Origin of the sequence: Caproicibacter fermentans, from assembly GCF_009746625.1 — a bacterium.
Taxonomy (GTDB): domain Bacteria; phylum Bacillota; class Clostridia; order Oscillospirales; family Acutalibacteraceae; genus Caproicibacter; species Caproicibacter fermentans.
The window spans coordinates 1-114071 of the sequence record NZ_VWXL01000014.1 but is presented as its reverse complement, the minus strand read 5'-3'; the positions used below and the strand labels follow the sequence as shown (position 1 = coordinate 114071).

Sequence of the window (114071 nt, the reverse complement as noted above, 5' to 3'; positions counted from 1 at the left end):
TCTTGGAAATTATAAATCGATTCTGACGGATAAGACATACCTGGAACAGCTGTGGTTCACCATAAAATATGCGCTCCTGACCGTTGTAATTTCCAATGTGGGAGCGTTCTCTTTAGGCCTTATCCTAAGCAAAGGACTCAAGGGTCAAACATTTTTCAGGACGGGATTCTTCACGCCGAACCTGATCGGTGGGCTGATTCTGGGCTACCTTTGGCAATTCCTGTTTACCCAGGTGCTCCCTTTCATGGGGCAGAAATACGGCTGGGCCATATTCCAGACATCGTGGCTGTCCGACACCACAAAGGCATTCTGGGCACTCGTCATCGTAAACGCATGGCAGCTGATGGGCTACCTGATGATCGTTTATATTGCGGGGTTTGTAAGCGTTCCGTCAGATATTCTTGAAGCGGCGGCCATTGACGGCGCCGGTAGATTCCGCAAGATTATTTCGGTGATTCTTCCTCTTTCCGTATCGAGTATTGTGGTTTGCCTGTTCCTTTCCATTTCGCGTTCCTTCCTGACCTATGACCTGAACCTTGCCCTCACAAACGGAGGCCCTTACGGATCGACCGAACTTGCATCGTTCCACATCGTGCAGAAAGCGTTCCTTTCCAATGAATACGGCATGGGCCAGGCTGAAGCGGTAATCCTGTTCATTGTCGTCGCAGTCATTGCCCTGACTCAGTCTGCGTTTATGAAGAGACTGGAGGTAGAAGCGTAAATGAGGTCTTCAAAAGTTACTCACGCAATAGGAATGTTTGCACTTTCGCTTCTCCTGCTTGTCTTTCTGTCACCGTTTCTCATCACCATCCTGAACACGTTCAAGTCGACTCAGGAATTTGTGGAAAACCCGTTTTCCCTTCCAACCCAGTTTAACTTTGACAATTACTTTAAAGCCATCGATGAAATGAGTTTTGCCACAGGCTTTGTGAATTCCCTGATTATCACGCTTGTCGGCGTCGTAATCGTCGTGATTTTTTCCGCTATGACGGCATATCTGTTTGCCCGCTTTACGTGGAAAATCAACAAGGTGCTGTTTTTCGTCATGACTGCTTCCATGGCGATTCCGTTTCAGGTGGTTATGATCCCGCTGGTCACCATATATGGTACCGTCGGCTTCATCGATTCGAGAGAATCGCTGCTTTTCATGTACTTCGGCTTCGGCTGTTCCCTTGCCGTCTTCACGTTCCACGGGTTCATCAAGGGAATTCCGTTTGCACTCGAAGAAGCGGCCTCCATCGACGGAAGCGGCCGCGTGAGAACGTTCTTCCAGATTATCCTTCCGCTGCTGAAACCGGTTGTTTCCACCATCACCGTTCTCGACGTGCTGTGGATGTGGAACGATTACCTGCTGCCGAGTTTGATTCTCCAGTCGCCTGAGCTGCGCACTCTCCCGCTTTCCACCTACAACTTCTTTTCTTCCTACAGCGTTGATTTCACTCCGCTGATGGCAGGATTGATCCTGACGATGCTTCCGGTTCTGGTTTTGTATCTCTTCCTGCAGAAGTATATCATCAAGGGATTAGCGGCGGGAGCGGTAAAATAAGCTTTCCCGCCGGACGGAAACAGAACAGGGGGAAAAAGTTATGGCACTGGTAGAAGTAAATTTTCACTCAAAGGCTCTGGACCGGCTGGCTGTGTTTAACGCGCTGATTCCGACGGATGCGCCGGAGGAAGTCAGAGATCAGAAGTCGTTTGAGCGCCCGATGAAGTCTTTTTATCTGCTTCACGGATATACGGGCAATTACTCGGATTGGCTTTGCGGGAGCAGAATTCAGGAGCTTTCGGAGAAATACAACTTTGCGGTTTTCATGCCTTCGGGCAATAACAGCTTTTATCTGGATGACACCGACAAAGGCGAGCTGTTCGGCGAATATGTTGGAAATGAGCTTGTGGACTACACCCGCGCAATGTTTCCTATTTCCCGCGAAAAAGAGGATACGGTCATCGGCGGGTTTTCAATGGGCGGCTACGGCGCGCTCCGCACAGGGCTGAAATACGGCCGTTTCGGCCGTATCATTGCGCTTTCCTCCGCCCTGATCCTCCATCAGATTGCAGGCGCGGCCCACAGCTACAAGGACTTTATGGCCGACTACCGGTATTACACGCGGGTGTTCGGTGACCTCGGCCGGCTGCTGGGGAGCGACAAAGACCCAGAGGCACTCATCCGCATGAAAAAAGAGACGAATGCGGAAATTCCTGGCATCTATATGGCCTGCGGCACAGAGGATTTTCTGATTGAGGAAAACCGACGCTACCACGAATTCCTCTTAGCGGAGAATGTAGCACATGTGTATGATGAGACTCCGGGACTCCATAACTGGGATTTCTGGAACGAACAGATACGCAGGGCGGCACTTTGGGCAATTGGCATCTGACGTACTGCCACCGTTTTTGAAAGAATACTGATAAGGAAGCATCCTCAATGAAAGATACTGTATTGAAAGAACTGCAGCCGATTCTGAACGCCGCTCCCGTCATAGACATGGCGCTGGAGGGAGTCGAGGCGGCCCGTTCCGCTCCGCCCGCTCCGGTGGAGCACTCCGCGGAAGTCCGTATTTTTACACGCACGATCCGCGGCCCCGAGTGCCCGCTGACCATGAGAATCTATGAGCCGGTCAGCCGAACGGAGGAAACTCTCCCGGCTTTGCTGTGGAGCCACGGCGGCGGCTATGCTCTGGGGAAACCGGAGTATGAAGACGGCATCTGCGAACGTTTTGTACTGGAAGCGCGCTGTGTCGTTTTACAGGCAGATTACCGCCTTGCTCCGGAGCATGTCTATCCGGCAGCAATCGAGGACTCCTATGCGGGTCTGAAATGGATAGCGGACAACGCCGTCGAACTGAAAATCGACCGTTCAAGAATCGCCATTGCCGGCCCGAGCGCCGGGGGAGGCCTGACGGCAGCGCTTGCCCTGATGGCGCGCGACCGCGGCGAAGTGCCGGTTTTGTTCCAGATGCCGCTTTACCCCATGGTAGACGACCGGAACGACACGCCTTCCTGCTATGAAATCAACATGAAATCCATGCCGAAAGCATGGAACCGGGAAAACAACATTACCGCGTGGAAGATGTACCTCGGCAGCGATTTTTCAGGCGAGGTTCCGCCCTATGCAGCCCCCGCGCGCGCAGAAGACCTGACCGGTCTGCCCCCTGCCTATCTCTGCGTCGGGCAGCAGGACCCGTTCCGTGACGAAACCATTGACTACGCCGCGAGACTTGCCCGCGCCGGCGTTTCGGTGGAGCTTCACCTGTACCCCGGGTGCTTCCACGGGTTCGACTTTATTGCGAACCGCACGGAGGTTTGCGAGCGGTGCCGGGTGGAATATATTGCAGCCCTGAATCGGGCGTTTGAACGAGCAGCCGGCCGGGGTTGACCGGCTGCTGCGGAAATCAACACAGGAAACGAGAGGGACGAGAAGGGTAATGGCTATCAGAAATCAAATCATGCTTATTACGTATCCGGACAGCATGGGAAAAAACCTGAAGGAATTGTCCGAGGTTCTGGATGAGCATTTCGGAGGTATCATCGGCGGACTGCATATCCTCCCGTTTTTTCCGTCTTCGGCGGACCGCGGCTTTGCTCCGACGACCTATGAGGCCGTCGACCCCGCTTTCGGCGACTGGAACGACATTCGAGCACTTGCAAACCGGTATTACCTGATGTTTGACTTTATGATTAATCACATTTCCAGAAGCTCCGCCTATTTTCAGGATTTTCTCGAAAAAAAGGATCAGTCGGCCTACAAGGACATGTTTATCCGTTACCGGGATTTCTGGCCCGGCGGCGAGCCGACCCGGAAGGATGTCGACCTGATCTATAAGCGCAAACCGCGTGCACCGTATATCGACGTTACGTTCCGCGACGGGACGTCGGAAAAAATATGGTGCACCTTTGATGAAGAACAGGTCGACCTTGCGGTAAACACAAAGACGACCCAAGATTTCATGCGGGAGACTATGCGAAACATGGTGGAAAAAGGCGCGTCGATCATCCGGCTGGACGCTTTCGCGTATGCGGTGAAAAAGCAGGGAACGAACTGCTTCTTTGTGGAGCCGGAGACATTTGACCTGCTTGGCTTCTGCCGGGACGCCGTGAAGGAGCGGGATGTTGAGATTCTGCCGGAAATCCACGAACACTTCTCCATTCAGATGAAGCTGGCCGAGAAAGACTACTGGGTTTATGACTTTGCACTGCCGATGCTGCTGCTTCATGCCATCTATACCTGCAAAAATAAAAATTTGCTGAGCTGGCTCAGGAACTGCCCGAGAAAGCAGTTTACGACACTTGACACGCACGACGGCATCGGCGTTGTGGATGTCAAAGGCCTTATGACCCAGGAAGAAATTGACCAGACCATCAACTTTTTATTCTCAAAAGGCGCGAACGTCAAAAAAATTTATAATACGGTGGCGTATAATAACCTTGATGTCTACCAGCTGAACTGCACTTATTACTCTGCCCTCGGCGACAACGACGACGCCTATCTGCTTGCGCGGGCGGTTCAGTTTTTCGCGCCGGGCATCCCTCAGGTCTACTATGTAGGGCTCCTTGCCGGCAAAAACGATATTGAATTTCTTGAAAAAACAAAGGTTGGCCGGAACATCAACCGACATTATTATACGAAGGAAGAGATTGGGCGGGAGGTCAAGCGGCCCATACTCAAAAAGATGTACGCCATCATGCGCTTTCGGAACAGTTACCCGGCGTTTGGCGGCGAAGTTTCCGTAGAAGATTCGGGCTTGGAAAGCAGGCTGACAATCCGCTGGACAAAAGAGAAATACTCCGTGCAGCTTCACGCGGACCTGAAAACCCGTCAGTTTGAGATTACCTATACCGGTGAAAACGGAACACAGGAAAAACTTTCTCTGGCGTGATCGCTGCAGCCCCGCGCTCTGCGGGAAGACCTTTTTGTGAAAAGCCGTAAATCGTGCTGAAATCAAATTTTTTCGAGGTGGATACAAAGTGTTTGATGTGGTTGCACTTGGCGAACTTCTGATCGATTTTACTCCCGCAGGAACTTCGGAAAGCGGGAACATCCTCTTTGAGAGGAACCCGGGCGGCGCTCCGGCCAATGTGCTTGCCGCTGTGACAAAGCTCGGCGGGACAGGCGCGCTGATCGGCAAAGTCGGCTGCGATCCATTCGGTTTTTTTCTCCGGGATGTACTCGACAAGCACGGCATCGACGGGTGCGGACTCCGCTTTTCCCATGACGTCCCTACGACGCTTGCGTTTGTACAGCTGAACGAGCACGGTGACCGAAGCTTCAGCTTTTATCGCAAGCCCGGCGCCGACACGACTCTGGCCCCGGAAGACCTCGACTTCGGCCTGATCGACAGCGCAAAGGTCTTTCACTTTGGTTCCCTTTCGATGACGGACGAACCGGCAAGGAGCGCCACAAGAACGGCACTGGAATACGCCCGCGAAAAAGGGAAGATCATCACCTACGATCCGAACTGGCGCCCAGCACTCTGGATGAATGATGAACAGGCGAAAGAAAACATGCTGTTTGGACTGCAGTACGCGGATGTGCTCAAAGTATCGGAAGAGGAATTGGCGTTCCTCACAGGCAAAGATGATGTTGACGCAGGGAGCAGACAATTTCTCGAATGCGGAGTTAAGATCGTAGTGGTCACGCTTGGTCCGAAAGGATGCTATTATCGCTGTGCGAAGGGTTCCGGCTCCCTCAGCACATACGACACAAAAGTCACCGACACCACGGGGGCCGGTGACTGCTTCTTCGGCGCGATGATCTGCCAGCTCAGCCGGTACGAAGGCGCTCTCGCGGCAATTCTCCCTGAGGAATTGGCAAAAATGGCCGACTTTGCAAACGCAGCCGGCGCGCTGTGTGCCACAAAGAAAGGTGCGCTTTCCGCCATTCCGACCGAAGAAGAAGTACGGCGCTGCATGAGCGGCACGCCGCTGCTGAAGCCGGCATAATCCGTCCGGCCCAGTTCATCTTTTCGGCGTATGAATTTGCGCTGATCGTAGAAATGCCGCGTTGTAAGCGGTAAATCCCCCTTGTAAATTTAAGTTTACAGGGGGATTTTTTTGATATGTACCAAATTCGCCGAATACAGCGGTAAGGCCCCCGACTGATCCAATAATCGGCTCAGTTTGGTGGCCTTTTGATTTGAAGAGTGGAATCAATTCGCTTTTTATGTTTCCTTACAGCAATTCCAGTTGAATTGTAGAATTACATTAGAGAAACAGATACGCCATCAGGGCATCGACTCCGGCCTGTATGATGCGCTCTTCCGAGATATCGTTTTCCCGAAACGCTATTTCCTCCGATGGTTTCCCGGCCTCTCCTTTTTGGTTGGATAAAATCACCTGACATTTTTATTTTTAGCAATTTTAAAATAATGTTAATAATTATATATCTTGAAATGTTATAATCGAATAAAGAATGAAACGAGGGAAAATATATGCTGCTCTGCATAATGGCAATACAAAACGACAATGACCGACGTACCGTGGAAGAACTGTATCTTCAAAATTACAGAATTATGATGTACATAGCAATGAAAATATTAAAGGACAAAAGTAAAGCAGAAGATGCTGTTTCTCAAGCTTTTATAAAAATTATCGATAAACTCCAAAAATTTAACTTTGAGGATTGTAACAAAACGAGGGGATTAATCGGTATATTAGTGAAGGACATTTGCTATGACATGCTAAAAGCGGAAAAGCGCCAGAATTCTATTTCTATAGATGAATGTGATATACCTGCTCCCTCGGAAGATCTTCCTTATGACAATCTTGCATCTGAAGAAAATTACCAAACAATTTTGAACGCTTTGACTGGTCTAAGCGATAAGTCAAGAAATATTCTAAAGCTAAGATATGTCTATGGCTATTCTGATCTGGAGATGTCCGAACTTCTTAACATTTCACAGGGAAATATAAGGGTACGTCTTCACCGGGCCAAAGTCGCTTTATCGCAGGCATTGAAGGAAAAGCGAAATGAACAATCAGATTTTTAAACTGATGCTCAAGACGGCAGTAGAAGAAAATTTTAAGAACTGCCGATTGAAAAGGACTTAGAGAATGATTATGAATTATCTCAGACTACAAAAACGAAGATTGAGAAGATGTTTATAAGGGCCTATTACCAATAATCCTGTTGCGTATCAGAAAAATTTCTAAGAGAATTGTTATTATTCTGGCCGTTATTATACCAATTTCTGTAGGGAGTCTACTTAGTGTGGAAGCATCTCGGAATGCTATTTTTAATACGCTTTTAAATTGGAAATCAGGCCATGTAGACATCCATTATCAGGATAAGAATGCTTCTTTAAATATAGCTTCATCCACATCCAGCAACTCCGCCATAAAACCCACATATCTTCCGAAAGGGTTTTTCGAGATACAAACGATTACAGCTGGCTCAAAAACGAGACGGAATACCAGAATAATTATGGAATAAAGTTTTTTGAATCAGATTCCCTTAGCGAAGGAAGGAACCATTGCGGTAGATACGGAACACACTATTCGCAAAGAGGTTGAAATTCAGAGAGAAAAAGCATCCCTTTTTGTTGCAAATACTTCGGGAGACAAATCTTATTTGATTTCAGAAAACCTTTCCAGCAGCTTTTTGCTAAGCTCCGAAATTTCTTCCGACCAGTTCGTAAAGATAGCGGAAAGCATGAAGAAAAAATGAAAATTTCGAAAAAAAATTGTAACAAAACGGGGGTCTCAATCGGTATATAAGTAGAAGGAAAAATTTAGAAAACAAAGGGGTTAAGTTAAAACGGCACTTCTAAAATCACCGCGACTGCCCTTTTAAAGCAGGTCAACAGTAGAATATATCAGCGTCTCTGATAGGGACTATTGCGGTTAGGGGATTTACATAGACTATACAACTACCAGGTGGGAAAACGGTGGCGTAGTTTTAGCATCAAGCAAACGAGTTTGGGGGACAGGAGAAATTCATGCTTATGCTACAGTCAGCCTGGAAACCTGGAATGATAATCCCTTAATTTATCCTGCAGTTTATTGGGGAACCTAATTTTTAAATAATGGAACAAGGAATGGAGAATTTTTCTCCATTCCTTGTTCCATAAAATCAAGTCCATTATCAGAGGGATAAAATGAGAGTAAAAACCGTTCATTTTGCAGTCACCTTTTTTATCTTTGTATTGTCATGCTTCCTTTTCATTTATTTATCCTATACTTCCGAGGTGAATATTCTTAGCGCTGATTTCAAAACAGCAAATGCAGTCAAATTCCAAGTGGAAGGTATGACAGAAAAAAGTTTTATTGAAGCAGTAGAAAAAAGCGGCGAACTTGACCATGTGACGCTTTACGACGTTTCTTTAGAAAATAATTCCATCAGAACATTACTCAGTTATTCCGATTCTTTGGTTCCTCATATCATAGAGGGACGTTTTTTTACAGAGCAGGATTTTATCTCTTCCGTTCCGAAAGCCGTCGTCGGAAAAAACTGTTTGTCCCAAGTCTACATGAAAAACGGAGAGAAAAAGATCAAGCTCTTCGGTACGGAATACGCCGTAGTCGGTGTTATGGGTTATAAAGATAATTACTCATTAAACGGATACATCTTTAAAAACAAGGAAAACATCCGTAATCATAAAGGAAATACGCTGTTCTTATTGGATTCGGTTTCCGGACAAGCCGTAACTTCGGCAATAAAAGAATTAAAGGCACATTATAAAATCAATATTATTTCAGAAAAGATCAACAATATTAACAGGGCTTATCAATATAACGATTTTAATTCTGTCTTAACAATGGTAATCGCGTTATTCATTGCGGCGATGGCTGCTTATACCGCATATTTGCAATATGTTTATTTTTGTTCCACGATTCAGACTTTTTATATTTTAGGCTTTCACAAAAAAGATATCAAAAGTTTCAACCGGAGACAATTTCTCATTCACGGAGGATTTTGCTTTTTGATTTCCTTAGCAGGAGCAGGACTATTATTTCTTACATCGGAAAGAATTTTTCAGTTATTGAAATTTGTACCATTGATTATTTTTTTGATTATTTTGTTGATCGGTTATCTGGCACTTTGCGAGCTTGCGCTTGGAATCGTTTTTGTTCGTTGGAGGAAAAAGAATGAGAGAATGCGTCAGAAATGACGTTCAAAGGAATCAAAGGAATTTTTTAATTCTCATCGTAATCAATACGCTTTTGTTTGCCAGCATTTATTTCATGTCTGTTTATGAATTTAATTTTTATGGATTCTATCACGCAAGTCTGCCAAATAAGCAAAAGCAAATGATGTTAATCGATTATTCAGGGAAGTTTACATCCGACCAGGCTGTTCCGCTGATCAATACCGATCAGCAAATGAAAAAATCAAAATTATTTTCCATGTATGAAATGTACGATCAGTTTATCGAATGGGTTCATTACAGCGGACCGGATAAATTTGGTGACGGTTATGAAGAGGGTCATTTTCAGGGAGAAAAAAGTGTTTATCAATACAATGGGAAAACCTATGCAAGCACCTCAATCAAAAGCACACAGCTAAGCCTGAATTGTTTTAGCAAGTTCTCTTTGCAGACAGATAGAGGAAGAGGATTTCAGGAAAGCGACTACAATCTTCATTTCGGAGATACGGTGCCGGTACTCCTTGGGCATGAGTTTACCGAAACCTACAAAGTAGGGGATCAATTTAAAGCACTCTATCTATTCAGCCTGTTCAACTTTGAAGTGGTGGGCTTTTTAAAGGAGGATTCCTATATAAAACAAAATGGATATGGACCTGCTTCCTATTTGGATCGGGATGTGATTCTCCCCATGTTCAATATCACGGATTCTCCGAAAAATCAAGACGATGCTTTTTTCCGGACGCTGCACTATTCAAACAAAACAAGCTGCTTACTGGAATATGACTCCTCCGTTACGGCTAAAGAGATTGCGGAGGAACTGAACCGCATCAGCAGTTCCAACGGTTTACCCGAATACCAAAAATATAAGGTGACCGAAGATGGACTGGCCCAAATATCAACAAATCAAATGTACCGCGCGCTGAGCGTTGGAAAATGGCTGGTATTCTTTGTCTGCATGGGAACATTCATTTTGCTGATTAACCGGCAGATAAAAGCTCATTTAGTGGATTACACCATTTATTCTCTGTTTATGTCCTATCAAAAAATCAGCCTTTCGCTGATGCTGGAAATGACTGCCTGTATTTTGGCTTCGACCTTTTTTACCATTCTGATCATTCTGGCTCTTTCAAAAAGTCTGATGTATGCCGGCGAGCTTCTGCTGTCTTCAGGCTTGTTAATCGTCTTGTTGACCGTCTATATTTATTTTAAAATGCAACATGTCGACTTGAAAAAATACCTGGTGGAGGGCGAGCAGAATGATTGAAATGAAAAACCTGGTGAAAAAGTACGGGGGAAAAGTTGTTTTTTCAAATTTTTCCTTATCCATACAACAGAGCAGCATTGTCGGCTTGTACGGCCGCAGCGGAAGCGGAAAAACAACCTTGTTGAATTTAATTGGTGGATTAGATCTTCCGGACAGCGGTGATATCCTTGTGAATCATAAGAAATTGACGAAATCCTTGTCGGAACTGGCGGATTACCGCCGCACATATTTGGGAATTATTCCCCAATCTTTCGCATTGCTGAATTTTAAAAGTGCCTTTTATAATATCGCTTTGCCGCTGATCGGGAAAGCTGGAAAAGAAGAAATTGAAAAGGAAATCGAAATCTTGTCTGAAAAGCTGGAAATAAATACCCTACTGAAAGACCGTCCGACGGAGTTATCTGCGGGAGAACGCCAGAGAGTTGCCATTGCAAGAGCGGTTATTACCAAACCGGCTGTCATCTTGGCGGATGAGCCAACAAGCGCGCTGGATGAGACAACACAAAGCATAATAAAAGACTTATTTTTGCAGGAACAAAATAGGGGCTGTACTATTATTTTTTCCTCCCATAATAAAACCTTTGGAGAGTTTGCAGATAAAATTATACAATTGCCTTAAATCACGTCTTGCCCATGTGGAGGTATTGCTGAAATTCCATCTGACCTTAAAGCGTCTTGAATAGCGCGGCTAGAAATACATTCCCTACCGGCGCGATTGAGAGAGAGATACCCTTCGGTGGTTTGGCCTCTATGCTTTCCAATATTCCCGCAAAACTGTAAAGCAGCTTTGAGAGAGTACGGCAAACCGATCTTTTTACCTTTGCTCTGACGAATGGACAGCCGCATTTGATCACTATCCACATCGGAGACCCTGCGGTGACGGACTTCCCTGAGCCGTAAACCTGACCCTCTCCATTTACACTGCGCTCAGCAAATAAGGCGGTACTTCCCGGATGTTCCCGGTCAGTACCGCCCTGTTCTATTTCGTGCTAAGCTCTTCTTGGTAAAAAGCAGGTCAAAACCGCTCGTTTTGTTAAACCCTAACCGGCGAAAGCCTCTTCGGCCCTCTCTTTGTAGTGGTGGGCCTGCTCCAGCATCATGTCCTTGACCTTCATCAGGCGAATCTGCGTGGAACGCTCGTTTTCGTCGAGTTTCATTGTGATATACTTGATGTTCTCCTGCAAATCGGGAATCATGATGTGTTCCAGCGCGTTGACGCGGCGGCGGGTCTTTTCGATCTCGGCGGCCATCAGGCGGCAGGACTTCTCCACTTCCGCAAGTCTGAGCATATCCGGCATCAGGTCGGCGAGGGATTTCACCGCGTCGTCCAGATCGCCGGAGGTGAAAGCAAAGCCGTAGGAGTAGATGTCGTTCGGGTCGGAGGTTCTGGTCTGATACTCAAAGACCGGGACCTCCACGCTCATGACATTTCGGTCGGAAACCTGCAGCGTAACCTCCTGCTTCGGGGCCATCAGGGCAACGTTGACCTCCTCGTCCGGCATGCCCGCGCGGGCCAGGACAAAATTCCGGTTGGCAAAGCGGATTCCCTCCTCGACCTTTTCACGCAGGGAACGGTTCAGGCGAACCAGGTCCAGATACTGCCGCATCAGTTCGTCGCGCTTATCCTTGAGGAGCTTATGCCCGCGCATCGCCGTGACCAGCTTTTTCTTTAAACGGGTCAGCTCCATACGGGTCGGATTCACATGTGTGGCGGCCATACCGTCGCCCCCTTCCTAAAACTTGCCGTAATATTCGTCCAGATACTGATCCTTAATTCGTTTGAGTTCGCCGCGCGGCAGGATGGAAAGCAGCTTCCAGCCAAGGTCCAGCGTTTCTTCAATGCCGCGGTTGCTGTCATAGCCCTGCGAAACGTACTGCTTTTCAAACTCGTCGGAAAACTTTGCGTAAAGCTTGTCGATCTCCGTCAGGGCCGCTTCGCCGAGAACGACCATCAGCTCTTTCGCGTCCTTGCCGCGGGCATAGGCGGCAAACAGCTGGTTCATCGTGTCCGCGTGGTCGGCGCGGGTTTTGCCCTTGCCGATGCCCTTATCCTTCAGGCGGGACAGCGACGGCAGAACGTCGATCGGCGGCGCGATTCCCTTGCGGTAAAGCTCGCGGCTCAGAATGATCTGGCCTTCCGTAATATATCCGGTCAGGTCGGGGATCGGGTGGGTCTTGTCGTCTTCGGGCATGGAGAGAATCGGAATCAGCGTAATGCTGCCGCTCTTCCCCTTCTGCCTGCCGGCGCGTTCGTACAGGGACGCGAGGTCCGTGTACATATAGCCCGGATATCCGCGGCGGCCCGGAACTTCCTTTCGCGCGGCGGAGATTTCACGCAGCGCGTCGGCGTAGTTCGTGATGTCCGTCAGGATGACAAGCACGTGCATGTTCTTGTCGAACGCGAGATATTCCGCGGCGGTCAAGGCCATGCGCGGCGTAGCGATACGCTCGACAGCCGGGTCGTTCGCCAGGTTGACGAACACGACGGTGCGGTCGATGGCGCCGGTCTCGCGGAAGCTCTGGATAAAGTAGTTCGATTCCTCATAGGTGATGCCGATAGCGGCGAATACCACGGCGAACGGCTCTTCCGTCCCGATAACCTTCGCCTGCTTGGCGATCTGCGCCGCCAGATTCGCGTGCGGCAGGCCGCTGGCGGAAAAGATCGGCAGCTTCTGCCCGCGCACCAGCGTGTTCAGCCCGTCGATTGCGGAAACGCCGGTCTGAATGAATTCCTGCGGGTAGTTGCGCGCCGCCGGATTCATCGGCAGGCCGTTGATATCGAGGCGTTTTTCCGGCAAAATCTCCGGCCCGCCGTCAATCGGATGCCCAAGGCCGTCGAAAATGCGGCTGAGCATATCCTCCGAAACACCGAGCTCCATGCTGCGGCCCAGAAAGCGCACCTTGCTGTTGTCCAGGTTGATTCCGGTGGAGCTTTCAAACAGCTGTACCAGCGCGTTGCCGCCGTCGATTTCCAGCACCTTGCAGCGGCGTTTCTCGCCGTTCGCAAGCTCGATTTCGCCAAGCTCGTTGTAGGCGACGTCTTCCACGCCGCGCACCAGCATCAGAGGACCCGCGACCTCCTGAATGGTTTTATATTCCTTCGGCATCAGAAGTCCTCCTTTCGGCTGAGCAGCTCTTCAATTTCTTTTGCGAGCTCCGTTGTGATCGCATCAAATTCCTTGGCGACCTGATCCGCCGGAATATACTTAAATCGTCCGATCCGTTCACGGACCGCCAGCTTCACAAGTTCGTCCGCGGGCGCCCCCTGTTTCAGGGCTTCGACCGTATCGTCGTAAAAACGCAGGACCAGCTTCATCGTCAGGTACTGCTTTTCCAGCGGCGTGAACATATCCACTTCATTGAAAGCGTTCTGCTGCAAAAAGTCCTCGCGGACGCTCCGCGCGGCTTCCAGCTTCAGGCGGTCCGGCGCAGAAAGGGCATCCATGCCGACCAGCTTGACAATTTCATCCAGTTCGGATTCATCGTGAAGCAGAAGCATAACCCTCGCCCGCAGATCCATCCAGTCCTCATGAACATTTTCATTAAACCATTTTCCCAGCGAATCGGTGTAGAGCGAATAGCTTGTCAGCCAGTTAATGGCCGGGAAATGCCGTGCGTAAGCCAGCGCGGAGTCAAGGCTCCAGAACACTTTCACGATGCGCAGCGTCGCCTGCGAAACAGGCTCCGAAATGTCGCCGCCCGGGGGAGAAACCGCTCCGATGACGGAAAGCGACCCCTCGCGGTCTTCTTTGCCGAGAGTCACGACGCGCCCCGCGCGTTCGTAGAACTGCGCCAGACGGCTGCCGAGGTACGCCGGGTAGCCCTCTTCACCTGGCATTTCCTCCAGACGTCCGGACATCTCGCGGAGGGCTTCCGCCCAGCGGGAGGTGGAGTCCGCCATCAGAGCGACGGAATAGCCCATGTCGCGAAAATACTCCGCGATGGTGATCCCCGTGTAAATCGAAGCTTCACGCGCGGCAACCGGCATATCGGAGGTGTTGGCGATCAGCACGGTGCGCTTCATCAGCGAGTAGCCTGTTTTCGGGTCTTTCAGCTCCGGAAATTCGTTCAGAACGTCCGTCATTTCGTTGCCGCGCTCGCCGCAGCCGATATAGACGACGATATCCGCGTCGGCCCACTTTGCCAGCTGGTGCTGCACGACGGTCTTGCCGCTTCCGAACGGTCCGGGAACCGCCGCGGTGCCGCCGCGCGCGATCGGGAACATGGTGTCGATGATGCGCTGGCCGGTAATGAGCGGCATATCGGGCGACAGCTTGGTTTTATAGGGACGGCCGACGCGCACGGGCCATTTCTGCATCAGCGTGACATCCTGCTGCGCGCCGTCCGCCGTTTTGATTTTCGCCACGGGCTGTTCCACGGTGAAATCGCCCTCCGTGACCGACACGACGGTGCCGGTCATCCCGTTCGGAACCAGAACGCGGTGTTCCACGATTTCCGTTTCCTGCACGGTGCCGAGTACGTCCCCGCCGGTTACTTCCGCGCCGGCGGAAACCTTCGGGACAAAATGCCATTTCACGTCGCGTTTCAGCGCCGGAATTTCCACGCCTCGGTGGAGGCTGTTTCCGGTCATTTTCATGATTTCCTCCAGCGGGCGCTGGATTCCGTCGTAGATACTGCTGATCAGGCCCGGGCCGAGCTCCACGCTCAGCGGAGCGCCGGTGGATTCCACCGGTTCGCCCGGTTTCAGGCCGGAGGTTTCTTCATAGACCTGAACGGACGCCTGTTCCCCGTGCATTTCTATAATCTCACCGATCAGACGCTGTTCGCTGACGCGCACCACGTCGAACATGTTCGCGTCGCGCATCCCGTCCGCGATGACCAGAGGCCCGGCAACCTTTTTGATCGTGCCTTTGCTCATTTTCCTTCTCACCTGCTTCTTTCGTTTTCGCTGTTGAAGATAATATCGGAGCCGACCGCCTGCTCCACCGTCTTTTTCACATTGCGCATTCCGATTCCGGTATTTCCGGAAACGCCCGGAATCGGGATTACGGCCGGTAACTGCTGTGACTCATACCGTTCGATTTCCGAGGGAATCCCCTCAAACACGGCTTCCGTCACATAAATGACGGCGTAATCCTGTTCCGCCAGGCGCCTGAGCTCCGCAGCGGCTTCGGAAAGGTCGCGGACCGGCCGGACCTCCAATCCCAGCGAGGCGAATCCGTAGATACTGTCGCGGTCGCCGAGTACGGCGATTTTATACATACGTCTCCCTCAGCCTTTCCCGGACGGACTCATCCGAAAGCCGGTTCAGCTTGCCGGACAAAATGATCCTGACCGTTTTGATCTCATTTTCACGCGCCAGAAGATAAGCGGCGACCGGCGCGATGGTAAACGGATTGTGTTTTTGCGGGCGAATCTGCTCCATCAGCAGATTGTCGCACCAGCGTTCAAACGCCGAAACCGATTCCCTTACGGCGGAAACGGCGCCGGCGTAGGGGGTCAGCGCCAAATATTCCAGGGCGGCGTCCAGACCGGACGCCGCCGCGCGCGCCAGCTTTTTCACATCCAGAGTGGAGCACGGCGCAAGGGCGCGTTCCAAAAACTCGTGTGTTTTACCTGTGCGAACCGAGCGGACCGCGATCCGGATATCGGCGGACGCAACGGTCAGCTCGGCGTATTGCCGCAGCACCTCGTTGTCGGAAACGCGCCCCGCTTCCAACACTGCCTCCAACGCGGCGCGGTCGATGATCACGTCGCATAGCTGGCCGTCGTGATTCTGAAGAAGCGCTTTACAGGCTTCCTCGGCGGCGCCGCGCATCCGCTCGGGCAGCAGCGTAAAGTCCTGATCCTTGATCGCTTTCAAAATCAGCTCGGGGTTCAGGGTGCCGTTCTCAAAATAAATTTTCGGCGTCTTCGCATCCATGCAGACTTCCTTAACCGCGGCTTTCAGGTTGTGGTAGTCGTTTGCGTAAAGGAAAACGTCAAAGACGGAAAGGTCGCCGACCAGCTCGCGCATCAGACTCCACGTCTTTTCCCGCTCCGCCGCAAGAATTTCCTCGGCGCTGCCGGAAGAAACGTCCCAGCCCTTGTCGGAAAGGACGCGCAGGCAGTCTTCATAGGTTTTGCAGGCCATCAGCTGTTCCAGCGTCTGCTGGCTGAAAAGGGAAAGCTCTCTGGAACGGATGCGGGCAACTGCATATACATAATCCTGTTTTTCGGCCATTTTCAACCTCCCGCAAACACGAGCCGGTTCACTTTGTCCTGCAGCTCGTCGCGGCGGGCGTCAAACAGGGCGGAAAACGAGCAGTTTTCCTCGATTCCGCCGTAGGACAGCACAAATCCGCCGTCGATGTTTCTCGTCTGCCCGGAGACCCTGAGCGACGCGCCTTTTCCGCCGACCGCCTCGTTCAGGGCCTTTTCAAAGTCCGCGGGAAGTCTTTTCCGGTCCGCGGGGGAAAAGAGGATTTCCCCCGTGCGTGGGGGCGCGTATTTCACCGCCATTTTCAAGATGAGCTTAAAATATTCGTCTTCGGGCAGGGCATACAGAGACTGCTTCGCCTTGTCGATGATTTCCGCAATCAGCTGCTGCTTTGCGCCCAGAACCGCCTTGCGAGTCCGCAGGGCGGCCGCGGACTCGGCCCGCTCCCGGATCATGGCTGCTTCCTGTTCGGCGCGCCTGCCGACGGCGGCGCACTGTTCGACCGCTTCCCGTTCGGCTTTTGAGCGGAGTTCCTCCGCCTGCGCGCGCGCCTTTTCCAGCTGCGCGTTCACCGCCGAATCGGATTCGGACACGATATCCTGTATGATTTTATCTAACCCTGTCATTGACAAGTTCTCCTAACGTTAAACATTCAGTCCGCCGACGCCGGAAATGGCCAGAATGGAGACCAGAAGCGCCAGAATCGCATAGGTTTCCACCATCGCCGGGAAAATCATGGCCTTGCCGAACTGGTCCGGGCGTTTTGCCTCCAGCCCGATGCTTGCGACGGCCGCGTTGCCCTGATTGATGGCGGAGTAGTAACCCACAAGCGCCATCGGCAGGCAGGCCGCAAGGTACAAGAGTCCCTTCGCGCCGGAGATGGCCGCGGCGCCGCCGCCGAGAATGCCCATCTGGGAAAGAGCGATGAACGCGATCAGCAAGCCGTAAATTCCCTGCGTGCCGGGCAGAAGCTGAAGGACCAGAACCTTACCGAACTGGGACGGGTCCTCCGCCACCACGCCCGCCGCCGCCTGACCTGTTTTGCCAACGCCGATTGCCGAGCCGATACCGGGGAGAAGCGCCGCGAGCGCGGCGCCCAGAAGCGCGAGGGGAAGCCCAAGACTGTTAAAGAAGTTCATGATTCATTTTCCTCCTTGAATTGATAATATTGAGTATGAGCGCTTGCGGAAAATGGATTGAACTTCCGCCCGCCGCCCGAATAAAACTTGCCGAAGAATTCCACATACTGAAGACGGTTGGTGTGCACATAGGCGCCCAGCATGTTGATGGCGATATTGAGCGTATGCCCGACGATGAAAATCAGGATAAAGACAATCGCGCCGACCGCGCCGCCGCCCGCCATGGCCGCCATCTTGTTGACCACGCTGGCGATGACTCCCGTCGCAAGGCCTAGGGCAAGCAGGCGGGAATAAGAGAGCATATCGCTCAAATACCCCGTGACGTTATACAGGGCGTAAAGCCCCTTCATAATCCTTTTGACGGGATTTTTCGACTCCCGTCCGCCCGTCAGGATGATTCCGGCCGCGGCAAGCGCGGCAACAATCCCGGCACCTGTCGCCACGGGCGACGGGATGACAAACGAAAGGCCGAACATACTGCGGATCATGCTGCTGGAAAGCAGCATGATAATCAGTCCGCCGACCAGAAGGTACCAGAAGACGACGTCGTACAGGGCGTCCCGGTAGCGCCCCGCATGAACGGCCTCGTACAATCCGGCGCCAAGCCCCGTGAACAGGTGGATCACGCCGACCAGAAGGCAGAAAACCAGAAGGCGCATCGGCTGGTTCAGCGGCGCAAACCACAGCGCCGGTAACGAAACGCTTGTATGAAAGAACGTGCTGCCGACGACGTCGACCACGTCCCCGAAATAGCTGCCGAACATCACGCCCCAGAAGGTCGTGGAAATTCCGCAGTAAAAGAACATATTCAGCATCTTATGCATGGTGGGACTCATGCGCGGGAATTTCTTCATCAGGAGAAAGGTGACCAGCGTCATGATGATTCCATATGCCGCGTCGCCCAGCATCATGCCGTAAAGAAAATAGTAAAACGGCGCCATGATTGCGGTCGGGTCGATTTCTCCCTTTCCCGGAAGGCTGAACGACTCCACAACGTCCTCAACCGGAGTTGTAAACGCGTTGTTCTTCAGAAGAACAGGTACGTCCTCTTTTTCATCCGGATCGGAAAAATCGATCGCGAGGTCATATTTGCCGGTCAGAGCCGCTTCCAAACCCGCGGCCTTTTTCGCCGGGACAAAGCCGGTCAGCAGAAACGTGCGTTTTGACTGGGCGAGACGCCCGATCACCTCGTACTTGTCGGAGCGAATGGTATCATAATCCGCCAGCAGCTCCAGATCGCTTCTTCGGTCGGCCAGACTTTTAATTTCCGCTTCGCCGCGTTCAATGGCTTTCCTGTGCTCCTCCGCCGCGGCCTGTAACGCCCCGGCCTGCTGTTTGGGCGGCCTGTCCGACTGGACCGCGGGGCGCGCAAACCCCAGCGCGTTCAGCGCGGCGGCGTACGCTTCCCTGTCCTTCTTTTCGCAGAGAAGAAAAAAGCAGGTCTGATCCTGCGCAGCGCCCACAACCTCCGCGGTAAAAGGCCCGGCCTGCGGGGCGGCCTGCGCCACCCGGACGGAAAGCTCCTCCCGCGTCATGGCGCCCGGCAAAGACCCGATGAAAGCGGCGGTCGTCTTTGTCCCCGCGAAATCCAGCGGAACGTCCGTCTCCATCCAGGGGGACAGCGCCTCGCGCTCCAGTTCCGTGCGGACTATTTCCGACCGGCTTTCCGCGATCGACCTGTCCAGCGCCTCAAGGCGTTCCGCGGCGCGGACCGTCTCGTCGTGCCGCTGCGCGAATTCCTCGTACTGCCGCGCGGAAAGCTGCTTTTTCCCTTCCAGCGCCGACAGCATGGACCGGTTCTGCGGAACGACGCGGTTCAAAATTTCAAGCGCGCGCCGCGCCGCAGAGACGTTCTTTGCGAACACGGCTCGGGAATCCGAGAGGTCGGATTTCTGAAATACTCCGTCTTTGATGTCGGTGTCGCTGATTTCAACAACGCCGCGGCGCTGAAGGTCTTCCAGAACCTGCTTGCGGTTCTTTCTGAGCGCGCAGAGCGTCACGCGTTTCATTTGTATCACTGCCAATTGGATATTCCCTCCTTGCGGCCGGTATCGGCAGGCGTCAGACCAGTTCGGACAGGATCAGCCGAACCGCGTCGTCCTGCCGGGTCAGCGCCGTCCGGCGCATTGATTCTATCTGGGAAGCAATTCCGGACTGCGCTCCGTTTTCAGTCTCTTCGCCCGCGCGCTTCGCATCGTCAAGAAGCGCCTGCGCCTCCTGTTTTGCTTTCGCCAGCTGCGCTTCGGCGTTCCGCGCGGCTTGTTCGCCCGCGGCCTTCAAAATCCTGTCGCATTCGGCAGCAGCCTGCTCTTCCGCGCTCTGCGCGTCGGATTCCGCCTTTTTAATCGCATGAATGATTTCCGTTGCCATTTTTTCACCTCGAACCGGCCGGCAATTTTTGCCGTTCATATTTTCTTTATTTTACCTCTAAGTGAAAAAATAATCAATCTTTTTCCGCTGTTTTTTATGCAGAGCGACAGAAATTGTGAACGAAATGAAATTTCACGCAGAGAAACAGATATAATATATATATATCGATGGCGTCTGAACGGTTTCACTTTTCCGCCCTACATTACAATCATAGTCCGAATTAGGTCTAAAAGAAAGGACGTGTATCTCATGGCTGTTGCGGGAGCTTTCATCCTGCCTCATCCCCCGGTCATCATTCCTTCCGTCGGAAAAGGGGAAGAGCGCAGAATCCGGAAGACCGCCGAATCCTGCGCCCGCGCCGCGGAAGAAATCGCGCGTCTCAGGCCCGAAACGCTGGTGGTTCTTTCGCCGCATGCCGTCGCCTACGCCGACTACCTGCACATCGCTCCGGGAACAAAGGCGAAGGGCGACTTTTCCGAATTCGGCTCCGCGGACGCGCCGCTGGAATTTTCCTGCGACACCGAATTTGTGTCCGTTTTGTCCGACGAGGCTGCCCGAAGCAGCCTGCCCGCGGGAACCTTTGGAGAAAAACGGCGTTCGGTCGACCACGGGGCGCTGGTTCCTCTCTCCTTCATCACGCGCGCTTACCGCGATTTTGAACTGGTCCGGTGCTCCGTTTCCGGCCTGGGCGCGCTCGCCCATTACCGGTTCGGCCAATGCATCGCGCGCGCGGCGGAAACGCTGGGGCGCAGGGTCGTACTGGTCGCGAGCGGCGACCTTTCCCACCGCCTCAGGGAAGACGGGCCCTACGGCTTCGCTCCGGAGGGTCCCCGGTTTGACCGCGAACTGACTCAGGCGATGAAAGAAGGGGACTTCATGCGCTTTCTGGCGTTTGACCCGGAATTCTGCGAAGCTGCCGCGCAGTGCGGTCTGCCCTCGTTTCAGGTTCTGGCCGGAGCGTTCGACGGGCTGGCCGTGGCGCCGGAGTTTCTCTCTTATGAAGGGCCGTTCGGCGTCGGCTACGCGGTCTGCGGTTACACTCCCCTCGGACCGGACGACCTACGCCGGTTCGGGGATCAGTTCGAACAGCGGGAGAAAGAAACCCTTTCCCAAAGAAAAGAACGAGAGGACGAATACGTCCGGCTCGCGCGGCTTTCGCTGGAAACCCGCGTGATCGAGGGCCGCCGCGTCCCGCTGCCGGAGGGGCTCCCCCCTGAGCTGAAGCAGAGGCGGGCTGGCGTGTTTGTTTCCCTGAAAAAGGGCGGACGGCTGCGCGGCTGCATCGGCACGATTCAGGGCACGGAAAGCTGCGTTGCGGAGGAAATCATTCAAAACGCGATCAGCGCCGGCCTGCGGGACCCGAGGTTTGACCCGGTCGACAAGGAGGAACTGCCGGCGCTGGTTTACAGCGTCGATGTTCTGGGCGAACCGGAGCCCGCCGGCTCCTTCGGCGATCTCGACGCCGAGCGGTACGGGGTCATCGTCCGAAGCGGCGAACGGTGCGGCCTGCTGCTGCCGAACCTGCCCGGCGTAACAACGCCGCGGGAACAGGTGAAAATCGCGCTCGGCAAGGCCGGGATCCGGGAAGACGAGCCCTATTCCATGGAGCGGTTCGAGGTGGTGCGGCACACATGAGCCGAATTGTCTGCGACGTGTGTCCCCATCTCTGCGCTCTGGAAGAGGAGCAGACCGGATTCTGCGGCGCGCGTTCCAATCAGGGCGGCAAAATATCCGCCGACAGCTACGGCCGCGTCACGGCCGTCGCTCTGGATCCGGTGGAAAAAAAGCCGCTTCGCCGTTTTTTTCCGGGCAGCCGTATTCTTTCCGTCGGCAGCTACGGGTGCAACCTGCGGTGTCCCGGGTGCCAGAACCACGCCATTTCCATGGTCAGGCCGGGGGAGGACTCCGGGACGGAGTACCTTTCCCCGAAGGTCCTTTCCGACCAGGCACTGGAACTGAAAGCAGCCGGAAATATCGGCATTGCCTTCACCTATAACGAACCGCTCATCTGCCCGGAATACGTTCTGGACTGCTCGCGGCTCAACCGGGAAAACGGCCTGAAAAACGTAGCGGTCACCAACGGGTACGTCAACCCCCGGACCCTCCGTCGCCTGCTGCCCATGCTGGACGCGATGAACATCGATTTAAAGAGTTTCTCCCCGGAATTTTACCGAAGGATTTCCGGGGGTCTGGACGAAGTCAAGCAAGCCATCTCCATCGCGTCGGAGGTCTGCCACGTGGAGGTAACCACGCTGATTATTCCCGGCGAAAACGATACCGCGGAAGAAATGGACCGCCTGTCGGGATGGCTTTCGGAAGTGAACCCGGAAATCCCGCTGCACGTCACGCGGTTTTTCCCGCGGTACAAGCAGGCCGACAAATCCCCGACGCCGGTCGGCACCGTCGGCTCCCTCGCGGAAGCCGCCCGCCGAAATCTGAAATATGTCTACGAAGGAAACGTGTAAAGCACGCGCCCGGAACGGCAATGCCGTTCCGGGCGCGCCGGCCTTTCGGCCGGTTACTGAATTCCTTCAATTTTCTTGACAAACATTCGCTGGGAGTCATTCCCCTTGTAAACGCCGGTATAGGTCACTTTCACATTCTGGCCGACCTTGAAGCCATCGTCCAGATTGACCAGATCCACGCCGAGCCTGCGGATCGTCAGGTCGCTGCCGTCCGTCGTGTGAATCTGCACGCTCATCATGGCGCCGTCCTTTACAACGCCCGTAACGGTATGCTCCGTCTTGTCGAACGCCGGGTCCTCCGCGGCAAGAACCGGCGCCGTGTCTTTATAGGTATAAGTGTACAGCTTTCCGTCCTTCGGGCTGTATAGAATCAAAGGGCCTTCCGTGTAATCCTCGTCCCAGGCGGCATAGGTGCGGTAGGTTACGCCGCCGGCCGAAACCGGGTTGTCCGTCTGCTCCTTGAGCGTGTATTTCTTCCAGTCCAGCGGAATCTCCGATTTGATTTTTTCCGTAATCTTGTCGTCCGTCAGGCTCGAAACGCTCTCCGGTCCCGACGCGGAGGAAGGAGCTTTTGAAGAAACGGAGGACGACGGAGCGGATGCCGAACCGGCGCCCGATGACACCGACGGGCTCTGCGCCGGATGATACCCGTTAAACAGAAGGACGCCTCCGCAAATGGCTACGACTAAAACGATTAATAGAATCCAGCCTGTCTTTTTCATTGATGTTGCCTCCTGTTAAATATTTCCGAAATGTTTTGCCTTTTCACTATAACTTATTTTCCGACTGAATTCAACAGATAAGACAAAACTGTAAAGAATCGCTTCGAAAGGCAAAACAGAATCGTTGCAAAGTTTTTAATCCGTGTTATAATAAAAATGAAAGTGGAATACAATAGATTCGGAAACTTAAAAGTCGCCGAAAAAGAGGGAGCTTTCATGCACTGGAAAAAAATGATCGCGCCGATTGTGATTACCGTGGCTGCGGTAGCCGTTTTTCTTTTATGGCTTCTTGGGTTTGCGATGGCGCCCGGCCTTCCGGTGCCGTATAAAATCATCGCGGGACTGATTCCGGCCGCGCTGATCGGCGTTGCCGTATTTGTGCTGGCGGAGAGAATTAAGGAAATAAGGAGCGGTGAAGAAGATGATCTTGGTAAATACTGACTACATTACGGGCAAAGAGTTTGAAATGCTCGGCCTCGTCAGGGGGAGCACCATTCAGTCCAAAAATATTGGGCGGGACCTTACGCAGAGCTTCAAGTCCATCGTCGGCGGGGAGCTGAAATCCTACACCGATATGATGAACAACGCCCGCGCTCTGGCCACCAAACGCATGGCCGAGGAAGCGGAATCCATGGGTGCGGACGCCGTTGTCAACATCCGCTACGCGTCTTCTTCCGTCATGCAGGGCGCGGCGGAGGTCATGGCTTACGGAACCGCTGTGAAATTCAAATAAAATATTTAGCAATTTAAAAAAGACGGGCGCGGCGGGGTGCTGCGCCCGTCTTTCCAATGCGGGGGTTATTTCTTCATGAATCAGGAACGAAGCTATCCGAAACTGACTGTTACACAGAAAGCGGAGCGCGGCATCCTTTCGGGGCATCCGTGGGTCTATGACACCGAAATCACCGGCGGGGATCCCTGCGGGGACGGCGAACTTGCAGACGTGGTCGGCAGGCGCGGCACCTACCTGGGCACCGGCTTTTTTAATTCCCATTCCAAAATCCGCGTGCGGCTGATTTCCCGCAACGCGAACGACCGGTTCGACGAGGCGTTTTACGAACGCAGGCTGCGCTATGCGTGGGAATACCGCAAAGCCGTGTTGAGAAAAGAGGACCTGGACTGCTGCCGTATTATTTTCGGAGAAGCGGATTTCTTTCCGGGACTGACCGTGGACCGGTTTGAAAATATTCTGGTGACCCAGACCCTGTCGCGCGGCATCGAGCAGATCAAACCGATGCTGTTCCGGCTGCTGCACAGGATCCTGACGGAGGACGGCCAGAAAATCGACGGAATCTACGAGCGCAACGACTCCGGCCTGCGCAATCTGGAGGGAATGGAGCAGGGGCGCGGATTTTTTCCGCTGAACGGACTGCCCGCGCCGGATTCCGGGACAACCGTCATCCGCGAAAACGGGATTGAATATGCTGTCGATTTCGCGAACGGACAGAAAACAGGTTTTTTTCTCGACCAGAAATACAACCGCAGGGCGGCCGCCAAAATCAGCCGGGGAAAACGGGTGCTGGACTGCTTTACCGACACCGGCTCGTTTGCTCTGAATGCCGCCCGCGCCGGGGCGGAGCAGGTACACGCGGTGGATATTTCGGAGAGCGCGATCGCCATGGCAAGGGACAACGCGCGGCGCAACGGCCTTTCGGACCGGATGTCCTTTGAAGCCGTCAATGTGTTCGATCTGCTGCCCTCTCTGGCCGAGAACGGAAAAGGAAGCTATGATTTCGTCATACTCGACCCGCCCGCCTTTACCAAATCCCGAAAAACGGTTGCAAACGCCTCCCGCGGATACCGGGAAATCAATTACCGCGCGATGAAACTCCTGCCGCGCGGGGGATACCTTGCGACCTGCTCCTGTTCCCACTTCATGACGGACGAGCTGTTCCGCGACGTGATCCGCCGCGCCGCGGCGGACGCGCAGGTTTCGCTGCGCCAGATCGAAGCCCGCCAGCAGGCGCCGGACCACCCGATTCTCTGGAATGTTCCGGAAACATCTTATTTAAAATTTTATCTCTTCCAGGTTGTATAACCGGCTCAGGCGGGGTTCCTTGCATTTCGCTACCGTTGTAAAATTCGACACGGTGCTTTATAATAATGAAATCAACTTGTTCGCAAACCGCCGATCCGGCCCGCGACAGTCCGGGCTCCTCTGGGAGAAACCATTCTATGAAAAAAATCTTCGCATTTCTTTTTGTCCTCGTTTTCAGTCTGACGACCGCCTGTTCCTCCGGTACCGGCGCGGTGTCCTCTTCCCCGTCGTCCGCAGGCGCCGAGGAGTCTCCTTCCGATTCCTCCCCGGCCTCCGGCAGCGCGGATTCGTCGGCCTCCTCCGCGGCGGCATCATCGCGAGCCGTGTCTTCCCCCGCTTTTTCGAATACGTCTTCTCCGGCTTCCGGGTCAAAAGCGCCCTCTTCGGAGGAAAAGCCGAAGATCGTCAAGGTCACGATTCCGGAAGGATTTACCCTTCCCCAGGTCGCGGCACGGCTGGAAGCAAACGGGGTCTGCGGCAGCAAGGACTTTATCAGCACGGCACAGGCCTATGACTTCAGCTATTATTCCCTCGTTGAAAAGATCGGGAGCAGTCCGAACCGCTGCTATCGGCTGGAGGGCTATCTGTACCCGGACACCTACGAGTTTTACGTCGGAATGAAGCCGCAGGACGCCGTCGGAAAATTCCTGCGCAACGCGGAGCAGCAGATCGGCGACAAATACTCCTATTCCGGCATGACGACCGACCAGCTCGTCACGCTTGCCTCCATCATCGAACGGGAAGCCGACGACCCGGACAATATGAGAAAGGTGTCGTCCGTGTTCCATAACCGGCTGAAAACCGGCATGATCCTCCAGGCGGATTCCACACGGGATTACTGCAACCTGTATCTGGTTCCGCAGTTTGGAGACAAATATAACAAATACTATAATACATACCCCAACCGCAGCCCGGGCCTTCCGGCCGGGCCGATCTCCAATCCGGGCGCGGACGCCCTTTACGCCGCGGCTCACCCTGCCGACACGGATTACCTGTATTTCGCGACCGGGACCGACCATAACTATTATTACGGCGCAACCCAGCAGGACCGTGACACGCTCATGGCAAATGCGGGAGTGACTCCCCTTTATGCGGACTGACCCGAACACAGGCCGTCCTCTCCACTTTGAATTCAAATCATCTTTTCACAGGACGGAGTGAAGTTATCTCATGCCTTTCACAACAGACGCACACAAACAATTCGAGAAAATGACACAAACACCGGTTCCCCGTCTGATTTGCTCCCTCGCGGGTCCGACGATGGTCAGCATGCTGATTTCGGCCGCTTACAACCTTGCGGACACGTACTTTGTCAGTCAGCTCGGCACCAGCGCGACCGGAGCCGTCGGCGTCGTCTTTTCGCTGATGGCGATTATTCAGGCGGTCGGGTTTATGCTGGGCATGGGCTCCGGCGGGGTAATCTCCCGCTATCTGGGAGAAAAGCGGAACCCCGAGGCGACCCAGGCCGCTTCCACCGCTTTTTTTACCTCCATCATGGTCGGCTTTGTCATCACGGTCTCCGGGCTGATTTTCAGCGACCAGCTGATGCGCTTTCTCGGCGCTACGGATACCATCCTCCCCTACGCTCAAAGCTACGCCCAGTATATTCTTTACGGCGCCCCGATTATGGGCGCGACCTTCGTCATGAACAACGACCTGCGCGCGGAGGGCAAGGCGTTTTTCTCCATGGTCGGGATTTCCATCGGATGCATTCTGAACGTGATTCTGGACCCGCTGATGATATTTACGTTCCATCTCGGGATAGCGGGCGCCGCGATTGCAACCGTGATCGGTCAATGCGTCAGCTTTGTCATCCTGATTTTCAACTACATCCGCCGCAAAACAATTGTCGGAATCAGCTTCAAGCATTTTTCATACAAATGGAGTATGCATTCCGAAATTCTGAAAACCGGCATGCCCTCCTTTTTCCGTCAGGGGCTCGCCAGCATCGCGACCATCGCGCTGAATGTTTCCGCCAGGGTATACGGCGACGCCGCCGTCGCGGCCATGTCGATTGTCGGGCGCGCCTTCTTCTTTCTGCTTGCCGCTCTGCTCGGCTTCGGTCAGGGCTTTCAGCCTGTGGCGGGGTATAACTACGGCGCCAAATGCTACTCCCGCCTGAAACAGGCGTTCTGGTTCTGTGTGAAGGTCGGATTCTTCGGCCTTCTGATTCTGTGCTCGCTCTCCTTTGTCTTCGCCCCGCAGATCATGATGCTCTTCCGCCGGGACGACCCGCAGGTCATTGCGATCGGCACGCTCGCGTTCCGGGCACAGTGCGCCATTATGCCGCTGCAGACCTTTGTGGTGATTTCAAATATGCTGTTTCAGTCCATTGGGAAACCGAAACAGGCGACCTGGCTGGCCGTTCTGCGGCAGGGGCTCTGTTTTCTGCCGGCAATTCTGATTTTGCCCCGGTTCCTCGGGCTTCTGGGCGTTCAGATCAGCCAGCCCGTCGCGGACTGCTTCACCTTCCTCATCGCGCTGTTCATCACGCTTCCGTTCCTGCGCAGGCTGAACGGATTCATCCGAAGCGGTGAAAGCCGCGAAGCGGACGCGGGTTTCGTCGCGGAACCCTTGGAATCGACAAATACAGACCGGGAAGAACCATAAGGCTCCGTCAGCCGGGTATGACGGAAAATGAAGGAGGGATCGCCGTGTCTCTGAATCAATCCGATTTGCTGTTTCTCCGCCGCTCGCTTCCGTTCTGGGGCCGTCTGTCGGAACGGGAAAGAAAGCTGGTCGAGTCCTCCGCGGCGTTGCGCGTCCACCCGGCCGGCAGCAGCCTGCACAACGGCGCGGCCGACTGTACCGGCCTGTTCGTCGTAAAAAGCGGTCAGGTGCGGACTTTCATTCTCTCGGACACGGGACGGGAAATTACTTTATTCCGCCTGTTCGAGCGCGACATCTGCATTTTTTCCGCATCCTGCATGCTCAAAAACATCCGGTTCGACGTCTTCATCGAAGCCGTCGAGAACAGCGAAACCATCCTGGTCCCCACCGCCGTTTACAACGACCTGAACCAGAGCTCCCTTGCCGTGTCGGATTATACAAACCAGCTGCTTTCCTCGCGTTTTTCAGACGTGGTCTGGCTGCTGGAGCAGATTCTGTTCATGAGCTTCGACCGGCGGCTGGCCCTGTTTCTTCTGGAGGAATCCGCGATCAGCGGCGGGGACCGCCTGCCGACGACGCATGAGGAGATCGCCAAAAACATGGGAACCGCGCGCGAAGTCGTCACACGGATGCTCCGCTATTTCCATTCCGAGGGGCTGGTGGCGCTCTCCCGGGGAGAAATCCGGATTCTGGACAGAAAAAAGCTGGAAGCGCTTTCCGCGCAGGCTCACGGTTCGCCGTAAAACGGCCCGGATATTTTTGTAAGAAAATAAAAATCCCCCGCCGCGCGGCTCAAAAATCCACGCGGCGGGGGACTCATCTTTCCATATAAGAACAAACGCTCAAATATAAAACATGTAGCTGGAATCCTGCTTCTGCCTTTCCGCTTCGGTCTGAAGATCGAGCAGCGTTATTTTGCCGATGGCCTTTTCAACGGCGCTGTCCAGCACGGAAAAGACGGACGCCTGCATTGCCTTTTCGATGTTTTCCGCTTTCTGTGTCACGGACTCCGCCGTTTTTTCAAACAGAGACTGTTCCAGCGCCAGGAGTATTTCATAAACGGGAATTTCCTGCGGCGGCCTCGAAAGCTTGTACCCGCCCTGCGCGCCTTTGATTGCGAGCACCAGGCCCCCGCGTTTCAGAAGTGAAAAAACCTGTTCCAGGTATATTTTGGAAATCCCCAGCCGTTCCGACAGGCTGATAATTGTAATACAGGCGTCGCTCCCGTAGCCCTCCGCCATGCAGACCATTGCGGCCAGGCCGTACCTTCCCTTTGACGAGATTCTCATTCGAGCGCGCTCCTTTTGCAAACTTTCATTATAATTCAAATCAATCATATCGAAACTTTTCTTTTAAGTCAAGTATTCCCCGTCGAAAACATAGTATTTTTCTATTTTTTAATTGCATCCGGCATTGACAGGGAACGGAAAAGAAATCTATAATAAGTGAAATAAAAGCCTGAAAATATGAGAATAACAGGGGTGGTACATTTGATCGCGAAAAGCGTTACAGACCTGATCGGGAATACCCCGATGATGGAACTTTCAAATTATGAGTGCCGGCACGGGCTGAAAGCGGCCGTCCTCGCAAAGCTGGACTACCTGAATCCGGCGGGCAGCGTAAAGGACCGCATTGCGAAATACATGATCGAGGACGCGGAGCGGGCCGGCCTGTTAAAGCCCGGTTCGATCATCATCGAACCGACCAGCGGCAACGCCGGAATCGGGCTTGCGTCGGTCGCGGCCTCCAAAGGATACCGCATCATTCTGACCATGCCGGAAACCATGAGCATCGAGCGCAGGAAGCTGCTGGGAGCCTACGGCGCCGAAGTGGTCCTGACGGATGGAAGCCTAGGGATGCAGGGCGCCATCGACAAAGCTGCCGAACTCCGGGAAAAAACGCCGGATTCGTACCTTCCCGGCCAGTTCTCCAATCCCTCCAACCCGCGCGCGCACCGTGAAACAACAGGGCCGGAAATCTGGAAGGACACGGAGGGCGGCGTAGACATCTTCATTGCCGGAGTCGGAACGGGCGGAACGATTACCGGAGTCGCGCAGTACCTGAAGGAAAAAAAGCCGGAGGTACGGATTGTGGCGGTGGAGCCCGCCGAGTCCGCGGTTCTCTCCGGCAAAAAACCGGGGCCGCACAAGCTGCAGGGCCTTGGCGCCGGGTTCGTTCCGGAAACGCTCGACAAAAACCTTCTGGATGAAATCATCCCGGTGGAGGACGAGGACGCCTACCGCACCGGACGGGAACTCGCCCGTTGGGAAGGGATTCTGACCGGCATTTCGTCCGGAGCCGCTGTCTGGGCGGCAAACCTGCTCGCCCGGCGCCCTGAAAACCAGGGAAAGCAAATTGTCGCTCTTCTGCCGGACACCGGGGAACGCTATCTCTCCACGCCGTTTTATCTTGACTGAACCGGAGGAACCCATGCTGGATCAATTCTCACGCTCTCAGCTTCTTCTGGGGAGCGAAGCCATGAAAAAAATTAAAGGCTCGGCGGTTGCCGTATTCGGCATCGGCGGGGTCGGGTCCTATGCCGTCGAGGCCCTTGCCCGGGCCGGAATCGGAAGCCTCGCGCTGTTCGACGACGACCGCGTCTGCCTGACAAACCTGAACCGGCAGATTCACGCCACCCGCAAAACCATCGGGACCTCAAAAGTGGAAGCCATGCGCGACCGCATTCTGGAAATTAACCCTGCCTGCGGGGTGGAGCTTCACCAGTGCTTTTACACCCCGGAAAACGCCGGGGAATTCGACCTTTCCGCATACGACTATATCATCGACGCGGTGGACACCGTCACCGCGAAGCTGGAACTGATTCAGCGCGCGAAACAGGCCGGCGTTCCGGTCATCAGCTGCATGGGCGCCGGCAACAAGCTGGACCCGACCCGCTTCGAGGTCGCTGACATTTATGAAACCAGCGTCTGCCCGCTCGCGCGGGTGATGCGCCGGGAGCTGAAAGCGCGCGGGGTAAAATCCCTGAAAGTCGTCTACTCGAAGGAGCCGCCGCTTCAGCCGATCGACGACAGCGAAATCAGCTGCCGGGATCACTGTGTCTGCCCGCCGGGCACGCAGAGAAAATGCACCGCGCGCCGGGCGATTCCGGGCAGCGTTCCGTTTGTCCCCCCGGTCGCCGGGATGATCCTCGCCGGGGAAGTCCTCAAGGACATCGCAGGGATTGGAAAACCCGAATAGCCGTCGTCGTTTATGAGCCGTCCGCCGTCGGCTTGACCGCAAGAAAAATCTCACCGGCCGCGCCTTCTTTTGCTAATACTGCACACCTCTCGTCGGCCGCATCCTTTTTGGGGTCGACTAGCTCTACCACCTCGCCGTCCGCACACGTTTTTTTAATGGCTACCCACATCTCGATCCCGCCGACCGTGCCCTCCCGGGTGGAATCCGACGTGATCTTGCCGATATACTCCGACGTCTCCTGAGTCTTGCCGACTGTGCCCGCCCGTGCGGAATCCGACCCGCCTCCTCTGTTTTGATCGACAGAGAACGCCATCCCCGCACATAAGGTTCCGACGAGGGCCATGCAGAGAATCCCGATTCCGGCTTTCTTCTTTTCCGCATCCATAATGGAGCGTATTCTTTTTTTCATGCTTCTTTTCCCTCCATAAAATTGAGTTGAAAATGCCGTTTGCAGCTTTACAGGGCACCGGATTGCTTGCAGAATAGCTGTGCTGTAACACCGCCTGACTTCAGGACCGCTTCCTTTCACCACCTCCGCGTCGCACGACAGCTCGCACTGCGCCGCAACGGCCCCCGCCATCAAATAGATCACAGGATTATACCAGTGAATCGCTGTTGCAAGAATCACCAGACTCTTGTACCATAGATCTTTCCGGCTAAAGTGAACAAGCTCGTGCCTGAAAATGTACGGCAGTTCCTGGGATGAGAAGTCGGGCCGCGGCAGTAAAATGACAGGATTTATGAAACCGATGATCATCGGACTGGAAACGCAGGAACAGATTCGCAATCCCACCGGCCGTTTGATCCCCATCTCCCTCGCAATGCGGTTCAGCGTTTCATTCTCCTGCTGTCGATCCGCCCGTTCGGACCATCGTTTTACCAGCCTGATAAAGCGGGCGTGCCTCAGCCCGTGATAAAGCAGAAACACAAGGATGCCCGTAATCCACAGGGCCCCGATCAGCTGAGCCAGCGGGATCGCCGAACCCACCTGACTTGCCGACGCGGTTTTTGGGCCGATTCCGCTGTTCTCTGGAAAAATCTGTTGAACGGCCGAAGGAATCGGAGTCAGCCGAACCAGCGCGGTGCGAAAACGGAACCGGAATGGTATAATCAGGCCCGCAACAGGCACCAGCCATGTGTAATAAATCCACTTGGCAGCATACCTTTTCGACAGCAGAGGGGCCAGAGCGAGTAAGGCCAGAACAAGCGCCGACATGGTGACGGAACATTCAAACCATATGATAAACAGATTCCACATCTCATGTTCTCCGTTCCTTCACCCACTTCATCAGCTGATCAATGTCGCCGTCACTAAGCTGTTTTCCATCGTACAGGGTATTGACAAAACTGAGGAAAGAGTTTCCGTGATACTGCTTCATGAAATTCCCCGTTTCAAATTCCAGGTATTTTTCTTTGGCGATCAGAGGAAAATAGGTACGCTCCTTGCCGTTCTTTTCAGTCCTCAAAAAGCCCTTTGCCACCAGACGGCTCATCAGGGAAATCACGGTGGGAGCTTTCCATTTTCGCCTGTTGCCCAGTTCTTCCATGACCGTCACGGTCATGATGGGCGGCTTGTTTGCCCAAACCACTTTCATGATTTCAAATTCCGCGTCGGGCAGCTTTTTCAGCTGATCCATTGAAAGCATCTCCTTTTAGGCATTTGTCTATAACCAATATTATACAATTGTAAAAAATAAAAGTCAATCACAATTTTTCGATATGTGAAATGAAATTGCCGGGCCTTTCATTTTTACAAAATTCCGTGCTATAATGATTCTAAACATCAACAGGGAGGATTGAATTTATGAATGCAAGATTTTTGCACACCAATTTCACCGTACTGAATCTGGAGAAAAGCCTTGATTTTTACAGCCGTGCGCTCGGCCTGAAAGAAGTGAGCCGGAAAAACGCCTCGGACGGTTCGTTTATCATCGTCTTTCTGGGCGACGGTCAGACCGACTACAATCTGGAGCTGACCTGGTACCGCGACCGCAGGGAGCCCTACAACCTCGGCGACAATGAAATCCACCTTGCCGTCAGGGTTCCGGACAAAAAAGCCTCTTACGCCCTTCATCAGGAAATGGGCTGCATCTGCTACGAAAATCACGACATGGACCTTTATTTTATCGCCGACCCGGACGGATACTGGATCGAGATTCTGGACTGATCCGATGAAACTGCTTCATCTTTCCGACCTTCACATCGGCAAACGCGTCTGCGAGTTCAGCATGCTGGACGACCAGCGTTTTATTCTGGAACAGATTGTGGGAATTGCGGGGGACGTAAAGCCGGACGCCGTCCTCATTGCGGGCGACCTCTACGACCGGAGCATTCCGGTCGGGGAGGCCGTCACGCTGCTGGACGACTTCCTGACCGAGCTGGCCGGGCGCGGAATCCCGGTCTTCGCCATCAGCGGAAACCACGATTCGCCGGAGCGGCTCGATTTCGGCAGCCGCATTATGCGAGAACACCGCGTCACCATCGCGGGAACGTTTCAGGGGACCGTCCCCCGCGCCGATCTTTCCGATTCCTTCGGCGCCGTACATATTTATCTTCTGCCGTTTTTGCGCCCGGCCGCCGCGCAGCCTTTCTTCGGCGCGGAAAAAACGGGCAGCTACGACGGCGCGGTTCGCGCGGCGATTGAAACGGCGGCTCTTTGTCCCGACAAACGGAACATTCTCGTCGCCCATCAGTTTGTCATCAGCGGTTCCAGCGAGCCGCTCCGCTGCGACAGCGAGACAGTTTCCGTCGGAGGCCTCGACAGCGTGGACGTTTCCGCCTTTGACGGATTCGATTACGTCGCGCTCGGCCACCTGCACGGTCCCCAGAAGATCGGACGGGATTCCGTGCGCTACGCGGGTTCGCCGCTGAAATATTCGTTTTCGGAGGCACGGCAGAAAAAGAGCGTGACCGTGATCGAGCTGGGGGAAAAAGGAAAGCTGGAGCTGACCCAAATCCCCTTAAAGCCGCTGCGCGACATGCGGGAAATCCGGGGCCCGATCGCCGAGCTGACCGCCCCGGAGACCGTCGCGGGCGCAAACCCGGAGGATTATATCCGCGCGGTTCTGACCGATGAAGACGAAATCGCGGACCCGGCCGGAAAACTTCGCGCCGTCTACCCCAACCTGATGCGAATTGATTTTGAAAACAGGAGGATGAACGCCGAAAACTCCGGAACAGCTGCGGCGGGGGACCCTTCCCGCAGAACGCCGATGCAGCTGTTCGAGGAATTTTACCGGGACCGCAGCGGATCGCCGATGTCCGAACGGGAGCGTGAAATTATCGGCAAAATCATAGAAGAAGCCGGGGAGGAAACCGTATGAAGCCGCTGGACCTTGTCGTCAGCGCGTTCGGCCCCTATGCCGGGCGTGTGGAAGTTCCGCTGCGGGAGTTTGGCTCCGGCGGATTATTTCTGATCTGCGGGGATACCGGCGCGGGCAAGACCACGATTTTCGACGCGATTTCGTTCGCCCTGTTCGGCGACGTCAGCGGTTCCACCCGCACCGTGGACACGCTTCGCAGCAATTTTGCCTCGCCGGAAACCAAGACCTTTGTGGAGCTGACCTTTTCCCATGCGGGGAAGGAATACAAAATTCTCAGAAATCCCCGTTACCTCCGCCCCAAAAAGAACGGCGCGGGGGAAACGGCGGAAAACGCGGACGCCGTTCTTACCCTGCCGGACGGCTCCGTCCGGACGGGCAGTTCCCATGTCACGCGGGAAGTGATCCGCCTGCTCGGCATCGACCACCGGCAGTTCAAGCAGTTGGCCATGATCGCGCAGGGGGAATTTCTGGACCTGCTCCTCGCCGAAAGCAGCGAGCGGGCGGAAATCTTCCGCCGCGTGTTTTCCACCGATCTGTTCCGCCGCATGGAAGAACTGTTGAAACAGCGGGAGCTGGAGCTGAGACACGGCTGGGAGGACGGAGCGCGCGGCATTCTGCAGGACGCCGCGCTAATCCGCCCCGAAGAAGACGGCCCGCTTCGCGAGGCCCTCTCCTCCTGCCTTGGCGACAAAGACGTCAACCTGATTCCCCGGGTTCTGGAGCTTCTCCGCGCAGAAAACCGGGAGAACAGCCTGAAGCGAAAAGCCGCCGAAAGCGACCTCGCGGCGGCAAGGGAGAAAACCTCCGGCCTGATTGCCGCCCTCGCCGCCGCGCGGCAGACCGCGCAGACGTTCACCGCGCTGGAATCGGCGCAAAAGCACCGGGCGGAATTACTGGAGCAGCGTGAGGAAACGGAGCGGCAGGCAAAGCTTCTCCGCGCCGCGGAGCTGGCCGAATCCCGCGTCACCCCCGCGCGGCTGTCTTTTCTTCGGGAAAAGAACGCCGTGCACACTCTGGAAGAGGAAATTGCGTCGCTTGCAAAAAAGGTCGCCGAGGCGGACGGCGCTCTTACCGGACTGAGCGCGGCTGCGGAAGCAACACGGGCAAAAGAGCCCGAACGCGAACGGCTCGCGGGCAGAATCGCAACCCTCACCGCCGCGCTGCCGGGCTACCAAAAAGCGAAAACTCTGGAACGGCAGGCCGCGGATCTGGAACGTTCCCGTGAAGAGCAGGACAAACTGCTGGAGCATCTGGAGCAAAAGAAGAAAGCCCTCGCGTCGCAGCGCGACCGGCTGCGGGCGGAGCTCGAAACGCTCGCGGACGCCGAAACAGAACGCCTCGCCGCCAAAACGGAGGAAGAAGCATCCCGCAAAACCTGCGAAGTTCTTTCCGGCATTCTGGACTCCGTCGGAAAAATCCGGACGCTGATCGACGGGTACCGGTCGATGCGTTCCGGGTATCTGAAAGAGGAATCCGGCTATCGGGAGGCAAACGCCGCCTACGATCTGGCGGAACAGGCTTTCCTGCGGCAGCAGGCCGGAATTCTTGCGTCCGCCTTGAAAGACGGCATCCCCTGCCCTGTCTGTGGCTCGCTCAGCCACCCGCGCCCCGCGGCGGCTGACGCGTCGGCCGTGTCGGAAGACGAGCTGCGAAGACTGAAAGCGGAGCGCGACCGTCTGCACGGCGCGCTGGAAAGCTCCGGTCTCAGGCTGAAAGCCGCGGAAACACGGATTCTGTCCGACCGGGAAAACCTTCGGAAGGCCGTCGACGATCTTCTTGGCGGCGTCACGGGGGACGAAAACGTGCAGGCTCTGGAACGCCGGGCGCGTGAGGCCGGTTCACAGGCCGAACAGACTCGGAGGCGCGCGCTGGAAAACCTGAAAGCCCAGGAACAGCGATGCGGAAGAAAAGCGGAATGCTCCGCGCAGCTGCGCCGGGCTGAGGAAAGTCTGGAAGCTGCCGGCCTCGAACTGGAAACACGGCGCGAAGCAAAAAACACCCTGACGGCGTCGCTGGAAGCAAAACGGGCCGAAGCCTTTTCCGCACAAGCCTCTCTCCCTTTCCCGACAAAGGAGGAGGCACGGCGAAGCCTGAAGGAACTGAGCGGCAGGCTCGACGAAATGAAGCAGGCGCTTCAAAAATCGGAAAGCGCCTACCGTTCCTGCCTCAGTGACCGGGACGGAGCGGCAGCGGTCCTTTCCGACAACCGCAGAAAGCTGGAAACCGCCCGCAGGCAGGCGGAGGAGCTGGAACAGGAATACCGGCTCCGTCTGACCGAATCCGGATTCCACACGGAAGAAGAATACCTTGGCTGCGTTCTTCCCGCCGAGCGGATGGAGGCGCTGCGCCAGCATCAGTCGGACTATCGGGACGACTGGATCCGGACGGAGGACGCCGTCCGCCGTCTCACGGAAGAAACCGCCGGAAAAACGCCCGCCGACTTGACCGCGCTGGAGCGGGAACTCGCCGAGGAGCAGGAAAATCAGCTGTCAAGGGAAAATACTTTCCACACGTTTTCCGCCCGGCTGCAGCAGAACCGCGGGGTTGAAGCGCGAATTGCGGAAGCGCTGAAAAGCCGAATGGAGCTGGAAGAGCAGTACGCCTGCGTGCGTGGCCTTTCCAGAACTGCCAACGGAGAACAGAGCGGAAAACAGAAGCTCGACTTTGAGCAGTATGTTCAGGCGGCGTATTTCACCCGTGTTCTGGAGCAGGCAAACCAGCGGCTTTCCGGAATGACGAACGGCAGGTATGTTCTGCTCCGCCGCCAAAATTCCTCCGATCTGCGCTCCCGCTCCGGGCTGGAGATCGATGTGCTGGACAACTACAACGGCAAAACGAGGGACGTCCGCTCTTTGTCCGGCGGGGAATCCTTCAAGGCGTCGCTTTCGCTCGCGCTCGGACTGTCCGACGTCGTCCAAAGCTTCGCGGGAGGCGTCCGAATTGAAACCATGTTTATTGACGAAGGGTTCGGTTCTCTGGACGAGGAATCCCGCCAACAGGCAATCGCAACCCTGGCCGGCCTCGCGGAAGGAAACCGGCTGGTCGGCATTATCTCTCATGTCGCTGAACTCCGGGAACAAATCGACCGTCAAATTGTTATACAAAAAGGAGTAAACGGAAGTAAAATACGGATCGTTAAATAATCCTGCCGATTGCAAAAGAATTCCGGGGAAGGGCAGCACATTCCTTGCAATTCTGACGTTTCGTCCTGATTCCCAACATAACCGGTCGAATTCTAATACAAAATGTAGTTTTTTATGTAATATATACAGCAAGTTAGCTGTTGCAAAGCTCACGCAAAACACCGCGAAAAAGAAAAAAGGCCCTGGTCCCGAGCAGATCGGAACCGGACCTCTTTTTTCAGGAAAGAATCAGTAAAAGCAATCCACAAGGATCGGAAAAAGCGGCATCGTCAGCGCGGAAAAGAGCGTTGTCAGCGCCACCGCTTTGGAGCCCAGCCTCGTGTCGCCGCCGAACTGCGCCGCGAACATCACCGAATTGGCGGCGGACGGCGCGGAGGAAAGAATCAGCAGCGTGGTAAAAATCGTCCGGTCAACATGCAGAGGCAGCAGAATGAGAAAGCAGAGAACGGGAACCACCAGCAGCCGGATCAGCGAAAGATGGTACAGATCGGTATCGGCGAAAAGCTCTTTCAGAGGAATCTCCGAAATATAGACCCCGACCACCAGCATGGCAAGCGGCGTATTCAGGTCTGAAAAATATTCCATCGGGGACAGAATCACTTCCGGCAGGCGGGCAGACAACACAAAAAGGGCAAGGCCGATTGCAAGTCCGATGATTCCCGGATTCAGAATCGCCTTTTTATAATCGATGCCCGGCTCTTTCTTCATGCACGATACGCCGTGCGTCCAGACGAACAGATTGAACGCGGCGATAAACATGGAGGCGTACGCGACCCCCTGTCCGCCGAGAACCGCGTTTACCAGCGGGAGCCCCATAAAGCCGCAGTTGGAATAGGAGGCCGCGAAACGAAGAATTCTTCGGCGTTCCGACGGATGCTTTCGGTACAGCAGAAAACTGACTCCGATACTGACCGCAATACAGATGACGGACAGCGCGCCGGAAAGAAAGATGCTGCCCACGCTGACTTTTCCGATCATGCTCTGCAGGGAAGCAACCACCAGGCACGGGGTGACAATCCAAAAAAGGACGGCGGTCATCTCCTTTGCTCCGCCGTCAGAAATCAGATTCAGTTTTCCACAGAAATAACCTGCGGCCACCATGAAAAAAAGAACGGCCACTTTCAGCAAAACACTGAGAAATAACGATAACATTTTCAATCTCCCTGCTGTTTTCAGGCTGTGTTCCAGCAAGGGTCGAAAGTAGCCGGATTACCTGTTTTGATAAGGTTCTAAGTAAGTATAAAGCGCCTTTTCGTGCATGTCAAGAGACCGGCTGCTGCAAATTTCTTATCAATATTTCATAGTAGAATTAATTCGAGATACGGATCTGTTATGATATGGTAAATCGTAAAAATTATCCACCCATGATAAAGGGGAGTAGCTGAATTTCGGAAGGTCAACAACCGTTGCGAATGCTTCTGGCCTCCGATCCAAATTATTTTGGAAAGCAAGACCTTTACCGGAAAGTTCGATTTCCGGCAGAGGTCTTTTTCTATGCCGGATCTTGAAAATTTGAAAGGAGACAGCGGAAATTGTTACAGAAACGGGACACGATAAGAACAGAATCCGCGCGAAAGGGGGAATCGCCCATAAACGATTATCTGAAAGATTCCGGCGCCGTGATGAACGAGCTTGGCAGCCGCCGCGACGGCCTTACGCCGGAAGAGGCGGAACGCCGTCTGGAAGAGCGAGGGCCAAACCGTCTGAAAGACGCTGAAAAAAAATCCATGCTGGTCCGTCTGAAGGAGCAGCTTCTGAACCCGATGATTCTGATTCTGCTTGCCGCCGCGCTCATCTCAGGCCTGCTGGGGGAAGCCGCGGACGCCTCCGTCATTTTATTCGTGGTTGTGCTCAACTCGATTCTCGGGATTGTGCAGGAAAGCAAATCGGAAAAGGCGATTGAGGCACTTCAAAGCATGACCGCTTCCCGCGCCAGGGTCAGGCGCGGCGGAGAGGTTCTATCGGTCCCCTCCGCCGAACTGGTAACGGGAGATATCGTACTGCTGGAAGCGGGCGACGCCGTGCCGGCGGACCTGCGTATCCTGGAATCGGCCTCCCTGAAAATCGAGGAAGCCGCGCTGACCGGGGAATCCGTCCCCGTGGACAAAAGCCCGGACGCGCTTGACGCGCCGGAGGGCGGCGTCCCGCTCGGCGACCGCAAAAACATGGCTTATCTGGGCGGCAGCGCCGTGTACGGACGCGGGACCGGCGTCGTCACCGCGACCGGCATGGAAACGGAAATGGGAAAGATCGCGGATACCCTCGCGAAAGCAAAGGATGAGGAAACCCCGCTTCAGCAGAGGCTGAATCAGCTGAGCCGCCTGCTGAGCCTGGGCGTGCTGGGCATCTGCGCGTTCATCTTCGCTTTCAGCCTGTTCACCAGCCACAATTACAGCACACAATCCGTTCTGAACTCTTTCCTGCTTGCGGTAAGCCTTGCCGTCGCCGCCGTTCCGGAGGGCCTGGCCGCCGTGGTGACCATCGTGCTCTCCATCGGCGTTTCCAAAATGTCGGCCCGCAGCGCTATTATCCGAAAATTAACCGCTGTGGAAACCCTTGGCTGCACACAGGTGATCTGCACGGACAAAACCGGCACGCTGACGCAGAACCGGATGACGGTTGTGGACTCGTTCGGCGACCTTCCGCTTCTTGTCAGGGCTTTTGCCCTTTGCAGCGATTCCCGGCTGAATTCGCAGACCGGAGAAATCGTAGGCGAGCCGACGGAAAACGCGCTGGTTGCATTTGCGCGGAAGGAAGGGCTCGACAAGAACACTCTGGACTCCGAATTTCCACGCCTCGGCGAGGCCCCGTTCGACTCAATGCGGAAGATGATGACCACCCTGCACGGCCTGCCTGACGGCAGCGTGGTTCAATATACCAAGGGCGCTCCGGATGAAATTCTGAAACGCTGCGACAGCGTATTGTCGGACGGCGCCGTCGTTCCGATGTCGGAAGAGTTGCGGCGGAAGATCATCGGCTCCAATCGGGAAATGGCAAACCGGGCGCTTCGCGTCCTCGCCGCCGCCCAAAAAAAGCTCCCCGCCCTGCCGGATGATCTTTCCCCCGAAAAGCTGGAATCCGGCCTGACGTTCCTGGGTCTTGCCGGCATGATCGACCCCGTGCGGGAGGAGGCGGCCGAAGCCGTGCGCGAGTGCCGGCGGGCCGGAATCCGCCCGGTCATGATCACGGGGGACCATCGCGACACCGCCGCGGCGATCGCTGCCCAGATCGGCATTGCGGAACCCGGCGATCCCGTGATGACCGGAAGCGAGCTGGACCGTTTGACAGACGAGGAATTAAAGGAAGCCGTCCTCCGCTGCGGAGCCTACGCAAGAGTTCAGCCGGAGCATAAAGTACGAATTGTACGCGCCCTGAAAGACCTTGGGCTGGTCACCGCCATGACCGGGGACGGCGTAAACGATGCGCCCGCCCTGAAAACCGCGGACATCGGCGTCGGAATGGGAATTACGGGAACGGATGTGACCAAGAACGCGGCGGATATGGTGCTGGCGGACGACAACTTCGCCACGATCGTTTACGCCGTGCGGGAAGGCCGCAGAATCTACGACAACATATTGAAAACCGTCCAGTTTCTGCTGTCTTCGAACCTCAGCGAGGTTATCTCCATCTTTGCCGCAACGCTGCTCGGCTTCTCGCTGTTCCGGCCCATTCACATTCTGTGGATCAACCTGATCACAGACAGCCTGCCCGCCGTCGCCCTGGGGACGGAACGCGCGGAGCACGGGATTATGAACCGTCCGCCGCGCGGAAAAAGTGAAAGCCTGTTCGCGAACGGACTTGGAGCCGACGTGCTCTATCAGGGCGCCACGGTCGCCGTTTTGACCCTTGCATCTTACTGGGCCGGCAGCGGAAGCGGGCCGGACACAGGAACCACCATGGCTTTTGTGACGCTGTCGATGTGCGAAATTTTCCATTCCTTTAATCTGCGTTCCCGCAGGGGCTCCGTTTTCCTCCTGCACGGACAGAATCTGATTCTGCTTGGAACCATGCTCCTGTCGCTGCTGCTGACCTTTGCGATGGTGGAGCTGCCGTTCCTTTCCCTGGCCTTTTCGCTCATATCCCTGACTCCGCGCCAATACCTGATTTCCATCGGAATCGCCCTGCTGATTCTGCCGGTTGTGGAAGCGGTCAAAGCAGTCCAGCGCCGCATGAGCCGCTGAAAGCTATTCTCTGCTTTCGGGTTGTGGTATAATAGGGGAAAAACGGAGGAACGATCGATGAGCATAGAAATCCGATATTTGTACCACAGCGGCTTCTCCCTGGAAACCGCCCGCCATTTTTTGATCTTTGACTATTATCTCGATACTCCCAAAGGCTGCGGGCTGTCAAAAGGTGTGATTGACCCGGAGGAAATCCGTGAGAAAAACGTCGTCGTGTTTTCCTCCCACAGTCACCCGGACCATTACAGCCCCAGGGTTTTCAGCTGGCGCAAAACCGTCAAACAAATTCGCTACGTCGTCGCTGATGAGATCCGCCCGCCCGAGGACGCCGTGAAAATCGCCCCCGGCCAAACCGTAGACCTTGGCGACCTGACCGTACATGCGCTGGAATCGACGGATCTGGGCGTCGCGTTTCTGGTTCGGGTTGACGGGCTGAATCTCTACCACGCGGGCGACCTGAACTGGTGGCACTGGGATGGGGAGCCCGAGGAAGACAACGAAGAAATGGGACGTCGCTTTCGGGAACAGATCGACACGCTGCGCGGTGAGAAAATCGACGTTGCGTTTCTTCCCGTCGACCCGCGGCAAAAAGAAAACGCCCTGCTCGGTCTGAGCTATTTTATGAAAACCGTCGGCGCCCGGGCCGTTGTTCCCATGCACTCGTTCGGCGACACGGAATTTTACGACTCCCTGAAAACCGATCCGGCGCTGAAGCCCTGGCTGAACAACATCCTGTTCTACCGCAGCCGCGGCGAAATTCTGACGATCGATTAATATAGAAGCTTTCCCTCGGAAAAATGGGACACGCCGCTGAAAAATCGCGCGAAAACTCCCGGCCGCAAAGCCGAAAAAGTCTTTGGCCGAAATTTACAGGTGCGGCCAGCCGGTTGATTTTATGCAATAGCAGGTTAAGGCCCCGCCGAACGGCGGGGCCTTTTTTCAGGTATTAGAACGGTTCAATCTTTCAGCTTCAGCTGATTCAGCGCGGCTTTCAGCTGCTGCGCAAGACGGTTAAGCTCCTGACTGGTGGCGGCGCTCTGCTCGGCGGTCGCGGAATTCGACTGTACCACGGTGGAGATCTGTTCCGCGCCCAGATTCATCTGGCTGATGGCCTTTGCCTGCTCCTGCGAGGATTGGGAAATGGACCCAAACAGGGTCGCCATCGATTCGACGCCGCCGACAATCTCGTTCAGGGAAGCAGCCGTCTCGTCGGCGATCTTTCTTCCTTCCTCCACTGCGCCGATGGAATCCTGAATCAGCGCGGAAGTATTTTTCGCGGCCTGCGAGCTCTTTCCGGCCAGATTGCGGACTTCATCCGCCACAACCGAAAAGCCCTTGCCCGCTTCGCCGGCTCTCGCGGCCTCAACCGCCGCATTCAGGGCCAGAATATTGGTCTGGAACGCAATATCTTCAATCGTTTTTATAATTTTTTCAATTTTTGAAGAAGATTCCTCTATTTTTGTCATTGCGGCAATCATATTTTTCATCTGCTCGCTGCCACGCGTAACCTGTTCCATCGCATTTTCGGCAATCGTATCGGCCTTTTTCACATACTGCGAGCTCTCGTCCACTTTCCGGGTAATTTCTCTCATGGAAGCCGCAAGCTGTTCGACGGTCCCCGCCTGCTCGGTCGCGCCCTGGGCAAGCGCCTGCGAGCCTTCCGCCACCTGCTGCGAGCCTCCCGCTACCTGATCGGCCATTTCGCTGATGTCGCCGAACATGGCATTCATCGAATTGAGAATGGAATTCAGCGCGTCCCTGATGGCTATGAAATCACCGCGGTACTCCCGCTTTGTGGTCATCGTGAAATCGCCCTCCGCAATGCTCCCAAGCACGGCGGAAATCTCTTCAATATACCCGTTGAGCGACTCCACGGTCGTCCCGAAGGTTTTGGAGAGCGACTCGATTTCATCCTTCGTCCGGACAACCGGAACCTCGGAGTGCAGATCCCCGTCAGCCAGCGTTTCAATTCTCCCGGCGAGCGAAATCACCGGCCTCACGATCGGCAGGGCAATCCTGCTGGAAATCAGGACGGATAAAAGGATAAACACGGCAATCAGGGCGAGCGCGATGTAAATCGCCGTATACATACCGCCCATCATTTCGGATTTGACGGCAACGACGCCGATGGACCACCCGCTTGTGCCGGAAATCGGCAGATAGGATACATAGACCTGCTTTCCTTCAAAGGTTGTCATCTCGCCCCCCGTCTTCCCGGCGGCCATATGCTTGTCGACCTCCGCCATTCCGGAATAGGACGAATCCTTTTTGGCAAGCTCGATATAGTTGACGGATTCGAGTATGTTGTTCAGATTCTTGTCCGCCACGATCTTTCCGTCTCCGTCGACAATAAAGCCGTAGCCGGTCTTTCCGACGGTCACATCGTTGATCAGGCTGTTGAGCGTTCCGACGGAGAGGGAGCACGCAAGGATTTTGATGGAGTTGTCCTCCGGATCGTTGATCGGCATGGCCATCGTCACCATCATACCGTTGTTTTTCTTCGATATGTAGGTGCTGGAAACCGCGGAATGCCCCATCATGGCCTCTTTAAAATAGACCGTCCCGCTGATATCGTCGCCGCCGAGCGTTTTGCCGGTGCTGTCGGCAAGGTCGACCGCAAAAAAGCCGTGTGCCCGGCTCTGCACCTGCAGCTCGCGCTCGATATCCTCGTTCGACAGGCTCTTGTTAAACAGCGCGCTGTCCTGTGAAATATCGGTGATCGACGTCTGAAATTTATCCAGTGAATTTTTGACAACCTGGCTGTAGGCCCGCGCGTTCGAATCGACTTCGCTCTTCATAAAACTCATGGAATTTTCGTAAATCAGGTACAGCGTGGTTCCGCCGAAAATCACGCAGATGGAAACCGTGATCAGCATAAACCGGAGCAACAGCTTTCGTTTCAGCCCTTCCTGTTTGTGTTTTGTCTGCTTCGCAGCCGATGCTGCCGGATGGGATTTTGCTCGAACTGATTTTCTGCTCTGAAAGAGCGACTGAATGGACGATTTCAAATTCACACTCATCAATTTCTACAACTCCCGGTAAAGATTTATTTCAGGTGCTGAACAATAAGATCCGCGATTTGCTGCAAAGGCGCCTGCTTTACCACGGCGCCGATCTCATAAGCCGCCATCGGCATTCCGTAAACCACACAGGTAGTCTCATCCTGCCCGATGGTGTACGCGCCCGCCTGCCTCATATGCAGGAGGCCCTCGGCTCCGTCCTTCCCCATTCCGGTCAGGAGCACCCCAATCGCTTCACGCCCGGCTGTTTTGGCGGCCGAGTCGAACAGAACTCCCACCGACGGGCAGTGCCCGTTGACGCGCTCCCCCTGAACGCATTTGACATAGTACCCGCCGGCGTCCCTTTTCAGCTGAAGATGGAAGCCGCCCGGCGCAATCAGCGCGCTCCCGGGCTCCACGCGGTCGCCGTCCCTTGCCTCGGCAACGCTGATGCCCGACAGCCCGTTAAGCCTTTGGGCATACATTTTCGTAAAGCCTGAGGGCATGTGCTGAACAATCACGATTCCGGGAAGATCGCCGGGCAGGCGCTTGATGATTTCGGCCGTCGCGTCGGTCCCCCCGGTGGAAGCGCCGATCACGATGACGCGGGACGCCGCTGTTTTCGGGGGCGCCGCCGCCTTTTTGAGAACGCGGCTTTTCCCCGGCGCAGCGGCAATCTTCGCTTTTACGCAGGCCTCGCTGCAAAATGCCTCCCAGCTTTTTTTGTCCGGATTCTTCGAAAGCAGAATCACATCCGCGGCCCCAAGCCTGTGATATTCCGCCGGATCGGTTTCCGGCGGAAAAACGGCGACCACGGGAATTTTCATCTCTTTGATCAGGGCCCCGGCGCCGCCTCCCCGAAGTCCGGCACCGGCTATCATCACATCGGGTTCGTATGCTTTCAGCAGTGAGGCGGCTTCTGAAAAGCTGCTCACCGTTCTGATTTCGTCAAACGCAGGGTCTTGAGACATCGCGTCACTCAGAACGGACCTGAAAATCAGCGAATCATGGGCTATCAGAACTTTGATCGGTCGAAAGGGCATAGCGCTTATCCTTTCTGATAAATGGAGGGTTCAATATATCGAAACGGCACGGTATCCCGCTGAACGGTCTCGGAATGACCGATCAGCAGATACCCGCCGGGCTTTAAGCTGTCATAAAATTTTTGAATCAATTTGTTCTTGGTTTCCTGCTCAAAGTAGATCATTACATTTCTGCAGAAAATCAGGTCAAACGGCTGCCGGAACGGAAACGCGTCCATGAGGTTCAGGCTGCGGAAAATGACCTCTTTTTTGACTTCCTCGCTCAGAAGATAGACCTGGTCTTCCTGTTTGCGGAAATACCGCTTCTCCCAGCCCGGGGGAAGATTCCGCAGGGAATCCGCGGAATAGACTCCCGTCCGTGCCGCGTCAAGAACCTTGGTGGAGATATCCGTCGCAAGAATCCGGTAATCCCATCCGGAACACGGCCCGAACCATTCCTTCATCACCATGATCGCCGTGTAGGCCTCTTCCCCCGTGGAACAGCCCGCGCTCCAGATCCGCAGGCATTTGTCCGCCCGGTTCTCCGTCAGCTTTGGAAGAATCACTTCTTTCATGAATTCAAAGTGACGCGGCTCCCGCATGAAATAGGTATGATTCGTGGTCAGCCGATTCATCATTGTGTGCAGCTCTTCCGGGTTGCTGCGGATCAGACTGAAATACTCCGTAAAGCTTGAAATGTTTTTCTCCGCCAGCACGGAAAAAAGCCGGGCCTCGATCAATAAACGCTTTTTACTGAGGTTAATGCCGAAATTTCCGCGGATAAAATCGACAAGCTCCTGAAACTCCCGGTCGGTTAAATGAATCATGCTGCCTCCTGTCCGGTGCCTCAGCTGGCATTGTAAAGATTCTGAACATTCAGAATCAGGCTGATGCTGCCGTCCCCGAGGATCGCGCAGCCGTCGATTCCGCTTTTCTTCACTTTGAACTGCGTCAGATAAGCGGGCAGCGGCTTAACCACCACCTGCTGCTCCCCGAGCAGCGCGTCCGCAAACAGGCAGAAGGAATTGTCGTGAGTCCCGACCAGAATCATGATTCCGTCGCCGATACTCTGCACCTTTGTGTCAAGATGGTACGATTTGTGCAGGCGGACGACCGGATAATAACGGTCGCGCACCATAATAATCTCGTGCATATCCGTATCGTACATGATGTTTTCGTCCTTCGCCTTGAAGGACTGAAGAATATTTTTGATGGGGATGGTAAACATCGTGTCTCCCACGGAAATTTTCATGCCGTTGACGATGGCGAGGGTCAAAGGAATCTTAAAGATTACTTTCGTACCCTGGCCCGGTTTGCTCTCGACCGTGACGTCGCCGCCGATTTTTTCCACGTTTTCCTTTACCACGTCCATTCCGACTCCGCGGCCGGAAAACTCCGTGACCACTTCGTTTGTGGAAAATCCGGGCATCAGGATAAACTGATTCACTTCATGATCCGTATATTCGTCTGCAGGTTTATTCAGCAGGCCCTTTTTCTGTGCCTTGCTGAGAACGGCCTGCCGGTCGATGCCTGTGCCGTCGTCGGAAACGGTGATCAGAATTTCACCGCCGGTATTCTGCGCGGAAAGCGTAATCGTGCCGACCTTCGGCTTGGATGTTTTCGCCCTGGCTTCTTTTGATTCGATTCCGTGATCCATCCCGTTGCGGACAAGGTGCATAATAGGGTCGGAGATGCTGTCCACAATCGTCTTGTCCACTTCGGTTTCTTCCCCGACCAGCACCAGCTGAGCCTCTTTGTCGAGCTTTTTGCTCATATCCCTGACAATCCGGTTCATCTTTTGGAACACGGTGGAAACGGGGACCATGCGGATGGACATGACGATCTCCTGAAGCTCGTCGGTCAGCTTGCGAAGCTGGCGCGACGCTTTTGTAAAGTTGTTGTCCAATCCGGCCTGCTGAAGAGCGGGGGTCGAGGTCACCATCGATTCCGTAATGACGATTTCGCCCATCAGGTCCATCAGATTGTCCAGTTTGGAAAGGTTGACGTTGATCAGGCTCTGTTTAACGGGGACATGAGGCTGCTGGGCGGCATTCTGCGGCCGCGAACCGGCGGCGCCGGCTTTCCCGGCGGCGGCCGGACCGGAAACGGAGGATCTCTGCTCCGACGGGGCCTCCCCCAGAACGGAGTAGGTCTTTGTGTATGTAAACGCCTCTACCGCTGAGACCGCGCGGTCGCGCGCCTGCTCCTTGCCGAAGAAAAGGTAAAAACCGTTTTTCTGAATTTCGGAAGCGGTCGATTTGTCGGTTTCAATGTCGTGCGGGCGGTATTCGAACTCCAGGCCGGAATCCTGCAGGCTGTTGACCAGCATAAACGCGCGCAGATTTTCCATCTGGGCTTCCTCGTCGAAAGAAACGCGGATCGCAAAAGGAAACCCGCGCCCCGATTCCTCTTTTATGATTTTCTCTTCATCGCCGGAAACGGCCGGAGCTTCTTTCGGGGCTTCGTTCTGTACCGATGTCTCGGGAACCGCCGCGGCATTGTCGGAAATCTTTTTGAGAAAATCGTTAATTTCCTGCTCCAATGTGCCGATATTGGTTGTAAGGGGCTGTCCTTCCTGAACCTTTTTTACTTCCCCCTTCAGGAAGTCTCCCGAACGGAACATCAGGTCAAACAGGTCTTCCAGATCCTTCTGGCCGATTCCTTTTTCCCTGACGAAAGCGAAGAGGTCTTCCATCTTGTGGGAGATGACCGCCAGACTGTTAAACTGCATCATTGCGGAAGAGCCCTTGATGGTGTGCATGATTCTGAAAATCTCGTTGATATCTTCCTGGTCCAGTTCCTTGTTTTTTTCACTTTCAATCAAAATATCGTCCAGATGCTCCAGCAGATCATTGGTTTCAAACAAATAGACGTCCAGCATGGATTCGTTTCCGCTTTCCATATTGTGTTTCTCTCCCATCCTGTTAGGCAAAACCTGGAAAATACCGGTAATCGGTTACAGATTTCCCCTATTTCTTATTATCTATATCGACCGGTTTCAAATAAAATTAACAGATTTTTCCCCTATTTTATGAAAGAGGTGCTTTTATGCCGGAAAACCTGCGAATTACCGCCCCTGTTCCAAACAGCGACGGAATTCTGAAGCCGAATCCTTCCGCTCAGTCCTCTCAGATTGAGCCCATGGACCCGGCCAGGGTAAACAGGCCCAACACGCAGGATCAGAATACGGATTCGGCATCCCTGAATCTTCTGCTGAGCAGGGATTCCGTATTCGGAAAATTCATTCAGCAGCTCAGGCAGACGCCCGCGCTCTCCGAAACGCTGGGAAAGCTGCTCCTTAATACGGTCCGCCGGCTGGAGACGAGCCCCGATTTCCTGCCTGAAAACTCCGCGCTGAGGGAGCTGGCGTCGTCTCTTGCGGCGGAGCAGGGCGGCCTAATCAACGACCTGATGTTTCAGCAAAAAAACAGCACCCTTTTTTCCGGCCCGCTGTTTCAGCTGCTGAGCCGCATTTCACAGCAGGCCGAGGACCCCCGGCTGGACCTGAGAATCGCCGGGTTTCTGAAAGCGTTTGACGGATTTTCCTCCGCGAAGGAAACAACGGAAGCCATTCTCTCAAACCTGAACGCCATCGGGCGCCGGATTCCGACGAATTACGCAAAGCAGCTGGCTCTGCTTTCCGAAAAGCTGAACACCTCCGACCCCGAAGGCGCTGTGAACGAAAATCTGAATCTGCTGAAAAAGGAGATTCTTCCGTTTCTCTCCGACTATGTTTCAAAAAGCAGCGATTACGGAAAAATGCGGGAAATCCTCTCCCTTCTGCTGCAGAATCTGTCCATTTTGAACGTAAGCTCGCGTGAAAACCTGCAGTCGCAGTTTCAGCAGCTCGCCGCCTACTGCGGCCGCCACACCGCGGAGCCGACCCTCCGCCTGATGCGTTCCTTTTTTGCGGACGCGGTTGGGGCCGGGGCCGGAAAAGAAAAACCGGAAAACCGATTTTTCCATTCGCTCATTACCCTGCTGTCCCATAGCGGCGAGGGTTCCTCCGGGGCGGACCAGGCGGCGGTCGGCGACATCGGCAGGGCCCTTCTTCTGGACAACAGCGTCTACATGCCGTTTACGCATCTGTTCCTTCCCGCGGTCCTTCAGGGAAGATTCCTTTTTTCGCAGATCTGGATTGAGAAAAGGGACAGAAGCGAAGAGGGGCACGCCGGCCCCGGCGCGGCGGCGCCGCCGACGCGGCTGTACCTGACCTTTGAGATTCAGGACCTGGGAGCCTTCGAAGCGAAGGTTGAGCTGACGGGCAAAAAAATCGACCTCTCCCTTGCCTGCCCCGAAAAGCTGCTTGGGCAAACCGGGACGATCACCTCCTCTCTCGCCCGGATTCTGGACAGAAACGGCTTTTCGTTCGGCGATATCCGGCTGTCGCGCTTTGAAAATCCGCAGATACCGGAGCTGATTCTTCAAAAAACAATGGAAAGGAAGCGGATGGTCGATGTCACAATTTGAAAAACTTCAGAAAGCGGCCGCGCTCAAGTACGACGATTCCTCCGGCGGCGCGCCCGTCGTCGTGGCCTCCGGAATGGGCGGCGCAGCGCGGGAGATCGTCGGAATCGCCGAAAAAAACGGCGTGCCGGTTTTCCGGGACGACTCCCTCGCGACCCTTCTTTCCAGAATGGACGCGGGCGTGCAGATTCCGCCGGAGCTGTACCGGGCGATCGTAGACATCTATGTGTATTTTCTCGGCTTTCACGTTGATTCTTCCGGAAACGTGACGCGGGAGCCCCCAAAAAAGCAGAAGGAGGACGGCGCGGAATAAAATCACAAGAAGTTTTTTATTTTTTCTAATTTTTCGCTCCAAAGTGACGATATAGATATAGGGAAATTTTAAGCGCGTCTGAATAGAAACGAATCTAAAGGTGAGTAGAATGAAAAGAACAAAAAAGAGCGCAAAGAACACAATTTCCGTAATGGAAAACGTCCCCTCGGAAAAATATCTGACTTTCTTTATCGACCGGCAGACTTACGCCCTTCCGACTTCTCAGGTTGTTGAAATCATCCGTCTGCAGCCGATTACCCTGATGCCGAATCTTCCCGATTATGTAAAGGGCGTCATCAACCTGAGGGGAAAAATCGTACCGCTGATCGATATGAGACTGAAATTTTTGAAGGATCCGATTCCGTATGACAACCTGACAAGCATTATTATCGTTGAAAACGGCGATATGACCGCGGGACTGATCGTAGACTCGGTCAAAGACGTCAGGGATATTGCAAAGAGCCAGATTTTCGACGCGCCCAAATACAAAAGAAGCGTCGGAGACCGCTACGTGTGCGCCATCGCATCGCTTGAAAAAGTGTCCGCAATGGTTCTGGATATCAACCGTATTTTGTCGGACCGCGGCGCCGAATCGCAGCCCGGCCGCACGGCAGCGGACCAGCTTTTAAAAACCGCCGCGGAATAAAAGCGGAAAATTCAATCCCGAAAGGAAAAGGAAAACGCTGAGGGGGCTTACCAGATGCTGCCACTTCCTGAAAATTACCTCCGGTCGCCCTGCGAAGTCAAGGCGATGGACAACAAGCCGATTCTAACCGGATATCTTGACGGAACGTCGGACAACGAAATCCAGATTGTGAACAAATCGGATCCGCTGCCTGTCGTACACTGCAACACCACCGTGCGAATCAGCATCTTCAACAGCACGTTGGGGTTCCGCGTGCTGGTCGGAAAAGTATACCTTTCCACGCCGGTATTTATTCGGATCTCCGACGTACAGAGCGAAGCCGATTATGAGAAGCGGAATTTTTTCCGCGTCAGGGTCGATCTCGCGGCGGAAGTGCTGCCCGAGGACGATCGCGGCAATGTCCGCAGGGAAGAACCGCCCGTTCCGGTTAAAATCAGGGATTTGAGTCTGAGCGGCCTTTATTTTAAAAGCGCGATCAAACTGGAGACGGGCGACCGGCTGTCGGTTCGGCTGAAGCTGTATGATTCGGTTGTTTCCATCAGCTGCAAAATTGTCCGGAAGCTTGTGGTGGAACGGGCGCAGGAAGACGGCTACGGATGTGAGTTTCTGCAAAATTCCGGGCCGACTTTTGATCTTTTGTGCAAATATCTGTTTGAATGCCAGAGGGAGCAAATCCGAATGATGAAGGAAAGCCAGCTGTAGCGAGGCTGCGTTTTCTCGTTCGGTTTGCCGGCGTTTGGGAAAGCAATAATTTACTCTACGAGGTGAATCACATGCAAAACAATTTGGCGGAAGACGGGACTGTGCGGGACGGCGAACAGTCCGCTTCGGAAAACAAGTATTTAACTTTTTGGACGGACGGCGAGCTTTTCGGCGTTCCGATTTCGGATGTGGTACAAATTATCAGCATGCAGGGAATTACACCGCTCCCGGATTTTCCCGCCTATGCCAAAGGCGTCATCAACCTGCGCGGGAACATCATCCCGGTCATCGATATCCGCGTCCGTTTCGGCAAGCCGGAAGCGGAATACAACGAAAACACCTGCATCATCGTAACAAGCATCGAGGACTCCTTCATGGGATTTATCGTGGACGCCGTCGATGAGGTCACGGATCTTGACGAAGACAACATCTCTCCCGCGCCGAAAGTTTCCAAGGATATTACCAACCGTTATCTCACCGGAATCGGCCAGATCGGTGAAAAGGTGGTCCTTCTTCTGGACGCGGCAAAGATTCTTTCAGAAAACGAGCTTTCAGAAATACATGAGACCTCAGGTCAGGCCAAGGACCCCGATCAGACGGACAAGCCGCCGGAAAATCCCGTCATCAGTCTGCACTCTGCGTCAGCTGAAAAAAAAGAAGGAGAGTAATCGGACATGCATCCATACTTAAATATGAAAATCCGCGGCAAACTGATTTTAAACATCTCTGTGATTTCCCTGCTGTTCGTCATTCCTTACGCGGTCTTTCTAATTGTCGTTTCCGCAAGCAAGGGAAACGCGGACGCTCTGCAGAACGCCGTTCGCACCATGGCCCCGCTGATGGTCGCGGCCTTGATCGCCATCTGGCTGGCCGGTGTTTTCATCATCGCCAGATTAGCAAAACAGCTGGTTTCCCGAATCGATAAAATCATCGACGCCGTCAAGGCGATGGGCGAAGGCAAACTCGACGTGAAAATCGATTACGAGTCGGACGCGGAGCTCGGCCTGCTTGCCAAATCCACCAATCAATTTTCACAGAATCTTACAATAGCCATTAAAGAGATTATTTTTCTTCTGAACGCTCTGTCGAAAGGCGACTTTACGGTGGAACCCCGCGTCAACTGGACCGGCGACTGGGTGCAGATCAATGCGGCCATGAAGGATATTCTTGATTCCCTGAACCATACTTTTACGAAGGTTTCAAACGCTTCGGATCAAACCGCCAGCGGTTCCGAGCAGGTTGCGAGCGGTTCGCAGGCCCTGGCCCAGGGGGCAACGGAACAGGCGAGCGCCATTGAAGAGCTTTCCGCGACCATTCTTGAGGTTTCCGACCACGTGAAGAAGAACGCGTCAAACGCCTCGGAAGCGAACCGTTCTTCCAGCGAGGAGGAGCAGAAGCTGCAGGACGCGAGCGCCAAGATGGATGAAATGCTGAAAGCCATGACGGAAATCAGCGATACTTCCAAGCAGATCGGAAATATTATTAAAACCATAGACGACATTGCGTTCCAGACCAATATTCTCGCGTTGAACGCCGCTGTTGAAGCGGCGCGTGCCGGCACCGCCGGCAAGGGCTTCGCCGTCGTCGCGGATGAAGTCCGCAACCTTGCCAGCAAGAGCGCGGAAGCAGCGAAAGACACAACCACCCTGATTGAAAATTCCATCAAAGCGGTCAGCAACGGCGCCAAGGTAGCGGATACCACGGAAAAAACGCTTCAGGAAGTGATCGACTCCGCAAACCGGACCAACGGTCTGGTTAACGAGATTGCCACCGCCTCCAACCAGCAGGCGACTTCCATTACCCAGATTACCCAAGGCATCCAGCAGATTTCCGCCGTCGTTCAGACGAATTCCGCAACCGCGGAAGAAAGCGCCGCGGCAAGCGAAGAGCTTGCCGCCCAGGCCAAAGAGCTCAAGCGCTCCATCTCCGGTTTGAAACTGCGCGCCGCCGCGCAGCCGTCACCGAAGAAAAGCGCGGAAAAGAAACCGGAGATCGCCCCCGTCGGGGACAAGTTCCGCCCCGACGCGAAAAAGCCCGAAGAAAAACAGGCGGAAGAAAAGAAACCGAATCACCCCCGGCATCCGGCTGCCGTTCCGGCCTATGCCCCCGTCGGCGCCGACGACAAGTATCTGTAACTCAAAAAACCGTGAACTTTCGGGGACGTCCTTTCTAAAGGACGTCCTTCCTTTTTTCCGAAAAAATCGAAAAATCGAGAAAATTGAAGCATATTTTCATAAACATTTTGATTGGCGTGCCGATATATGCTACAGATCGGATTTTTATGACAAATCAGTCCGACAAAGGGAGGAATCCTTATGAGTTCATCCAGTTCTACGTCTTCTTCGGCAAACCTTGACACCTCTTCGATTTACCGCCTTTCCGGTACCAATCTGTACTCCGGATTGGACACGGACAAGATTATCAAAGCTCTGGTTTCAAACACACAGAGCAAAATCGACAAACAGCAGCAGTTGGAGCAGATCGCGGAGTGGAAGCGGGAACTATACCGCGATGTAACTTCCGATATGCAGGATTTTGAAAACACCTATTTTTCGTATACAAGCGATACCAATCTGTTGAGTTCGACTTTTTTCAAGACGGCGAATATTATCAGCTCGTCCAGTGCCGTGAGCGCGGCAGGTAATGTGGACAATGCAAAAAACCTGATCATTAACAGCATTTCGCAAATGGCATCCCAGGCTTCCTACAATTCCACCCAGCAGGTTTCCGACCAGGAGATTACCTCCGGCAAGCTCTACGACAGCTGGACCTCGTCAACCGTCGGCGGGAAATCGCTCTTGGTCAGCTACAACGGGACCGATTATACGTTGACGCTGAGCAATTCGGTCAAGCTGGACTCTGAAAACATGTCCGCAACGAACGCCGACGGGAACAATGTGGAACTGCAGAAAATTGTCGACGGCCTGAACGACCAGATCGAGAATAACAGCACGCTGAACGGTAAAGTGGAATTTACCCTGAACGCCGACAACAGCATCTCTCTCTCCTCAAAAACTTCCTACGACGTCGGCGTCAAAGCCTATACCACCAGCAAGGACACCACCACCGGCCAGAAATTTCTGGCCGCGCTCGGCCTCACGGAGTCAACAGGCCAAACGGTAAACGGTACGGCGATCGATACCAACGTGAGCACAAGCGGGCTTTTCAACCAGACGATTTCGTCGTCTTCCAATTTAAAGTTTAACGTGGGCGGCGAGGATTACACCGTAACGCTTGGCGGTGATCTGACCGTATCCGGCGCTTCGGATAATGGTTATGCCATCGCAATCGCAACCCAGCTTCAAAAACAAATCAGCGCGAATGCCGATTTAAAGGATAAAATCAGCGTATCCTTCGACGCGGCCACGGGAAAGATTACATTTACTTCTCTGGACGGCAGCAATCTTTCCATCAGCGGCGGTTCACAAAATCTTCTGCAGGGACTCGGAATCACGACCTCCGACACGCCGAGCGGAACCAGCGTGGAAAGCTCCGGCGTGACGAAAGACGCCCTGTTCAAGTCTTATCTCGGAGACACGCTCGCCGGCAGCACCTTGACTTTCAGCCTCGACGGCATCTCGAAAACCGTCGCCTTCGACGCCCTCGACGAGGCGGATTACTCTTCCGCGGACGGCATCTCAACTTATTTGCAGAAAAAACTGGACAGTTCATTCGGGACCGGGAAGGTTCTGGTTTCAACAGACGCCGCAAACGGCACTCTTCAGTTCCAAGCGGGCGATTCAACTTCCGTGCTGACCCTGTCGTCTTCCAGCAGCTCCAACGTATTAGGCAAGTACGGCGCGCTGCGTGTCGGCTCCGGGGAAACCAACCGTGTGGAAACCGGTAAAACGCTCGACGACCTTGCCGGTGAATTTAAGCAGACGCTGACGGCGGGAGCCGACGGGAAATACACCATCTCCATTAACGGAAAAGAGCTCTCCTTTGACGGGGACACCACACTTTCCACCGTGATTTCACAGATTAACAGCGACCCGGATATGGGCGTGACGATCGCATACTCCCAGACGACCGACTCCTTTCGCATCACGGCTGACGACAGCGGTTCCCAGGGAAAGATCTATTACAGCGATGTGAGCGGAAATCTTGCCGATACGCTGTTCGGTTCCATGACGGACGGTACCTTCGGCAGCATTCAATCCGGTAAATTAACAGCGGATGACGGAACTGTCTCAGTCAGCGGCGACGCCGTTTACTCCCTGACGCTGGGAAATACCCAGAAGACGATTACGCTCGCCTCCGGTTCCTATGCATCTCTTTCGGACTTTCAGTCCGCCGTTCAGGCACAGATTGATTCGGCGTTTGGGACGGGTTCGGTTACCGTGTCCGCCGATACCGCAAACGGGACGCTCTCCTTAAACGCGGCCGACGGAAAAACCCAGCTTTCCATTACTTCCCAGTCTACGGAGAATCCGCTGCAGATTTCGTCCGCATCCAATCTTGCGGGATATACGGCCGGGCAGGACCTGAAAATGAACGTCACCATTAACGGAACCACGACCGACGTCGTCCGTTCCTCCAACACCACCGCGCTGGACGGCGTAACGCTGACCGTTGCCGGAACAACCGATAAAGCCGTATCCTTCTCGTCGGAAAACAACGTCGATGATCTCGTTTCCAAAATCGTCGATTATGTGAACGCATATAATAAAATTATCGATAAAGTCAACACCCTGACCACCGAGGCCCAGGAAAGAAACAGTTCTCATAAAGTGAAGTATGAGCCTCTGACGGACGCCCAAAAAGAGGACATGTCGGATGATGAAATCGACAAATGGAATACGGAAGCCAAAAAAGGGCTGCTGCAGAACGATTCTGCTCTCAATGGGATTTTAAATGACCTTCGCTCGGCAATGACCGACGCCGTCGAGTCGGCCGGGCTGTCGCTGAGCGACCTCGGCATTTCCACCAAGGCATACGACGTTACCTCCGGCGGGCAGCTCGTCGTGGATACCGCGGCACTCAAGGAAAAGCTCCAGAGCGACCCGGACGCTGTGACGAGCCTGTTTACGGATGAAGACGGCATATCTTCCCGTGTGAAGGACGCATTGGATAAATACGTCGGCACATTCGGCGGGGACGGCGTTCTCCTCCTGCGTGCCGGAAAAGAATCGGATGCAAACGACACCAGCCAGCTGACGACACAAATTAACCAGTATGAAGATACGATCTCCAAGCTGAAAGACCAGTTACAGACGGAAGAGGATCGGTACTGGAGCAAATTTACCGCGATGGAGCAGTCGCTCAGCACGCTGACCGCGCAAAGCGATTACCTGACCTCCATGTTCAGCAACAGCAGCAGTTCCTGATCCCTGTGATCTTTGAAAATACGGGAGGCAAAAAATGGCGGACAACAATAACCTGATTATGCAGTATCAGGAACAGTCGATTCTCACCATGTCACGCGGGGAGCTTTTAATTAAGCTCTATGACGAACTGCTTAAAAATTTGAAATACGCTTCCGTCCTGCTCGGACAAAAGCAGTCCGAATCCGCTCAGAAATACACCTCCAAGGCAAAGGATATCGTAAATTATCTTTATGCGATTCTGGATGACAAATACAGTATTTCGGCGAATTTGAAACAGATTTACTCGCATCTGCTCGGACAGATCATTAAAGCGAATGTTTCGGGGGATCCGTCTTTTCTGGACGGGGTCGTCCCGACCGTGCAGGAGCTTCGGGATGCCTGGGCACAGGCGGAAAAGGCAACGCGGATGCAAAACGGATCAAAAAGGGCTGCCCTGTAAAAGGGCGGCCCATTTTAAAAGGAGCGGATTGTTTATGACAGGAATGGAAGAGCTTCTGGCCTGTGTCGACCAGAAAGAGGTGCTGCTGACGCGGATTTTTAACCTGGCTCGGCAAATCGAAGTCGTTTGCTGCGAGCCGGAGCATCCTGCGCCCACGGCACTGATTCAGCAAAGGCAGGTCTTTCTGGAGCGGCTGAAAAAATGCGCGGACCGTGTTTCTTTTTTAATCGGCAGGATGCCGGCCCCGGACCAGGAGCGTGTGTCCGGTGTTCTTTCCGGGCGGGTTTCCAAGCAGGAGTGCTCCGAGCAGGAGCAGCTGCTTCGAGACCGCGAGACGCGGTGCCGTTCCCTTCTTCGGGGAGCCCTGGCCAGCGACGCGGAAAGCGCAAGGCAAATGAAAAAGGAGCGCGACCGGCTTCAAAAGCTGGTCAACGACTCCCGCGGCAAAGGAAGAGAAACCTCTCCGTTTTCCAATGTTACAGTTTAAAAGCTCTTTTCCCCCTTGGCGAAAGATTTTACCAGCATAGTTCCGGTTTCCGTGTAAAAATAGACGGTTCTTCCATAGTTCAGCCCCGTGTCCTCCGCGTAAATCCGGATTCTGAGATTTCCCAGCGTCTCTTTCACAGCGGCGACATTCCGGGCCCCGATATTGCCGAACGCGCTGTCGTCCGCGACCTCGAACATCTTCGCGCCGCCGGCAATTTTCGCCTGCATTCTCACGCGCTGGCAACCCATCGCCTCCATTTCCCGCACCATAACCGGCAGACACGAATCGGCGTACCGGCTGATCTGTTCCCCGCTATTGTTTTCGGGCCGGTAGGGAAGCATGATATGGGCAAGGCCGCCGATCTTTAACGCGGAATCATAAAGACAGATCCCGATACAGGACCCCAGCGCGTAGGTCACCAGCGCGCCGGGGTTTTTTGTAATCTTCACATCTGAAATGCCAACCGTGATCAAATCATTCATAACTGAATCCCCAGACTATTCATTAGCTTATTCAGTGACGCAATGTCCGGGATCAGCATCATATTGGCTGAAATCGTCTTGCTGGCGCTGAGAAAGTCGTCCTCGATAAAAATGATTTTATCGGAAACGGCGCCCATCTCCGCCGCGGGAACCGTCAGCAGAGCCCCGGCCATATCGACCGTAACAGCCGGAACTGATATTTTAATCTCAAGATTGGAAAGCGCCGCGATGGAGGCCGCATAAGAACCGATCATGATGTTTCCGATCTCCGAAAGCGCGGAATACTCCATTTCGGTCAGTTCCGTACAGTTCGCTTTGCTCTCCCCCAGCAGCGCTTCAAGCAGAGACTGCGTGAATTCCTGCTCAATGACAAACATCATAATGCCGCCGATGTCGCCGCCAAGCTCCACCAGAATCGCCACGACGGGAGTCTCCGGGCCGCCCAGCGCCCTGTCTGCCTCGCTGATATCCAGAATCCTTACAATCGGCGTTACCATGTCCACTTCACGATTGAGCATCTGGGAAAGAGACGTAGCCGCATTTCCCGCGCCGATGTTTCCGATTTCCTTTAATACGTCAATATGCATTTCATTGAGCTGACTTAAGTTTTCAATCGCCATAGGCGCACCTCGCAATCAATTTTAGACACGGTCGACAGGCTGTATTGGGGAACTGACAATATGCTCGTGATCCGCATAGAATTTGGTCGCGTTATAGTCGGACGATAAATTTTCCACAAAGCTGCCGATTGTCATTTTCGTTCCCGTATAAATCACTTTCAGCGCCGTAATTTTAAAGTCCAAAGCAGACAGGCCGTTCTGATCCGCCTTTCCCATTGCGGCGATTTTTGTCTTCAGATATTCGATTCTTGTCTCGGCCAGCTCCTTTTGGGAGTTGGCGCTTTTCTGAAGCTTTCTGGCCTTCAGGGAACGCGGGTCTTTCGTTAAAAACAGGCATATTGTTCCAATCTGTGCGTTCAGCGTTTGCAGATTTTTCTCTTCCTGCTCCAGCTCCGCTTTTACCGACTCCAAGCTCTCTCCTTCCTTGCCGGAAAGGAGACCGTCCAGCACGCCCGACACAATCGAGACTTCCGTGCGGGCTCCGCCGCTGCCGATCGTATTGGCCGTGATCGAACGCCCCGCCTGACATCTGCCCCCCGCCAGCAGTCCCTTCCTGCCGCGGACCAGCACGGAGTTCCCCACTTTGACAATACTGTTAAAGATAACGTCCGACCTTAGATCCCCGGCGCATTCCACCGTTGTGTTTTCTATGTACTGCGCGGAAATGCTTCCCTTTGCAATCAGTTTTCCGCGGCTCATGCCGTTCATGCCGCAGGCGATGGCGATGCTGCCACCGGCTTCAAGCAGAGCGCCTTCCACCATGCCGCGTACATTGATATCGCCGCCGGCTTTCACGGAAAAGCCCTCCAGAACATCACCCTGCACAATGACCGTCCCGATGAAATCGATATTGCCCGACGAACCGTCGACATCCCCGCGCACAATGAATACTTCGCTGACGCTGAGGCTTGCGTTTTTATACTCGACGCACCCGTCCGCATCCGCGGTCAGGGTCAGCCCGTCCTCCGAGACAGCCGTGTTCTTTCCCTGGGGAAAGCTCGGCAGCTTGCCGCGGCGGTAAGCCACGGCGTTGCCGTAAACGTCAATGCCGTCCTTGCCGGGCTGCGGCGGAATAATTCTGCAAAGCAAATCGCCCTTTTTTACATTCTGCACAATGCCAAGATTCTTGTAATCCACCGTGCCGTCTTCCCGCTCCGTCGGCATGGTATTCTGTTCCCTCTGAAACAGGTATTCCAGTTTTCCGTTCTCCTCGTCCACCGGGTGCAGCCCTCTCGCGCAGACCAGGTCGAGGAAAAATTTCCGGTTCTCGCAGAAGTCGCGGATCAAACTCTCCATGACTCCGTAGACGACCCCGTTTTCCTTCAGGAAAGCCATGATCTCTTCATAAGAAACCGTCTGCCCCTGAAACGCGGTCTTGACCTCAATCGTAGCCTCAAGCCCGTCTGAGGAAACGCTCAGCCGTATTTCAGGCTTTTTCTGCTCTTCTCCCTTTTTCTCTTCCTGCCCCTGGTTCAATTCGCCATTCTGTTCATTCATACTCTTCACTCCCTCAAGCTGACGGCTTCAAAATGGTCAATCAGCGTAAATTATTGACTGTCTGCATGGTATTGTCTGAGATGCTGAGAATTTTTGCGTTAAATGCGAACGCCTTCTGCGCGCTGATCATCGCCGTCATTTCGTCCGCTAAATCCACCGTAGATTCCTCTATACTGCCCTGAATAGGCTTCACCTTCGAAACCGACGCCAGTCCGGAGGCTGCGGTCTCTTCCAGGTAATTCCCGCCCGTCTTTTTCAGCCCGTCACAGTTTTTGAAAGAATAGACCCCCACGTTCTGCGGATCGTTTTCATTTTTCACCGAAATCGCGTTTCCATCGCTGTCCAGAACAACTCCTCCCTGGGAGTCCGCCAGAAAAAAGCCGCCGTCGGCATTTTCCGAAAGCTGAAAACCGCCGTTCCGTGTGAAGCGCACCGTGCCGTCCGTACATCTGACCGCAAAAAAAGCGTTTTCCGAGGGGAGCGCGTAGTCAAGCGAACGATTGGTTTTCTGGACGCTTCCCTGTGTAAAAACCGTGTCCGTCTTGTCCAGACGGTCCCCGTGGCCAACCTTCAGGCTGTTTGCCGTTTCCCTGCCGTGCACGCCCGTGTAAAGCAGATCCGCAAACGAAACCTTGTCCGGTTTATACCCCTGGGTCGAGGCGTTTGCGATATTGTTTGAAGTCACGTCCATTTTCTGCTCCTGTGCAATCGCGCCGGCCGTCGCCGTATAAAAAGAAGTCATCATAGCGTTTTCCCCTCCCCGATATTAAAGCTTTGCAATATCCACAGCCTGATCCAGAACGGTATCATACATCTTCAGCGCCTGAGAGCAGGACTGAAGCTCGCGCTGGGACGACAGGGCGTTGGTCATCTCCTCCGTCATATCGACATTGGAGCCCTCCAGCGACTTCCACAGGACGGCCGGCGTTGTGACCAGCCCGGCGTTCGTGCCCTGGAACAGCCCTTCCCCCACCGTTTTGAGTTCGGCATTGTCCGGAAACCGGTATACGGCAAGCTGACCGACAGACGCGCCGTTCGCGGTCAGGTAACCCTGCCCGTCCGACGAAATTTCGTCCGTTCCTGGCCGGATGGGATTCCCGTCGCTGCCCAGCACCCTGCCCTGTCCTTTCAAAACCAGATACCCGTCGCCGTCAATATTGAAGCTGCCGTTTCTGGTGTAGACGGTTCCGTTGTCCCCTTGTACGGCGAAAAAACCGTCGCCTTTAATGGCGAAATCCAGTTTTCTGCCCGTCTGGTTTACCGTACCCTGCGAGTAGTCGGTCACGGCTTCATCCGCGGTGTTCATCAGCGACGCCGAGCCGACCGGCGTTCTGTTCCGGTCAACCCTCTCAACGACCATGCTACCGAAGGTTTTTTCCATCACGCGGGACTTTTTGAACCCGTTGGTATCGGCATTTGCGACATTGTTGCTGATTGTGTTCAATACCCGGCTCTGCGTCAGAATCCCGGAGCCCAGCATATAAAAACCCCTGACCATTGCGACCCGTCCTTCCTATTGTTTGAGGTAATTTTCCAAGCTTCTTCTCAGCTTTCGCAGCGCGCTGGAATGGATTTGTGAGACCCTTGATTCGCTGATTCCCATTACGCCCGAAATCTCCTTGATTTTCAGCTGCTCCTTATAATACAGCGAAATGACGATCTTCTCTTTTTCTTCTAAATTCTCAATATCCAGTTGAAGCATACTGCTCAGTTCCTTTTCGGCCATTACCTGTTCCGGGCCGCCGGTGGAGCTGGCGCTGTGCAGTGCAATGCTTTCGACTCCTTTTTCATAAACCAGCTCTTCAAAGGACAGGATGTTCATCGAACTGGTCTCCGCCAGCATTTTTTCATATTCCGGCAGGCTTATTTTCATGTAATCCGCAATTTCCTGTTCCGTCGGGCTGCGTCCCAGCCGCTGATTCAGCGTTTCGTCCGCCTCGTTGATCGCCCTCGCCATTTTCTTCAGCCTGCGGGGAAAACAATCCTGCCGTCTGATGTAATCGATCATCGCGCCCCTTACCTTAATGGATGCAAAGGTCTCGAACTTTACATTCTTCATCATGTCGAACTTTGCAATCGCATCCATCAAAGCAATTAAGCCTTCATTTATTATATCGTCCAGATAATTAAAATACTGATAGCGTCCGACAATTTTTATCGCAATACAGCGGACCAGATAGCTGTACTGGCGAATCAGCTCGTTGCGCGTTTCAATATCCCCGGTTTTGCTGTACCGGGTCCAAAGCTCCTGCACCGGTATTTCCCGTACCTCATAGTTTTTCGTCATACAGCCCTCCCCTTTCCGCGTTGAGTTCATTACTCCAGCGTTACGTTGGCGACCGCCTGAATCTGTATGTTATTATCGAGCTCGTTAAAGGAAAGCACCACGGCCCGAGGATAAAACTGCTGCAGCAGTTTGCTGAAATAGATCCGCACCACCGGGGAAGTCAGAATAACCGGGGTATTTACCACGTCGTGCACCTTTGCGATGCAGTCCGTCAGTTTTGTGATGATCTTCTGGGTTGTTTGCGGGTCTAGCGACAGATAGGTTCCGTGCTCGTTTTTGCTGATGGAGCCGACAATGGATTTTTCCACCTCGCTGTCGAGTGTGATCACCCGAATCTGGCCGCCGTCCGCCCATTTTCGGGTAATGGTGCGGTGCAGCGCCTGCCGCACATATTCCGTCATCATATCCGGGTCCCGCGCCGCGGCGGCGTTGTTGGAAACCGTTTCCAGAATCGTTTCCATGTCTCGGATGGGGATGCCCTCCTTCAGCAGTGCGCACAAAACCTTCTGCAGGTTGCTGTGCGTGATCACGTTCGGCACAACGTCGGAAACAAGGGATGCGTCGTAGATTTTGACGCTTTCCAGAAGCTGACCTACCTCCTGTCTGGAGAGCAGCTCGTCCGCGTGGCGGCGCACGGTTTCGGAAAGATGCGTCACAACGACGGAAAGAGGGTCGATGACCGTATATCCGTATATCTCCGCCATGTCCTTCTTGTCGGGGGTAATCCACTTGCTCGGAATCCCATAAGCGGGCTCAATCGTATCGATTCCGTCGATTTCTCCGGTCCGGTTGCCCGGATCAAGCGCAAGGTAGTAGTCCATCAGAATTTCACCGCGGGCGACTTCCTCGCCTTTGATCTTGATGACATACTGGTTCGGGTTGAGCAGGCCGTTGTCGCGCAGACGGACGGTGGGAACCACCATTCCCATCTCGACCGCGAACTGTTTGCGGAACGTCACCAGACGCTCGATAAAGCTGCTTCCGCTCGCTTCATCCACCAGGGGAATCAGGCTGTAACCGAAATCCATTTCAATCGCATCCAGCGGAAGAAGGCCGTAAATATGATCGATATTCTTATAATAGGAGGTTTCGTCGCTCTGCTCCGGGACGGCGGACGAACCGGACGCCTGCTGCGCCGGCGCGGCGGCGGACTGTTCCAGTTTTCTGCGGAGCATCAGACCGGAACCGATCAGGAATGCGGAAAGCAGAAGAAGCTGCACATGGGGCATGCCGGGAATCAGATTCAACGCGAGCACGCCGCACCCAGCCAACAGAAGCACCATCGGCTGAGAAGAAAACTGGCGGGAAACATCCTCGCCCAGCGTCGAGTTGGAAGCCGCGCGCGTCACGATCATGCCCGTCGCGGTGGAGATCAGAAGCGCCGGCACCTGAGAAACCAAACCGTCGCCGACCGTCGCGATGGAATAAATGTTCAGCACGTCTCCGAACGTCTGACCGCCCTGCACCATGCCGACGATCAGTCCGCCGATAAAATTGATGAACGTGATGACGATCGACATGATCGCGTCGCCCTTGACGAACTTGCTCGCGCCGTCCATAGAGCCGTAGAATTCCGCTTCGCGCTGGATGTCTTCGCGGCGCCTGCGGGCCGTCTGCTCGTCGATCAGGCCGGAATTCAGGTCGGCGTCAATGGCCATCTGTTTGCCGGGCATCGCGTCCAGACGGAACCTGGCCGCCACCTCTGAAACACGCTCCGCGCCCTTTGTGATGACCAGAAACTGAACCAGCACAATAATCAGGAACACAACAAAACCCACGACGATGTTGCCCTGAAGGACGAACGTACCAAACGTCTTGATGACCTGCCCGGCCGAGCCGGAGTGGGAAAGAATCAGCCTTGTGGAGGAGATGTTCAGCGCAAGCCGGAACAGGGTCGTAATCAATAGAATGGACGGAAAGACCGAAAATTCAAGCGCCGTTTTGATGTACATGGTCAGCATCAAAATGATCAGAGACAGGGAAATATTGATGATGAACATCATATCCAGCAGAAACGCCGGAAGAGGAATGATGATCAGCGCGATAATCAGGATGACAAACAGCGACACGACGTGATTGAGTAGTTTCATCTTTCCTCTCCTTCCTGTTTCAGGCGGTAGACCCACGCCATAACCTCGGCCAGCGCCTGGTAAAATTCCTGCGGAATCTGGCTGTTCACCTCAACCGACGCATAGAGCGCGCGGGCCAGGGGCCTGTCCTCCTTCATCGGGATCTGATGCTGCTCGGCGATTTCTATAATTTTCAGGGCCAGATAATCCTGCCCTTTCGCAACCACGACCGGCGCCGTGTCCTCCTGCGCGTGGTAGCGCAGCGCGACGGCAAAATGGGTCGGGTTGCGGATGACCACGTCGGCCTGCGGCACCTGCTGCATCATCCGGCGCCCGGAAATGCTTCGCTGTACCTGCCGGATTCGTCCCTTGATTTCAGGATTGCCTTCCAGCTGTTTGTACTCCTCCTTCATCTCCTGCTTTGTCATCCGTATGTTTCGTTCATAATCCCACCACTGGTAGAAATAGTCCGCCGCCGCAATCGCGAGGAAGACCAGCGTCATCTGAATCACCATATCCATTACGGCGTTCAGCATTTGGACGGCGGACTGCATCACATCCCCGCTCATCATCTCGATGCAGTCCGCGCAGATCTTTTTCATCTGCAGGTACATCACATACCCGATCGCAATGGTTTTAATGATCGATTTGATCAGCTCCGCGACCGACCGGAGGGAGAACAGCTTTTTGAGCCCCTGCAGCGGGCTGACGTTTGTGAGTTTAAATTTAATTTTTTCACCGGAAAATTTAAATCGTGTCTGGGCCCCGGTCGCCAGAATCGCCGCAAGCAGAGCCGCAAGCAGCACCGGGGAACAAAGAAGCAGGATAGCGATCCATGCGTCGCGCAGAATATCAACGGCGGCCGTCTGTGTGATGACGCTCTTGGTTGCGGTATAGGAAATATACCTTTGAATAAAATTGGACAAATAGCGGTAGAGATACGGAAACGCAATGCGGAGCATGACGAAAACCGCTAGAATGGAAAAGGAGCTGACAACGTCGGCGCTTTGAAAGACATTCCCTTTTTTTCGTTCGTCCTCCCTCTTTTTCGGGGTTGCTTTTTCCGTTTTGTTTTCCGACGAACCGTCCGGCACTGCAATCCCCCCTCGGCGTTAGGCCAGTATGGCGTACACGGCGCTGATCCGGTCGAACATCAGGGTCATCATCCGCTCCAGAAACGAAGCGTACGACGGAACAAGGATGAGCATCACCAGAAAGCCGATCAGAATCTTCAGCTGAATTTCCACCGTGAAGATATCGATCTGCGGCACCGCGCGCATCATCAGGCCGGTGCCGATTTCGCCGATCATCTGCACCGCCACCATCGGCAGGGAAAGCTTGACCGCATAGATCAGCATCTGCCCCAAAAGGGCGGCGAGGCCGCCGAACAGCCCCGCGCCGAGCTCAAGTCCGTCACCGTAGGGAACGACTGCGCCCAGCTTGACAAAAACCTCGATCAGGGTCAGGTGCGCATTGGTGCAGAAAAACATCAAAAAGTACATCGCGTTCAGCATAGACGCGGAAAGCGGCATGGAAACGTCGCTCTGCGGATCGTATACCTTCGACATGGAGATGCCGACCTGCAGGTCGGACATTTCACCGCCCATCACAATGACGGAAAGAAACAGCTGGATGATATAGCCGATGATGAAGCCGACCAGCAGTTCTTTCAATCCGGAGAAAAAGAGGACGAGGAACGAATTGATTTCAATCGAACGGTCCGTCGTCAGGCGATAAGCAAACAGAGTCAGCATCATCGTCAGACCGACTTTGACAACATTCGGCAGATTTCGCCGGCCGATGATCGGGTTAAAAAAGATGCAGCCCGACATCCGCAGAAAAATCAGCATGAGCAGCGTGTAATTGTAATCCAGTTTCATGTTTTCCGCCCCGTCTTCAATTCAGGGAAACCATCAGCCGGAAGATGTACTGCATAAAGTCATTCATGACCTGCATGATCCACGGCCCCAGCAGCACCATAACGGCGGCAATGGTAAACAGCTTCGGCACGAACGCCACGGTCTGCTCGTGAATCTGGGTGGCCGCCTGCAGAATGGAGATGACAAGCCCCACCAGCATGCTTGAGATCAGAATAGGCCCCGCAATTTTCAGCGTGACAAGCATGGCGGCCTGAATCACTTCCATTACTTTTGAAACGGTCATCTCCGAACCTCCTTAAGCCGCCTACAGGTGAAAGCCCGAGGCCAGTGTTTTAAACAGCAGATCCCATCCGTCCACCAGAACAAAGAGCAGCAGCTTAAACGGCAGGGACACCGTTGCAGGCGGCAGCATGATCATTCCCATCGACATCAGCGTGCTGGATACGATCATGTCGATGATGAGAAACGGGATGTAGAGAAGGAATCCAATGATAAAAGCGCGTTTCAGCTCGCTTGTCATAAACGCGGGAATCACAAGGGTAATCGGCATTTTCTCCACCGGGGTGGAGCTGTCCTGCTTCGATAGATTGATAAACAGGTTCAGATCTTCCTTTTTTGTGTTCTTCAGCATGAACTCCTTGAGCGGCTCGCTCGCCTTTTGCAAGAATTCTTCCTGCGTGATTTTTTCTTCCTTAAAGGGCTGGTAGGCGTCCGTGTTGATTTTCGAGACAACAGGAGACATAATGAACAGAGTCAGGAAAAGGGATATGCCGATCAGAACCTGATTCGGCGGGGTTTGCTGCAGCCCCATCGCGTTTCGCAGGAAAGACAGAACGATGACGATGCGCGTAAAGCAGGTCGTCATAATCAGAATGGACGGAAGCAAAGCGAGAATGGTGAGCATCTCGATAATCTGGAGCGAGCTCGTGCCGTTTCCGTTGATGTTCACATCCACCGCGGCCGCAGAGGCCCTCATCGGCAGGAACAGGGCGGTCATGAAAAAAACGCCTGAAAAAAGAAGCGCCTTTTTTACGATCCTGCGTTTTGTCCCATTTTTATTTTTCGTGTCCGTCGTTTTTGTGTTTTCCATTATTTCCTGTCAAATCCAATCTGCCCTTGAGCGCGGCGTTCAGGGCGTCCACAAAATTCCGCCCCGCCCCCGGTTCGGGGGAGCGAATTTCCGCTTCGTCGATTTCTTTTAATAACTCAATCCTGTCGGATGAAAATCCAATCAGATAACAGCGCCCGCAGATCTTCGCGATCGCAAGCCCCTTATCCTGCGCAAGCGCCACACGCTCCAGAATTTGGATGTTGGCGGTGTTCGCGATGCTGTTGGCCTTTTTCGCAAGGTATCGGCTGAGAAGATAGCAAAGGTACAGAACGGCCGCGATTGCAAGAATGGAAAAAATCAGCGGCAGAACGTCCGATGCAAAGCCCGTGCTCAGCTTCATATGTATTCCTCCGTGATCTTTTTACCCCAGAATGCTGTTGACCGTTTTCATAATGCGGTCCGCCTTAAAGGGTTTTACAATAAAGTCCTTCGCGCCCTGCTTGAGGGCGTCGACCACCATCGCCTCCTGCCCCATGGCGGAGCACATGATGATGTTGGCGTCCGGGTCCTGCGCTTTGATTTCCTTCAGCGCCTGCAGGCCGTCCATGACGGGCATGGTAATGTCCATGATGACAAGGTCCGGTTTTTCCGCGGCGTAATTCGTAACCGCCACCTGACCGTTGTTCGCCTCAATAATGTTGGTAAAACCGTTCTTTGACAGCGTGTCCTTAATCATCATGCGCATAAAAGCGGCATCATCCACCAGCATGATTTTCTTTTCCATCGTGTATCCTCCTTGGAATGAATGAATTGTTATTTTATACCAGTTTCATGATTTCGTCGCTGTTAATTACTTCCGTAATCCGAACGCCATAGAAATCATCAACAACCACAACGTTGCCTTTCGCGATCGCCTGCCCGTTGACATAAACGTCAACCTGGGACCCGGCCTGTTTGTCCAGTTCTACAATGGTTCCCGTGGAAAAATCAAGAATATCCTTGATCTTTTTGGAAGTTCGTCCGATTTCGACCGTGACCTGGAGCGGAACGGACATGATCATATTAAGGTTGTTGGTCTCACCCTTTGTCAGGGTGGGTTCCTGCTCGTCAAAGCTGGGGTAGACCGCGCTTTTGATATTGAGATCGACCGGCAGCGGAGGCGTCTGCTGCGCAGGCTGCTGCGGCTGTTGAAACTGCGACTCAGCCGGAGCGGGCTGCGCGGCCTGAGCAACCGGAGCCGGAGCGGGTGCCTGAGCGGCCTGCGGAGCGGGCTCCGGCGCTTCCACTGCGGCCGGAGTTTCGGTCTGCGCCGTTTGAGCGGCAGCCGCATCCTCCGGGGCGGAACTCAGTCCGAAATTTGAAACCAGCTCTTTCGCGAGCGGAATCGGCATGACGTTGATAAACTCGCTGTTGACAATATCGCCGATCATCAAATTGAAATAGACCGCGCAGATATTCTCGCTGTCCTCAAAATACTTCGCTTTGAACTGTTCCGAATTGTCAATCTGGAACGAATTCGGCGGAGAAATATTGATGCTTCTATTCAAAAACTGAGAGAGCGCCGTGGCCGCCGCGCCCATCATCTGGTTCATCACTTCGCAGATCGCGCCGACATTCATCTCGTCCATGACGAATTCCTGTTTCGAAAAATCCGTCTGAAGCAAAAGGCCGACAATGACCTTTACATCCGATTCTTTTAAAATCAGTAAGTTTTTTCCGGAAAGTCCCTGAACATAATTAATTTCAACAGCGATGGCGGGCTCGTAGGTTTTAATGTCGAATTCGCTGGTCTTCATCAGCCTGACTTCCGGCGTCGTAATGTTGACCGGCTGCCCAAGCAATTCCGAAACGGAGGTGGCGGAAGAACCCAAACTGATATTCAGGATTTCGCCGATGGCGTCGATCTCCATATCGGACAGAAGCTTTTCTTGCTTTGGCTCCAAAACAATCACCTTTTTTCAAATAAAATATTAATAGAGGACTTTCCCAATTTTCACGGCGTACTTTTTCTTTTTTACTCCGATCTGACCGGTAAACCATTTCAGCTTCTCAACCTGAAGAATAACGGACTCGTCCCCCGCCGGTGCATCCAGCGGAATGACGTCTCCCCTGTGCAGATCGATCAGATCCTTCAGGGTGATTTCCGTCTTCCCTAACACGGCGGAAACCGTCAGAGGCGTGTCCTTCAGGCTTTCGAGGATGTGCTCTTTTCGGCGTTGCTCCTGCTGCGGGTCCAGTTTTCTGTTGATCTTTACATACTTTGAATCAAAGATCTTAAAAATCTCTTCCAAAGAACTGGCGGGAAGACAGATATTCAAATTTCCCTTCAGCTCATTGAGTGTGACCTCAACCACGACAATGGCGGCGGACTCGTCCGGCTGAATAAACTGAATCAGCTGCGAATTGGTCTCGATCCCGTCCATCGTATGCTCCACATCGAGATAGTTGGCCCACGCATCCTTTAGAATGGGCGCGATCTCCCGGAACAGATAATCCAGAATAGAGAGTTCAATCTCCGTGTATTCGCGGTCGATTTTATAGCCGTTCCCGCTTCCGCCGAGCATTCGGTCCAGAATGCTGAAGGAAATGGGCCTGGACATTTCGATCAGGATCTGCTTGTCCTCAATGCCGTATTCTGCGCTGTGGAGACCCATGACCCCAATCAGAACGGAATCGCTCAGGGCGTTTCCGAATTCCTTATACTCCTCTTCCTCAACCTGCAGCACCTCCGCCTGGCAGTTCATGCGCAGAACCCCCGACAAATGAAGGCTGAAAAGGCGTGAAAAGCTTTCAAATATATTCTGCAGGAGCCTGATCTGCTCTCTTGTAAACTTTTTAGGTGACAGAAAATCATAATCCTTGACTTTCGGTCCGGAGGTCTGCTCTTCGATCTCCTGAAAATCCATGCTGCCGCTTTGCAGACTCCCAAGCAGATCGTCTATCTGCTGCTGCGACAATACTTCCGCCATATGTACCACCATTCTTTAGCTAGGATTCTGAAACTGTCTGTACGGCCCGGCGCCGCGGCGCCGGGAAGAATTCTTAACCGCCTGCCGACGAAGCCCGGCTCGCGGCATTGATTTCCTCGTAAACCTTGTCCAGAACGTCGACCGTCTTGCCGGTTTTGGAAAGATAAATTTCCACCCTCCGGTTTTTTGCTCTGGTCGCCTCGGTCCCGTCGTCCGGTATAATCGGGCGGTATTCGCCGTAACCCTCGCTGACCATCTTTGCTCCGCTGATAATCCCCTTTGCCTGCACATACAGCAGCACGTTTTTCGCCCTGTCGTCGGAAAGGCCGCGGTCAAACGCCTGCCGTTCCGGCGTATTCGTCGCCGAAACCTTGGCCGTATGCCCATAGAAACGGATTTCGCCGATCTGGTCCGGAATGTTGGACATCGCGTCGCAGAGGTAATCGAGGATCACCTTTCCCTGCGGGCGCAGATTGGAACTGTCACCGTCGAAAAAGATGCTGTTTCGAAAGGAAAGAAACGTGTACCCGTCCCCTTTGTAAATCTTCACGCTGCTGTCTAGATGGTTGTCTTCGATGTATTTTTTCAGGTAAGCGTAAAGCTGGTCAAAATCCGTTACCTTGTCGACCGGCTTGGATTCCTCGTCCAGTCCTTCATCCGGAGCGGCCGCGCTCGGCGCTTTGGACACGACATTGGACGACGGGTCGATGACCACCTGCTGTTCGCTGTTGACCTGGGTTTTTGCGATGTTTGCCGACAGCGCGACAACCAGCTTCTGCCATTTGCTGGAATTTAAAGTCGACATGGAAAACAGAAGAACAAAAAAGGTAAGCAGCAGCGTCACCATATCGGCATAGGTATCCAGCCAGCTGGGGCCGCCGGAAGAATCATCCTGTTTCTTTTTTCTCATTTTACCACCTCAATCCCCCGTTATATATTCATGAGCGCTATTTTTTGCTCTTTTTTTCCTTTTTACCCTTCTTGCCGGACTCCGTTTCCTCTCCCCTCTCCCGTTCGCATAGGAAAGCTTTCAGCCGCTGTTCAATATGCTTCGGGTTGTCGCCCGCCTGAATGGCGATGACCCCCTCCACAACGATTTCTTTGCAAAGCCGTTCCTCGTTGTGCCGCATATGCAGCTTGTGACCAACCGGAACCAGAATCAGGTTTGCAAGCAGGGACCCGTAGAAGGTGGTGATCAGCGCGACGGACATTCCCTGCCCCAAAGCGTTCGCGCCGCTGGTGGAATCCATGTTCAGGTTCCCCAGCATGTTGATCAGACCGATCAGCGTGCCGATCATGCCGAACGCCGGCGCAAACGTCGAGGCCTTTTCAAAAAACTGCCAGCCTTGGGAATGCCGTTCGTCCAGGGAATCCAGTTCATTGTCCAGCATCTCTTTCACTTTTTCCGGGTCGATCGCGTCCACAATCAGCAGGATGCTGTTCTTTAAAAAGGAATCGGAGTCGTTCAGCCCGTTTGCCTTTTCCTCCAGAGAAAGCAGTCCCTTTTTCCGCGCTTCCTGTGCAAAGTCCACGATCATGTCGATGTATTTTTTGGGGTCGTAGCGGTTCCTCTGAACGGCTATTTTCAGCTGGGCGGGGATTTTCTTGAAGTAGGAAATCGGGAAAGCAATCAGGGTGGAGGCAATGGTTCCGCCGATGGTAATCGCCATGCTCTGATACTCAATGAAGCTTTTCATCGCGCCCATGTCGGTCAGGCCCGTAATTCCGTAGAAAATCAGGCCCAAGCCGGCAATAAGACCGATAATTCCTGTAAAATCCATGAACAAACACTTCCCTGAACCTTAGATTTAATCCTGAGGCCTGAGCCCTTCAATACAGATCATATTTTTGTAAATCATGCGCTGATAGGAGATAATTTTTCGAATGATTTCCTTTCGCTCTTCCTGAACCAGGTAATATTTTCCCGTTGTGAGCGAAATTTTGGTTTCCGGTATGTTCTCGATCGTCTCGATCAGATTGCAGTTGAGCAGAAACGGCGCGCCGTTGAGCTGCGTGAGTTCGATCATTTTCCTTCCCCCCCAGTCGGATGATCACCGCGGTTCCCTTCCCGGTTTTAACCGGGAAGGGGCGGTGCGTTTCCTTAACGGACCATATTTACAAGGGTTTCGAGCATCGTGTCCGAAACCGTGATGATCTTGGAGTTCGCCTGGTAGCCGCGTTCGGTGGAGATCATGTTGGAAAATTCATTCGCGAGGTCCACGTTGGAGGATTCCAGCGCGCCGGTCACCAGCTTGCCGGTCGAACCGCTGCCCGGAGCAGCAAAGGTGGCGTCGCCGGAGTTGCCGGTGTCTTTATAGTAGTTTCCGCCCTCCTGCTCTAGGCCCGCCGGATTGGTAAAGTGTGCCAATTCAATTTGTCCGACCGTCACAACGTCTCCTGCGCTGTTAGTAGCTGTTATTGTACCATCTGCTGCAATAGAAATATCGCTGAGTGTCTGCGCAGTCGAACCGTCTCCGGCGGGATCGTAGTGAATATATTCCGGAACGGAATTGTCGCCGTTTAATCCATTATCCAGAGCTGTCGGCTTGTCGCTGGCAATTCCGCAAACGCGGTTCCCGCTGCCGTCGACCAGATAACCCGAGCTGTCAAATGAAAGAGCGCCGACCCGGGTATATTCATAACTTGCAGGCACATTATCTGTTGGCGTTCCGGTGCCGATGATAAAATATCCCTCGCCGTTGATATAGCAGTCGCCGCTGTACCCTGTGGTCGCCATGCCGGCGCGTCCGGTATCGACCGTAACCGAGGAAGCGGTGGAACCGTAGCCGACCTGGCTCGGGTTGATGCCGCCGGTCCCGTTTGTAGCAGATGGCGCTGTCGCGTTGGTCAGGGTCTGGTACAATACGTCGCTGAACAGGGTACGCGACGCCTTGAACCCGTAGGTGTTGACGTTCGCGATATTGTTGCCGATCACGTCCAGCCCCGTCTGGTGGGCCTTGAGTCCGGCCACGCCGGAGGACATTGCTCTCATCATAGCCATTGTATTTTCTCTCCTTTTTTCGGAACCGCCGGGCTTCTCCGTCATTCAAAGCCCGATAACCCCCTTACAAAGGTCCGGTTATAAAATCACGGCTCCATCAATGTTTGTAAAAATATTTTCTTTCATTTCCCCGCCGTTCATCATTGTGACGACCGTCGAGCTGGGAATATTGACGATAAACGCGGTGTCTCCGCTCATCATCAGCGCGTCGCGCACGCCCTTGGCTTTTGCTTTTTCCGCCGCGCCGCTCATCCGCGCCATCAGTTCTGGGGAAACTTCAATCTGCCGTTCATCCATACGCTGCAGAGCATGTTTGGAAAAAGTCAGGCCGCCCTGCCGTACGGTTTGCAGGATTTCTGAAAAACTGCCTTTTCCTGCGGAGTCGGTTTGCCGGGTTTTCGGATTCCGGCTTTCCGGCTGAACCGGATACGCTGGGCCGATCCAGGCGGAATAATTTTTCCGAAACTGGATGTCGTTCATGATTTCGCCGCCTTTGGATTGATTGAATTACGACGGTCCAGGGAGTTTCAGGCGTGCTCGGCGAGTCTTACTTCTCCGCAGAACCGCCGTCCGAAGAACCGCTTCCCGAAGAATCGCCGCTCGATCCCGAATCGTTCAAAACCATGACCACGTCGGTCAGCTTGTAGGCCGTATTATCGCCTTCCAGAAGAATGCCGCAGCCGTCGGAACCAAAGGCCGTGCTTTCGACAACACCCTTCTTCATTGCGTACTTCCCGGCCGTGTCGTATGTTCCCACCTCCACGGTCTTGCCGACCAGGGTTGAAGCGTACTGCCGCTCGGAGTAGGTGGTCAGCTCGCTCATCGCCTGCAGGGACGAAAACTGCGCGAGTTCGGAAATGAATTCGGTATTATCCGTTGGATTCATCACATCCTGATTTTGGAACTGCGCCGCCAGAAGCTGCAGGAAATCGTTCATATCCAGCGAAGAGTCCGACGGATTCCTTGTTTTTGAGTTGTTTGCCGACGATTCCAGCCCGGACGCGTAGGTTCGCCCCAGAGTCCCATATCCTGTAATTCCAAGGTTATCCAAGTTTTTTTCCTCCTTTTGTTACCGCGAAAACGCGCCGATCTGCTGAATCATGGTAAGAAAATCGCCTGTGCTCAGCTCCGAGGAAACGGAGCTGATTCCCTCCAGGGTGCTTTTACGGGGTTTCTCGCGTTCGCGGCCCTGATTCCCAGAATTTCCTCCGCCGCCGTCCTGGGGTTGCCCGTACCACTGCGCCGCCTGCTGGTTCGGAATCACCGTCTGTACGTTCTGTCCGGTGGAAGCCTGTAAAATTGTACGGATTTCGGCGGAACCTGAGAGGAGCAGGCTCTGGGTCTTTGGATCGGCCGCCGCGATTTCAACGGTAAGCAGGCCGTTCTGCGAGGTCATCTTCAGCGATACCTTTCCGAGCGACTGCGGGTAAAGATCCATCTGGAACTCGTTTTTCCCGCTTTGCAGCTGATAGGCCGCCGCGTTCGCCACCTGATGAACCGGGGATGGAGCCTGGGCCGCTTCGCCGGAAACCTTGATGACAATGTTGCCGTTGCCGTAAAGGTTGGAAAGGCTGTCGGTCGCCGCCGCGGCGTTTCCTACGGTTTTGCCGTCAACCCCGGGTTGGCCGGTTTTGCCGTCTCCGCCGGATTGGCTCAAACCCGCGCCGCGCACCTGCGTTTTGACTTCCTGAACCGCCCGGTCTCCCGTCGAGGCGGGATTCAAAACGGCCGAAGATTGATCGGCTGAGTCCGCGGTGTGCGCGGCCTGCGCCGTTCCGTCCGGAACCGTTCCGGCTGAAATTCCCTTGCCTTCGGTCTTCGGCGCTTGGCCGGTGGACGACGCCTTTTGGGGTGCTCCGCCCGATCGGCCGGATTCCGCCGGGGTTTTCGCCCGTGCGTCCGCCGTGCCGTTTGGTTTCGTTCCCTGTTGGGAAGCGGCTCTTTCATTTACGGGGACCGCCGCCTGAGTGCCGGAAGTCCGCACGGATTTCGCAGGGGGTTGTTTTTCATCGAGTGCGGAGGGCAAAATTTGCTGTGCGGCCGTTTCCGCCGTCTGCTCCGCACCGGAAACAAGGGTTCCGGCCGCCGTTTGAGAGGTTTCCTGAGCAGCCGCCTGAATTCCGGCGATCTGCGCCGTTTGCGTGCCGCCGTCTTTCCCATCCGCCGGAGAATCAACTGCCTGAATTTTTCCCGGAGCAATAAAAAGAGCGGATTCCTGCGGCGAGGGGGATGCAGTCTGCTGAGTTGTGTCCTGCTTCGACTGCCCTCGGTCCGATTCGTCCGTTTTTTGAACCTGTTTCTTTGTTTTACCGTCTTCCGCCTTATTCGGCGCTTTGGAATCCGACTTCTGAACGGCGGATTTCAGCATGGAACGAAATTCGTCCGTTTCAGCCGGCCGGTTTTCGCCCGCCGGCTTCGCCTGAGGCACGTTCATGCTCTGCGCGCTGATCTGTATCATGTTCACTCACCTCCTTTCAATGGAATCAATCTATCTAAAATTAAATTAGACAGCGAAACTGTTCAGGCCGTCCGGCAATCCGAGGCATCCTTTTTCCGAGAGACAAATTCTTCCACAAGCAGCTCCTGCTCCTTGCGTCCCTGAGCCTCATAGTCCTTCAGCTGTGAATCCTTAAGCTTTTCCAGGCCGGAAATATCGCTTTTCATATGGACGATCTCCTCCTGCTTCGCGGCGGCGGCCCTTTGCGCTGCCGTCCTCTGCGATTCCAGCATTCTGGTGCGGCGGTCCAGCTCGACAAAATAGCGCTTGTACACCGCAATGCCGCAGGGTTCCACCCCGGTCTTCATTTGAAGGGTCAGGGTCCGGTTCAAATCGGAATACTCCCGTTTTACTCTGGTGATTTCCTCTTCCAGCTCCCGGATTTTCATTTGAAGCTGCGCCATTTCATTCTTCAGCATATCCAGCAATTCCTTCTTATACCGAAGGACGTTTTCAAGGGAAAAGACAAACTTCTTCATGTTTTAAATCCCTTTCATCTGGTTTTCGGTTTCTTCATAGGAAAACGACTCGTCAACCCTCTGCATCAGGAACCGGTTGATCCCGTCGATTTTACCGACCGCTTCGTCGAGCCTTTTGTTCATGCCGGGTTTATAAGCTCCGATGGAAATCAGGTCGTAATTCTGATTGTACACGGAGAGAAGATTTCTCAGCCGCGAGGCGGACGCCTGATGCTCCTCTGAGGTAATATCCGTCATCAGGCGCGAAATGCTGGCTCCCACGTCGATGGCGGGGTAATGGTTTTTCGCGGCAAGCGTTCTCGAAAGCACGATATGCCCGTCCAGAATGCCGCGCACGGTGTCCGATATCGGCTCGTTGGTGTCGTCGCCCTCCACCAGAACCGTGTAAATTCCGGTGATGGAACCCGTCATAAAGTTTCCGCTCCGTTCCAAAAGCCTGGGCAGTTGCGAATAAATGGACGGCGTGTAGCCCCTTGCGATAGGAGGCTCGCCCGTCGCGAGCCCGATCTCTCTTTGGGCCATGGCAAAACGCGTCAGGGAATCCATCATCAGCAGAACATCCTCTCCCCGATCGCGGAAATACTCCGCGATGGCCGTCGCGACAAAGGCGCATTTCGCCCGCAGCATGGCCGGCTGGTCGGAGGTCGCCACGACCAGCACGGAGCGGGCCAAACCTTCCTCTCCCAGGTCCTTTTCAATAAATTCCTTCACCTCTCTGCCGCGCTCGCCGACCAGCGCGATGACGTTGATGTCCGATTTGACATTTTTCGCGATCATCCCCATCAGGGTGCTTTTCCCGACGCCGCTGCCAGCAAAAATCCCGACCCTCTGCCCTTTGCCGATGGTCAGGGCCCCGTCGATCGCCTTGATGCCGAACGTCATGGTTTCGCTGATGCGGGGCCGGTCCAGAGGATTGACGCAGGAGGATTCCACATCGTAGTACGTTTCCGGTTCAAAGTCCCCTAGGCTGTCGATCGGGTTGCCCGCGGCATCGACGGTCCTGCCCTTCAGGCATTCGCCGACCGGAACCCGCAGCTTGTGGCCGGTCGATTCCACGATGCTTCCCGGGCCCACCCCGCGGATATCCCCGTACGACATGAGCAACACGTTTCCGTCGCGGAAACCGACCGCCTCCGCTTCGACCACGGGCCCGCCCGTCTGGCCGCCGATGGTGCAGATATCCCCGATTTTGGCGTCAAGGCCGGTGGTCTCTATCATCATCCCGACGATGTTTTTCACTTTTCCCTTGTAGCAGAGCGGATCAATCTTCGTGACGATCTCGCAGGCAGCCCGCAAATCAACCATACGGCCTTTCCTTTCAAACGTTTTTACTGTTCCGAACGTTCGGAGTCATGCATCGCCGACTGTATTTTGTTCAGCTGCGTATCGACTCCCGCGTCGATCACCTGATCCGGCATTTCGATCACGCAGGCTTCGTCCCCGATCCCCGGCGTTACGACCACCTTGACATGATCCGAGACGGACTCCAGCTCTTTTGCGATGGAAACGTCGGCTTTGGTCAGCAGCTTTGCCGTGTTCCCGGAGACATAAATGCGAACCCACGCCTGATTCCGGTAGGAATCGACTGCGTTTTGAACAATGGCGTGCAGAACGCCTGGGTCGGCTTCCAGCTCCCTTTTGATAATTGTCTTCGCGATGGTGACCGCAAGATCCGTCAGATCCGATTCGAATTTTGCAAGAATCTCCGTCTTGGATTTTTCAACGGACCGGATCATTTCGGAAAGCTCGTTCAGGCGGGTCTGGTTCTCCTCGTCGGCCCTTTTCTCTCCTTCGGAAATCCCCTGTCGCATTCCGGACTGCAGCCCCGCCTTTTCTCCCTCTTCGCGGCCACGGGAAAAGCCGTCCTGATACCCCTGCTTTTTTGCTTCCTGCAGTTCTTCTTCCACGCGCTGGGCGCAGTCGCGCAGCTGAGCCGAGCTGTAGCTTTGTGCCGATTCGATAATCTGTTTGGCTTTCTGGAACGCTTCCTCCAGAATCAGCTTTCTTTGTTCTTCCACCGACGCATGGCCGACGCCCGCTGACTGAAATACCGGTTCTTCCATAAACGGACCGTACTGGGAGGCTTTAATGACCTTACTCAATAATTTCATCCTTCCCGCCCTTAGAAATTACCAGTTCGCCCTCGCTTTCCAGACGGCGGATTACGCCGACAATACGCTGCTGCGCTTCTTCCACATCCCTCAAGCGGACATTATGCGTATATTCCAGGTCGGATTTGACCGTTTCGGCAGAGCGAGAGGACATATTGCTGAAGATGGTATCGGCAACCTCTTTATTGGCTCCTTTCAGCGCATAAACAATATCCTTCGGGTCCACTTCCCGCAAAAAACGCTGAATGGACATACTGTCCAGAATAACGATATCCTCGAAAACAAACATCTTCTGCCTGATTTCTTCGGACAGCTCCGCGTTCTTGCGGTTGAGGTCGTCGAAAATGGATTTTTCATTGGTGCGGTCCATATTGTTCATGATGTCGGCCACATAGTCGACCCCGCCGAACTGAGTCATATCGACGCTCATGACATTGGAGAATTTATCGGAAAGGTTGTTTTCTATGATTTTTACAACGTCCGGAATAATCCGGTCCATTGTCGCGATCCGCTGGACGACGTCCGACTGCTTGTCCGGGGGCAGGTCCGCGATGACCGTCGCGGCCTGGTCCGCGCGCGCGTACGAAAGAATCAGGGCAATCGTCTGCGGATGTTCGTTCTGGATGGCGGTCAGCAGGTTTTTGTAATCCGCCTTGCGCAGAAATTCAAACGCCTTTGACCGAAGCGACTTGGTGACGCGGTCCAGCAGCGAGCTCGCCATCTGCGCGCCGTAGGCTTTTTCCAGCACGTTGCGGGCATATTCCACCCCGCCGTCCGTGATGACCTTTTGCGTCAGGCAAAGGTTGTAGAAGTCGCCCAGAATGCTTTCCATCGCATCAGGCGGAAGATTGGTCGTCCTCGCGATTTCGAGCGTAAGCTGCTCCACTTCTTCTTCACGGAGATATTTATAGATTTTGGAAGCGGCGTCGGACCCCAGAGCGATGATGACGGAGGCGGCTTTCTGTGCTCCTGAAATTTTATGTTCAGGCATTGTCGTCCTCCCCCCTCAGCCAGCTGCGAATCAGCTGGGCAGCAATTTCCGGATTCTGGGTTGAAAACTCCTGAAGGTCTTTCCGAACCTTCTCCTCTTTTCCGCCGGTCGACTGGCGAATCTGCTCGATGGATTCCGTGGGAACGTCCGAAATTCCAGCGCGCGAAAGGCCGTCCAAATTGACTTCCTCTCCCTGCATCAGCTTCTCTTCCAGCTCTTTCGCCCGCTTTTTCCTGCGTTTGGCAAGAAGAACGACCGTAAGAATCACAATCAGCAGAAATCCGCCGGCCCCCGCGGCCAGAAGACGCCAGTCAAACGGCAGGGCATAGCCGGCCGGCTGCGCGTTGGCGGGCTGCGCGGAGCTATAAAAGCTCTTGCTCATAACGTCCACTTTATCGGCGCTGACGCCGGAGGCAAAAGCCACCGCGTTTTTCAGACTTGTCACTTCCGCGTCCGTCATCCCGGGGTCGTTGACAATGATGGAAACCGTTACGTCCTGCAGCGCCGCGGCGTCGCTCTGAATCTGCTCCTGAACCTGACTGACCAGGTATTTATAGGATTTGTTGTCTTTTGTCGTTATGATATTTCCGTTGACCGTCACGCCCGGATACGTTGTTGTCTCCGTATTGGATTCTGTTCCGGCGGCCCCGCCGCCCGAGGAGCCGTCTCTTGTCTCCTCATGTTGTTCCGTACTTTCGCTGACAACTCCCTTTCCGTCGCTGGTGGTCGGCTGATAAGTGACGATGTTCTGAATTTTTTTATCAAGATCCATCTGGCTTTTTACGCTTACGCTGATATTGTTCTGCCCGTAGATCTCCGTCAGGTGATTCAGAATCTTTTTTTGCAGGCTGTCTTCATACTGCTGTTCAATCTTCAGCTTGAATTCCGTCATGTCCATCTGGACACTGCCGGAAGTGTCGGAATCCGAGGAATTCAGTTCCTCTCCGGTTGAATTGTCAATGACGGAGACGTTTTCCGTTTTCAAACTCGGAACGCTTTTTGCAACCAGCTGCTTGATGCCGTTGACCTGTTTCGCGTTCAGCGTCTGCCCGGACTTCATTTTGACCGTAACGGAGGCGGCGGGCGCGTTCTTCTGGTCGTCCCACGCATAGTCCCCCTCATCCGGAATGCTGATGGTAACATAGGCGTTTTCAATCGGTTCCAGCGTTTTGATTACGGCTTCCAGCCTCTGGTTCATCTGATATTTTTCAATGACCTTTTTTTCGTAATCCGTCGTCATGACCCCGACATTACTGGTAAAGAAGTCGTAATTCGGCGCCGATTTTGGGTATCCTTCATTGGCGAGCTGCATCCGCATCGAATCTTCTTTGTCCGACGGAACGTAGATTGTGTCGTCGGATTCCTTGTAGTCTACGCCGCTGTCCTTCAGCTGCGCCATGACCGCCACGGCCTCGTCATGATCCAGCCCCGAGTAGAGAACCACATACTGCGTGCGGTTCAGAAGCAGTCCCAGAACGACGGAAAGCAGGACGACCCCTCCCAGGGAAATGAAAATGATTTTTTTCGTTTTAGCGGACAGTTTTACCCAAAAATTTTTAATTGGCTGTATGTATTTCTTTAATTCATTCATCCGGATTTGAACCGCCCTTTACGAAAATTCATCAAACGCTCATTCTCATGATTTCGTTATAGGAATCAAGCACCTTATTGCGCATCTGCACCAGCAGGTCGACGGAAAGGCTGGCTTTCTGGGACGCAATGTAAATATCGTGCAGGTTATCCGACTGGCCCGTCGTCATTTTATAGACTTCGGTATTGAGGGAGGCGTCCGTTTGCTTCACATTGTTGACGGCGTCTTCGAACAGGGACTGGAACGGCAGACCGGAAGGAGATTGTGCGGCGTTTGAGCCGGCAGAGCTTAACGTATTGAGTGAATTTAGATCCTGAATTGGCACAATTTGATTCATTTTATCGTCACTTCCAGATTTCCAGCGCTTTGCCGGCCATGCTCTTGACCGCGTTCAGCGCGTTAATATTTGCGGAATATGCCCTTGTCACCGACATCATGTCCAGCGTTTCCTTCGTCACGTCTACATTCGGCTTCTGTACATAGCCCTGAGCGTCCGCGTCCGGGCTGGAGGGGTCGTAGACCGTGGTAAACGGGGTCTGGTCCTCGACGATTCCGTCGACCTTGACTCCTCCCGGCGCCTTTGTGGAATCGCCCAGTTCATTGTTCAGAAGGGAGCCGAAGCTGTCCTCCTCGGAATCCGCGGCGCGGTAAACCACCATCTTCCTGCGGTAGGGTCCGCCCGCGTCGGTGCGCGTGGTGGAAGCGTTCGCGATATTTTCGGAAATAACGTCCATTCTGAGCCGGCTTGCCGTCAATGCCGAACCGCTGATATCCAGCGAGCTGAGAAATGCCATGAAAAGACCTCCTGTCTATTTTTTATGTGCCCCCGCCAATCGCAGTTTTCAGCCTTGAAAACACGTCTCCGATCGTCTGAAGGGAATAGTAATAATTCATCTGCGTTCTGAGGGACTCCACATTCTGCTGCTCCAGGTCTACTCCGTTTCCGTCCGCGCGGAACATTTCGTCCTGCGCAACGGTCGTTTCCGGCTGAACCTGATCGATTCCGCTGACCATATCATCGGAGGTTCCGCCGACCGCGATTTCATTCTGCAGCTGATCCTCAAACGATACGCTCTTTGTTTTATAACCGGGCGTTTCAAAATTAGCGATGTTGTCCGAAACCGCCTGCTGTCTGGCCCAAAGTCCGTCCAGATCTTTCTTGAGCAGGGATGTTGTTACACTGTCGCTCCAGTTCAAGCTCGTCACCTTCCTTCCAAAAAGAATAAAAACACATTAAAAGTGAATATTTATTTACATTTCTTTTTTATACCTGTTGTAGCAGATTTTCTTGTTTCTCTGGAAAAAACTCCAAATATTGAAAATATTGAGGAAAATATGTTGTTATTAATTAGGATATATTATCATACATAATACGACAAAAGTCAACAGATTTCGGTGGAAAAAAAAATTATTTCTCTGTAAAATTTAGATAAAAAACCAAGTAAACGTTTAGTAATGTATTGTTGCTTTTTGAGGCTTTTGTTTCTGTCTTCGACAAAAAACGCATTTGTTTTCTAGTGACTATGAATTGATTCGGCCCGTAAACAGTTCATGTGATGAATATTCCATCTATTTCTGCGGCGGAAAGCTAAATTTTTGAAACAACCGTCCGATAAAGGCTATAAGAGGTGAACGTTTGGATGCTGATCAAAGATTCTGGGTTTTCCATTACCCCATTTGCACCAATCAACAGAAAAAGAAACACAGGCAAAACAGGGACGGTCAAGCCGTCGTCCTCATCGTTTGCCGGCTCTCTGGGGCAGGTTTCGAAAACCGACAAGATTGAACTATCCTCCCGCGCGGAGCGGCAGGATTCTTTTCTCGGCGGCCTGAAAGACAGCATCCGGGAAGATATCGTCAGGGACTCCTGCGCTGCAAAGCTCGATTATCTGAAAGAATCTGTCGGGAACGGAAGCTACAAAGTCGATTCCGGCCTGCTGGCCGGACTGCTTCTGTCCGACGAATAAGTATGTTTATGCGAAAGGGGGGAAATCCGGGCCATGATGGATAAAAAAACGTCCGGCAGCCTGATTTCTTATTTTGAAAAGCTGCTGGATTTTTACCGGAACTTTCTGGGGCTGGAAAAGGAAAAGCTGGATGATCTGCAAAACGGCAGGCTCGACCTGCTGGACGAATGCCTGAAACGGGAGCAGGCCTTTGTGCTGGAGGCCCGCGGGCTGGAGCAGGAGCGCGCAAAGCTGATGGACCTGACGCCTCAGCCCGACGCCAAGTTTCACGCGCTCATCCCGCAGTTTCCCGGCGAATGCCGGGAGCAGGCCCAGGCTTTGTTCCGTCAGCTCTCCTCCGTATTGACGGAGATGAAGGAAACAAACCGGCAGAATACCGTTCTGCTTGAGCAAAAGATCCATACGGCGTCCGCTGTGATCGGCAAACTCAAAAACCGGCCGGAGCTGCGGAAAATTTACGACGAGAAGATCAGGGGCGGCAATCAGCCCCCCGCATTTCTTTCCACAAAAATATAGAATGGGCGGTGTGTGCCTTGAGTTCAACATTTGACGGATTATATATTGCCAAAAGCGGCGTGCAGGCGGCGCGGACCAATTTGAACACCACGGGTCAGAATATTACAAACGCCCGCACGGACGGTTACACGCGCCAGCGCGTGGATCAAAGCAGCGTCGCCCCGACCAGCATCAATATGCTTTACGCCGGAGTCGGCGCCATCGTCGGCGAAGGCGTTTCGACAACCGGAATCAGCCAGCTGAGAAATCCGTTTCTGGACGGACAGTACCGGACCCAGAACGCGCAGTGCGGGCTGACTTCCACACAGCTCAGCGCCCTTCAGGACATTCAGGATGCCCTGAATGAAACCTCAACGGACGGAATCAGCGCGGCATACAGCGACCTGATCGAACAGCTGGAAGGCCTGACTTCAACCGGCAGTTCCACCGCGACGGAAAGCACGGTGAAAGAGGCGGCCTCTCTGCTCGCCACAAAGCTCAACACGGCGGCCAGCCAGCTCGACACCATCCGGAACCAGCAGTACGGTTATCTGAGCAAATACGGAGTGGACAAAGTCAACACCCTTCTGAAAAACATTTCAAGTCTCAGCGACCAGATCAAAAACGCCGATCTTGCCGGATCGCCCGCTCTGGAGCTGATGGACAAGCGGAACTCGCTGATCGACGAGCTTTCGGAATATGTCAACGTCAAGGTTGTGGAAACGCCGACCGACGTCGGCTCCGGCAAAACCGTCGACACGATGTCGATTTACCTGGCGGACAGCAACGGCGACGCGATTCACGGCAGTTCCTTCGGCAGCGACGGGACCCAGACCTCCAGCTCTAAAGAGGTCTGCCTGGTAGACGGAAACAAAGCGGGGAGCCTCAGCCTTTCCGGCACCAGCTCCAAGGATCACGCAACCGTGGTCGTCACGGATACGGACGGCGAAACCTGCGGCAGCGCGGCCAACGACAGCAACGATCTGCTCAAGGGCGGCAGCCTGAGCGGATACCTTAGCCTGCTCAACGAAAACGGGGAGTACGACACCCCCTCAGGGGGGGTCACAGACACCGACCGCGGCATCGGGTACTATGAAAATATGCTGGACACCCTGGCCCAGAAGCTGGCTTCGGTGATGAACGCCGACAACAGCACCAACGACGCGAAAGACAACAAGCCGCTGTTTACCGATTCAAACGGCAAAACCGTCGACTTGTCGGGCAATTCTACGATCACCGCTGCAAACATCCGCGTTTCTCCCGACTGGACCAGCGATTACCTGACTCTTTCCAAAGACACGGCAAACGCGGGCGACGATTCCAGCGGCTCGAACAGCAACATTACACAGATGATTTCCGACCTGACGACAAGCAAGTATACGATTTCCACCCCGAACGGCATCGACCTTTTCACCGGGACGATGCAGGAGGCCGTGGATAATATCTCCCTGACGCTCGGCCAGGACATCAACGCCGTCAATTCCCAGGATACCGCGAACTCCAGCATGCTGAGCAATATCAACACGCGCCGTCAGGAAAACTCCTCCGTGGATATCAACGAAGAGGCGATCAATCTAATCGTTTACAATCAGGCGCTGTCGGCTTCCGCCCGGTTTATGACGACCGTGGACGAATGCCTGAACACGCTGATCAACAATATGGGGATTGTAGGAAGGGGATAACGGTCCATGAGAATCACATCCGGAATGATTTCAAACCAGTATACTAAAAATCTGAATCTCGCTTTTGACCGGCTGAACAAGGCCGGTGTTACGTCCTCGGATTTCCGGCAGTTTGAGACGCCCTCCGACAACCCGTTTCTTGCGGGCCAGGCTTTTCAGGTTCGCCGCCAGCTGTCCCTGAACGAGAATTACTCCTCCAATATTGAAAATCTGAACGGCTTGATTTCATCGGCGGACACGGCGGTTCAAAAAATCGTGAACGTCTTTTCCAACGCCAACGACCAAAGCGCCCTGAAAGGAATCAACGGGGCCACGCCGCAATCCGCAAGAAACTCGCTCGCGGACGATATCCTCAGTCTGCGGGATTCCCTGGTTTCCACCATGAACGCCCAGTACAGCAACCGCTATCTCTTTTCCGGGGCCGGCGGAGAAGGCGAGGCTCCGTTCACGCTCGACGGCAGCGGCAATCTTTTATACCGCGGAATCAATGTGGACACCGGCGAAAACACCAACGGAGCTTCCTCTACCGTAAGTTACAATTATACCGACGGGGACGGAAAAACGACCCAGAAATCCATGCAGATCAACTTCGGCGCTTCCCTCAAGGACAAGCTGAACGGATACACCGTTCAGATCTCCAACGGGGCAAAGTCCGTTTCCGTTGATCCCGCCGGCAAAACAATTACCATCAGCGGAACAACCAAGCAGGATTTGCAGGACGAGCTGCAGAGCGGCGATTTCGTGTCCGCATTGAGCGCCGCCAGCACATCGGATTCAAATCTCTCCGGAATCACGGCGGACGACGTCAAACAGATTAACATCAGCAACCTTGACGAAAACGGCGGCGACGCCGTACAGGCCAGCACGTCCTCCACCAAAATCACCAATATGGTGGACCTCGACGAGCTTGCGGGCGAAACCTCCTATGTGGATATCGGCCTGGGCCTCAAGACGGACGCGAACGGAAACGTCGTCGACCAGAGCGCCTTCAACGCCGCGCTGCCGGGAATCAACTACCTCGGCTACGGCATGGTTACGAAAGACGGAACGAGCGTCCCGAAGAACGCTTATTCCCTGATGACCAAAATGGCCGCAACCCTCAAGGATGAAAGCTTAACGGGTGAACAGCTGATGGACGCGATGCAGCCTTATATGGACAGCTTCAGCGACACGCAGGACAACGTGTACAAGGCCAATTCGGAGCTTGGCAATAAAGAGACTCTCCTGAAAAGCACAAGCAATTATATCTCCAACGTCAACCTGAACCTGCAGGCCAGGGACGAGAGCGTGGAAAACGTCGATCCCGCGACCGCCTTTTCCAATCTGGCCTGGGAAAAATTCAGCTATCAGGCGGCTCTGCAGGTATGCAGCAGCATTCTTCAGCCTACACTGCTTGATTTCATGAAATAGCAGAAGCGCCTGCGGCCTGCTTACCATAGACGGTTCAACGGAAGGAAATCCATATGCTGATTGCCATTGAACGCCGGGATCTTCCAGTCTGCGACACAATCAGCCGGAATCATCCCGGCGTCGGCGTTGCGTTTATGCCCGCCGTACCGCTGCGCTTCAATCTGGAACCGCGCGAGCTTCGGCTGCAGGTGGAAACCGGACGTCTGCGTTATGAACTGAGCCGTGAAAATTACAGCGATTCGCTACCCGCGCCGACGGATGCAATCCGGTCTTACCGCGAAGCCGCGCGGCTGTACGAATCCGTCCCGGATCAGCGGGAAGACAGGCGTTTCAACAAACTTGCCTGACCGGAACTCGGCCGGGACGCGGCGTCACGCCGCCGGGAAAGGAGCCTCCATGAAACAGGAATACCCCGGGACCCGGACAGGCTCCCGGAATATCATTCGGTTTGAAAACGGGATTTACGGATTCGAATCGGTGAAGGAATTCATCCTGCTGCAGCGGGATGAATCGCAGATCATCTGGTCACTGCAGGCGGCTCATGACGCGTATCCTTCCCTGATCGTCGTCAATCCTTTTTTTGTTTTTAAAGACTATGAGCCCTCTCTTTCGCCGGAGGACTTGAAACGGCTGGGGAACCCGAAGCCGGAGGACCTCTGTTTTCTGGCGGTTGCCGTGATCAAGCGGGAACTCAAAAACTCCGTGGTAAACCTGAAAAGCCCCATCGTCATCAACGTGCCGCAAAAAACCGGGGCGCAGGTCATTCTGGAAGAAAGCAGCTACCCGGTTCGCTGCAAGCTGTTTCACGGCGCCGCCGCGGGGAGGGAATGACATGCTGGTGATCACAAGGAAAACCTCCGAATCCATCCTGATCGGCGACGATATCGAAATCGTGATTACGGAAATAGGCGCGGAACGGGTCAAAATCGGGATCAGCGCCCCGAAGGGCGTTCCGATTATGCGCAGGGAATTACTGGAAACCCGCGAGCTGAACCGCGAGGCGAGCGCCTCCTCCGGAGATTTGCAGATGGAAACGCTTCTGCGGCTGCTGCACCCCGACAAGCTGACGGCGCCAGGCGGCGAAAAAAACGAAAAAAAATAGAAAACGGCCTAAAATTATCGGCCTTTCGGTCGATATATGGGATAGAATCCGAAGGAAGGATTTTCCGGTTGGCGCTCGCCTTCACAGGGCCCGTGAGGCGAAAGCCGTGGGATGCTCCCCAAGGATAAAACGGAAGGAGAAAGGATTCTCTTTCCCCGCGAACGGCGGCTGCGCCGCGCGGAAACAAATTCAGGAGGAATAAAATTATGCGTATTAATCACAACATTGCCGCTTTAAACGCGTCCAACCGCTTGAAGACGAACGATAACGCCATCAGCAAAAACCTGCAGAAGCTGTCTTCCGGCTACCGCATCAACAGCGCCGCCGACGACGCCGCAGGCCTTGCGGTTTCCGAAAAAATGCGCGCCCAGATCAACGGCCTGAACCAGGCGGAAGACAACGCGCAGAACGGCATTTCGCTGGTACAGACCGCCGAAGGCGGCCTGAACGAAACCGAATCCATCCTGCAGAGGATGAACACTTTGGCCGTTCAATCCGCGAACGGCACTTATCAGAATGAGACGGACCGCGCCAACCTGAACAAAGAAGTGGAAGCCCTGAAGAAGGAAGTCGACCGCATTTCCACCTCCACGAACTTCAACGGAATCAACCTGCTGGACGGCTCGCTGGGTTACGACACGACCAATACTCTTGCTTCTACGGCAATTACCTTGTCCGGTGGTAATCTTGAAGCTAGCGACGAATTGACGGTAGCTACCACTGATGCCGGCGTGCTTTCCGTCACGAGCTCTGAAAGCGATGTAACCTTTGACACTGTCACGGTAGCTTCCGACGGGTCATATACATTAACCGCAAAGGTTGCTGATTCCGCAAGCGATGAAGTCAAGGCAAAATACAGCGGCTTATCGATAACTGTAAACACTTCCGGTTATGATACTTCCACCGCGGGGTCAGGTACAGTTACAGTTAATTCTAACAATAGTCTTTCATTGCAAATCGGCTCTGAAAACAAAGCTGATCAGCGCGTTTCCCTTGCTGTTGCGGATATGAGTTCCAAAGGCCTTGGCATCGACCAGATTTCCGTGGCAACACCGGATGACGCAAAAGCAGCCATCGATACGATTAAAGCTGCAATAGCGACTGTTTCCGGCACCCGCGCCGACCTCGGCGCCCTGCAGAACCGTCTGGAGCATACCACCAACAACCTCTCCACCATGAGTGAGAACCTGACCAGCGCGGAAAGCACGATCCGCGACGTGGACATGTCCTCCGAGATGGTCGACCTGACCAAGAACCAGATTCTGGAGCAGGCCGCTACCTCCATGCTGGCGCAGGCCAACAGCCAGCCGCAGAGCGTTCTGTCCCTGCTGAAAGGCTAAGAGCAAGTTTAATCTGTCCCAAAAGCCGAGGGCGCTTCCGGAATTCCGGAAGCGCCCTCGTTTGTTTCATATAACGGTACTCTACGGTTAAATTTACTGAGGAAGCTGTGCCGCCAGTTCTTTCATGTCCGGCTCCGTATGTGTTAGTGTTCTGAATTTCACCACATCCGGGTCGTTCGGCATCAAAGCCGCAAGCTGCGCGGTCACTTGCCCCGCCTCCTTCAGTTTCCCCTGTGATATCAATATTTTGATGCGCTCTTTCACTTGTTTTGCCAATTTGTTGAACTCCTCCGCTTTTTCCCTGCGAAGCTTTTCTTCTTGTTCAAAGTAATCCAGTAACACAGATATTGGGCGGTTCATTCCCTCATAGGATTTCAAAGCAAAACGAAGATTCCTCAAATAACTTTCGCTGTCTGATTTCTCTTGTGCCGCAAGTGCCTGGCCCATGTAAAACCCGAACCGGTACGCCCGCGGCAGAATTGTTACCCGGTCCGGTGATAACAGTTCAGACCGGAAAATACTTCTTACATATTTTGCACTTTGCCTCGCATACTCAATAAAAAACTTCATTTCATCTTCATTTGCTGCGAAATTCTTTGTTTCCATCATCAACAAATTTTCCCGCAAACAAATCGACCAGTACAGTCCTTTCAGATTTTCAAAGGAATACGATTTAAGATATTCTTTTATAACTTCAGGAAAATTATTATGATGCTTCTGCATATTGTCAATGATCGGTCTGAACTCGTCCACCTCAATTTTTAATATAAACTTCAAAATATTCATTTTCTCTTGCATCGCAAAAAAAAGCACGTCCGAGTATACTGTACTCCATTTCCCCTCCCAACGCAAAAACCAATCCAATTCACACTCCACGGCATCTTTATCCCCGTTTAATTCCTCATTCCGAAGACAATTCATGCGAACGTATGCATCATCCTTATCAGGTAAAGCGGCGAAAGCGATTGCTGCATCAGCTCGCATCTTTTCTTCCAGCGGTAAAACCGCTTCTATTTCTTTCATTATATCAATCTTATATGAAGCTTCCACCGAACGTTTATTTTGATAAAATGACGCGAGTTGCTCCCATTTTTCCGTCTCGGCGCACATTCGACTGATAAGCAGTAAGCCATGACCTAAAACTGCCGGGTCTAAAGAATCTAATTGATCGATAATTTTTTCGACTTCTTTGTAATTATGAAGAAAAAGAAAGCTTACACCTAGCAGATAAAGTACCTGCTCTTTATCAGTTTCTTTTATATGATCAAAATTTGCAAAAAGCAGCATATTATTATCCAGCCGTCCAGCTTGGTACTGTTCGTAAACTTTTAAATAGGCAAGCCCATGCGAATTTGAGCGTTCATAATCCCTAATTTGAAATGCAGCGTTTTGTGCGTAATAATGATAATCCATCCAGATAATTTCCATTTGGGGATCCTCGCGCACCATTTTTTCCACCAGCTCTAGCACTTTCTGATATGCTTTCCCTTTATAAAGTGCTTTCACATAACTTTGAAAAATGGACAGCTTCCAAATATGATCTGGATGCTCCTCTTCAATCTTCAGCCCACGCGTGCAGTAATATTCTACAGTGTCCAAATCGTAAAAGCCAAAGTACTCTCTGCTGAGTTCATAGTATGCTTTTAGATTCAGAGGATTTTCCTCTAATTCCATTTCAAGCAAACGTATATTTCGTTGACTCTTTTTCATTCTTTCCCGTCTGCTGTAACAAACATATCCATAATGATGTGCATAGTCTTTAAAAAATTTCGTCGGTGTTATTCGGGGCATCGCTTCATGAACTTGATTTATAAAAAGGCAATTCTCAATAACCCGATTTAGGCGGAGGGCATGAAAATCAATATAATTCTTTCCACTTGAATCGGTATAATTCCTTTGAATATACGACGCCGACCCGTATTTGTCGCATTCCCCGCTTGTAAAAAATTCAATCAGCTCATCCGTGTTTTCAAACCATTCGTCTCCGTCGAGGAACAGAAACCATTCCCCGCGCGCCTCTTTCAGTCCGGTGTTACGGGCGGCGGAAAAGTCGTCGCACCACTCGAAATGGATGATGTGGTCGGTGTATTTCTTTGCGATTTCCACGGTTGAGTCCGTACTGCCGGTGTCGGTGATGATCAGTTCGCTTTCGACCGCCTCCATCAGCGGCTTTAAAGAGCTCAGGCAGCGGTCCAGCGTCTTTTCCTCATTTTTAACGATCATCCCGATGCTCAGCCGGATCGGGTGCCCGTGGTAAGGGCCGTCACTGGAAAGATGGATTTCCCGTGTGTCGGAAGCAGACTTTTTTATACGTGCTTTCATAAATGGATTTCCTCCGATCAGACAAAAATGCTATTCTTCTATATATCGGCACCATCCGGCAAAGTCTTATCATATTTTCATGAAATCGGCCGCAGAAAGTGCTATGATAAAGAAAAAAACAGCGGACCGGATTTTTTTCGTGTCCGCGCCGGAAAGAGGCACCCTGGTTTTATGATAACCGTCAGCGTCTGCATGATTGTAAAAAACGAGGAGGCGGTTCTGTCCCGATGCCTGGATTGCCTGAACGGTATCGCGGATGAGATCATCATTGTCGATACCGGTTCAACCGATTCCACCCGTGAGATCGCAGAAAACTATACCTCTCATCTCTATCACTTCCCCTGGCGGGGGGATTTTTCCTCCGCCAGAAACTTTGCCTTTTCAAAGGCGACCAAGGATTATATTTATTCCGCCGACGCGGACGAGGTGATCGACGAGGAAAACCGTAAAAAGTTTCTCGCGCTGAAGCGGGACCTGTCCCCTGAAGTCGAGCTGGTTCAGATGCGGTACGCCAATCAGCTCCAATTCAACACAAATTACAATTTTGACGTGGAATACCGCCCCAAGCTGTTCAAGCGTGTTCGCAGCTTCCGTTGGATTGACCCCGTGCATGAAACCGTTGATCTGACGCTCCACAGGCTTGACAGCGAAATTGAGGTGGTCCACCGCCCGACCGCGCTGCACGCGCGGAGGGATTTTATCATTTTTCAGAAGGCCGTCAAAAAAAGCCCCCTCGACCCGCGCCTGCACCGGATGTATGCGAAGGAACTTTTCATGGCGGGAAAACCCGACGACTTCCTCGCGGCCTATCCGTATTTTGAACAGACGCTTCACGAAGAAACGCGCAGTCTGGATGATATCCGCGTCTCCCAGTGTGTGGTGGTAAGGTGCGCGCGGCAGCAGGGGGACCCCGCGGCCATGTTCAAGGCAGCGTTGAAAAATGTGATCGGAGGCACCCCGTGCGCGGAGGTCTGCTGCGACCTCGGCGATTATTTTCAGAGCCTCGGCGACTTTGAGGAGGCCGCCACCTGGTATTACACCGCCGCGTTCGGCGCGGAAAGCGAACTCGATCTCCGCGCCGCGGGGACGGTTCCGCTCCAAAAGCTGGCCGACTGTTACGGCGCGCTCGGCCTGCCCGAGAAAGCGGAGGCCTGCCGCGCCAAAGCTTTGCAGCGGGCCGCTCCCGCGCCGGACGAAATGATTTATTCAAAATAATTTCATAGAACTATGCTTGACTTCACATACTAGGTATGCTATGTTATGAATAGAGTAAGTTTCTGCTAACTTTTGGCAATGGAAAGAAGGTTCAAGCATGTCTGATGATAGAATTAAATCTGTTCAGGGTCTGGAGATAATTGATTCGCGGGGCAACCCGACCGTGGAAGCCACGGTTGAACTGGAAAACGGCATTACCGGACGGGGCGCCGTGCCAAGCGGCGCTTCCACCGGGACCTATGAGGCGCTGGAGCTTCGGGACGGAGATAAATCCCGTTTTGGCGGAAAAGGCGTTTCAAAGGCTGTGCACAACGTCGGCACCGTGATTCAGGATGCGGTCAGGGGGCTTGACGCGACCGATACGGCAGCCGTAGACAGCGCGCTGCTGCGCGCGGACGGAACGCCGGATAAATCCAAGCTGGGCGCAAACGCCATACTGGCGGTTTCCTTGGCGGCCGCAAGAGCGGGCGCAAACGCGCTCGGGCTGCCTCTGTACCGCTTTCTGGGCGGAATCAGCGCGGATACCCTGCCCGTGCCGATGATGAACATTTTAAACGGCGGAGCGCACGCCGCCAACAACGTGGACATTCAGGAATTTCTGATCATGCCGGCCGGCGCGCCGTCCTTTCGCGAAGGCCTCCGCTGGTGCGCGGAGGTATTCCACACGCTCGCGGGAATTTTGAAATCCAAGGGGCTGTCCACCTCGGTCGGCGACGAAGGAGGCTACGCGCCGAACCTGGAAACCGACGAGGAAGCGATCGAACTGATTCTGCAGGCGGTTGAAAAGGCCGGATACAAGCCCGGAAAGGATTTTGTTCTGGCTGTGGACGCCGCCGCCAGCGAGTGGGCTTCCACAGAAGGCTACAAACTTCCGAAACAGGGAACGCGGTACACAACGGATCAGCTGATCTCTTACTGGAAAGACCTCGCCGGAAAATACCCGATCCGTTCCATTGAGGACCCACTGGGCGAAGAGGACTGGCAGGGCTGGGCAAAAATTACGGAGGCGCTTGGCTCCGGCACCCAGCTGATTGGCGACGATCTGTTCGTAACCAACACAAAGCGCCTGGAAAAAGGAATTACCATGAACTGTGGCAATTCGATTCTGATTAAACTCAATCAGATCGGTTCCCTGACCGAGACGATCCGGGCAATCAAAATGGCTCACCGCGCAGGCTACACCGCGGTTGTCTCACACCGCTCCGGCGAAACGGAGGATACGACCATCGCCGACCTGGCCGTTGCGATGAACGCGGGTCAGATCAAGACGGGAGCCCCGAGCCGCAGCGAACGCGTGGCGAAGTACAACCGGCTTTTAAGAATTGAGTCCCATCTGGGCGGCGGAGCCGTCTACCCCGGCATGAACTGTTTTTAAAACCAACATCCGGATAGAAATGAAAGGAGCCCGCGAGGGCTCCTTATTCCTGTTTGTTTTCATTTTTATTTTGCTCTGAGCTTGATCCAGTCGACCTCACCCATCAGCGATTTGGACTGCGCGGAAAGCTCTTCGCTGGCGGCCGCGCTTTCCTCCGCCGTCGCGGAATTTGTCTGAATCACGGCGGAAACCTGTGAAACGCCCTGCGTAATCTGGCCGATCGAGGTTGCCTGAGCGTTGGAGGCCTGTTCGATGTTTTGTATCATCCCATTGATTTCCTGGACTTTTTCGGCAATACTGGAAAGCGCATGCGCGGTGCCGTCGGCCAGCGAACGGCCCTCCTTTACCTTTTCTATGGAATCGCCGATCAGTTCGCTGGTCTGTTTTGCAGCGTCCGCGGATTTTCCGGCCAGCGAACGCACCTCGTCCGCCACAACGGCGAAGCCCTTCCCCGCTTCGCCCGCCCTTGCTGCCTCGACCGCCGCGTTCAGCGCGAGGATATTGGTCTGGAACGCAATATTGTCGATCACATTGATGATTTTTCCGATCTCATTGGAAGAATTGCTGATTTCGTTCATCGCCGACAGCATCTGCTTCATTCTGCCGTTGCTTTCCTTCACTTCCTGTGCGGTTTGGTTCATCGAGCCCGCCATACTGCTGATCTGGGAAGTATTCTGACGGATTTTGTCGGAAACGTCCGAAATTGACGCCGAGAGCTCCTCAATGGAGCTGGCCTGTTCGGTCGCACCCTGCGCAAGCGACTGAGAACCGTCCGCAATCTGTTTCGCCCCGTTGTTGACCTGCTCCGCGGAGACCTTGACATTTCCGAAAATCCGGTTCAAGTTGTCCAGGATCGTATTCATCGAATCTGAAATCGGCTTAAAATCCCCGCGGAAATGCCTGACCCGCTCAAAATCGCATTTCCCATCGGCCACCCCGAGCAGGACGGTGGATATTTCCGATACAACATGGTCCAGTCGGCTGAACGCGAGTTTCAGCGACGACGCCAACCCGCCGATTTCATTGTTCGCGTCATAATCGACAGCAACTTTCAGATCACCCTCCGCAAACTGCCTTGCACAGTTCTCCAGCTCGCCAATCGGCTTAGCAAGACCGCCCGAAAGCTTATAACACAGATATGCGGAAAGGCACAATCCAACTATTTCCAGAATAAGGACGATAACGAAACAGGTCTTCGCGTCTTTGATATGGTCCAGTCCATAGAGTGCGCAGAATGAAATGATCGCCATGATAAGATTCACAATGGAAAAGCCGCCTATTAATTTGTGAGAGATTTTCATGTTCTTGATTCTCAGGCTGATTTTTTTCATATTCCCTTCTCCATTCTTTTTCTTAAAATAAAATAGATTTTTAAGTAATTAGTTATTAAATTCTATTTTAAATTACTTTTCTAACCGGATAAATCAAGTATAGGATGCAGCGGTGGACTTGTCAAGGATTTTTCCGCTGATCGTTGGATATTTGGTCGAATTCTGTCACAGATCATATAAAAGCCTGATGCTCCATCAGGCTTTTTATCATCCCTTCATGATGCGGTGAAACCTGCTCAGGAACGGCGTTCCAGCAATTCGGCCTGACCGGAAAGCTCTTCGCTTGCGGCCGCGCTTTGCTGTGTGGCGGCGAAATTTGTCCGCACTACCGCGGAAACCTGTCTCAGCTCCCGAGTCAAAAAAGCGACCGCCCCAAAGAACGGGGCGGTCGCTTTGCCGGATCATTCTAATCTGAGCCGTCAGGAGACGGCTGATTTTTTCTTCAAGTGAAACCGTTTCAATTCCTCTTTCAGCAAGCTTGCCTGCTCGGAGAGTTCTTCACTTGCCGCAGCGCTTTCTTCCGCCGATGCGGAATTCGTCTGAATCACGCTTGAAATCTGCTCAATTCCCTGCGTAATCTGTTCCGCGGCGCTTGCCTGTGTGGTTGACGCGCTGTTTATTTTTTCAACCGCTTCGTTCACTCTGCCGATTCTGACGGATACTTCCTCCAGTGCCTTCGCCGTACTGTCCGCGATTTCGGTTCCATCCTTCACCTTGGCGATGGTGCCCTCGATCAGAGCGGTCGTCTGGCTTGCGGCATCGGCGGACCTGCTGGCAAGCGACCGGACTTCATCCGCGACAACGGCAAATCCTTTGCCCGCTTCCCCGGCCCGTGCCGCTTCCACGGCGGCATTGAGCGCAAGGATATTCGTCTGAAATGCGATGTCGTCTATCACCTTGATGATTTTGCGGATTTCATCGGAAGAGGCGTTAATTCCGTTCATGGCGTCAAGCATCTGCTGCATCTGATCGTTGCTCATCTGAATATCCTGCGTCGTTTCCTCCAGATAAGATGTGACTTGCCCAATATGCTCCGACGTCTCCTGAATGCTCGATGAAATCTCCTGTGTGGAAGACGCCAGCTCCTCCACGGACGCGGCCTGTTCGGTCGCTCCCTGGGCAAGCTGCTGCGCCGCCGCGGAAACTTGCTGGGCTCCGCCGTCAACCTGGCCCGACGTTTCCTGAATGATTTCAAACGTATGGTTCAGCTTTTGCAGAATTTCCCGGAAAGCCCTGGTAATCGGAGCAAAATCCCCCACATAGTCGCGTGGAACCTCCATTGTTAAGTCACCCTCCGCGATCCGGTCAAGAGTCCCCGAAATCTCTTCCACGTCCTGTTTTAAAAGGGTAAAAGCGGTGTTAAGGGATGCGGATATGGTTCCGACCTCATTTTTTAGCTCACAGTTGAGCTTCAAGCCCAGCTCTCCCCCTGCGAATCTCTTTGTCGCAACCGCGATTTCTTCAATCGGTTTTGAAATCGATCTTGAAATCCAGACAACGGAGAACACGGCTGAAACGAGAAAGACCAGGCAGGACAGCGCCAAAAGCACAATGATTCCCACCGCAAGGTGTTTCAGCCGGCTCAGATCCTCCCCCGACAGCACCTGTGCAAGCGAATAGATTCCCACCGCAGAGGAAAAAATACCGAATGCGGAAAACGTAAACTGAAGTATGGTCAGTATTTTTGAAATCCTGACATTCTGAAAAATCCGTTTCAATGATAACGCCTTCTTTTTACAGGCTTAAAAATTCAGCCGTATTTATTTCAGTCATAGATTTCTAAACAAATGACAAAAAACTCTTTTATATCTGTTTTTCAAACTTTTTTCATTATATATTTATAAAATCAATATGTCAACAGCATGTATGAAGTTAATTGATTTTTCATTTACTTTTCTAATATAATTTGTAGAATTGAATTGAAAGGGCTGATATGAATGAACAGAATCCGTTTTTTGCGTATGCAGAAAGCGATGAAGCAGGAGGATCTTGCAAAGGTTATTCATGTCAGCCAGTCCTCTCTGTCCGGCTATGAAAACGAAAAATATGAGCCGGATAAAAAGACTTTGCTGCGCCTTGCCTCCTATTTCGGCGTTTCAATCGACTACCTTCTTGGAATCGACAACGCCCGATTTTACGAAAAAAAAATGTCTGAACAAATTCCCGTTTATTCTGTACTGCAAACGAACCCGCTGACCGGCCCCTGCGGTTCGGTACTCTATTTTCTTGATTTCGATCCCTACTGGAAAGAGGAAGGAGAATATTTCGGGATTCAGATTTGCGGCGATCGCATGGAGCCCCGTATGTTTGAAGGAGACGTCGCCATCGTGCGCCGCCAGGACACCGCGAAAGACAGCAGCGTCGCCGTAGTGCAGGTTGGGCGTGAAAACGCCTTGGTCATTCGCGTAATCAACCGCGAGGACGGAATGACGCTGCTGCCCTATAACCCCAAATACAAAGCCTTCTTCTACACAAATAAGGAAATCGCCGAGCTGCCCGTGAAAATACTCGGTAAAGTAGTGGAATTTCGCGGCAAATGCTAAAAACCGGAGCCGATTGCGGCTCCGGTTTTTAGCTTTGTCACAGTTTTTCAACCGATTAAATCATCTCCGTCTTGCAGCCAATTCCGGTATTCCTTACTCAGAGTCCCGTTCACCAGATCGGCTACGCCCTTTGAAGAACTTTGTTTCAAGGCCTGGTCGGCAACCGTTTGGGCTCTCTTGAAATCGATTAGGGAAAGCAGATTCCGAATCAGCGGAATCCTACCCGGGTTCACGCTGAATTTTTCCAGTCCAAACCCGATCAAAAGTGAGAGCGCCAAAGGATCCCCCGCCATTTCGCCGCAAAGGGAGCAGGGTATTCCAGCTTCCCTTGAATTCCGGATCGTCAGCTCAATCAGTCTTAAGACGCCTGGATCAAGATGATTATAAATGGATGCCACCTTTTGATTTGTCCGGTCTGCTGCAAGAACATACTGGGTCAGGTCGTTGCTCCCGATGCTGAAAAAGTCGACAAGGGCGGCAAATTTATCCGACAGAATGGCCGTAGAGGGAATTTCGACCATCATTCCGATCGGTATTTTTTCATTGAAAGGCTGATTTTCGGCACGAAGCTGTTTCTTTGCCTCTTCCAGAATGCTTTTGGCTTGCTGCAATTCAGAGATGTTGGAAATCATAGGAAACATGATTTGGACATTACCGAAAGCGCTCGCCCTTAAAATAGCCCTCAGCTGAATGAGGAAAATTTCCGGCCTGTCAAGGCAGATGCGAATGGCACGGTACCCCAAAAAGGCGTTTTTCTCCGCTTCCAAATGCAGGCTTTCAACCGGTTTGTCACCGCCGATGTCGATGGTTCGAATGGTGACGGGCTTCCCCTTCCAGTTTACGGCCAAGCTGCGGTAAACGGCAACCTGCTCCGCTTCCGAGGGAAGCCGGGGTTTGTCCATATACAGAAATTCCGTGCGGAACAGCCCTATTCCGTCCGCTGAATATTTGAGCGACTTTTCCGCCATAGACGTATCCATGATATTGCAGAGAACCCGAATTCTCTTTCGATCCGCCGTGAAAGCTTCACAGGCTTGGTATTTCTTCAGATCGGCTTTTTGCTGTTCGTAGAGCGCGATAATCTCTTTTGCCCGTTCCTTTTCCTGCTCGGAAAGTGAGAAAGAGGCGGTTCCTTTCTCGGCGTCCAGAAAGACAAGCTCGCCGTCTCGGATTTTTTCAATTCCAGCGCACCCGACGACAGTGGGAATTCCCAGCCCCGAGGCGAGGATCGCGACATGAGAGGTCCTGGAACCACGACGGGTCAGGATTCCCTTGATACGGCCGCAGTCGGCGACGGAAAGCAGGGCGGGAGAGAGGCTTTCCGCCACAAGGATTACATTCTTCTCAAGATGGGATAAATCCGGCTCGGAAAAGCCCTCCATCGAGTATGCCAGACGCCTGCCGACCTCACGAATATCTTGCGCCCGCTCGCTTAAAAAGGAATCTCCCAGGTTTTCCAGCGTGGCTGCCTGGTCCTCCGCAGCGCGCATTACGGAGGAAGAGGCGCAATATCCCTGTTCAATATAGCCGTCGATTCCTTTTCGAAACACATAATCGTTCAGTATGGTCCGATGCATTTCAAGCATTTCCAGCTTGGCTGAATTTCCCTCAATTTTTTTTTTGCTTTCGTCCAACTCAAGGCTCAGATTTTTAATTCCGTCCTGCACAGCCGTCATGAGACGTTCTTTCTCGCCTCTTGGGTCTTTGCGGTCCGCGTCTATCTCCGGGGGTGCGGAAAGGACCATTGCTTCGGCGGCGGCTTTCCCGAATGAAGCCGCAATTCCGACCAATTTCATTTCACTTAATCCTCCAGATTATTAATATACTCGCAGATCCTTTTTGCAGCGAGCTCTTCGTCTTCTCCATCCACACGAAGAGTAATCACCGTCCCCGCTTTCAACGCGGAGGAAAGAAGACTGATAATACTCTTTGGGTCCGCTTCCTTACCGTCGTGCGACATCGTGATGGTGCTTTTGAATTTCGTCGCAAGTTTGACCAGCTCGGTTGCCGGTCTCGCGTGAATTCCCGTCGGATTTTTTACCGTAATTACACAATTAACCATTGTAGACACTTCCCAAACTCAATTTGTTCGAACCAATGAAGCCGGTGCTTCAGCCATGGATTCATTCTAGGAGAAACCAAAATTGATGTCAATACGACCAATTAAATCATGATATTTAACAATAATGTTAAACTAATTTGTCATTTTATATAATTCAATGGCAAAATAATATAAAAATGATTTCACTAATTTATAAATTTAGTTGAAAGACATCCTCCGTTCTTTGCTTGTTTGCCTTTTAGATATGTTTTTTGCAACAGTAAGCCGGAAACAAATTGAGCTTTATATCAGCGAAAAATCAGATTATGATGAAACCATCCAAAAGGGAGGCGCGGACCGTTTGAAATCTGGTGAACTTTCCGGGGCCCCGGGCCGCAGGCAAAGACACATCCGATCCGGGGCGCCCAATAATCCGCAGGCAAATCATAGAGAAAAAGGATGAAGCAAATGATCAAAGAGTTAATCAACGAAGACAGCGTGGAAATCAATGCTGAGGTCAAAAACTGGAGGGAAGCAGTTCAAAAAAGCGGTTTAATTTTGGAGAAATGCGGAAAAGTGGAACACCGGTATACCGAGGCCATGGTGGAAAATGTGGAACATGCCGGACCATATATTGTGATCGCTCCGGGAATCGCTATGCCGCACGCACGGTCCGAGCAGGGAGTTAAGGAAATCGGCATTTCCCTGCTTCTTCTAAAGACGCCGGTCAATTTCGGCAATCCGGAAAACGACCCGGTGAAAATCGTGGTGGCTCTCAGCGCAAAGGACAGCAGCTCGCATCTGGATACTCTGGCGGAACTGATGGAGCTTCTGGGGGACAAAACTTTTGTTTCAATGGCCGACAAACCGCTTGCGAAACAGGACCTTATCAATTATATCCATCACAAAAAATTTAGTAGAAGCTTTGAAATTTAACTGTTTGCTGAAATAAAATTGCCGAACCCACCGAAAAAATCAATCACGGAAGAAAGAAGAATAACAAAATGAAACTTGCATGTGTATGCCAGTCAGGGCTTGGAACCAGCTTTATGGTTCAAATGAATCTGCAGGCAATTCTGCAGGAAGAAAATCTGGATATGAATGAATTTCAGCTGGATCATATCGACGTGGGATCCGCTACGCCGGACGCCGCGGATTATTTCTTCATCGAAAAAACCCTGGTGACGGCTTTGCCCAATATTCCGGCGGAAAAAATCGTCTCGCTGGATTCGATTATTGACAAGGAAGTGGCGCGTGCCGCATTGAACACCGTGCTTGATCGCAATGGCATTCGTCATAATTAAGGGGAAGAGAGAGTGATCAGTCATGAATGGAGTTCTTAATTTTATCATTTCCATCGCAACTACGCCCGCGCTGTTGGTGGGATTAATTGCGATGCTCGGCCTTATTCTGCAGAAAAAGCCGGCATCGGCCGTAATTCAAGGAACGGTTAAAACCTTTGCAGGCTTTCTGGTGCTTGTAGGCGGCGCGGGAATCCTGTCGAACTCTCTGACGCCGTTTGCAAGTATGTTCCAATATGCTTTTCATGTAAACGGAATTGTTCCAACAAACGAGGGCGTCGTAGCACTCGCTTTGGTAAAATACGGCACGCCGACGGCTCTCATTATGCTGGTTGGCATGGTGGTCAATATTCTTTTGGCCCGCTTCACACGCTTTAAATACATTTTTTTAACGGGTCAGGCGATGCTTTACGTATCCTGCATGGCGGCAGTAATTCTTGCGTCTGCGGGTATGGGGCAGTCCTGGCAGACGGTCCTTCTGGGCGGATTGTTTGAAGGAACTTTGCTTTCGGTAACACCTACGCTCTGTCAGCCGTTTATGCGTAAAATCACAGGCACTGACAATGTAGCCATGGGGCATACGGGCAATATTGGTTATGCGCTTTCCGGCTGGATTGGAAAAGTTTTCGGCAATTCCGATCCGGAAAAATCAACAGAAAAGCTGAATATTCCAAAGAGTCTTGGATTTTTGCGCGATTCAACGGTCTCCATCTCGCTTTTGATGTCGGTGGTTTACCTATTACTGGCGATTGCCGCGGGCCCCCAATTTGTGGAGGCAAAGCTTTCCAACGGCACAAACTACATTATCTTCGCTATTGTTCAGGCGGGAACCTTTGCCGCCGGGTTTGTGGTGGTGCTTCAGGGGGTACGGATGATTTTGGCTGAAATCGTGCCGGCCTTTCAGGGGATTGCTCAAAAACTGGTGCCAAATTCAAAGCCTGCTCTTGATGTCCCGATCGTCTTCCCGTATGCGCCGAACGCTGTGCTGATTGGTTTCTTCGTTTCTTTCTTAACAGGAGCTTTGTCGATGTTCGCAATGCTTGCTTTGGGAACAACGGTAATTATTCCTGGTGTAGTCGGGCATTTCTTCTGTGGGGCGGCCGCGGGGATTTACGGGAACTCGACCGGCGGCCGCCGGGGCGCAGTGCTCGGATCTTTCGTTAACGGCCTGCTGATTTCTTGGCTGCCTCTCTTTATTATTCCGGCTTTGGGTTCGTTTGGCGCGGGGGCTTCGGCTACTTTCGCCGATACAGATTATTTGATTCCAGGCATTATTATGGGAAACATCAGCCATATGGGCGCCGCTGCTCTAATCACGCTTATTGTCGGCTTTACGGCTTTGGTCATCATAGCCAGTGCTGTGCTCAATGCCAGAGACAAGGCAAAATCCAAATAAACGAAAAATAAGGGAAAGGGGGCCGGATTTTCATGAATCCGGCCCCCTTTTGTAAAGGCTGAAAGAATTTCAATTTGTCAAGTTAACGTTTTCAACTTGCACTATAATGAAATGAGGATAAAAGCGCGGGAAGATCTTATCCCTAAACTGCACCGATCAAACTGCTGTAAACGCGCTTTGTGCTTTATACCTCTACGACGGATACCCGCGCACAAAGGGAAAAAACTATTGAATGGGTAAGGGGGAATTCTATTGATCAATCGCCGGTGCGCCGAAATTCTGAGTGACCTGACCGCAGCCAACCGACCGGTCAGGGTCGCCGATCTTTCGGAAAAATACGGCGTAAGCCAAAGAACAATTCATAACGACATTGCAAAGATTGATTCCTACCTTCATGAGAATGGCCTTGAATCGGTGAAAAGGAAACCGGGGTCCGGCCTTTGGTGCAGCTTCACCAAGACCGATCTGACCAAGCTTCGGCAAAAGCTGGACAGCATCGGCTTTTACCAGTATGTGATGACGATTGAGGAACGTGTTCGGTTTATCATTATGACAATGCTGAAAAACAGTAATTATGAAACAGTGGCGGATTTGAGCGAAGAGCTTAAAGTAAGCAAAGGAACCGTTCATAAGGATCTGAAACAGGTCCGGCTTTGGCTGAAAGAACACAATCTCGAGCTGGACATTCATAAAGCCCACGGGGTCAAAGTGCTCGGGGATGAAGAGGGTATTCGGCGCGCCTATATGAAGCTGGTGGACACCCCCCAGGAAAGGATCGATTACTTTTGCGCCAATGGGATTTTCTCCCGACAGGATATTATCTATATCAAACAATGCCTTAAAAAAGCGGAAGAACATTTGGAGCTGGTGTTTACGGACGAAACCTTTCAATCCTTGTCCGCCTACTTAGGAATCGCGGTATTCAGAAACAGACAGGGAAAAAAATTGGATCTGCATCAGAAAAACATCGATATGCTGAAAGATAAAGAAGAATTTTCGGTTGCAGAACTGATTGCGTACATGATAAAAGGAAGGTTTTCCATCCAATTAGCCGAAGACGAGATCGCCTATCTGGCCATGTTCCTGCTCACCGGCAATGTAATCATAAACCGGCGGCCCGATAAAGAAAACTGGGTACAGTGGAGAATCGATGTCTCAGAGCTGATCAACCATTTTCAGGAGGAAGTCTCAGTCAACTTATCTAATGATGAACAATTGTTTGAAGGGCTGCTGCAGCATTATAGGCCCATGATATACCGGGCGAAGTATCAAATTAAAATTACGAACCCTTATCTTGCGGAAATCAAAAATTCCATCGCGGGTACGTTTCAAAAAACCCGCAGTTGTCTCAGACCCATTGAGTATCAATACGGCATTCAGCTGTCGGACGATGAAATTGGCTATCTGGCTTTATATTTTCAAACTGCTTTGGAAAAGGTTAAGCGGGAAGCCCCTAGAAAAAGCGCGCTGATTGTCTGTGAATCAGGAATCGGGACAGCAAAAATCGTGCAGCTGCGCCTTCAGGAACTGTATGATGTAAATATCATAGATACCATTCCTGCCAGAGCATTGAAAAAGACCTTAAAGAGCGTTGCTGTCGATTGTGTTATTTCAACTATTCAGATTCAAGCGAAAGGAATCCGGTGCATTGTGGTAGACCCGTTCATCAGCGATGCCGACATGGTCGAACTGGATCGTTATTTACCGAAAAAGAGAGCGTTTTCGCTTCAAGCCAAAGGAGACATCGACCTCGGTTCCCTGATACGCACGATTGAAAAATCGGCGGTGATTTTTGACCGCAACAAGCTTGAAATGCACCTTCATCAGTTACTGACCCGATCAGGGCCATCGGGTGACGCGCTGAATCTAACCGATGTTTTTCAGACGGATGACATCTCGCTGAACGTTGAGGCGGAAACTTGGGAAGATGCGGTTCGGCAGGGCGGGGAGCTGCTGCTGCGAAAAGGAAAGATCGAACCGGGGTATATCGATGACACGATTCGGAATGTCAAAAAATTCGGACCGTATATTGTCATTCTTCCGGGTATTGCACTCCCCCATGTGAATTCCTTTAAGCTGGTTCATGCCACCGGCTTCAGCTTAATTACGCTAAAAAAAGCGATCCCTTTTGGTAATGGAGAAAACGACCCCGTTCATTTGGTAATCTCTTTTTGTTCGGTCGATCAGTTTCAGCATATGAAAGCACTGTCCCAGCTGATGCAAATTATTAAAAGAAAAGATTTTCTGGAATTTGCCCGCTCGGTGAAAACCAGAAGCGAACTCATGAACTATTTTATTACATCTATTTTTGGCACACCGGATAATTTCATGTGACTTTGAATTCGTTCAATCGGGTATTTCGCTGAGCAAAAGAATAAATTCGCCGTAATATTCTCTTTCTTCCTCTAACTGCCGAAGCACGCGTAGCGTAAATGCACAATGTTTTACCATTCGACGCCGGACGGCGGATCGAATCTACTGGACAAGGCACGATGCGTTTTCGAGTATCCCGCCGTAGCAGAGCCGATCAGCATCGCCGTGTCCTGCTCAGACGATTAAATAGTCTTTCCCGCCGGAATGAAAGCTTTTCGCACCGATTCCGGTCTGAGAGACGTATTCCTGAATATTTTTCTTCATTCCGGACAGAAAGTTACCGGATTTGCCGTAATCCGCAAGCATCTTTTTCGCAACGTCGCCGTGCGGCGCGCAGAAGTCCTGGATGGAGTCCCCAAAATAGGAGCCGTCTTTCGCCGTCGTGCGGCCGATCAGCTTCCACGGATTTCCGTCCTTCGAAAAGCGGAGCTCCATCGGAATCCTGCTTCCGCCGACCGAATTCAGGACTTCCCCGTCCAGCTCATATTCCGCTTCGTCTACCGTCGCAAAGACCCGCAGCGCGCCGTCTTCTTCAAAGCTGCCGTAAATTACCGGAGCGTTGATCACCACGTTGCCGTCGGTATAAGGCTCCGAGTAAAACTGCCCCAGCGCCTCATAAACGGCGCTTTCCACCGCGTCGTCCGTACGGTGCTCATAGGGCGGCAGCGCCGTATGACGGTTTTGAAACTCCTCTTTCGCCTTCGCCAGAGCTTCTTCGGCTTCACGGACTTTTTGCTGCTGTTCGGAATAATCCGCGGCCCCGCTTTTCCGCCGGTTCTCGAGCTCCACCTGCGCCTGCTTTAAAGTTTCCTGCGCCTGTGTGATTTGCTCCCGAAGCGCCGTCAGGCTCGCTTCCGAGCCGCCGCTTTTTACGGCTGTTTCCGCCGATTCCAGATTCCGCACCACAGGGCAGGAACCCGAAATCACAAAAAAGGCGCTCCCGTCTCTGGAAATCGCGTACCACTGCTCCGGCTGCGGGCTTTTCCCTTCCAGTACTGAGGTAAAGCCGTAGCAATCCGCGCCGGCGAAAACCAGTCTTCCCCGGGAAACGAGCTTTTCGGGGAGAATGATCGGCGCATGCTGTTCCACCGCTGTTTCTGCCTGACCGACGGTCAGCAGATCTTCCCTCTCTTTCGCTTCGGTAGAGTGGGTCATCTGGTAATCCTCCGCGGTGCGGCTGTTTAAATCCGCCAGAAATTTTTCCATTTCGCTCGCGCCCTGAGATAGCGTTCTCACATCGGTCTGTTCCTGCTTCATCGACTGCTCCCGCGTGTAAACGAAAGTCATGGCGCAGTCCGGCGCATCGACGTAAAACACGACGCGGTCGGCATTCTGGATCAGACTGAGTATCAGCGTCGCGTTCCGGTACGCCCAGGAAAGATCCGTTTGAGTGAGAAGTTCATCGCTTTGCGCGGTATAGCGGACCGTCAGCGAATATGGTTCGCTGTTTGTCTGAAGCGCCATTCCCCCCTGTACCATGCCGTCGGGCAGCGACAGAGCTCCCAGCACTCTTCCGACCGCGCTGTTGTCCCCGATAGATTCCGTGCGGACTGAAAGCAGCCTTTGCGCCAGAACATCTTGTTTTTCCCGGTTTTTCCGCCCATCCGGGGAAGTTCCGCCATAGGTGACAAACGCCCCGCAGGAAATCGTCAGAACCAGGGCGACGCACAGCGCCGCCGCGCCGCGGCGTCTTTTCTTTGTATTCAAAATTGTCTCGAGGCGGCGCTTCAGTTCCTTTTTTCCGCCGCCGAACCCTGTGGAGAGAGGGGCGCGTCGCTGAGTCGCCTTCTGCGCGACCGAAAGGATCGCGCGTCCGTATTCCGCCCGGAACGCCGGGTCGGCGTTTTTAAGCGCCGCCTCGTCGCAGGAAAGCTCCAGGTCTCGGTTCGCCGCCCGCGCCATCAGCCAGACAAGCGGGTTGAACCAGTGGACGGCGCAGGCGGCGGCCAAAAGCAGGCGATACCATAAATCGCGCCGCCGGAAATGCGTCAGCTCGTGCCGAAAAATCACCCGCAGCTCCCCGTCCTCAAACAAACCGGGCGGCAAAAGCAATACCGGGCAAAGCAATCCGATTAGCATCGGTCCCGCATCCTTTTTGCCGCGCATCAGGCGAACCCGGCCGCCTCCCCCGGCCGCCGCGCGTTCTTCCCGGAACAAACGGAGAACCCCGTCATCCGTTTCCTCCGAGCTCCAGCGCAGAAGCCGCCGCCGAAACAGCAGGCTGGAACCCAATGTCCACAGCAGGCATCCCGCCGCCCCGGCCGCCCACGTCACCGCCAGAAGCGTGTTCAAGGGAACCGTGCGCTTTTCCGCATCCTCTCGGATCAGTTCCGCTTTCTTTTCATACGCGTTCCGCTCCTGTCCGGAAACCGTATCCGGGATGGAAAAAGAGCCGGTGCCCCGGGTTCCGGGAACAACAACCGTGACGCCCTGTTCCGGCGAAGGCGCCGGAAGCGCGACGGCCGTCTGCGGCAGTTCGAAATGGATCGGAATCAGCAGGCGCACCGCAAGCGCCAGCCAGACCCAACTCCTCCATTGCGCGGCGTAAACCTTTCGGGTCAGTTTTCCCGCGGAAAACAGGAGCAATATCAACGCGGAAGCCCCCGCGGAAATTTCTGCGGTATTCTCCGCGAAACGAATCAGCAGATTCATGTTCTCCCCGTCCTTTCGTCCAAAAAGGCGCGCAGCTCCTCAAGGTCTTCGGGCGTGATGGAATGGCTGTCATACAGCGACGCGACCAGCCGGGTGACGGAATTGCCGTTCAGCTTTTCAAGTATGCTCCTGTTCTCATCCGCAAGATATTCTTTCTCGCCGATCAGGGGCGTGTAGCATCGGTTCCTGCCCTGCCTTCCGCTGCTGAGAAAGCCGCGCGCAATCAGCCGATTCAGAAGCGTCTGAAGCGCCGAAACGCTCCAGGGTTTTTCACGCCCAAGAATTTCGCGGACACGCGCGGTGGTGACCGGGTATTCTGCGCAGCTCCAGACAGCCTGCATCACTTTCAGCTCTGCCCCGGGCAGCTTTGCAATTTTACGCATAATAAAAGCAACTCCTACAACTGTAAGATATATCTTATACTACAGTTGTAGGAATTGTTTGTCAAGTTTTATTTTGCCGCGGTTACGGCCCCGGCCTTGTCTTTCGTTTCTGCATATGGTAGGCAATGCGCACCACGGCCGATTCCGGCAGAAAGCGCTCCCCGAACAGGGCTGCTTTCATGGAAAAACCGGGAACGATCAAGGTTTTGCGCGCGAACATTTTTTGGACCGCATAACGCGCGACGTATTCGCTGGAGAGCCCCTTGACGCTGAAACGGACGTCTGCGACGGAATCGAATTCAGTATGCACGGGTCCGGGGCAGAGCGCGCCAATGTAAACCCGGCTGCCGTCGCGCCGCAGTTCCTCCGCAAGGGCCTGCGTCAGACGCAGGACATAGGCCTTGGAGGCATAATAGCTGGAAAGCAGCGGACCCGGCTGAAACGCGGCGGAGGACGACACATTCAGAATATGGCCCGAATCACGCTGCTTAAAATCGCGGTAGAAGAGCTTTGTCAGGATATGGACGGCCCGGATATTGACGTTGATCAGATTCAGTTCGCGTTCAAGATCGGTCTCATCAAACGGGCCGAACACACCGAAGCCCGCGCAGTTGATCAGAACATCGATTTCTTCCCCGCGCACCTGACGGTAAAGGTCGTAACACTGGTCTTTGAGGGAGAGGTCCGCCCCCACCACGCTGACATGCGTCTGCAGCTGCCGCGCGAGCTCTTCCATCCGGGGGACCCGCCGGGCCGCGAGGACGAGGTCGTATCCCCGTTTGCTGAGCTCGCGCGCAAAATCCCTGCCGATGCCGGAGCTTGCGCCGGTAATCAGCGCTTTCATATCATCGCCTCCTCTCGCAGTGTTTTTTCATAGACCGGAGTATATTTCAGTATTCCCCCCGGGCGTTCCGACTGATACAGCGTTATTTTTTCCACCCGCATTTTTTTCGCTGGTACCACAAAGGCCCCGTGGTCGTAATCCTTTTTTAAAACAGCCTGGCGCGCAAGCGTCAGATGCGGGCGAAAAGCACGTTTTTCCAGACGAAACCCACGGTTCTGCAGCTGTTCGTATAACTGACGGTAAAGGCCCGTCAGATGCTCCGACCGTTCCACGCCGGCCCAGAAAATATTTCCGTCCTCTCTGCGAAAGTAGTAGCCGAATCCGCCCACATGCAGAAAAAACGGCGCCGCGCCGACGGAATCCATCGCCCCCCTGACCTCGCCGAGCTTTTCAGGAGGAATCTCCCCCAGAAAGGCAATGGTCAGATGCAGGTTTTCGGCCTGCACAAATCTTCCGCTTTCACAGCAGAGCCTCAGCCTCCGCATTACTTTCTCCAGCGTATCCCTGATTTCAGGGGACAGCGAAACGGCAATAAACAGACGCGTAAAACCACCCCCATCCGCAGACGCGTCTTTTCTTTTTTTCTTATTATATCACAATTCCGGGCCGATTCTATCACCCCCGATCATTTTTAATTTAATGAAAAAAACGGCGCGGAAAATTCCGCGCCGTCAGCTTGTTAATAGACAAATAAGCCGCAGTAATCAAAGGTTTCCCCGGCCGTCAAATTCGACAGCGCGCTCCGGAACAAACCGATCCGGCCTGCAGACCTTTTCATCCGGGTTTCTCGGGCGTCTTGTCGCGCGGTCCCGGCGGTCCGGCCAGTGGTTGACCCGGTCCTCTTCCAAATAAACAAGTTCGTTTCCAAGATAGTTCATAGCTGCCTCCTTAAACGGAAATCCGTCCGACGTTCCTCATGTGAGCGTTCCCCGTCATCGCCGCGGGGTCGAAAATCGCTTTCAGCCTGTCACCGCTCAGGACCTTGCGGCTTTCCACCAATTCCAGAATCGGGACTCCCGTTTTCAGAGACTCTTTTGCAAGCTCCGCCGACTTGGCATACCCGATATAAGGGCAAAGCGCGGTAATGATGCCGACGCTTTCCTCAAGGTGTCTGCGGCAGACCTCACGGTTCGCCGTAATCCCGGTCACACAGTTGTCAACCAAAGTTCTGACCGCTCCGGTAAGGCCTCTGGCAGACTCAATCAGATTATAGAACAGAACCGGCTCAAACGCGTTCAATTCCAGCTGGCCGGCTTCCGCCGCAAGAGTCGCGGTGCAGTCGTTGCCGATGATTTGAAACGCCACCTGCGATACCACCTCCGGAATCACAGGATTGACCTTTCCCGGCATAATGGAGGACCCATTCTGTTTCGCGGGCAGAGCAATCTCCATGATGCCGGTCCTCGGCCCGCTGGAAAGCAGTCTGAAATCATTCGCCATTTTGGAAAGATTGACCGCGCAGGTCTTCATTGCTCCGGATACCGCCACGAATCCGTCCAGATTCTGCGTCCCGTCAATTAAGTCCTCCGCCTGAACCAGCTTGCATCCGCAGATTTTTTGAAGATTCGCCGTGATGTTATACAGATAAGCGGGCACCGCGTTGACCGAAGTCCCGATTGCGGTAGCGCCCATATTGACGACGCGCATCTCATCCTGCACCCTTTGCAGCCGGACGATATCCCGTCTGGCCGCAGCGGCCCACGCGCCGAATTCCTGCCCCAGGCGGATTGGAACGGCGTCCTGAAGCTGGGTGCGCCCCATTTTGATCACATCGTCGAATTCCCCGGCCTTTTTCTCAAGCGCGGCGGCGAGGCGCTCCAGCTGGTGTACGGCCTCCGGAATCAGTTTCAGCATGGTCAGCTTTCCGGCTGTGGGAAAAACATCGTTTGTGGACTGCGACATATTGACATGGTCGTTGGGGTGAACAATGGAATAGTCCCCTTTTTCTCCCCCGAGAAGCTCGATCGCCCGGTTGGCAATCACTTCGTTCGCATTCATATTGGCGCTTGTTCCGGCGCCGCCCTGAATCGGGTCTACAATAAACTGGCTGTGCAGACGGCCCGATATGATCTCGTCACAGGCCGCAATCACCGCGTTTGCGACCGATGCTTTCAGGTCCCCCGCGTTGCGGTTTGTAATCGCGGCGGCCTTTTTAATCTGCGCCAGCGAGACAATAAAATCTGCGTCCATGCGCCTGCCCGTGATGTGAAAATTACTTCTGGCCCGCAGCGACTGAACCCCGTAATATGCTCCCGCAGGAACATGCAGGCTCCCGATGGAATCTGTTTCCGTTCTCGTTTTCATGTGAATGCCGCCCCATTTCCGGAATAAACAGCCATATCTCATTTCTCTGAACGGAAGTACTTTAACACGTTCCCGGAGTTCCGTAAACAGTTTTTCCGCCATTCCGTGATATTTTTATTTTTATGTGTTTTAGCTTTAAGTAAGTAAGTCAGCCGTTTTTTAACTTTACTTTTTTAGGCTTCGGATCATTTTCATTCTGCTCCCGTCCTTCTTTACGAACGGAGGGCGGCTCTTCTCCTGAGGAAAAATCATAACTTCTGAATCAAGTAAGTAGAATACTTTTAAGGATAGACCGTATCTATTAAATTTTTGCCCCTTGTTCTCCAATCTCGAAGTGCCGCCTCTTAAAATTTTTCCTCTGATTATTTCTTTTTCGTATTGAAAAATAATTGAAAGTGTTTATAATAAAATTAAATGCAAAGGGGCAAACCGTCGGTATAGGCGGCTTATCACCTTTGCATTCTTTATTTTTGCAAACCGAGGCAAAATAAAGATAACGAATTGAAAGCACAACAAAAAGTGAATCTTTTTACATTTTTATCTTGCAAAGATGTGAAAACGATTTATAATAAAATAAAATGCAAAGGGGCATGTCAGGCTTAATTTCTGGCTGGCTCCTTTTTTATTTAAATATTACCGCCATAAGCCATTAAAAAAGTAAATCTTTATGAGGTGATGAATTATGGATAAAATAGACGCCACATTGATTTCCGCACTGCAGGAAAACGCGCGGATTCCAATTAAAACGCTGACGAAAAAAGTTTTTTTATCATCCCCCGCAATCTCGGCCCGTATTGAAAAGCTTGAGAAACAGGGTCTGATCAGCGGCTATCATGCGTCGGTAAACCAGTATAAACTCGGATATCATATCAAAGCGTTTATCAACCTGCAGATGTCGCCGAACCAAAAACCGGAATTTTATCCGTTTATCCGTTCCTGCCCCAACGTGGTGGAGTGCAACTGTGTCACCGGCAATTACTCCATGCTGATCAAAGTGATTTATCACAGCACCATGGAGCTGGATGAGTTCATCGGCCAGCTGCAAAAATACGGGCCGACGGAAACGCAGATCGTTTTTTCCACCCCGGTGGAGGCCCGGGGCGTCACGGTACTGGAGAGCGATTCCCTTTAAAAGCGGAGACAGCAGCAAGGCCGGCCCGGAATTCGGGCCGGCCTTATTTTCACTGTCTCGGTCACCGTTGGCATCGGCGGTTGCCGGAAACACGGTCAAAAACCGCTTCACCGTAACCTCGCTTGTTTTCGCATGGATGCCGTTCTGCCAAGCAGGCCGGATGTTTAACGAAAACAGTCCGGTTTAGCGAGGCATGTTCGAACGAAACCCATAAAAAAAGCTCCCCCACCGCATCTAAGATCGCCGCGGACAGGCCGCCGCAAAACGTTTCTGGAAGAAAAGGAGCTTTATTGACCAAAATTCCCATAAGTTGAATTCTTCGCCTTTCCACCGGTCAAATGGATTTTTTATATTTCAGACGCGTGGCAATTCCTCCGCGGATATGGCGCTGAGATTTGTTGAACTCCAGAATGATCTTCACTTTTTTATACAGCTGCGGATCGATTGTTTTCAGGCGCTGCGCCACATCTTTATGTACAGTGCTTTTGCTTACGCCGAATTTTTTCGCTGTACTGCGCACAGTGGCCCTGTTCCGGATGATATATTCGCCGAGCTCCACGGCACGTTCCTCCACAATACCTTTCACTGCTCCACCCTCCAAACGAATCCGATTGCTAATAGGTATGCGGGAGAATGGTATTTTAGTACCCAGCAAATTGCAGAGCGACAGGAATAAGTCAATGACAGGCGCATTTCATAAGCTTTTTGTTTTGTTTTCGCAACTAAATTCAAAAGCAATAGTCACCCCCCGGCACAGCCGGGGGTTCTTCCTATGCGGGCAAAGCCCTGTTTACTGGCAGCGCCTCAAGGCGCTCGGAGACTTCTTACGCTTGCAACGAAACTTCTCACCCCCTCCCGCAAACAAGACAAAACGAAAATCGAAAGCACATTTGGTGCGGAAGGGGACCGATACGGTAGGGGGCTGCGCCCCCTCCCTGCCAAAGCCCTTCTCGTTTCATGGAAGCTGCCTATTTTGCTTTGACACCGAAACGGAAGGATTGTGGGTAAAGTTTAGCTTGCATTTTTACTCACCGCTAAAGCTTTTTTGAAGGGGGTGTTGCAAAATGAAAATTTTGCAACACCCCCGTTTATGTTGAAAAGTGATCTAAATATGAAGCTTTTGTTGAAAACTTTGCGAGACAAATCGTCGAAATAGGAATAGCAATGCTAAGCTCCGCCGTAAAGCAAAGCTGAAAAATCAATCATTTTCTGTTTTTCTGGAATCTACTCTTTTTGAAGG

At 53.2% G+C, this 114071-nt stretch carries 114 protein-coding genes (1 of these 114 running past the window's edge); 51 read left to right on the top strand and 63 right to left on the bottom strand.

All coding sequences use genetic code 11. The features are described from left to right. From CAFE_RS02420 to CAFE_RS02395, 6 genes are all read left to right on the top strand, one after another. A protein-coding gene (locus tag CAFE_RS02420) for a carbohydrate ABC transporter permease (protein WP_066645002.1) crosses the window boundary here: on the top strand, positions 1–721 show its 3' portion. It extends 158 nt beyond the left edge of the window; 721 of the gene's 879 nt are visible here — the last part of the coding sequence; its start codon lies off the left edge, out of view; the stop codon is at positions 719–721. Further along, positions 722–1546, top strand: a complete 825-nt coding sequence (locus CAFE_RS02415; RefSeq protein ID WP_066645004.1) for a carbohydrate ABC transporter permease — start codon at positions 722–724, stop codon at positions 1544–1546. A gap of 40 nt (positions 1547–1586) precedes the next feature. Continuing rightward, the gene (locus CAFE_RS02410) at positions 1587–2378 is read left to right on the top strand and encodes an alpha/beta hydrolase (RefSeq protein WP_066645006.1); all 792 of its coding nucleotides are present in this window, start codon (positions 1587–1589) and stop codon (positions 2376–2378) included. Between the two features lie 47 nt (positions 2379–2425). Then, on the top strand, positions 2426–3376 hold the full coding sequence (locus CAFE_RS02405) for an alpha/beta hydrolase (protein WP_066645010.1): 951 nt from the start codon (positions 2426–2428) through the stop codon (positions 3374–3376). A gap of 49 nt (positions 3377–3425) precedes the next feature. Then, complete coding sequence (gene gtfA / locus CAFE_RS02400; protein ID WP_156989690.1) at positions 3426–4877, top strand: sucrose phosphorylase; 1452 nt, start codon at positions 3426–3428, stop codon at positions 4875–4877. Positions 4878–4965: 88 nt separating this feature from the next. Next, positions 4966–5940, top strand: coding sequence for a PfkB family carbohydrate kinase (locus tag CAFE_RS02395; RefSeq protein WP_330593831.1), 975 nt, complete (start codon positions 4966–4968; stop codon positions 5938–5940). A 261-nt stretch (positions 5941–6201) separates the two neighbouring features. Here the strand turns inward: CAFE_RS02395 and CAFE_RS20285 are convergent, their stop codons facing one another. Continuing rightward, positions 6202–6333, bottom strand: a complete 132-nt coding sequence (locus tag CAFE_RS20285; RefSeq protein WP_267459227.1) for a hypothetical protein — start codon at positions 6331–6333, stop codon at positions 6202–6204. Positions 6334–6428: 95 nt separating this feature from the next. On the opposite strand from CAFE_RS20285, the gene CAFE_RS02390 reads away from it, so the two are divergent. The 5 genes from CAFE_RS02390 (at position 6429) to CAFE_RS02370 (ending at position 10966) form a co-directional block, all read left to right on the top strand. Continuing rightward, complete coding sequence (locus CAFE_RS02390; RefSeq protein WP_066645014.1) at positions 6429–6986, top strand: RNA polymerase sigma factor; 558 nt, start codon at positions 6429–6431, stop codon at positions 6984–6986. A 449-nt stretch (positions 6987–7435) separates the two neighbouring features. Next, positions 7436–7663: a DUF4367 domain-containing protein gene (locus CAFE_RS02385; RefSeq protein ID WP_066645016.1), complete on the top strand. Its 228-nt coding sequence runs from the start codon at positions 7436–7438 to the stop codon at positions 7661–7663. Between the two features lie 430 nt (positions 7664–8093). Next, complete coding sequence (locus CAFE_RS02380; RefSeq protein ID WP_156989689.1) at positions 8094–9107, top strand: ABC transporter permease; 1014 nt, start codon at positions 8094–8096, stop codon at positions 9105–9107. Continuing rightward, complete coding sequence (locus tag CAFE_RS02375; RefSeq protein ID WP_156989688.1) at positions 9085–10347, top strand: ABC transporter permease; 1263 nt, start codon at positions 9085–9087, stop codon at positions 10345–10347. The genes CAFE_RS02380 and CAFE_RS02375 overlap by 23 nt, the downstream gene beginning before the upstream one ends. Beyond that, positions 10340–10966, top strand: a complete 627-nt coding sequence (locus tag CAFE_RS02370) for an ABC transporter ATP-binding protein (protein WP_156989687.1) — start codon at positions 10340–10342, stop codon at positions 10964–10966. The genes CAFE_RS02375 and CAFE_RS02370 overlap by 8 nt, the downstream gene beginning before the upstream one ends. Positions 10967–11387: 421 nt before the next feature. Here CAFE_RS02370 and CAFE_RS02365 read toward each other — a convergent pair whose 3' ends face one another. The 9 genes from CAFE_RS02365 to CAFE_RS02325 are packed head-to-tail and all read right to left on the bottom strand — an operon-like array spanning position 11388 to position 20016. Continuing rightward, positions 11388–12065, bottom strand: a complete 678-nt coding sequence (locus CAFE_RS02365; RefSeq protein ID WP_066642971.1) for a V-type ATP synthase subunit D — start codon at positions 12063–12065, stop codon at positions 11388–11390. A gap of 15 nt (positions 12066–12080) precedes the next feature. Next, positions 12081–13454 (bottom strand): V-type ATP synthase subunit B, encoded by a 1374-nt coding sequence (locus CAFE_RS02360; protein WP_066642969.1) that lies wholly within the window; start codon positions 13452–13454, stop codon positions 12081–12083. Next, a complete protein-coding gene (locus CAFE_RS02355) occupies positions 13454–15226 on the bottom strand; it encodes a V-type ATP synthase subunit A (RefSeq protein WP_156989686.1) in 1773 nt (590 codons plus the stop codon). The genes CAFE_RS02360 and CAFE_RS02355 overlap by 1 nt, the downstream gene beginning before the upstream one ends. A gap of 8 nt (positions 15227–15234) precedes the next feature. Beyond that, a complete protein-coding gene (locus tag CAFE_RS02350; RefSeq protein WP_066642965.1) occupies positions 15235–15570 on the bottom strand; it encodes a V-type ATP synthase subunit F in 336 nt (111 codons plus the stop codon). Beyond that, entirely contained in the window at positions 15563–16531 is a 969-nt protein-coding gene (locus CAFE_RS02345) for a V-type ATPase subunit (protein ID WP_156989685.1), read from the bottom strand. The genes CAFE_RS02350 and CAFE_RS02345 overlap by 8 nt, the downstream gene beginning before the upstream one ends. A gap of 2 nt (positions 16532–16533) precedes the next feature. Further along, positions 16534–17133, bottom strand: a complete 600-nt coding sequence (locus CAFE_RS02340) for a V-type ATP synthase subunit E (protein ID WP_156989684.1) — start codon at positions 17131–17133, stop codon at positions 16534–16536. An 18-nt stretch (positions 17134–17151) separates the two neighbouring features. After that, a complete protein-coding gene (locus CAFE_RS02335; protein ID WP_066642959.1) occupies positions 17152–17646 on the bottom strand; it encodes a V-type ATP synthase subunit K in 495 nt (164 codons plus the stop codon). Then, on the bottom strand, positions 17643–19664 hold the full coding sequence (locus tag CAFE_RS02330) for a V-type ATP synthase subunit I (protein WP_228725190.1): 2022 nt from the start codon (positions 19662–19664) through the stop codon (positions 17643–17645). Before CAFE_RS02330 ends, CAFE_RS02335 begins: the two co-directional genes overlap by 4 nt. Before the next feature lie 43 nt (positions 19665–19707). Continuing rightward, a complete protein-coding gene (locus CAFE_RS02325; RefSeq protein WP_139103996.1) occupies positions 19708–20016 on the bottom strand; it encodes a hypothetical protein in 309 nt (102 codons plus the stop codon). A gap of 249 nt (positions 20017–20265) precedes the next feature. On the opposite strand from CAFE_RS02325, the gene amrA reads away from it, so the two are divergent. Next, complete coding sequence (gene amrA, locus CAFE_RS02320) at positions 20266–21651, top strand: AmmeMemoRadiSam system protein A (RefSeq protein ID WP_066642956.1); 1386 nt, start codon at positions 20266–20268, stop codon at positions 21649–21651. Further along, complete coding sequence (gene amrS / locus CAFE_RS02315; protein ID WP_066642955.1) at positions 21648–22481, top strand: AmmeMemoRadiSam system radical SAM enzyme; 834 nt, start codon at positions 21648–21650, stop codon at positions 22479–22481. The genes amrA and amrS overlap by 4 nt, the downstream gene beginning before the upstream one ends. 53 nt (positions 22482–22534) lie before the next feature. Here amrS and CAFE_RS02310 read toward each other — a convergent pair whose 3' ends face one another. Then, positions 22535–23203 carry a hypothetical protein gene (locus CAFE_RS02310; protein WP_066642953.1) on the bottom strand — a complete coding sequence of 223 codons (669 nt, stop codon included), beginning with the start codon at positions 23201–23203 and terminating at the stop codon, positions 22535–22537. A 216-nt stretch (positions 23204–23419) separates the two neighbouring features. Between CAFE_RS02310 and CAFE_RS02305 the strand changes: the two genes are divergently transcribed. The 6 genes from CAFE_RS02305 to CAFE_RS02280 all read left to right on the top strand — a co-directional run bounded on the left by CAFE_RS02305 (position 23420) and on the right by CAFE_RS02280 (position 28594). Further along, the gene (locus tag CAFE_RS02305; RefSeq protein ID WP_156989682.1) at positions 23420–23644 is read left to right on the top strand and encodes a TMEM199/VMA12 family protein; all 225 of its coding nucleotides are present in this window, start codon (positions 23420–23422) and stop codon (positions 23642–23644) included. Further along, complete coding sequence (locus tag CAFE_RS02300; protein WP_066642949.1) at positions 23625–23936, top strand: YbjQ family protein; 312 nt, start codon at positions 23625–23627, stop codon at positions 23934–23936. Before CAFE_RS02305 ends, CAFE_RS02300 begins: the two co-directional genes overlap by 20 nt. 75 nt (positions 23937–24011) lie before the next feature. Beyond that, the gene (locus CAFE_RS02295) at positions 24012–25241 is read left to right on the top strand and encodes a class I SAM-dependent rRNA methyltransferase (RefSeq protein ID WP_156989681.1); all 1230 of its coding nucleotides are present in this window, start codon (positions 24012–24014) and stop codon (positions 25239–25241) included. A gap of 137 nt (positions 25242–25378) precedes the next feature. Continuing rightward, positions 25379–26341 carry an endolytic transglycosylase MltG gene (gene mltG, locus CAFE_RS02290; RefSeq protein ID WP_156989680.1) on the top strand — a complete coding sequence of 321 codons (963 nt, stop codon included), beginning with the start codon at positions 25379–25381 and terminating at the stop codon, positions 26339–26341. A 70-nt stretch (positions 26342–26411) separates the two neighbouring features. Continuing rightward, the gene (locus tag CAFE_RS02285) at positions 26412–27851 is read left to right on the top strand and encodes an MATE family efflux transporter (protein ID WP_066642941.1); all 1440 of its coding nucleotides are present in this window, start codon (positions 26412–26414) and stop codon (positions 27849–27851) included. A 44-nt stretch (positions 27852–27895) separates the two neighbouring features. Continuing rightward, complete coding sequence (locus CAFE_RS02280) at positions 27896–28594, top strand: Crp/Fnr family transcriptional regulator (RefSeq protein WP_321173010.1); 699 nt, start codon at positions 27896–27898, stop codon at positions 28592–28594. Between the two features lie 99 nt (positions 28595–28693). On the opposite strand, the gene CAFE_RS02275 is transcribed toward CAFE_RS02280, so the two are convergent. Further along, entirely contained in the window at positions 28694–29140 is a 447-nt protein-coding gene (locus tag CAFE_RS02275) for an RrF2 family transcriptional regulator (protein WP_066642938.1), read from the bottom strand. 201 nt (positions 29141–29341) lie between these two features. Here CAFE_RS02275 and cysK point away from each other — a divergent pair, with 201 nt between their 5' ends. Continuing rightward, positions 29342–30268, top strand: a complete 927-nt coding sequence (gene cysK, locus CAFE_RS02270) for a cysteine synthase A (protein ID WP_413814413.1) — start codon at positions 29342–29344, stop codon at positions 30266–30268. A 13-nt stretch (positions 30269–30281) separates the two neighbouring features. Continuing rightward, entirely contained in the window at positions 30282–31049 is a 768-nt protein-coding gene (locus tag CAFE_RS02265) for a tRNA threonylcarbamoyladenosine dehydratase (RefSeq protein ID WP_156989678.1), read from the top strand. Positions 31050–31059: 10 nt separating this feature from the next. Here CAFE_RS02265 and CAFE_RS02260 read toward each other — a convergent pair whose 3' ends face one another. Then, positions 31060–32307 carry a M56 family metallopeptidase gene (locus CAFE_RS02260; protein ID WP_156989677.1) on the bottom strand — a complete coding sequence of 416 codons (1248 nt, stop codon included), beginning with the start codon at positions 32305–32307 and terminating at the stop codon, positions 31060–31062. Position 32308: 1 nt separating this feature from the next. Next, a complete protein-coding gene (locus CAFE_RS02255) occupies positions 32309–32686 on the bottom strand; it encodes a BlaI/MecI/CopY family transcriptional regulator (protein ID WP_066642927.1) in 378 nt (125 codons plus the stop codon). A 167-nt stretch (positions 32687–32853) separates the two neighbouring features. On the opposite strand from CAFE_RS02255, the gene CAFE_RS02250 reads away from it, so the two are divergent. From CAFE_RS02250 to CAFE_RS02240, 3 genes are read left to right on the top strand one after another with little or no spacing between them, the layout of a single operon-like run. Beyond that, the gene (locus tag CAFE_RS02250) at positions 32854–33216 is read left to right on the top strand and encodes a VOC family protein (protein WP_156989676.1); all 363 of its coding nucleotides are present in this window, start codon (positions 32854–32856) and stop codon (positions 33214–33216) included. 4 nt (positions 33217–33220) lie between these two features. Then, positions 33221–34372, top strand: coding sequence for an exonuclease SbcCD subunit D (locus CAFE_RS02245; RefSeq protein ID WP_156989675.1), 1152 nt, complete (start codon positions 33221–33223; stop codon positions 34370–34372). Beyond that, entirely contained in the window at positions 34369–37515 is a 3147-nt protein-coding gene (locus CAFE_RS02240; protein ID WP_156989674.1) for an AAA family ATPase, read from the top strand. The genes CAFE_RS02245 and CAFE_RS02240 overlap by 4 nt, the downstream gene beginning before the upstream one ends. A 228-nt stretch (positions 37516–37743) precedes the next feature. On the opposite strand, the gene CAFE_RS02235 is transcribed toward CAFE_RS02240, so the two are convergent. After that, on the bottom strand, positions 37744–38667 hold the full coding sequence (locus CAFE_RS02235) for an AEC family transporter (RefSeq protein ID WP_066642909.1): 924 nt from the start codon (positions 38665–38667) through the stop codon (positions 37744–37746). Between the two features lie 437 nt (positions 38668–39104). Here CAFE_RS02235 and CAFE_RS02230 point away from each other — a divergent pair, with 437 nt between their 5' ends. Both CAFE_RS02230 and CAFE_RS02225 read left to right on the top strand, forming a co-directional pair. Further along, positions 39105–41696, top strand: coding sequence for a cation-translocating P-type ATPase (locus tag CAFE_RS02230; protein WP_330593846.1), 2592 nt, complete (start codon positions 39105–39107; stop codon positions 41694–41696). Between the two features lie 57 nt (positions 41697–41753). Further along, a complete protein-coding gene (locus CAFE_RS02225; protein WP_083209922.1) occupies positions 41754–42470 on the top strand; it encodes an MBL fold metallo-hydrolase in 717 nt (238 codons plus the stop codon). A 182-nt stretch (positions 42471–42652) separates the two neighbouring features. On the opposite strand, the gene CAFE_RS02220 is transcribed toward CAFE_RS02225, so the two are convergent. From CAFE_RS02220 to CAFE_RS02205, 4 genes are read right to left on the bottom strand one after another with little or no spacing between them, the layout of a single operon-like run. Continuing rightward, complete coding sequence (locus CAFE_RS02220) at positions 42653–44716, bottom strand: methyl-accepting chemotaxis protein (RefSeq protein ID WP_228725191.1); 2064 nt, start codon at positions 44714–44716, stop codon at positions 42653–42655. Positions 44717–44742: 26 nt separating this feature from the next. After that, entirely contained in the window at positions 44743–45738 is a 996-nt protein-coding gene (locus CAFE_RS02215; RefSeq protein ID WP_066642903.1) for a chemotaxis protein CheB, read from the bottom strand. Between the two features lie 5 nt (positions 45739–45743). Continuing rightward, positions 45744–46544: a CheR family methyltransferase gene (locus CAFE_RS02210; RefSeq protein ID WP_156989672.1), complete on the bottom strand. Its 801-nt coding sequence runs from the start codon at positions 46542–46544 to the stop codon at positions 45744–45746. Between the two features lie 20 nt (positions 46545–46564). Then, the gene (locus tag CAFE_RS02205) at positions 46565–48619 is read right to left on the bottom strand and encodes a chemotaxis protein CheA (RefSeq protein WP_066642897.1); all 2055 of its coding nucleotides are present in this window, start codon (positions 48617–48619) and stop codon (positions 46565–46567) included. A 146-nt stretch (positions 48620–48765) separates the two neighbouring features. On the opposite strand from CAFE_RS02205, the gene CAFE_RS02200 reads away from it, so the two are divergent. From CAFE_RS02200 to CAFE_RS02160, 9 genes are all read left to right on the top strand, one after another. After that, a complete protein-coding gene (locus tag CAFE_RS02200) occupies positions 48766–50187 on the top strand; it encodes a hypothetical protein (RefSeq protein WP_066642894.1) in 1422 nt (473 codons plus the stop codon). Continuing rightward, the gene (locus CAFE_RS02195; protein ID WP_066642891.1) at positions 50174–50497 is read left to right on the top strand and encodes an EscU/YscU/HrcU family type III secretion system export apparatus switch protein; all 324 of its coding nucleotides are present in this window, start codon (positions 50174–50176) and stop codon (positions 50495–50497) included. The genes CAFE_RS02200 and CAFE_RS02195 overlap by 14 nt, the downstream gene beginning before the upstream one ends. A gap of 109 nt (positions 50498–50606) precedes the next feature. Beyond that, complete coding sequence (locus CAFE_RS02190; protein WP_083209921.1) at positions 50607–51143, top strand: chemotaxis protein CheW; 537 nt, start codon at positions 50607–50609, stop codon at positions 51141–51143. 54 nt (positions 51144–51197) lie between these two features. Next, positions 51198–51845 (top strand): PilZ domain-containing protein, encoded by a 648-nt coding sequence (locus tag CAFE_RS02185; protein WP_066642888.1) that lies wholly within the window; start codon positions 51198–51200, stop codon positions 51843–51845. 71 nt (positions 51846–51916) lie between these two features. Then, entirely contained in the window at positions 51917–52513 is a 597-nt protein-coding gene (locus CAFE_RS02180) for a chemotaxis protein CheW (protein WP_066642882.1), read from the top strand. 6 nt (positions 52514–52519) lie between these two features. Then, entirely contained in the window at positions 52520–53980 is a 1461-nt protein-coding gene (locus CAFE_RS02175) for a methyl-accepting chemotaxis protein (protein ID WP_156989671.1), read from the top strand. Positions 53981–54160: 180 nt separating this feature from the next. Then, positions 54161–57172 carry a flagellar filament capping protein FliD gene (fliD, locus tag CAFE_RS02170; protein ID WP_156989670.1) on the top strand — a complete coding sequence of 1004 codons (3012 nt, stop codon included), beginning with the start codon at positions 54161–54163 and terminating at the stop codon, positions 57170–57172. Between the two features lie 34 nt (positions 57173–57206). After that, positions 57207–57611, top strand: coding sequence for a flagellar export chaperone FliS (gene fliS, locus CAFE_RS02165; RefSeq protein ID WP_066642874.1), 405 nt, complete (start codon positions 57207–57209; stop codon positions 57609–57611). A 34-nt stretch (positions 57612–57645) separates the two neighbouring features. Further along, positions 57646–58098 (top strand): hypothetical protein, encoded by a 453-nt coding sequence (locus CAFE_RS02160; protein WP_066642872.1) that lies wholly within the window; start codon positions 57646–57648, stop codon positions 58096–58098. On the opposite strand, the gene CAFE_RS02155 is transcribed toward CAFE_RS02160, so the two are convergent. From CAFE_RS02155 to flgB, 30 genes are all read right to left on the bottom strand, one after another. Beyond that, a complete protein-coding gene (locus tag CAFE_RS02155; RefSeq protein ID WP_156989669.1) occupies positions 58095–58580 on the bottom strand; it encodes a chemotaxis protein CheD in 486 nt (161 codons plus the stop codon). The genes CAFE_RS02160 and CAFE_RS02155 overlap by 4 nt on opposite strands. After that, positions 58577–59200 carry a chemotaxis protein CheC gene (locus tag CAFE_RS02150; protein ID WP_066642868.1) on the bottom strand — a complete coding sequence of 208 codons (624 nt, stop codon included), beginning with the start codon at positions 59198–59200 and terminating at the stop codon, positions 58577–58579. Before CAFE_RS02150 ends, CAFE_RS02155 begins: the two co-directional genes overlap by 4 nt. Positions 59201–59221: 21 nt before the next feature. Continuing rightward, complete coding sequence (locus CAFE_RS02145) at positions 59222–60697, bottom strand: DUF342 domain-containing protein (protein ID WP_066642865.1); 1476 nt, start codon at positions 60695–60697, stop codon at positions 59222–59224. A gap of 40 nt (positions 60698–60737) precedes the next feature. Then, positions 60738–61442: a flagellar hook-basal body protein gene (locus CAFE_RS02140; protein WP_156989668.1), complete on the bottom strand. Its 705-nt coding sequence runs from the start codon at positions 61440–61442 to the stop codon at positions 60738–60740. Between the two features lie 21 nt (positions 61443–61463). Then, positions 61464–62195: a flagellar hook-basal body protein gene (locus CAFE_RS02135; protein WP_066642856.1), complete on the bottom strand. Its 732-nt coding sequence runs from the start codon at positions 62193–62195 to the stop codon at positions 61464–61466. A gap of 15 nt (positions 62196–62210) precedes the next feature. Continuing rightward, positions 62211–62984, bottom strand: a complete 774-nt coding sequence (locus CAFE_RS02130) for a sigma-70 family RNA polymerase sigma factor (RefSeq protein ID WP_066642855.1) — start codon at positions 62982–62984, stop codon at positions 62211–62213. Between the two features lie 29 nt (positions 62985–63013). Further along, positions 63014–65074: a flagellar biosynthesis protein FlhA gene (flhA, locus tag CAFE_RS02125; protein ID WP_156989667.1), complete on the bottom strand. Its 2061-nt coding sequence runs from the start codon at positions 65072–65074 to the stop codon at positions 63014–63016. Then, on the bottom strand, positions 65071–66147 hold the full coding sequence (gene flhB / locus CAFE_RS02120) for a flagellar biosynthesis protein FlhB (protein ID WP_330593826.1): 1077 nt from the start codon (positions 66145–66147) through the stop codon (positions 65071–65073). The genes flhA and flhB overlap by 4 nt, the downstream gene beginning before the upstream one ends. A gap of 18 nt (positions 66148–66165) precedes the next feature. Next, the gene (locus CAFE_RS02115) at positions 66166–66933 is read right to left on the bottom strand and encodes a flagellar biosynthetic protein FliR (protein ID WP_066642847.1); all 768 of its coding nucleotides are present in this window, start codon (positions 66931–66933) and stop codon (positions 66166–66168) included. A gap of 16 nt (positions 66934–66949) precedes the next feature. Then, positions 66950–67216 carry a flagellar biosynthesis protein FliQ gene (fliQ, locus tag CAFE_RS02110; protein WP_066642845.1) on the bottom strand — a complete coding sequence of 89 codons (267 nt, stop codon included), beginning with the start codon at positions 67214–67216 and terminating at the stop codon, positions 66950–66952. Between the two features lie 21 nt (positions 67217–67237). Beyond that, complete coding sequence (fliP, locus tag CAFE_RS02105) at positions 67238–67930, bottom strand: flagellar type III secretion system pore protein FliP (RefSeq protein WP_139103997.1); 693 nt, start codon at positions 67928–67930, stop codon at positions 67238–67240. Between the two features lie 58 nt (positions 67931–67988). Further along, complete coding sequence (locus tag CAFE_RS02100; RefSeq protein WP_156989666.1) at positions 67989–68384, bottom strand: flagellar biosynthetic protein FliO; 396 nt, start codon at positions 68382–68384, stop codon at positions 67989–67991. Between the two features lie 21 nt (positions 68385–68405). Continuing rightward, positions 68406–68768, bottom strand: a complete 363-nt coding sequence (locus CAFE_RS02095; protein WP_066642835.1) for a response regulator — start codon at positions 68766–68768, stop codon at positions 68406–68408. 34 nt (positions 68769–68802) lie between these two features. Continuing rightward, entirely contained in the window at positions 68803–69927 is a 1125-nt protein-coding gene (gene fliY / locus CAFE_RS02090; RefSeq protein ID WP_228725167.1) for a flagellar motor switch phosphatase FliY, read from the bottom strand. Between the two features lie 27 nt (positions 69928–69954). Continuing rightward, positions 69955–70953, bottom strand: a complete 999-nt coding sequence (gene fliM / locus CAFE_RS02085; RefSeq protein ID WP_066642833.1) for a flagellar motor switch protein FliM — start codon at positions 70951–70953, stop codon at positions 69955–69957. A 73-nt stretch (positions 70954–71026) separates the two neighbouring features. Beyond that, the gene (locus tag CAFE_RS02080) at positions 71027–71863 is read right to left on the bottom strand and encodes an OmpA/MotB family protein (RefSeq protein WP_156989665.1); all 837 of its coding nucleotides are present in this window, start codon (positions 71861–71863) and stop codon (positions 71027–71029) included. Positions 71864–71900: 37 nt separating this feature from the next. Further along, on the bottom strand, positions 71901–72734 hold the full coding sequence (locus tag CAFE_RS02075; RefSeq protein ID WP_066642828.1) for a motility protein A: 834 nt from the start codon (positions 72732–72734) through the stop codon (positions 71901–71903). A 27-nt stretch (positions 72735–72761) separates the two neighbouring features. Then, positions 72762–72980: a flagellar FlbD family protein gene (locus CAFE_RS02070; RefSeq protein ID WP_066642826.1), complete on the bottom strand. Its 219-nt coding sequence runs from the start codon at positions 72978–72980 to the stop codon at positions 72762–72764. A gap of 74 nt (positions 72981–73054) precedes the next feature. Then, positions 73055–73954, bottom strand: coding sequence for a flagellar hook-basal body complex protein (locus CAFE_RS02065; RefSeq protein ID WP_166525048.1), 900 nt, complete (start codon positions 73952–73954; stop codon positions 73055–73057). A 78-nt stretch (positions 73955–74032) separates the two neighbouring features. Next, on the bottom strand, positions 74033–74434 hold the full coding sequence (locus CAFE_RS02060) for a TIGR02530 family flagellar biosynthesis protein (protein WP_066642825.1): 402 nt from the start codon (positions 74432–74434) through the stop codon (positions 74033–74035). Positions 74435–74501: 67 nt separating this feature from the next. After that, positions 74502–75005: a flagellar hook assembly protein FlgD gene (locus CAFE_RS02055; RefSeq protein ID WP_066642823.1), complete on the bottom strand. Its 504-nt coding sequence runs from the start codon at positions 75003–75005 to the stop codon at positions 74502–74504. Between the two features lie 18 nt (positions 75006–75023). Further along, a complete protein-coding gene (locus CAFE_RS02050) occupies positions 75024–76412 on the bottom strand; it encodes a flagellar hook-length control protein FliK (RefSeq protein ID WP_156989664.1) in 1389 nt (462 codons plus the stop codon). A gap of 62 nt (positions 76413–76474) precedes the next feature. Next, positions 76475–76930: a flagellar FliJ family protein gene (locus CAFE_RS02045; RefSeq protein ID WP_066642819.1), complete on the bottom strand. Its 456-nt coding sequence runs from the start codon at positions 76928–76930 to the stop codon at positions 76475–76477. Between the two features lie 3 nt (positions 76931–76933). Then, on the bottom strand, positions 76934–78235 hold the full coding sequence (gene fliI / locus CAFE_RS02040) for a flagellar protein export ATPase FliI (protein WP_066642817.1): 1302 nt from the start codon (positions 78233–78235) through the stop codon (positions 76934–76936). A 23-nt stretch (positions 78236–78258) separates the two neighbouring features. Beyond that, the gene (locus CAFE_RS02035) at positions 78259–79032 is read right to left on the bottom strand and encodes a FliH/SctL family protein (protein ID WP_066642814.1); all 774 of its coding nucleotides are present in this window, start codon (positions 79030–79032) and stop codon (positions 78259–78261) included. Continuing rightward, positions 79025–80032 carry a flagellar motor switch protein FliG gene (fliG, locus tag CAFE_RS02030; RefSeq protein ID WP_066642810.1) on the bottom strand — a complete coding sequence of 336 codons (1008 nt, stop codon included), beginning with the start codon at positions 80030–80032 and terminating at the stop codon, positions 79025–79027. Before fliG ends, CAFE_RS02035 begins: the two co-directional genes overlap by 8 nt. Beyond that, positions 80025–81623, bottom strand: a complete 1599-nt coding sequence (fliF, locus tag CAFE_RS02025; protein ID WP_156989663.1) for a flagellar basal-body MS-ring/collar protein FliF — start codon at positions 81621–81623, stop codon at positions 80025–80027. The genes fliG and fliF overlap by 8 nt, the downstream gene beginning before the upstream one ends. A 31-nt stretch (positions 81624–81654) precedes the next feature. Continuing rightward, positions 81655–81960 carry a flagellar hook-basal body complex protein FliE gene (fliE, locus tag CAFE_RS02020; RefSeq protein ID WP_066642804.1) on the bottom strand — a complete coding sequence of 102 codons (306 nt, stop codon included), beginning with the start codon at positions 81958–81960 and terminating at the stop codon, positions 81655–81657. Positions 81961–81967: 7 nt separating this feature from the next. After that, the gene (gene flgC / locus CAFE_RS02015; protein WP_066642800.1) at positions 81968–82417 is read right to left on the bottom strand and encodes a flagellar basal body rod protein FlgC; all 450 of its coding nucleotides are present in this window, start codon (positions 82415–82417) and stop codon (positions 81968–81970) included. 22 nt (positions 82418–82439) lie between these two features. Continuing rightward, positions 82440–82820 carry a flagellar basal body rod protein FlgB gene (gene flgB / locus CAFE_RS02010; RefSeq protein ID WP_066642798.1) on the bottom strand — a complete coding sequence of 127 codons (381 nt, stop codon included), beginning with the start codon at positions 82818–82820 and terminating at the stop codon, positions 82440–82442. A gap of 443 nt (positions 82821–83263) precedes the next feature. Between flgB and CAFE_RS02005 the strand changes: the two genes are divergently transcribed. From CAFE_RS02005 to CAFE_RS01970, 8 genes are all read left to right on the top strand, one after another. Continuing rightward, the gene (locus CAFE_RS02005) at positions 83264–83590 is read left to right on the top strand and encodes a flagellar biosynthesis anti-sigma factor FlgM (protein WP_066642793.1); all 327 of its coding nucleotides are present in this window, start codon (positions 83264–83266) and stop codon (positions 83588–83590) included. Positions 83591–83623: 33 nt separating this feature from the next. Then, positions 83624–84106: a flagellar export chaperone FlgN gene (flgN, locus tag CAFE_RS02000; protein WP_066642791.1), complete on the top strand. Its 483-nt coding sequence runs from the start codon at positions 83624–83626 to the stop codon at positions 84104–84106. Between the two features lie 17 nt (positions 84107–84123). After that, positions 84124–85767, top strand: a complete 1644-nt coding sequence (gene flgK / locus CAFE_RS01995; RefSeq protein ID WP_066642782.1) for a flagellar hook-associated protein FlgK — start codon at positions 84124–84126, stop codon at positions 85765–85767. Between the two features lie 6 nt (positions 85768–85773). Further along, positions 85774–87177 carry a flagellar hook-associated protein FlgL gene (gene flgL / locus CAFE_RS01990; RefSeq protein WP_066642765.1) on the top strand — a complete coding sequence of 468 codons (1404 nt, stop codon included), beginning with the start codon at positions 85774–85776 and terminating at the stop codon, positions 87175–87177. Positions 87178–87230: 53 nt separating this feature from the next. After that, on the top strand, positions 87231–87524 hold the full coding sequence (locus CAFE_RS01985) for a hypothetical protein (RefSeq protein WP_066642763.1): 294 nt from the start codon (positions 87231–87233) through the stop codon (positions 87522–87524). Positions 87525–87573: 49 nt separating this feature from the next. Then, complete coding sequence (gene fliW, locus CAFE_RS01980; RefSeq protein WP_156989662.1) at positions 87574–88008, top strand: flagellar assembly protein FliW; 435 nt, start codon at positions 87574–87576, stop codon at positions 88006–88008. Position 88009: 1 nt separating this feature from the next. Continuing rightward, on the top strand, positions 88010–88279 hold the full coding sequence (locus CAFE_RS01975) for a carbon storage regulator (RefSeq protein ID WP_156989661.1): 270 nt from the start codon (positions 88010–88012) through the stop codon (positions 88277–88279). Positions 88280–88485: 206 nt separating this feature from the next. Then, complete coding sequence (locus CAFE_RS01970; RefSeq protein WP_156989660.1) at positions 88486–89619, top strand: flagellin N-terminal helical domain-containing protein; 1134 nt, start codon at positions 88486–88488, stop codon at positions 89617–89619. Between the two features lie 93 nt (positions 89620–89712). Here CAFE_RS01970 and CAFE_RS01965 read toward each other — a convergent pair whose 3' ends face one another. Next, positions 89713–91842: a glycosyltransferase gene (locus CAFE_RS01965; protein ID WP_166525047.1), complete on the bottom strand. Its 2130-nt coding sequence runs from the start codon at positions 91840–91842 to the stop codon at positions 89713–89715. 270 nt (positions 91843–92112) lie between these two features. Between CAFE_RS01965 and CAFE_RS01960 the strand changes: the two genes are divergently transcribed. Together CAFE_RS01960 and eno are read left to right on the top strand one after the other, a co-directional pair. Next, positions 92113–93156, top strand: coding sequence for a tetratricopeptide repeat-containing glycosyltransferase family 2 protein (locus CAFE_RS01960; protein WP_156989658.1), 1044 nt, complete (start codon positions 92113–92115; stop codon positions 93154–93156). 97 nt (positions 93157–93253) lie between these two features. Further along, positions 93254–94531 carry a phosphopyruvate hydratase gene (eno, locus tag CAFE_RS01955; protein WP_066642734.1) on the top strand — a complete coding sequence of 426 codons (1278 nt, stop codon included), beginning with the start codon at positions 93254–93256 and terminating at the stop codon, positions 94529–94531. 65 nt (positions 94532–94596) lie between these two features. Here the strand turns inward: eno and CAFE_RS01950 are convergent, their stop codons facing one another. From CAFE_RS01950 to CAFE_RS01945, 3 genes are all read right to left on the bottom strand, one after another. Beyond that, positions 94597–95862, bottom strand: a complete 1266-nt coding sequence (locus CAFE_RS01950) for a methyl-accepting chemotaxis protein (protein WP_066642731.1) — start codon at positions 95860–95862, stop codon at positions 94597–94599. Positions 95863–96098: 236 nt separating this feature from the next. Beyond that, entirely contained in the window at positions 96099–96221 is a 123-nt protein-coding gene (locus CAFE_RS20280) for a hypothetical protein (protein ID WP_267459228.1), read from the bottom strand. A 60-nt stretch (positions 96222–96281) separates the two neighbouring features. Continuing rightward, positions 96282–97580, bottom strand: coding sequence for a methyl-accepting chemotaxis protein (locus CAFE_RS01945; protein WP_066642729.1), 1299 nt, complete (start codon positions 97578–97580; stop codon positions 96282–96284). Between the two features lie 219 nt (positions 97581–97799). Here CAFE_RS01945 and CAFE_RS01940 point away from each other — a divergent pair, with 219 nt between their 5' ends. Further along, the gene (locus CAFE_RS01940; protein ID WP_066642721.1) at positions 97800–98405 is read left to right on the top strand and encodes an XRE family transcriptional regulator; all 606 of its coding nucleotides are present in this window, start codon (positions 97800–97802) and stop codon (positions 98403–98405) included. A 47-nt stretch (positions 98406–98452) separates the two neighbouring features. On the opposite strand, the gene ptsP is transcribed toward CAFE_RS01940, so the two are convergent. Both ptsP and CAFE_RS01930 read right to left on the bottom strand, forming a co-directional pair. Further along, positions 98453–100201 carry a phosphoenolpyruvate--protein phosphotransferase gene (ptsP, locus tag CAFE_RS01935; RefSeq protein ID WP_156989657.1) on the bottom strand — a complete coding sequence of 583 codons (1749 nt, stop codon included), beginning with the start codon at positions 100199–100201 and terminating at the stop codon, positions 98453–98455. Between the two features lie 5 nt (positions 100202–100206). Further along, entirely contained in the window at positions 100207–100467 is a 261-nt protein-coding gene (locus CAFE_RS01930) for an HPr family phosphocarrier protein (RefSeq protein WP_066642697.1), read from the bottom strand. A gap of 447 nt (positions 100468–100914) precedes the next feature. Between CAFE_RS01930 and CAFE_RS01925 the strand changes: the two genes are divergently transcribed. From CAFE_RS01925 to CAFE_RS01910, 4 genes are all read left to right on the top strand, one after another. Beyond that, a complete protein-coding gene (locus tag CAFE_RS01925; protein WP_066642973.1) occupies positions 100915–101382 on the top strand; it encodes a PTS sugar transporter subunit IIA in 468 nt (155 codons plus the stop codon). Positions 101383–101450: 68 nt separating this feature from the next. Next, on the top strand, positions 101451–101750 hold the full coding sequence (locus tag CAFE_RS01920; RefSeq protein ID WP_156989656.1) for a PTS sugar transporter subunit IIB: 300 nt from the start codon (positions 101451–101453) through the stop codon (positions 101748–101750). A gap of 22 nt (positions 101751–101772) precedes the next feature. Then, entirely contained in the window at positions 101773–103143 is a 1371-nt protein-coding gene (locus CAFE_RS01915) for a PTS ascorbate transporter subunit IIC (RefSeq protein ID WP_066642693.1), read from the top strand. Between the two features lie 252 nt (positions 103144–103395). Next, positions 103396–105477, top strand: coding sequence for a BglG family transcription antiterminator (locus CAFE_RS01910; protein WP_156989655.1), 2082 nt, complete (start codon positions 103396–103398; stop codon positions 105475–105477). Between the two features lie 213 nt (positions 105478–105690). On the opposite strand, the gene CAFE_RS01905 is transcribed toward CAFE_RS01910, so the two are convergent. From CAFE_RS01905 to CAFE_RS01880, 6 genes are all read right to left on the bottom strand, one after another. Next, positions 105691–108168 carry a M56 family metallopeptidase gene (locus CAFE_RS01905; protein ID WP_156989654.1) on the bottom strand — a complete coding sequence of 826 codons (2478 nt, stop codon included), beginning with the start codon at positions 108166–108168 and terminating at the stop codon, positions 105691–105693. Continuing rightward, positions 108165–108551, bottom strand: coding sequence for a BlaI/MecI/CopY family transcriptional regulator (locus tag CAFE_RS01900; protein ID WP_066642686.1), 387 nt, complete (start codon positions 108549–108551; stop codon positions 108165–108167). The genes CAFE_RS01905 and CAFE_RS01900 overlap by 4 nt, the downstream gene beginning before the upstream one ends. A gap of 82 nt (positions 108552–108633) precedes the next feature. Beyond that, positions 108634–109395, bottom strand: a complete 762-nt coding sequence (locus CAFE_RS01895; RefSeq protein ID WP_066642684.1) for an SDR family NAD(P)-dependent oxidoreductase — start codon at positions 109393–109395, stop codon at positions 108634–108636. Beyond that, on the bottom strand, positions 109392–109928 hold the full coding sequence (gene thpR, locus CAFE_RS01890; RefSeq protein ID WP_321173011.1) for an RNA 2',3'-cyclic phosphodiesterase: 537 nt from the start codon (positions 109926–109928) through the stop codon (positions 109392–109394). The genes CAFE_RS01895 and thpR overlap by 4 nt, the downstream gene beginning before the upstream one ends. Before the next feature lie 171 nt (positions 109929–110099). Continuing rightward, a complete protein-coding gene (locus CAFE_RS01885; protein ID WP_156989653.1) occupies positions 110100–110273 on the bottom strand; it encodes a hypothetical protein in 174 nt (57 codons plus the stop codon). Between the two features lie 10 nt (positions 110274–110283). Continuing rightward, on the bottom strand, positions 110284–111699 hold the full coding sequence (locus CAFE_RS01880; protein WP_156989652.1) for an aspartate ammonia-lyase: 1416 nt from the start codon (positions 111697–111699) through the stop codon (positions 110284–110286). A gap of 682 nt (positions 111700–112381) precedes the next feature. Between CAFE_RS01880 and CAFE_RS01875 the strand changes: the two genes are divergently transcribed. Next, positions 112382–112831 (top strand): Lrp/AsnC family transcriptional regulator, encoded by a 450-nt coding sequence (locus tag CAFE_RS01875; protein ID WP_066642669.1) that lies wholly within the window; start codon positions 112382–112384, stop codon positions 112829–112831. Positions 112832–112892: 61 nt separating this feature from the next. Here CAFE_RS01875 and CAFE_RS01870 read toward each other — a convergent pair whose 3' ends face one another. Further along, positions 112893–113138, bottom strand: coding sequence for a hypothetical protein (locus CAFE_RS01870; RefSeq protein WP_066642666.1), 246 nt, complete (start codon positions 113136–113138; stop codon positions 112893–112895). Positions 113139–113165: 27 nt separating this feature from the next. Next, entirely contained in the window at positions 113166–113417 is a 252-nt protein-coding gene (gene spoIIID / locus CAFE_RS01865) for a sporulation transcriptional regulator SpoIIID (protein ID WP_066642663.1), read from the bottom strand. Positions 113418–114071 lie beyond the last annotated feature (654 nt).

Coding starts and splice junctions, on each gene's coding strand:
- fliW (WP_156989662.1), top strand. CDS start 87,574: ATGAAACAGGAATACCCCGGGACCCGGACAGGCTCCCGGAATATCATT.
- CAFE_RS02075 (WP_066642828.1), bottom strand. CDS start 72,734: ATGGATTTTACAGGAATTATCGGTCTTATTGCCGGCTTGGGCCTGATT.
- CAFE_RS02235 (WP_066642909.1), bottom strand. CDS start 38,667: ATGTTATCGTTATTTCTCAGTGTTTTGCTGAAAGTGGCCGTTCTTTTT.
- amrA (WP_066642956.1), top strand. CDS start 20,266: ATGGCTGTTGCGGGAGCTTTCATCCTGCCTCATCCCCCGGTCATCATT.
- CAFE_RS02135 (WP_066642856.1), bottom strand. CDS start 62,195: ATGGTCAGGGGTTTTTATATGCTGGGCTCCGGGATTCTGACGCAGAGC.
- fliI (WP_066642817.1), bottom strand. CDS start 78,235: ATGGTTGATTTGCGGGCTGCCTGCGAGATCGTCACGAAGATTGATCCG.
- CAFE_RS02185 (WP_066642888.1), top strand. CDS start 51,198: ATGCTGCCACTTCCTGAAAATTACCTCCGGTCGCCCTGCGAAGTCAAG.
- amrS (WP_066642955.1), top strand. CDS start 21,648: ATGAGCCGAATTGTCTGCGACGTGTGTCCCCATCTCTGCGCTCTGGAA.
- CAFE_RS02150 (WP_066642868.1), bottom strand. CDS start 59,200: ATGGCGATTGAAAACTTAAGTCAGCTCAATGAAATGCATATTGACGTA.
- CAFE_RS02240 (WP_156989674.1), top strand. CDS start 34,369: ATGAAGCCGCTGGACCTTGTCGTCAGCGCGTTCGGCCCCTATGCCGGG.
- CAFE_RS02080 (WP_156989665.1), bottom strand. CDS start 71,863: ATGAGAAAAAAGAAACAGGATGATTCTTCCGGCGGCCCCAGCTGGCTG.
- CAFE_RS02380 (WP_156989689.1), top strand. CDS start 8,094: ATGAGAGTAAAAACCGTTCATTTTGCAGTCACCTTTTTTATCTTTGTA.
- flgN (WP_066642791.1), top strand. CDS start 83,624: ATGATGGATAAAAAAACGTCCGGCAGCCTGATTTCTTATTTTGAAAAG.
- CAFE_RS02210 (WP_156989672.1), bottom strand. CDS start 46,544: ATGATTCATTTAACCGACCGGGAGTTTCAGGAGCTTGTCGATTTTATC.
- fliE (WP_066642804.1), bottom strand. CDS start 81,960: ATGAATCAAATTGTGCCAATTCAGGATCTAAATTCACTCAATACGTTA.
- fliP (WP_139103997.1), bottom strand. CDS start 67,930: ATGACCGCCCTGTTCCTGCCGATGAGGGCCTCTGCGGCCGCGGTGGAT.
- CAFE_RS02375 (WP_156989688.1), top strand. CDS start 9,085: ATGAGAGAATGCGTCAGAAATGACGTTCAAAGGAATCAAAGGAATTTT.
- CAFE_RS02100 (WP_156989666.1), bottom strand. CDS start 68,384: ATGAAGCTGAGCACGGGCTTTGCATCGGACGTTCTGCCGCTGATTTTT.
- CAFE_RS01905 (WP_156989654.1), bottom strand. CDS start 108,168: ATGAATCTGCTGATTCGTTTCGCGGAGAATACCGCAGAAATTTCCGCG.
- CAFE_RS01870 (WP_066642666.1), bottom strand. CDS start 113,138: ATGGGAATTTTGGTCAATAAAGCTCCTTTTCTTCCAGAAACGTTTTGC.
- CAFE_RS01875 (WP_066642669.1), top strand. CDS start 112,382: ATGGATAAAATAGACGCCACATTGATTTCCGCACTGCAGGAAAACGCG.
- CAFE_RS01880 (WP_156989652.1), bottom strand. CDS start 111,699: ATGAAAACGAGAACGGAAACAGATTCCATCGGGAGCCTGCATGTTCCT.
- CAFE_RS02390 (WP_066645014.1), top strand. CDS start 6,429: ATGCTGCTCTGCATAATGGCAATACAAAACGACAATGACCGACGTACC.
- flhA (WP_156989667.1), bottom strand. CDS start 65,074: ATGAAACTACTCAATCACGTCGTGTCGCTGTTTGTCATCCTGATTATC.
- fliM (WP_066642833.1), bottom strand. CDS start 70,953: ATGGCGGAAGTATTGTCGCAGCAGCAGATAGACGATCTGCTTGGGAGT.
- CAFE_RS02130 (WP_066642855.1), bottom strand. CDS start 62,984: ATGACGAAAAACTATGAGGTACGGGAAATACCGGTGCAGGAGCTTTGG.
- fliG (WP_066642810.1), bottom strand. CDS start 80,032: ATGCCTGAACATAAAATTTCAGGAGCACAGAAAGCCGCCTCCGTCATC.
- CAFE_RS02215 (WP_066642903.1), bottom strand. CDS start 45,738: ATGCCCTTTCGACCGATCAAAGTTCTGATAGCCCATGATTCGCTGATT.
- fliF (WP_156989663.1), bottom strand. CDS start 81,623: ATGAATGAATTAAAGAAATACATACAGCCAATTAAAAATTTTTGGGTA.
- CAFE_RS02275 (WP_066642938.1), bottom strand. CDS start 29,140: ATGAGAATCTCGTCAAAGGGAAGGTACGGCCTGGCCGCAATGGTCTGC.
- CAFE_RS02310 (WP_066642953.1), bottom strand. CDS start 23,203: ATGAAAAAGACAGGCTGGATTCTATTAATCGTTTTAGTCGTAGCCATT.
- CAFE_RS02005 (WP_066642793.1), top strand. CDS start 83,264: ATGCTGATCAAAGATTCTGGGTTTTCCATTACCCCATTTGCACCAATC.
- CAFE_RS02180 (WP_066642882.1), top strand. CDS start 51,917: ATGCAAAACAATTTGGCGGAAGACGGGACTGTGCGGGACGGCGAACAG.
- flgC (WP_066642800.1), bottom strand. CDS start 82,417: ATGGCATTTCTCAGCTCGCTGGATATCAGCGGTTCGGCATTGACGGCA.
- fliQ (WP_066642845.1), bottom strand. CDS start 67,216: ATGACCGTTTCAAAAGTAATGGAAGTGATTCAGGCCGCCATGCTTGTC.
- CAFE_RS02295 (WP_156989681.1), top strand. CDS start 24,012: ATGAATCAGGAACGAAGCTATCCGAAACTGACTGTTACACAGAAAGCG.
- CAFE_RS02140 (WP_156989668.1), bottom strand. CDS start 61,442: ATGATGACTTCTTTTTATACGGCGACGGCCGGCGCGATTGCACAGGAG.
- CAFE_RS02260 (WP_156989677.1), bottom strand. CDS start 32,307: ATGTGGAATCTGTTTATCATATGGTTTGAATGTTCCGTCACCATGTCG.
- CAFE_RS02045 (WP_066642819.1), bottom strand. CDS start 76,930: ATGAAGAAGTTTGTCTTTTCCCTTGAAAACGTCCTTCGGTATAAGAAG.
- CAFE_RS02145 (WP_066642865.1), bottom strand. CDS start 60,697: ATGAATGAACAGAATGGCGAATTGAACCAGGGGCAGGAAGAGAAAAAG.
- gtfA (WP_156989690.1), top strand. CDS start 3,426: ATGGCTATCAGAAATCAAATCATGCTTATTACGTATCCGGACAGCATG.
- CAFE_RS02325 (WP_139103996.1), bottom strand. CDS start 20,016: ATGGCAACGGAAATCATTCATGCGATTAAAAAGGCGGAATCCGACGCG.
- CAFE_RS02365 (WP_066642971.1), bottom strand. CDS start 12,065: ATGGCCGCCACACATGTGAATCCGACCCGTATGGAGCTGACCCGTTTA.
- CAFE_RS02065 (WP_166525048.1), bottom strand. CDS start 73,954: ATGGCTATGATGAGAGCAATGTCCTCCGGCGTGGCCGGACTCAAGGCC.
- CAFE_RS02265 (WP_156989678.1), top strand. CDS start 30,282: ATGCTGGATCAATTCTCACGCTCTCAGCTTCTTCTGGGGAGCGAAGCC.
- CAFE_RS02095 (WP_066642835.1), bottom strand. CDS start 68,768: ATGGAAAAGAAAATCATGCTGGTGGATGATGCCGCTTTTATGCGCATG.
- CAFE_RS02115 (WP_066642847.1), bottom strand. CDS start 66,933: ATGAAACTGGATTACAATTACACGCTGCTCATGCTGATTTTTCTGCGG.
- CAFE_RS02415 (WP_066645004.1), top strand. CDS start 722: ATGAGGTCTTCAAAAGTTACTCACGCAATAGGAATGTTTGCACTTTCG.
- CAFE_RS02255 (WP_066642927.1), bottom strand. CDS start 32,686: ATGGATCAGCTGAAAAAGCTGCCCGACGCGGAATTTGAAATCATGAAA.
- CAFE_RS02155 (WP_156989669.1), bottom strand. CDS start 58,580: ATGAATGATTTGATCACGGTTGGCATTTCAGATGTGAAGATTACAAAA.
- CAFE_RS02050 (WP_156989664.1), bottom strand. CDS start 76,412: ATGATACAGATCAGCGCGCAGAGCATGAACGTGCCTCAGGCGAAGCCG.
- CAFE_RS01940 (WP_066642721.1), top strand. CDS start 97,800: ATGAACAGAATCCGTTTTTTGCGTATGCAGAAAGCGATGAAGCAGGAG.
- ptsP (WP_156989657.1), bottom strand. CDS start 100,201: ATGAAATTGGTCGGAATTGCGGCTTCATTCGGGAAAGCCGCCGCCGAA.
- CAFE_RS02175 (WP_156989671.1), top strand. CDS start 52,520: ATGCATCCATACTTAAATATGAAAATCCGCGGCAAACTGATTTTAAAC.
- CAFE_RS02220 (WP_228725191.1), bottom strand. CDS start 44,716: ATGAGTGTGAATTTGAAATCGTCCATTCAGTCGCTCTTTCAGAGCAGA.
- CAFE_RS02340 (WP_156989684.1), bottom strand. CDS start 17,133: ATGACAGGGTTAGATAAAATCATACAGGATATCGTGTCCGAATCCGAT.
- CAFE_RS01985 (WP_066642763.1), top strand. CDS start 87,231: ATGCTGATTGCCATTGAACGCCGGGATCTTCCAGTCTGCGACACAATC.
- mltG (WP_156989680.1), top strand. CDS start 25,379: ATGAAAAAAATCTTCGCATTTCTTTTTGTCCTCGTTTTCAGTCTGACG.
- CAFE_RS02190 (WP_083209921.1), top strand. CDS start 50,607: ATGAAAAGAACAAAAAAGAGCGCAAAGAACACAATTTCCGTAATGGAA.
- CAFE_RS02345 (WP_156989685.1), bottom strand. CDS start 16,531: ATGGCCGAAAAACAGGATTATGTATATGCAGTTGCCCGCATCCGTTCC.
- CAFE_RS02195 (WP_066642891.1), top strand. CDS start 50,174: ATGTCACAATTTGAAAAACTTCAGAAAGCGGCCGCGCTCAAGTACGAC.
- fliS (WP_066642874.1), top strand. CDS start 57,207: ATGGCGGACAACAATAACCTGATTATGCAGTATCAGGAACAGTCGATT.
- CAFE_RS02350 (WP_066642965.1), bottom strand. CDS start 15,570: ATGTATAAAATCGCCGTACTCGGCGACCGCGACAGTATCTACGGATTC.
- CAFE_RS01950 (WP_066642731.1), bottom strand. CDS start 95,862: ATGAAAAAAATCAGCCTGAGAATCAAGAACATGAAAATCTCTCACAAA.
- CAFE_RS01900 (WP_066642686.1), bottom strand. CDS start 108,551: ATGCGTAAAATTGCAAAGCTGCCCGGGGCAGAGCTGAAAGTGATGCAG.
- CAFE_RS01960 (WP_156989658.1), top strand. CDS start 92,113: ATGATAACCGTCAGCGTCTGCATGATTGTAAAAAACGAGGAGGCGGTT.
- flgL (WP_066642765.1), top strand. CDS start 85,774: ATGAGAATCACATCCGGAATGATTTCAAACCAGTATACTAAAAATCTG.
- CAFE_RS01925 (WP_066642973.1), top strand. CDS start 100,915: ATGATCAAAGAGTTAATCAACGAAGACAGCGTGGAAATCAATGCTGAG.
- CAFE_RS02285 (WP_066642941.1), top strand. CDS start 26,412: ATGCCTTTCACAACAGACGCACACAAACAATTCGAGAAAATGACACAA.
- CAFE_RS01975 (WP_156989661.1), top strand. CDS start 88,010: ATGCTGGTGATCACAAGGAAAACCTCCGAATCCATCCTGATCGGCGAC.
- CAFE_RS02335 (WP_066642959.1), bottom strand. CDS start 17,646: ATGAACTTCTTTAACAGTCTTGGGCTTCCCCTCGCGCTTCTGGGCGCC.
- CAFE_RS01965 (WP_166525047.1), bottom strand. CDS start 91,842: ATGATCGTTAAAAATGAGGAAAAGACGCTGGACCGCTGCCTGAGCTCT.
- CAFE_RS02405 (WP_066645010.1), top strand. CDS start 2,426: ATGAAAGATACTGTATTGAAAGAACTGCAGCCGATTCTGAACGCCGCT.
- CAFE_RS02305 (WP_156989682.1), top strand. CDS start 23,420: ATGCACTGGAAAAAAATGATCGCGCCGATTGTGATTACCGTGGCTGCG.
- CAFE_RS02060 (WP_066642825.1), bottom strand. CDS start 74,434: ATGAACGACATCCAGTTTCGGAAAAATTATTCCGCCTGGATCGGCCCA.
- CAFE_RS02370 (WP_156989687.1), top strand. CDS start 10,340: ATGATTGAAATGAAAAACCTGGTGAAAAAGTACGGGGGAAAAGTTGTT.
- CAFE_RS02205 (WP_066642897.1), bottom strand. CDS start 48,619: ATGGAAAGCGGAAACGAATCCATGCTGGACGTCTATTTGTTTGAAACC.
- CAFE_RS02355 (WP_156989686.1), bottom strand. CDS start 15,226: ATGAGCAAAGGCACGATCAAAAAGGTTGCCGGGCCTCTGGTCATCGCG.
- CAFE_RS01915 (WP_066642693.1), top strand. CDS start 101,773: ATGAATGGAGTTCTTAATTTTATCATTTCCATCGCAACTACGCCCGCG.
- CAFE_RS01930 (WP_066642697.1), bottom strand. CDS start 100,467: ATGGTTAATTGTGTAATTACGGTAAAAAATCCGACGGGAATTCACGCG.
- CAFE_RS02410 (WP_066645006.1), top strand. CDS start 1,587: ATGGCACTGGTAGAAGTAAATTTTCACTCAAAGGCTCTGGACCGGCTG.
- CAFE_RS02360 (WP_066642969.1), bottom strand. CDS start 13,454: ATGCCGAAGGAATATAAAACCATTCAGGAGGTCGCGGGTCCTCTGATG.
- CAFE_RS02300 (WP_066642949.1), top strand. CDS start 23,625: ATGATCTTGGTAAATACTGACTACATTACGGGCAAAGAGTTTGAAATG.
- fliD (WP_156989670.1), top strand. CDS start 54,161: ATGAGTTCATCCAGTTCTACGTCTTCTTCGGCAAACCTTGACACCTCT.
- CAFE_RS01970 (WP_156989660.1), top strand. CDS start 88,486: ATGCGTATTAATCACAACATTGCCGCTTTAAACGCGTCCAACCGCTTG.
- CAFE_RS02250 (WP_156989676.1), top strand. CDS start 32,854: ATGAATGCAAGATTTTTGCACACCAATTTCACCGTACTGAATCTGGAG.
- CAFE_RS02225 (WP_083209922.1), top strand. CDS start 41,754: ATGAGCATAGAAATCCGATATTTGTACCACAGCGGCTTCTCCCTGGAA.
- CAFE_RS02160 (WP_066642872.1), top strand. CDS start 57,646: ATGACAGGAATGGAAGAGCTTCTGGCCTGTGTCGACCAGAAAGAGGTG.
- eno (WP_066642734.1), top strand. CDS start 93,254: ATGTCTGATGATAGAATTAAATCTGTTCAGGGTCTGGAGATAATTGAT.
- CAFE_RS02200 (WP_066642894.1), top strand. CDS start 48,766: ATGCCGGAAAACCTGCGAATTACCGCCCCTGTTCCAAACAGCGACGGA.
- CAFE_RS02245 (WP_156989675.1), top strand. CDS start 33,221: ATGAAACTGCTTCATCTTTCCGACCTTCACATCGGCAAACGCGTCTGC.
- CAFE_RS01920 (WP_156989656.1), top strand. CDS start 101,451: ATGAAACTTGCATGTGTATGCCAGTCAGGGCTTGGAACCAGCTTTATG.
- CAFE_RS01885 (WP_156989653.1), bottom strand. CDS start 110,273: ATGAACTATCTTGGAAACGAACTTGTTTATTTGGAAGAGGACCGGGTC.
- CAFE_RS01895 (WP_066642684.1), bottom strand. CDS start 109,395: ATGAAAGCGCTGATTACCGGCGCAAGCTCCGGCATCGGCAGGGATTTT.
- CAFE_RS02070 (WP_066642826.1), bottom strand. CDS start 72,980: ATGATCGAACTCACGCAGCTCAACGGCGCGCCGTTTCTGCTCAACTGC.